Origin of the sequence: Teichococcus wenyumeiae (genome assembly GCF_003696345.1) — a bacterium.
Classification (GTDB): Bacteria; Pseudomonadota; Alphaproteobacteria; order Acetobacterales; family Acetobacteraceae; genus Pseudoroseomonas; species Pseudoroseomonas wenyumeiae.
Genome location: NZ_RFLX01000003.1, coordinates 170536 through 281167, shown reverse-complemented (window position 1 = coordinate 281167; position 110632 = coordinate 170536). Strand labels below are relative to the sequence as shown.

Annotated in this window: 110 protein-coding genes, 1 tRNA gene and 1 other RNA gene (2 of these 112 running past the window's edge); 37 read left to right on the top strand and 75 right to left on the bottom strand. The window is 69.7% G+C overall.

From position 1 onward, the window contains the following. The 4 genes in view from yidC to rpmH are tightly spaced (at most 25 nt apart) and all read right to left on the bottom strand, a layout consistent with a single transcriptional unit that may run on beyond the window. On the bottom strand, positions 1–955 hold the 5' portion of the coding sequence (yidC, locus tag EBE87_RS06730) for a membrane protein insertase YidC (protein ID WP_120637221.1). The gene continues 806 nt to the left of window position 1, outside the view; the window shows 955 of its 1761 coding nt (coding positions 1–955); it begins with the start codon at positions 953–955; the stop codon falls past the left edge of the window. A 13-nt stretch (positions 956–968) separates the two neighbouring features. Continuing rightward, a complete protein-coding gene (gene yidD / locus EBE87_RS06725; protein WP_408887699.1) occupies positions 969–1283 on the bottom strand; it encodes a membrane protein insertion efficiency factor YidD in 315 nt (104 codons plus the stop codon). After that, positions 1280–1618 carry a ribonuclease P protein component gene (rnpA, locus tag EBE87_RS06720; RefSeq protein ID WP_120637220.1) on the bottom strand — a complete coding sequence of 113 codons (339 nt, stop codon included), beginning with the start codon at positions 1616–1618 and terminating at the stop codon, positions 1280–1282. Before rnpA ends, yidD begins: the two co-directional genes overlap by 4 nt. 25 nt (positions 1619–1643) lie before the next feature. Beyond that, positions 1644–1778: a 50S ribosomal protein L34 gene (gene rpmH / locus EBE87_RS06715; RefSeq protein ID WP_040291947.1), complete on the bottom strand. Its 135-nt coding sequence runs from the start codon at positions 1776–1778 to the stop codon at positions 1644–1646. Between the two features lie 259 nt (positions 1779–2037). Here rpmH and EBE87_RS06710 point away from each other — a divergent pair, with 259 nt between their 5' ends. From EBE87_RS06710 to EBE87_RS06700, 3 genes are read left to right on the top strand one after another with little or no spacing between them, the layout of a single operon-like run. Next, entirely contained in the window at positions 2038–3390 is a 1353-nt protein-coding gene (locus EBE87_RS06710; protein ID WP_158611640.1) for an FAD-dependent oxidoreductase, read from the top strand. 16 nt (positions 3391–3406) lie between these two features. Continuing rightward, the gene (locus EBE87_RS06705) at positions 3407–4201 is read left to right on the top strand and encodes a 3-hydroxybutyrate dehydrogenase (protein WP_120637527.1); all 795 of its coding nucleotides are present in this window, start codon (positions 3407–3409) and stop codon (positions 4199–4201) included. Further along, positions 4201–4971 carry a methyltransferase domain-containing protein gene (locus EBE87_RS06700; protein ID WP_120637528.1) on the top strand — a complete coding sequence of 257 codons (771 nt, stop codon included), beginning with the start codon at positions 4201–4203 and terminating at the stop codon, positions 4969–4971. Before EBE87_RS06705 ends, EBE87_RS06700 begins: the two co-directional genes overlap by 1 nt. 30 nt (positions 4972–5001) lie before the next feature. Here the strand turns inward: EBE87_RS06700 and EBE87_RS06695 are convergent, their stop codons facing one another. The 3 genes from EBE87_RS06695 to EBE87_RS06685 form a co-directional block, all read right to left on the bottom strand. Beyond that, positions 5002–5403 (bottom strand): DUF3293 domain-containing protein, encoded by a 402-nt coding sequence (locus tag EBE87_RS06695; protein ID WP_120637529.1) that lies wholly within the window; start codon positions 5401–5403, stop codon positions 5002–5004. Next, on the bottom strand, positions 5400–6617 hold the full coding sequence (locus tag EBE87_RS06690) for a class I SAM-dependent rRNA methyltransferase (RefSeq protein WP_120637530.1): 1218 nt from the start codon (positions 6615–6617) through the stop codon (positions 5400–5402). Before EBE87_RS06690 ends, EBE87_RS06695 begins: the two co-directional genes overlap by 4 nt. Positions 6618–6698: 81 nt before the next feature. After that, positions 6699–7487, bottom strand: a complete 789-nt coding sequence (locus tag EBE87_RS06685) for an aldolase (protein WP_120637531.1) — start codon at positions 7485–7487, stop codon at positions 6699–6701. 132 nt (positions 7488–7619) lie between these two features. Between EBE87_RS06685 and EBE87_RS06680 the strand changes: the two genes are divergently transcribed. Further along, a complete protein-coding gene (locus EBE87_RS06680) occupies positions 7620–8864 on the top strand; it encodes a Zn-dependent hydrolase (protein ID WP_120637532.1) in 1245 nt (414 codons plus the stop codon). A gap of 22 nt (positions 8865–8886) precedes the next feature. On the opposite strand, the gene EBE87_RS06675 is transcribed toward EBE87_RS06680, so the two are convergent. Next, on the bottom strand, positions 8887–10902 hold the full coding sequence (locus EBE87_RS06675) for a putative bifunctional diguanylate cyclase/phosphodiesterase (protein WP_147425990.1): 2016 nt from the start codon (positions 10900–10902) through the stop codon (positions 8887–8889). Between the two features lie 269 nt (positions 10903–11171). Between EBE87_RS06675 and tkt the strand changes: the two genes are divergently transcribed. The 4 genes from tkt to EBE87_RS06655 all read left to right on the top strand — a co-directional run bounded on the left by tkt (position 11172) and on the right by EBE87_RS06655 (position 17011). Beyond that, positions 11172–13214 carry a transketolase gene (gene tkt / locus EBE87_RS06670; protein ID WP_120637534.1) on the top strand — a complete coding sequence of 681 codons (2043 nt, stop codon included), beginning with the start codon at positions 11172–11174 and terminating at the stop codon, positions 13212–13214. Positions 13215–13257: 43 nt separating this feature from the next. Further along, positions 13258–14277, top strand: a complete 1020-nt coding sequence (gene gap, locus EBE87_RS06665; RefSeq protein WP_120637535.1) for a type I glyceraldehyde-3-phosphate dehydrogenase — start codon at positions 13258–13260, stop codon at positions 14275–14277. A gap of 18 nt (positions 14278–14295) precedes the next feature. Beyond that, positions 14296–15492, top strand: coding sequence for a phosphoglycerate kinase (locus EBE87_RS06660; protein WP_120637536.1), 1197 nt, complete (start codon positions 14296–14298; stop codon positions 15490–15492). Between the two features lie 85 nt (positions 15493–15577). Next, positions 15578–17011: an NAD-dependent succinate-semialdehyde dehydrogenase gene (locus EBE87_RS06655; protein WP_120637537.1), complete on the top strand. Its 1434-nt coding sequence runs from the start codon at positions 15578–15580 to the stop codon at positions 17009–17011. Between the two features lie 51 nt (positions 17012–17062). On the opposite strand, the gene EBE87_RS06650 is transcribed toward EBE87_RS06655, so the two are convergent. Continuing rightward, positions 17063–18370: a hemolysin family protein gene (locus tag EBE87_RS06650; RefSeq protein ID WP_120637538.1), complete on the bottom strand. Its 1308-nt coding sequence runs from the start codon at positions 18368–18370 to the stop codon at positions 17063–17065. A 177-nt stretch (positions 18371–18547) separates the two neighbouring features. On the opposite strand from EBE87_RS06650, the gene EBE87_RS06645 reads away from it, so the two are divergent. Then, positions 18548–19780 carry a glycosyltransferase gene (locus tag EBE87_RS06645; RefSeq protein WP_120637539.1) on the top strand — a complete coding sequence of 411 codons (1233 nt, stop codon included), beginning with the start codon at positions 18548–18550 and terminating at the stop codon, positions 19778–19780. Positions 19781–19785: 5 nt separating this feature from the next. On the opposite strand, the gene EBE87_RS06640 is transcribed toward EBE87_RS06645, so the two are convergent. Continuing rightward, complete coding sequence (locus tag EBE87_RS06640) at positions 19786–21045, bottom strand: Hsp70 family protein (protein WP_120637540.1); 1260 nt, start codon at positions 21043–21045, stop codon at positions 19786–19788. Between the two features lie 135 nt (positions 21046–21180). Here EBE87_RS06640 and EBE87_RS06635 point away from each other — a divergent pair, with 135 nt between their 5' ends. From EBE87_RS06635 to EBE87_RS06625, 3 genes are all read left to right on the top strand, one after another. Further along, a complete protein-coding gene (locus tag EBE87_RS06635; protein WP_147425991.1) occupies positions 21181–21483 on the top strand; it encodes a hypothetical protein in 303 nt (100 codons plus the stop codon). Positions 21484–21591: 108 nt separating this feature from the next. Then, positions 21592–22224 carry a bifunctional 4-hydroxy-2-oxoglutarate aldolase/2-dehydro-3-deoxy-phosphogluconate aldolase gene (locus tag EBE87_RS06630; protein WP_199707237.1) on the top strand — a complete coding sequence of 211 codons (633 nt, stop codon included), beginning with the start codon at positions 21592–21594 and terminating at the stop codon, positions 22222–22224. Continuing rightward, positions 22221–23150 carry a sugar kinase gene (locus EBE87_RS06625; RefSeq protein WP_120637543.1) on the top strand — a complete coding sequence of 310 codons (930 nt, stop codon included), beginning with the start codon at positions 22221–22223 and terminating at the stop codon, positions 23148–23150. Before EBE87_RS06630 ends, EBE87_RS06625 begins: the two co-directional genes overlap by 4 nt. Before the next feature lie 4 nt (positions 23151–23154). Here EBE87_RS06625 and EBE87_RS06620 read toward each other — a convergent pair whose 3' ends face one another. From EBE87_RS06620 to EBE87_RS06590, 7 genes are read right to left on the bottom strand one after another with little or no spacing between them, the layout of a single operon-like run. Continuing rightward, complete coding sequence (locus tag EBE87_RS06620; RefSeq protein ID WP_120637544.1) at positions 23155–24639, bottom strand: M81 family metallopeptidase; 1485 nt, start codon at positions 24637–24639, stop codon at positions 23155–23157. 4 nt (positions 24640–24643) lie between these two features. Beyond that, positions 24644–25888 carry a Zn-dependent hydrolase gene (locus tag EBE87_RS06615; RefSeq protein WP_120637545.1) on the bottom strand — a complete coding sequence of 415 codons (1245 nt, stop codon included), beginning with the start codon at positions 25886–25888 and terminating at the stop codon, positions 24644–24646. Further along, positions 25885–27174 carry an ArgE/DapE family deacylase gene (locus EBE87_RS06610; RefSeq protein ID WP_120637546.1) on the bottom strand — a complete coding sequence of 430 codons (1290 nt, stop codon included), beginning with the start codon at positions 27172–27174 and terminating at the stop codon, positions 25885–25887. The genes EBE87_RS06615 and EBE87_RS06610 overlap by 4 nt, the downstream gene beginning before the upstream one ends. A gap of 14 nt (positions 27175–27188) precedes the next feature. After that, positions 27189–28796: an ABC transporter ATP-binding protein gene (locus EBE87_RS06605; RefSeq protein ID WP_120637547.1), complete on the bottom strand. Its 1608-nt coding sequence runs from the start codon at positions 28794–28796 to the stop codon at positions 27189–27191. Beyond that, positions 28793–29638 carry an ABC transporter permease gene (locus tag EBE87_RS06600; protein ID WP_120637548.1) on the bottom strand — a complete coding sequence of 282 codons (846 nt, stop codon included), beginning with the start codon at positions 29636–29638 and terminating at the stop codon, positions 28793–28795. Before EBE87_RS06600 ends, EBE87_RS06605 begins: the two co-directional genes overlap by 4 nt. After that, the gene (locus EBE87_RS06595) at positions 29638–30621 is read right to left on the bottom strand and encodes an ABC transporter permease (protein WP_120637549.1); all 984 of its coding nucleotides are present in this window, start codon (positions 30619–30621) and stop codon (positions 29638–29640) included. Before EBE87_RS06595 ends, EBE87_RS06600 begins: the two co-directional genes overlap by 1 nt. A gap of 7 nt (positions 30622–30628) precedes the next feature. Beyond that, positions 30629–32215 (bottom strand): ABC transporter substrate-binding protein, encoded by a 1587-nt coding sequence (locus EBE87_RS06590; RefSeq protein WP_233553122.1) that lies wholly within the window; start codon positions 32213–32215, stop codon positions 30629–30631. A gap of 94 nt (positions 32216–32309) precedes the next feature. Between EBE87_RS06590 and EBE87_RS06585 the strand changes: the two genes are divergently transcribed. Together EBE87_RS06585 and EBE87_RS06580 are read left to right on the top strand one after the other, a co-directional pair. After that, complete coding sequence (locus EBE87_RS06585) at positions 32310–33341, top strand: histone deacetylase family protein (protein WP_120637550.1); 1032 nt, start codon at positions 32310–32312, stop codon at positions 33339–33341. Between the two features lie 44 nt (positions 33342–33385). Continuing rightward, positions 33386–34885: a YifB family Mg chelatase-like AAA ATPase gene (locus EBE87_RS06580; RefSeq protein ID WP_120637551.1), complete on the top strand. Its 1500-nt coding sequence runs from the start codon at positions 33386–33388 to the stop codon at positions 34883–34885. Here EBE87_RS06580 and EBE87_RS06575 read toward each other — a convergent pair. Then, positions 34882–35166, bottom strand: a complete 285-nt coding sequence (locus EBE87_RS06575) for a hypothetical protein (RefSeq protein ID WP_233553123.1) — start codon at positions 35164–35166, stop codon at positions 34882–34884. The genes EBE87_RS06580 and EBE87_RS06575 overlap by 4 nt on opposite strands. Before the next feature lie 41 nt (positions 35167–35207). Then, the gene (locus tag EBE87_RS06570) at positions 35208–35519 is read right to left on the bottom strand and encodes a hypothetical protein (RefSeq protein ID WP_233553124.1); all 312 of its coding nucleotides are present in this window, start codon (positions 35517–35519) and stop codon (positions 35208–35210) included. A 166-nt stretch (positions 35520–35685) separates the two neighbouring features. Here EBE87_RS06570 and EBE87_RS06565 point away from each other — a divergent pair, with 166 nt between their 5' ends. Beyond that, positions 35686–36006, top strand: coding sequence for a hypothetical protein (locus EBE87_RS06565; RefSeq protein WP_233553125.1), 321 nt, complete (start codon positions 35686–35688; stop codon positions 36004–36006). 5 nt (positions 36007–36011) lie between these two features. On the opposite strand, the gene EBE87_RS06560 is transcribed toward EBE87_RS06565, so the two are convergent. The 20 genes from EBE87_RS06560 to EBE87_RS06465 form a co-directional block, all read right to left on the bottom strand. After that, positions 36012–36902 carry an SMP-30/gluconolactonase/LRE family protein gene (locus EBE87_RS06560; RefSeq protein WP_158600842.1) on the bottom strand — a complete coding sequence of 297 codons (891 nt, stop codon included), beginning with the start codon at positions 36900–36902 and terminating at the stop codon, positions 36012–36014. A gap of 336 nt (positions 36903–37238) precedes the next feature. Then, on the bottom strand, positions 37239–38156 hold the full coding sequence (locus tag EBE87_RS06555) for a DMT family transporter (RefSeq protein ID WP_120637554.1): 918 nt from the start codon (positions 38154–38156) through the stop codon (positions 37239–37241). A gap of 143 nt (positions 38157–38299) precedes the next feature. Further along, positions 38300–39478, bottom strand: coding sequence for a phosphoserine transaminase (locus EBE87_RS06550; protein WP_120637555.1), 1179 nt, complete (start codon positions 39476–39478; stop codon positions 38300–38302). Positions 39479–39508: 30 nt separating this feature from the next. After that, positions 39509–40369 carry a PhzF family phenazine biosynthesis protein gene (locus EBE87_RS06545; protein WP_120637556.1) on the bottom strand — a complete coding sequence of 287 codons (861 nt, stop codon included), beginning with the start codon at positions 40367–40369 and terminating at the stop codon, positions 39509–39511. A 75-nt stretch (positions 40370–40444) separates the two neighbouring features. After that, positions 40445–41260 (bottom strand): bifunctional hydroxymethylpyrimidine kinase/phosphomethylpyrimidine kinase, encoded by an 816-nt coding sequence (thiD, locus tag EBE87_RS06540; protein ID WP_120637557.1) that lies wholly within the window; start codon positions 41258–41260, stop codon positions 40445–40447. Continuing rightward, positions 41260–42633, bottom strand: coding sequence for a phosphoglucosamine mutase (gene glmM / locus EBE87_RS06535; RefSeq protein WP_120637558.1), 1374 nt, complete (start codon positions 42631–42633; stop codon positions 41260–41262). Before glmM ends, thiD begins: the two co-directional genes overlap by 1 nt. A gap of 96 nt (positions 42634–42729) precedes the next feature. Further along, a complete protein-coding gene (gene folP / locus EBE87_RS06530) occupies positions 42730–43788 on the bottom strand; it encodes a dihydropteroate synthase (RefSeq protein ID WP_120637559.1) in 1059 nt (352 codons plus the stop codon). Positions 43789–43870: 82 nt separating this feature from the next. Continuing rightward, a complete protein-coding gene (gene ftsH / locus EBE87_RS06525; protein ID WP_120637560.1) occupies positions 43871–45796 on the bottom strand; it encodes an ATP-dependent zinc metalloprotease FtsH in 1926 nt (641 codons plus the stop codon). Positions 45797–45909: 113 nt separating this feature from the next. Next, positions 45910–47079 carry a tRNA lysidine(34) synthetase TilS gene (tilS, locus tag EBE87_RS06520; protein WP_120637561.1) on the bottom strand — a complete coding sequence of 390 codons (1170 nt, stop codon included), beginning with the start codon at positions 47077–47079 and terminating at the stop codon, positions 45910–45912. Positions 47080–47123: 44 nt separating this feature from the next. After that, entirely contained in the window at positions 47124–47978 is an 855-nt protein-coding gene (locus EBE87_RS06515; protein ID WP_122139939.1) for a YbgF trimerization domain-containing protein, read from the bottom strand. A gap of 118 nt (positions 47979–48096) precedes the next feature. Beyond that, positions 48097–48597, bottom strand: a complete 501-nt coding sequence (gene pal / locus EBE87_RS06510) for a peptidoglycan-associated lipoprotein Pal (RefSeq protein WP_120641144.1) — start codon at positions 48595–48597, stop codon at positions 48097–48099. Positions 48598–48737: 140 nt separating this feature from the next. After that, a complete protein-coding gene (tolB, locus tag EBE87_RS06505; protein ID WP_120641143.1) occupies positions 48738–50090 on the bottom strand; it encodes a Tol-Pal system beta propeller repeat protein TolB in 1353 nt (450 codons plus the stop codon). Then, positions 50087–51295 (bottom strand): hypothetical protein, encoded by a 1209-nt coding sequence (locus EBE87_RS06500; RefSeq protein WP_122139938.1) that lies wholly within the window; start codon positions 51293–51295, stop codon positions 50087–50089. The genes tolB and EBE87_RS06500 overlap by 4 nt, the downstream gene beginning before the upstream one ends. A 19-nt stretch (positions 51296–51314) precedes the next feature. Beyond that, on the bottom strand, positions 51315–51815 hold the full coding sequence (tolR, locus tag EBE87_RS06495; protein ID WP_120640616.1) for a protein TolR: 501 nt from the start codon (positions 51813–51815) through the stop codon (positions 51315–51317). A 3-nt stretch (positions 51816–51818) separates the two neighbouring features. Continuing rightward, a complete protein-coding gene (tolQ, locus tag EBE87_RS06490; RefSeq protein WP_408887698.1) occupies positions 51819–52538 on the bottom strand; it encodes a protein TolQ in 720 nt (239 codons plus the stop codon). A 45-nt stretch (positions 52539–52583) separates the two neighbouring features. Further along, positions 52584–53024, bottom strand: a complete 441-nt coding sequence (locus EBE87_RS06485; RefSeq protein WP_120640614.1) for a YbgC/FadM family acyl-CoA thioesterase — start codon at positions 53022–53024, stop codon at positions 52584–52586. 5 nt (positions 53025–53029) lie between these two features. Next, a complete protein-coding gene (gene ruvB / locus EBE87_RS06480; RefSeq protein WP_120640613.1) occupies positions 53030–54052 on the bottom strand; it encodes a Holliday junction branch migration DNA helicase RuvB in 1023 nt (340 codons plus the stop codon). Continuing rightward, the gene (gene ruvA / locus EBE87_RS06475; protein WP_120640612.1) at positions 54049–54666 is read right to left on the bottom strand and encodes a Holliday junction branch migration protein RuvA; all 618 of its coding nucleotides are present in this window, start codon (positions 54664–54666) and stop codon (positions 54049–54051) included. The genes ruvB and ruvA overlap by 4 nt, the downstream gene beginning before the upstream one ends. Before the next feature lie 13 nt (positions 54667–54679). Then, positions 54680–55192, bottom strand: coding sequence for a crossover junction endodeoxyribonuclease RuvC (gene ruvC / locus EBE87_RS06470; protein ID WP_120640611.1), 513 nt, complete (start codon positions 55190–55192; stop codon positions 54680–54682). Then, on the bottom strand, positions 55189–55941 hold the full coding sequence (locus tag EBE87_RS06465; RefSeq protein WP_120640610.1) for a YebC/PmpR family DNA-binding transcriptional regulator: 753 nt from the start codon (positions 55939–55941) through the stop codon (positions 55189–55191). Before EBE87_RS06465 ends, ruvC begins: the two co-directional genes overlap by 4 nt. A gap of 177 nt (positions 55942–56118) precedes the next feature. Here EBE87_RS06465 and EBE87_RS06460 point away from each other — a divergent pair, with 177 nt between their 5' ends. Both EBE87_RS06460 and EBE87_RS06455 read left to right on the top strand, forming a co-directional pair. Continuing rightward, positions 56119–56712, top strand: a complete 594-nt coding sequence (locus EBE87_RS06460) for a cytochrome b (protein WP_120640609.1) — start codon at positions 56119–56121, stop codon at positions 56710–56712. Next, positions 56709–57323 carry an MSMEG_1061 family FMN-dependent PPOX-type flavoprotein gene (locus tag EBE87_RS06455; protein WP_120640608.1) on the top strand — a complete coding sequence of 205 codons (615 nt, stop codon included), beginning with the start codon at positions 56709–56711 and terminating at the stop codon, positions 57321–57323. Before EBE87_RS06460 ends, EBE87_RS06455 begins: the two co-directional genes overlap by 4 nt. 44 nt (positions 57324–57367) lie before the next feature. Here the strand turns inward: EBE87_RS06455 and EBE87_RS06450 are convergent, their stop codons facing one another. The 5 genes from EBE87_RS06450 to EBE87_RS06430 all read right to left on the bottom strand — a co-directional run bounded on the left by EBE87_RS06450 (position 57368) and on the right by EBE87_RS06430 (position 59606). Beyond that, the gene (locus EBE87_RS06450) at positions 57368–58189 is read right to left on the bottom strand and encodes a TIGR00282 family metallophosphoesterase (RefSeq protein ID WP_120640607.1); all 822 of its coding nucleotides are present in this window, start codon (positions 58187–58189) and stop codon (positions 57368–57370) included. Positions 58190–58197: 8 nt separating this feature from the next. Next, a complete protein-coding gene (locus EBE87_RS06445; RefSeq protein ID WP_122139937.1) occupies positions 58198–58791 on the bottom strand; it encodes a 5-formyltetrahydrofolate cyclo-ligase in 594 nt (197 codons plus the stop codon). After that, positions 58778–58933, bottom strand: a non-coding RNA gene (ssrS, locus tag EBE87_RS06440) — 6S RNA. Before ssrS ends, EBE87_RS06445 begins: the two co-directional genes overlap by 14 nt. A gap of 8 nt (positions 58934–58941) precedes the next feature. Beyond that, on the bottom strand, positions 58942–59268 hold the full coding sequence (locus EBE87_RS06435) for a cell division protein ZapA (protein WP_120636812.1): 327 nt from the start codon (positions 59266–59268) through the stop codon (positions 58942–58944). A 2-nt stretch (positions 59269–59270) separates the two neighbouring features. After that, the gene (locus EBE87_RS06430) at positions 59271–59606 is read right to left on the bottom strand and encodes a hypothetical protein (protein WP_233560051.1); all 336 of its coding nucleotides are present in this window, start codon (positions 59604–59606) and stop codon (positions 59271–59273) included. Positions 59607–59753: 147 nt separating this feature from the next. On the opposite strand from EBE87_RS06430, the gene EBE87_RS06425 reads away from it, so the two are divergent. Together EBE87_RS06425 and thiE are read left to right on the top strand one after the other, a co-directional pair. After that, on the top strand, positions 59754–60191 hold the full coding sequence (locus EBE87_RS06425; RefSeq protein WP_147425944.1) for a hypothetical protein: 438 nt from the start codon (positions 59754–59756) through the stop codon (positions 60189–60191). Positions 60192–60309: 118 nt separating this feature from the next. Then, positions 60310–60954, top strand: a complete 645-nt coding sequence (gene thiE, locus EBE87_RS06420; RefSeq protein WP_120636815.1) for a thiamine phosphate synthase — start codon at positions 60310–60312, stop codon at positions 60952–60954. An 86-nt stretch (positions 60955–61040) separates the two neighbouring features. On the opposite strand, the gene EBE87_RS06415 is transcribed toward thiE, so the two are convergent. From EBE87_RS06415 to EBE87_RS06390, 6 genes are all read right to left on the bottom strand, one after another. After that, on the bottom strand, positions 61041–61745 hold the full coding sequence (locus EBE87_RS06415; protein ID WP_233553060.1) for a CHAP domain-containing protein: 705 nt from the start codon (positions 61743–61745) through the stop codon (positions 61041–61043). 353 nt (positions 61746–62098) lie between these two features. Next, on the bottom strand, positions 62099–62449 hold the full coding sequence (locus EBE87_RS06410) for a RidA family protein (protein WP_120636817.1): 351 nt from the start codon (positions 62447–62449) through the stop codon (positions 62099–62101). 113 nt (positions 62450–62562) lie between these two features. Next, positions 62563–63825, bottom strand: coding sequence for an MFS transporter (locus tag EBE87_RS06405; protein ID WP_120636818.1), 1263 nt, complete (start codon positions 63823–63825; stop codon positions 62563–62565). A 13-nt stretch (positions 63826–63838) separates the two neighbouring features. Next, positions 63839–64192: a hypothetical protein gene (locus EBE87_RS06400; RefSeq protein WP_120636819.1), complete on the bottom strand. Its 354-nt coding sequence runs from the start codon at positions 64190–64192 to the stop codon at positions 63839–63841. Between the two features lie 72 nt (positions 64193–64264). Beyond that, entirely contained in the window at positions 64265–64765 is a 501-nt protein-coding gene (locus tag EBE87_RS06395; RefSeq protein ID WP_233553042.1) for a hypothetical protein, read from the bottom strand. A gap of 40 nt (positions 64766–64805) precedes the next feature. Then, positions 64806–65663, bottom strand: a complete 858-nt coding sequence (locus EBE87_RS06390) for a LysR family transcriptional regulator (RefSeq protein WP_233553048.1) — start codon at positions 65661–65663, stop codon at positions 64806–64808. A gap of 105 nt (positions 65664–65768) precedes the next feature. Between EBE87_RS06390 and EBE87_RS06385 the strand changes: the two genes are divergently transcribed. Beyond that, complete coding sequence (locus tag EBE87_RS06385) at positions 65769–66764, top strand: bile acid:sodium symporter family protein (protein WP_120636821.1); 996 nt, start codon at positions 65769–65771, stop codon at positions 66762–66764. A 41-nt stretch (positions 66765–66805) separates the two neighbouring features. Beyond that, entirely contained in the window at positions 66806–68080 is a 1275-nt protein-coding gene (locus tag EBE87_RS06380; RefSeq protein WP_120636822.1) for an amidase, read from the top strand. Between the two features lie 38 nt (positions 68081–68118). Here the strand turns inward: EBE87_RS06380 and EBE87_RS06375 are convergent, their stop codons facing one another. The 11 genes from EBE87_RS06375 to EBE87_RS06325 all read right to left on the bottom strand — a co-directional run bounded on the left by EBE87_RS06375 (position 68119) and on the right by EBE87_RS06325 (position 82303). Continuing rightward, positions 68119–68514 carry a hypothetical protein gene (locus tag EBE87_RS06375; RefSeq protein WP_120636823.1) on the bottom strand — a complete coding sequence of 132 codons (396 nt, stop codon included), beginning with the start codon at positions 68512–68514 and terminating at the stop codon, positions 68119–68121. 288 nt (positions 68515–68802) lie between these two features. Beyond that, positions 68803–70458 (bottom strand): hydantoinase B/oxoprolinase family protein, encoded by a 1656-nt coding sequence (locus EBE87_RS06370; RefSeq protein ID WP_120636824.1) that lies wholly within the window; start codon positions 70456–70458, stop codon positions 68803–68805. Beyond that, positions 70455–72539: a hydantoinase/oxoprolinase family protein gene (locus EBE87_RS06365; protein WP_120636825.1), complete on the bottom strand. Its 2085-nt coding sequence runs from the start codon at positions 72537–72539 to the stop codon at positions 70455–70457. Before EBE87_RS06365 ends, EBE87_RS06370 begins: the two co-directional genes overlap by 4 nt. 32 nt (positions 72540–72571) lie before the next feature. Next, positions 72572–73567: a phosphotransferase enzyme family protein gene (locus EBE87_RS06360; RefSeq protein WP_120636826.1), complete on the bottom strand. Its 996-nt coding sequence runs from the start codon at positions 73565–73567 to the stop codon at positions 72572–72574. 17 nt (positions 73568–73584) lie between these two features. Then, on the bottom strand, positions 73585–74718 hold the full coding sequence (locus tag EBE87_RS06355; protein WP_120636827.1) for an NAD(P)/FAD-dependent oxidoreductase: 1134 nt from the start codon (positions 74716–74718) through the stop codon (positions 73585–73587). Then, entirely contained in the window at positions 74715–76085 is a 1371-nt protein-coding gene (locus tag EBE87_RS06350; RefSeq protein WP_120636828.1) for an FAD-dependent oxidoreductase, read from the bottom strand. The genes EBE87_RS06355 and EBE87_RS06350 overlap by 4 nt, the downstream gene beginning before the upstream one ends. Then, a complete protein-coding gene (locus EBE87_RS06345; RefSeq protein ID WP_120636829.1) occupies positions 76082–76357 on the bottom strand; it encodes a (2Fe-2S)-binding protein in 276 nt (91 codons plus the stop codon). Before EBE87_RS06345 ends, EBE87_RS06350 begins: the two co-directional genes overlap by 4 nt. Then, the gene (locus tag EBE87_RS06340; RefSeq protein WP_120636830.1) at positions 76354–77043 is read right to left on the bottom strand and encodes an SDR family NAD(P)-dependent oxidoreductase; all 690 of its coding nucleotides are present in this window, start codon (positions 77041–77043) and stop codon (positions 76354–76356) included. The genes EBE87_RS06345 and EBE87_RS06340 overlap by 4 nt, the downstream gene beginning before the upstream one ends. Further along, complete coding sequence (locus EBE87_RS06335; RefSeq protein WP_233553051.1) at positions 77036–78556, bottom strand: ABC transporter substrate-binding protein; 1521 nt, start codon at positions 78554–78556, stop codon at positions 77036–77038. Before EBE87_RS06335 ends, EBE87_RS06340 begins: the two co-directional genes overlap by 8 nt. 25 nt (positions 78557–78581) lie before the next feature. Then, positions 78582–80234, bottom strand: a complete 1653-nt coding sequence (locus EBE87_RS06330) for a hydantoinase B/oxoprolinase family protein (RefSeq protein ID WP_120636831.1) — start codon at positions 80232–80234, stop codon at positions 78582–78584. Beyond that, complete coding sequence (locus EBE87_RS06325; RefSeq protein WP_120636832.1) at positions 80231–82303, bottom strand: hydantoinase/oxoprolinase family protein; 2073 nt, start codon at positions 82301–82303, stop codon at positions 80231–80233. The genes EBE87_RS06330 and EBE87_RS06325 overlap by 4 nt, the downstream gene beginning before the upstream one ends. A gap of 145 nt (positions 82304–82448) precedes the next feature. On the opposite strand from EBE87_RS06325, the gene EBE87_RS06320 reads away from it, so the two are divergent. Then, positions 82449–83270, top strand: a complete 822-nt coding sequence (locus EBE87_RS06320; protein WP_120636833.1) for an IclR family transcriptional regulator — start codon at positions 82449–82451, stop codon at positions 83268–83270. Positions 83271–83277: 7 nt separating this feature from the next. On the opposite strand, the gene EBE87_RS06315 is transcribed toward EBE87_RS06320, so the two are convergent. After that, positions 83278–84612: a dicarboxylate/amino acid:cation symporter gene (locus EBE87_RS06315; RefSeq protein ID WP_120636860.1), complete on the bottom strand. Its 1335-nt coding sequence runs from the start codon at positions 84610–84612 to the stop codon at positions 83278–83280. Between the two features lie 264 nt (positions 84613–84876). Between EBE87_RS06315 and EBE87_RS06310 the strand changes: the two genes are divergently transcribed. From EBE87_RS06310 to EBE87_RS06295, 4 genes are read left to right on the top strand one after another with little or no spacing between them, the layout of a single operon-like run. Next, a complete protein-coding gene (locus EBE87_RS06310) occupies positions 84877–86706 on the top strand; it encodes a sensor histidine kinase (RefSeq protein ID WP_120636834.1) in 1830 nt (609 codons plus the stop codon). Further along, the gene (locus EBE87_RS06305; RefSeq protein WP_120636835.1) at positions 86703–88046 is read left to right on the top strand and encodes a sigma-54-dependent transcriptional regulator; all 1344 of its coding nucleotides are present in this window, start codon (positions 86703–86705) and stop codon (positions 88044–88046) included. Before EBE87_RS06310 ends, EBE87_RS06305 begins: the two co-directional genes overlap by 4 nt. A 6-nt stretch (positions 88047–88052) precedes the next feature. Further along, on the top strand, positions 88053–89108 hold the full coding sequence (locus EBE87_RS06300) for an alanine racemase (protein WP_120636861.1): 1056 nt from the start codon (positions 88053–88055) through the stop codon (positions 89106–89108). 15 nt (positions 89109–89123) lie between these two features. After that, positions 89124–89585 carry a RidA family protein gene (locus tag EBE87_RS06295; RefSeq protein WP_120636836.1) on the top strand — a complete coding sequence of 154 codons (462 nt, stop codon included), beginning with the start codon at positions 89124–89126 and terminating at the stop codon, positions 89583–89585. A gap of 35 nt (positions 89586–89620) precedes the next feature. Here the strand turns inward: EBE87_RS06295 and EBE87_RS06290 are convergent, their stop codons facing one another. The 6 genes from EBE87_RS06290 to EBE87_RS28955 form a co-directional block, all read right to left on the bottom strand. After that, positions 89621–89989, bottom strand: a complete 369-nt coding sequence (locus tag EBE87_RS06290; RefSeq protein WP_120636862.1) for a DUF4440 domain-containing protein — start codon at positions 89987–89989, stop codon at positions 89621–89623. A gap of 53 nt (positions 89990–90042) precedes the next feature. Then, positions 90043–90915, bottom strand: coding sequence for a lysophospholipid acyltransferase family protein (locus EBE87_RS06285; RefSeq protein WP_120636837.1), 873 nt, complete (start codon positions 90913–90915; stop codon positions 90043–90045). Next, a complete protein-coding gene (locus tag EBE87_RS06280) occupies positions 90908–92311 on the bottom strand; it encodes a cytochrome P450 (protein WP_233553052.1) in 1404 nt (467 codons plus the stop codon). Before EBE87_RS06280 ends, EBE87_RS06285 begins: the two co-directional genes overlap by 8 nt. A 100-nt stretch (positions 92312–92411) precedes the next feature. Then, positions 92412–93479: a toxic anion resistance protein gene (locus EBE87_RS06275; RefSeq protein WP_120636838.1), complete on the bottom strand. Its 1068-nt coding sequence runs from the start codon at positions 93477–93479 to the stop codon at positions 92412–92414. Then, positions 93476–94240, bottom strand: coding sequence for a hypothetical protein (locus EBE87_RS06270; RefSeq protein WP_122139935.1), 765 nt, complete (start codon positions 94238–94240; stop codon positions 93476–93478). Before EBE87_RS06270 ends, EBE87_RS06275 begins: the two co-directional genes overlap by 4 nt. Then, complete coding sequence (locus EBE87_RS28955) at positions 94237–94404, bottom strand: hypothetical protein (RefSeq protein WP_158600810.1); 168 nt, start codon at positions 94402–94404, stop codon at positions 94237–94239. The genes EBE87_RS06270 and EBE87_RS28955 overlap by 4 nt, the downstream gene beginning before the upstream one ends. A 154-nt stretch (positions 94405–94558) precedes the next feature. Between EBE87_RS28955 and EBE87_RS29350 the strand changes: the two genes are divergently transcribed. Further along, positions 94559–95251, top strand: a complete 693-nt coding sequence (locus EBE87_RS29350) for an alkaline phosphatase (protein ID WP_199707113.1) — start codon at positions 94559–94561, stop codon at positions 95249–95251. 129 nt (positions 95252–95380) lie between these two features. Beyond that, a complete protein-coding gene (locus tag EBE87_RS29345) occupies positions 95381–96019 on the top strand; it encodes an alkaline phosphatase (RefSeq protein ID WP_199707115.1) in 639 nt (212 codons plus the stop codon). Between the two features lie 3 nt (positions 96020–96022). On the opposite strand, the gene EBE87_RS06260 is transcribed toward EBE87_RS29345, so the two are convergent. Continuing rightward, positions 96023–96694 (bottom strand): GntR family transcriptional regulator, encoded by a 672-nt coding sequence (locus tag EBE87_RS06260; RefSeq protein WP_233553054.1) that lies wholly within the window; start codon positions 96692–96694, stop codon positions 96023–96025. Between the two features lie 73 nt (positions 96695–96767). Between EBE87_RS06260 and EBE87_RS06255 the strand changes: the two genes are divergently transcribed. Further along, a complete protein-coding gene (locus EBE87_RS06255; protein ID WP_199707119.1) occupies positions 96768–97937 on the top strand; it encodes a benzoate/H(+) symporter BenE family transporter in 1170 nt (389 codons plus the stop codon). A 26-nt stretch (positions 97938–97963) separates the two neighbouring features. Here the strand turns inward: EBE87_RS06255 and EBE87_RS06250 are convergent. The 5 genes from EBE87_RS06250 to EBE87_RS06230 all read right to left on the bottom strand — a co-directional run bounded on the left by EBE87_RS06250 (position 97964) and on the right by EBE87_RS06230 (position 101791). Further along, positions 97964–98036, bottom strand: a tRNA-His gene (locus EBE87_RS06250). Positions 98037–98121: 85 nt separating this feature from the next. Continuing rightward, complete coding sequence (locus EBE87_RS06245) at positions 98122–98298, bottom strand: DUF1328 domain-containing protein (RefSeq protein WP_120636841.1); 177 nt, start codon at positions 98296–98298, stop codon at positions 98122–98124. 100 nt (positions 98299–98398) lie between these two features. Next, the gene (locus EBE87_RS06240) at positions 98399–100015 is read right to left on the bottom strand and encodes a cisplatin damage response ATP-dependent DNA ligase (RefSeq protein WP_120636842.1); all 1617 of its coding nucleotides are present in this window, start codon (positions 100013–100015) and stop codon (positions 98399–98401) included. Then, positions 100012–101073, bottom strand: a complete 1062-nt coding sequence (locus EBE87_RS06235; protein ID WP_456316260.1) for a ligase-associated DNA damage response exonuclease — start codon at positions 101071–101073, stop codon at positions 100012–100014. The genes EBE87_RS06240 and EBE87_RS06235 overlap by 4 nt, the downstream gene beginning before the upstream one ends. A 40-nt stretch (positions 101074–101113) precedes the next feature. After that, a complete protein-coding gene (locus tag EBE87_RS06230) occupies positions 101114–101791 on the bottom strand; it encodes a DUF1194 domain-containing protein (RefSeq protein WP_120636843.1) in 678 nt (225 codons plus the stop codon). Positions 101792–102041: 250 nt separating this feature from the next. Between EBE87_RS06230 and EBE87_RS06225 the strand changes: the two genes are divergently transcribed. From EBE87_RS06225 to EBE87_RS06210, 4 genes are all read left to right on the top strand, one after another. Further along, positions 102042–103610, top strand: a complete 1569-nt coding sequence (locus EBE87_RS06225) for a circularly permuted type 2 ATP-grasp protein (protein ID WP_456316259.1) — start codon at positions 102042–102044, stop codon at positions 103608–103610. After that, positions 103610–104557, top strand: coding sequence for an alpha-E domain-containing protein (locus tag EBE87_RS06220; RefSeq protein ID WP_120636844.1), 948 nt, complete (start codon positions 103610–103612; stop codon positions 104555–104557). Before EBE87_RS06225 ends, EBE87_RS06220 begins: the two co-directional genes overlap by 1 nt. Then, entirely contained in the window at positions 104554–105297 is a 744-nt protein-coding gene (locus tag EBE87_RS06215) for a proteasome-type protease (protein ID WP_120636845.1), read from the top strand. Before EBE87_RS06220 ends, EBE87_RS06215 begins: the two co-directional genes overlap by 4 nt. Before the next feature lie 460 nt (positions 105298–105757). Further along, positions 105758–106501 carry a transglycosylase SLT domain-containing protein gene (locus EBE87_RS06210; RefSeq protein ID WP_367604522.1) on the top strand — a complete coding sequence of 248 codons (744 nt, stop codon included), beginning with the start codon at positions 105758–105760 and terminating at the stop codon, positions 106499–106501. Positions 106502–106598: 97 nt separating this feature from the next. On the opposite strand, the gene EBE87_RS06205 is transcribed toward EBE87_RS06210, so the two are convergent. Continuing rightward, complete coding sequence (locus tag EBE87_RS06205; RefSeq protein WP_302466792.1) at positions 106599–107888, bottom strand: NCS2 family permease; 1290 nt, start codon at positions 107886–107888, stop codon at positions 106599–106601. A gap of 206 nt (positions 107889–108094) precedes the next feature. Here EBE87_RS06205 and EBE87_RS06200 point away from each other — a divergent pair, with 206 nt between their 5' ends. The 4 genes from EBE87_RS06200 to EBE87_RS06185 form a co-directional block, all read left to right on the top strand. Next, a complete protein-coding gene (locus EBE87_RS06200; RefSeq protein ID WP_120636846.1) occupies positions 108095–108934 on the top strand; it encodes a transporter substrate-binding domain-containing protein in 840 nt (279 codons plus the stop codon). 65 nt (positions 108935–108999) lie between these two features. Further along, positions 109000–109662 carry an ectoine/hydroxyectoine ABC transporter permease subunit EhuC gene (gene ehuC, locus EBE87_RS06195; RefSeq protein WP_120636847.1) on the top strand — a complete coding sequence of 221 codons (663 nt, stop codon included), beginning with the start codon at positions 109000–109002 and terminating at the stop codon, positions 109660–109662. Between the two features lie 10 nt (positions 109663–109672). Then, a complete protein-coding gene (locus tag EBE87_RS06190) occupies positions 109673–110440 on the top strand; it encodes an amino acid ABC transporter ATP-binding protein (protein ID WP_120636848.1) in 768 nt (255 codons plus the stop codon). A gap of 1 nt (position 110441) precedes the next feature. Next, positions 110442–110632, top strand: partial view of an enolase C-terminal domain-like protein gene (locus EBE87_RS06185; protein ID WP_233560049.1) — the 5' end (the start) only. 940 nt of this gene lie beyond the right edge of the window; the window shows 191 of its 1131 coding nt (coding positions 1–191); its start codon is at positions 110442–110444; its stop codon lies off the right edge, out of view.

Below are 110632 nucleotides of genomic sequence, written 5' to 3'. Positions count from 1 at the left end.
GGGTGCCCAGCGCGCCGGTGGCGCCAGCGGCGATCTGCTGCGCGGCCGGCGGCGCGAAGTCCACCTGCCAGCGGTTCTCCCAACCATCGCCGGACAGATGGCGCCAGGTGACCTTCATCGGCTGCGCCACATCCACCGGATTGATGGCGGCCAGCCAATACTTATCGGTGAAGCCGGCCCAACCACCGTTGGTCTCCTGCTCCAGCGCGATGCCGCGCTTCTCAGGCCCCGCATCCTTGGCGCTCTTGTAGGTCGTCTCGTGCAGGCGGCCGCCGAGCACACCGACGAAGCCCTCATGCAGGATGTAGAAGCCAGCGACATAGGGCGTCGTCTCGCGACGGACGCGCGCCCAGGGCAGCACGGAAACAGGCTCGGCGCTGTTGTTCACCACCCGCTGGTCGGCCTGGAACATGTAGTTCTCGTCCAGGCTCAGCACGATCTGGAAGGTCTGGCCCTGGCCGTTGTCCCAGGACAGCGTCACCGGCTTGCCCGGCGCCAGCGGCCCGCCCTGCACGGTCCAGTCCGTCTCGTTGTCCGGCACGCGGGTGCGGCCATCGGCGGCGGACCAGCCCCACTGGGCGTAGTAAGGGTTCGCCTCGTCCCGCGGCGCGAAGAGCCGCACGTTGGGCGAGAGCTTATCGGTGGTCTCGTGGTAGTCCTTCAGGACCAGGTCATCGAGCCGGGCGCCGCGCAGGTTGAGGCTGCCGGCCAGGCGCGGGCTGTCGATCTTCAGGCGCTCAGGCGCCGGGCGGTTGGTGGCGGCAGCCTGGGCGGCATCGGCCGAGCCCGGGCTGGCTGGCGTCACCGCCGGGGCATTGGCGCCCGGCGTCGTCTGCTGGCTGGCAACGGCCGGCGCAGGCTGAGGGGCCGGGGTCGTCTCGCGCTTCCACAGCTCGAAGCCCAGGACGATGAGGATCGAGAGCGCGATCGCCGCAAAAAGTCGCTTCTGGTCCATCGGAGCGGTGCCATCAGGCCTTCTGGTGGGCCGCCGTCGAAACCGGCGGGCAATTCGATTCCGCTTCCGTCTTCCCCGGTTCGGGGGGCGGGAGCGGCACGGGGTCGTATCCCCCAGGATGCCAGGGATGGCAACGGAGCAAGCGACGCGCGGCGAGCCAGGAGCCCCGCGCGGCGCCATGCGTGTCCAGCGCCTCGATCGCATAGGCACTGCAATGCGGGTAGAAGCGGCAATGGCTGCCGATCACGCCCCGCAGCGTCAGCTGGTAGGTGCGGACCGCGCCCTTCAGCAGCATCGCCGCCGGGGCCCGCCCCTTCAGGCGGTTCATGGCGTGACGCCCAGCTGCTTCAGCAGACCGCGAAGGTCGCCCAGCAACTGGCGGAAGTTCCGCTCGCCGGTGGCCTCGCGGCCGATCATCACCAGGTCCCAGCCTTCGGGCGCACCCTCGGCCAGCATCAGGCGCGCGGCCTCGCGCAGCCGCCGCTTGGCGCGGTTGCGCACCACGGCATTGCCCAGCTTCTTCGTGCAGGTAAAGCCCACGCGAAGCGGCCCCGCCGTTCCCGGCAGGGCCTGCAACACCAGACCCGGCCGGGCGGCGCGGTTCCCCTTGCCGGCGACGCGCAGAAACTCGCGCCGCCGCTTCAGACGAGGCGGTGAGGCCAATGGCTGCTCCCCGCGTCCTGAAGCCTTAGGCGGAGAGCTTCTTGCGGCCCTTGGCGCGGCGGTTGTTCAGAACCTTGCGGCCACCCACGGTCTCCATGCGGGTGCGGAAACCATGCCGGCGCTTCCGGACGAGCTTCGAGGGCTGATACGTACGCTTCACGAGCGTTACTCCGTCAAAAAAATCCAGATCCAGGACCGTGCCGACCCGGATCGTGCCGGCGCGCCACAGCAAAACCGGACCGCCCATGGAGGGGCCGCCCGGTGAAGGAGGGGACGTATAGGAAGTGGGGTGGTGGCGCGTCAACCGCCGTAACCTCCCGACACTCTTTTGCATCACCATTTTGGCCCTCGGGGGTATGGAATTAGGCCCAGGTGGCGCCATAACGCCCCTCCCTTGTCCTGGAAGGAGCGCAGACTCGATGGCCGAATCCAAAGCAGCCAGGCCCGATGCCACCTGGGACGTGGCCATCATCGGGGGCGGCGCCACCGGCTTGGCCGTGGCAGCCCGGTGCCTGGAAACCGGCCGCCGCGTGGTGCTCTTTGAACGCGAGGCGGCCGGCGGCAGCCTGAAGCAGTCCCAGGCCGCCGATGCGCTGCACCAGGCCGCGCACCGCGCCGCCCTCTCCGGCCAGCCCGCCCGGCAGCCCGTGGCGGCCCCGGCGGAGGATATCCTCGCCCCCTTCCAGGCACGTGGGCTGGTGGTGGTGCCGGCCAGCGCACACTTCATCGCACTCGATTGCCTTGAGGCCGCCGGCCGCACCTATTCCTTCCGCCATGCCGTGATCGCGGCGGGCAGCGGCCCGGTGGTGCCGGATACCTATGGCCTCGCCTCGGTTCCCTGGCTGCTGCCGGAAGCCCTGCCGGGGCTGGAGGAGGTGCCGGAGCACCTGCTGATCCTCGGCGGCGGGCGGCAGGCGGTGGAACTGGCGCAGACCCATGCGCTGCTCGGCCGCCGTGTCAGCCTGGTGCAGTCCCAACCCAATATCCTGCCGGACCACGAGATGGAGCTGGTGGTGCCGCTGCGCGAGGCGCTGCGCCACTGCGGCGTGACGCTGCACGAGAACAGCGCCGTGGCGACGGTGGAGCATGCCGGGGCCGGCGTGGCACTGGTGCTGGAAGGCGGCGCGCGGCTGGAAGGCTCGCATCTGGTGCTGGCGCTTGGCCAGGCCCCCCGGCTCTCGCCCCTCGACCTCGCCGCCGCCGGGATCGAGGCAACGCCCGCTGGCGTGCGGGTGCGGCAGGACCTGCGCAGCACCGGCAACCGCCGGGTCTGGGCCGTGGGCTCCGTGGCCGATACCGGCTCGGCGGAGCCTGCGCCCGGCCAGCACGCGGCGGTGGTGGCCGATGCCATGCTGCACGGCCTCCAGGCCAGCCTCGGCCCGGTGGCGGCGCCCCGGCTGGTGCGCACCCTGCCCGCCCTGGCGCAGCTTGGCCTCACCGAGGCGCAGGCGCGTGCCGCTGGCCACGACCCGCAGGTGCTGCGCGTGCCGCTGCCGGACGGTGTCGCCGGGCCCGGCATGGCGAAGCTGGTGGCCGACGGCCGTGGCCGGCTGCTGGGCGCCGGGCTGATGGGTGAGCAGGCGGGCGAGGTGGCGGCGCTGCTCGCCCTCGCCATGTCCCGCAACCTTGCGGGTCCGGAGATCGCCGCCCTGCCCCTGCCGTGCGGCACGGCGGCGGAGACGGTGGCGCGCGCTGCCGGAAACCTGCGGGGGGCGGAATTCACATCCACGCCGATGCGGCGCATCCTCGGCCTGCTTCACCGTTGGCAGTAAGGGTCAGACTCTGATCATGGAAAAGACGCTTATCGGTCGCACTGCGATCATCACCGGCTCCACCAGCGGGATCGGGCTCGGCATCGCGACAACGCTCGCCGCCGCCGGCGCCAAGGTGATGCTGAACGGCTTCGGCAAGCCGGAGGATATCGAGGCCGCCAAGCGCGCCGTGGCCCAGGCCGGCGACGGCATCGAGCCGCATCATTCCGCCGCCGACCTGTCCAAGCCCGTCGAGGTCCGCGCCATGGTGGCGGAGGCCGAGAGCCTGCTGGGCCAGGTGGATATCCTGGTCAACAACGCCGGCATCCAGTTCACCAGCCCGGTGCAGGACTTCCCGGACGAGAAGTGGGACGCGGTGATCGCCATCAACCTTTCCGCCGTCTTCCACGCCACCAAGGCGGTGTTGCCGGGGATGCGGCGGCGGAACTGGGGGCGGATCATCAACATCGCCTCCGCCCATGGCCTTGTGGGCTCGCCGGAGAAGGTCGCCTATGTCGCCGCCAAGCATGGCGTGGTGGGCATGACCAAGGTGACGGCCATCGAGCTGGCGCAGACCGGCGTCACCTGCAACGCCATCTGCCCCGGCTTCGTCCGCACTCCGCTGGCCGAGGTGCAGGTCGGCGCCATCGCCAAGGCCAAGGGTGTTTCCGAAGAGTCCGCCCTGAAGGACCACCTCCTGGCCAAGCAGCCCAGCAAGCGCTGGGTTGAGGTGGAGGAAGTGGCCCGCATGGCACTCTATATCTGCGGCCCGGATACCGGCAGCCTGACTGGCTCGGCGCTTTCCATTGATGGGGGTTGGGTGGCCTCCTGATGGCTGCCAACCCGGGCTGGGACCCTGAGCAGTATCTGCGCTTCTCGGGGGAGCGGCTGCAGCCGGCGGTGGATCTGGTGGCGCGCATCCGCCACCCGGGACCGCGACGGGTGGTGGACCTGGGCTGCGGCGCCGGCAATGCCCTGCCGCTGCTGGCGGCATGCTTTCCGGGCGCGGAGATAACCGGCATCGATGCCTCGGCCGAGATGCTGGCCAAAGCCGGCAGTGCAGGCTTCGCCACCGCCCAGGCGGATATTGCCACCTGGACGCCCGAGGCTCCGGTGGATGTCATCTTCTCCAATGCCGCGCTGCACTGGCTGCCGGGGCATGAGGCGCTCTTCCCCCGCCTGCTCTCCCTGCTGGCGCCCGGCGGCGTGCTGGCCGTGCAGATGCCGGCGATGCACGACGCCCCGCTGCGCCGGCTGCAATACGCCGTGGCGGAACAAGGCCCCTGGGCAGATACGCTGCGGAAGGTCGGCTCCGCGCCGCCGATCCTGGCGATGCGCGACTATTACGACTTGCTGCGCCCAAGGGCAGCCGGCCTGGACCTGTGGTTCACCGAATACGTCCATGAGCTGCATGGGCAGGACCCTGTGGTGCAGTGGGCCATGGGCAGCAGCTTGCGGCCCTTCGTTGAAGCCCTGCCCGACGCCATGAAGCCTAGCTTCCTGGCCGCTTATGCGGAGGCGCTGCGGCCTGAATACCCGCCCGCTGGCAACGGCGCGGTGCTGCTGCCGTTCCGGCGCTTTTTCATGCTGGCTTCCACTTGATCGTCAGCATCAGGCCGTAAACGACTGTTCTTAAAACTTCAGCCACACCAAGCGCGCTGTGCCATCATGCCTGACCGCAACCACCGCCAATTGCCGGAAGCGGCGGGCGAGGCGCAGCGCCACCCGCAGGTCCGCCGCCAGGAAGATCTGGTCCTCGCCCCAATGGGCATGGGCGGCTGGACGGGGCTGGCTGCGGGCGGGCACGAAGCGCCGGCGCCGCGCCGCCTGCCAGAGCCGGGCCTGCGCGCGGTGGTTCCAGGCCAGTGGCCGGGACTTGGCCATCGGGTTCCAGGCACTGAGGAAGACTCCCTGCCCCGCGCCCAGCCGCCGCAGCAGCGCCGCCATGCTGCCTGAACGCCGGCCTATCCGTGCCACCGCGCCTTCCGCCAAATAGTCCGTGTCGCGGAAAGCGCGGGAAAGGCTGCCACTCATGCCGGGAGGTGAAGCAGCAGCCCCTTGAGGTAGGCACTCTCGGGCAGCAGCGGGTGGACGGGGTGGTCCATGCCGGCGCCGGTTGTGGCCAGCAGGCGGGCATGGCGGCGGGTGCGGGCGATGCCCTGCGCCACCGCATCGGTGAAGTCGCCGGGCGAGACATGGTGGGAGCAGGAAGCCATGAACAGATATCCTCCAGGCGCCACCAGGGTTGCAGCCAGCCGCGCCAGCCGGGCGTAGCCGCGCATCGCCGCCGGGTGGTCCTTGCGCGCCTTGGCGAAGGCCGGCGGGTCGGCCACCACCACGTCGAAGCGCTGGCCGGTACCGATCATGGCCTCCATCACCTCCATGGCGTCGCCGCGCTTGGCCGAGACGCTCTCGCCGAAGCCGTGGCGGCGGGCGGTGTCCATGGCCAGGGCCAGGGCGTGCTCGCTGCGGTCCAGCAGCGTCACCTGCCGTGCGCCCGCCTGGGCGGCCAGCAGGCCGAAGCCGCCGGTGTGGCAGAAGGCGTCCAGCACCGTCGCGTCCTTGGCCAGGGCGGCCACCCGGGCGCGGTTGTCGCGCTGGTCGAAGAACCAGCCGGTCTTCTGGCCGGAGAGCAGGTCGATGGAGAAATCCAGCCCGCCTTCCCGCACCCGCGCCGTGGCGTCCTCGCCATGCAGCAGTCCGCTTTCCTCCTTCAGGCCCTCCAGGCCGCGCACGGCGGAATCGTTGCGGGCGACGATGGCCCGTGGGTCGATCAGCTCCCGCAGCGCGGCCACCAGCAGCGGCGTGGCGCGGTCCATGCCGGCGGTATTGGCCTGCAGGGCCAGGGCATCGCCGTAGCGGTCGATCACCAGCCCGGGCAGGCCATCGGCCTCGGCATGCACCAGGCGGTAGAAGGGCGCGCCCACCAGCCGGTCGCGCAGGGCGAGGCATTCGGCCAGCCGGGACCGGAAGAAGGCGCTGCCCAGCACCATGCCCGGGTCGGGCGACAGCCGCCGGGCGGCAATCAGGCTATGCGCGTTGAACAGCCAGGTACCATGCTTGACGCCATCGTCCCCCTCCAGCCGCACGGGCGTGCCGGCCGGAAGGGCGCGGGCCTCCGGGGTCATGTTGATCTCGTTGGAGAAGGCCCAGGGATGGCCGGACTTCACCCGCTTGTCGCGCCCCGGCATCAGGCGCAGGACCGGGCGGGAGGCGGCGTCGTCGAGGAAGGCGGTTTCGGTGCTCATGCGGCGGGCTATGCCGCCGCATGCGTCCTGCCGCCAGACCTGTCGCAGTACTGAAAGCGAAGAAAGCCTTTGCTTTCATGATCAGTCCAGGTAGTCGGGCTCCTGCCTGGCCAGGATACGCTTGATGCTCTCCAGGTGCAGGCGCGCGCTGTCCGCGTCACCCGAGCGCATCTGCTCATAGGCCCGCTGCGCCACTGCATGTGGCACCGGCTTCAGTGGCCGCCCGGTCGCCATCGCCAGGCGCTGCACCTCGGCGGCACGCTCAAGGTAATAAAGATCGTCCCAGGCCTCGGCGATGGTCGGGCCCACCACCATCACGCCATGGTTCTTCATGAAGACGATGTCGGCCTCGCCCATGGCGGCGGCGATGCGGTCGCCTTCCGCCTCGTCCAGCGCCAGGCCGTTGTAGTCCTCATCCACGGCGGTGCGGCCGTAGAATTTCAGCGCGGTCTGCCCCGCCCAGGTCAGCGGCGGACCCTCCAGCATGGCCAGCGCGGTGGCATTGGGCATGTGGGTGTGGAAGGCGGCCGCGGCGCGCGGGTGCTTCATGTGCAGCCGGGCATGGATATGGAAGGCCGTCGCCTCCGGCGTGCCTTCCCCGGCCACCACATTGCCGTGGAAGTCGCAGACCAGCAGGCGGGAGGCCGTGATCTCCGAAAAGGCCCAGCCATAGGGGTTCACCAGGAAGACATCGTCCCGCCCTGGCACCATGGCCGAGAGGTGGTTGCAGATGCCCTCGTGCATCCCGAGCCGGGAGGCCATGCGGAAGCAGGCGGCGAGGTCCACCCTCGCCTGCCGCACCGCGGCGCTGTCCAGATCGGAATTGCGCAGGATGGCGGGGTTGCGCGGCGTTTCCAGGGCATGGGCCATCGGGGCCTCCATTCTCGGCTCTGGCCTGAGTGCAGCAAAGCCGGCGTCCCACGGCAAGTGGCCACTGGCCGCATGCTTCCGCCTGCCGCACTATGCCAGCCGAGTTCTCGCCTGCAGGAGCAAGGAGCCCGCATGTCCGGCACCAACCAGCGCATCGATCCCAAGCGGCTGTGGGACAGCCTGATGTCCATGGCGGAGATCGGCGCCACCCCCAAGGGCGGCGTGAAGCGCCTGACGCTGACCGAGGTGGACAAGGCCGGCCGCCAGCGCTTCTCGGCATGGTGCGAGGCGCTGGGCCTGACGGTGCGCGTGGATGCCATCGGCAATATGTTCGCGCGGCGCGAGGGGCGCGACCCGTCCCGCAAGCCCGTGCTGCTGGGTAGCCACCTGGACAGCCAGCCTTCCGGCGGCAAGTTCGACGGCGCGCTGGGCGTGATCGCCGGGCTGGAGGTGATGCGGACCCTGCACGACCTCAACATCCAGACCGAGGCGCCGATCGAGCTGGTGAACTGGACCGACGAGGAAGGCAGCCGCTTCGGCCATTCGCTGATGGGCAGCGGCGCCTGGGCCGGCATCTATTCGCTGGAGAAGGTTTACGGGCTGAAGGACGTGGAAGGCGTCAGCGTCTCGGACGCGCTGGATTCCATCGGCTACAAGGGCAGCCACCCCGCCGCCCCCTTCCCGGCCGATGCCTATTTCGAGCTGCATATCGAGCAGGGCCCGATCCTGGAGCGCGAGGGCAAGCAGATCGGCGTCGTCACCGGCGCCCAGGCGCAGGTCTGGTACGACGCCACGGTCATTGGCCAGGATTCCCATGCCGGCACCACGCCGCCTTCCGCCCGCCGGGACGCGCTGGTGGCCGCAGCACGCATCATCGAGCGCGTGGATACCCTGATGCGGGAGCGCGGCGAGGATGGCCGCGGCACGGTGGGCCAGCTGCATGTGCTGCCCAACAGCCGCAACGTGGTGCCGGGCGAGGTGCGCTTCTCGGTGGAATTCCGCCATCCGGACGACGCGCAGATCGAGGGCCTCGCCGCCACCTTCCCGGCCGAGGCCAAGGCGCTGGTGGAGGCCACCGGCTGCAGCCTGCAACTGGAGGAACTCTTCCGCATCCCGGCGCAGCCCTTCGACCCCTCCTGCGTCGATCTGGTGCGGCAGGGCGCGGCCCGGCTAGGCTATTCGACGCGCGAGATCGTCTCCGGCGCCGGGCATGACGCCGTCTACGTGGCGCGGCACGTACCGACGGCGATGATCTTCACCCCCTGCAAGGACGGCCTTTCCCACAACGAGGCCGAGAGCATCCTGCCGGAGGAGGCCGCCGCCGGCTGCCAGGTGCTCTTCGAGGCCGTGGTGGCCCGCGCCAACCGCGCGCTCTGAGCCGGCCTCGCCCGGGGGCGCCTCAACCCCCGGGCGGCACCAGCAGGTCGGCCGCCAGCGGCCGGCCGTAGAGCCAGCCCTGCATGATGAAGCAGCCCTCGGCCCGCAGGGCGCTGGCCTGAACTTCCTTTTCCACGCCCTCGGCCACCAGCTCAATGCCCAGGCTGTTTGCCAGGGTGGCCACGGCGCCCAGCACCGCCGTCTCCCGTTTCCCTTCCGGCAGGCGATGGGTGATGGAGCGGTCCAGCTTCACCCGCTGCACCGGCAGCTGCACCAGATGTGCCATGGCGGACACCCCGCCGCCGAAGTCGTCGAGCGAGAGCCGCACGCCCATGCTCCGCAACGCCTCCAGGTTCTGCGCCATGGCCTGGATGTCGCGGGCCGGGATATCCTCGGGGATCTCGATATCCAGCTCCTCCGCCGCCACCCCATGCTGCTCCAGCGCCTTGCTCACCTGCGCCGGGAAGCCGGGGTCGCGCAGCGTGGCGCCGGAGATATTGATGGCCACGGTGGGGGGCGCGCCCGGCTTGCCGGCCCAGCGGCGCTTGGTCGCCAGCGCTTCCCACAGCACCCAGAAGTCGATCTCGGCCAGCATGCCCATCTCGGTGGCCAGCGGAAACAGCTCCGCCGGCATCACCTCGCGGCTCACCGCGCCGCACCGCCAGCGCAGCAGCGCCTCGGCCCCGATCATCCTGTAGCGCCGCGTATCGAAGAGCGGCTGCCAGACCAGGTGCAGCTCGCCCGCCGGAATGGCCTGGGCCAGGGCCTTGCGCAGCTTCTGGCGGCGGTCAGCGGCGGCGCCCAGGGCTTCCTCGTAGAAGACGGGCGTGCGCCCCTCCACCTCGCTGCGGTGGCGGGCGAGGTCGGCGGCGCGGCGCAGTGTCTCAGCCCCGCCGCGGATCTGCGGCGCCGTGGCCACGCCGATGGCCGGCAGCAGCGCCACCTCCAGCGCTCCCTGGCGGAAGCTGTCGAACAGCACCTGGGCCAGCCGGTCGCAGAGCCAGCGGATGGTCTGCTGCTCCATGGCTGGTGCGAGCACGGCGAATTTATTGCCGCCGATGCGGAACACCGCGTCTTCCACCCGCACGCCCTGGCTCAGCCGCAGCGCGGCGGCGCGCAGCACCGCATCCCCCACGGTATGGCCATGCCGCTCGTTCACCTGCCCGAGGCCGCCCAGCGAGATGGACAGCAGCGTCAGCCCGCCCGTGCCGTCCGCCACGCGCTCCGACAAGGTAGCAATGAAGCGGGCGCGGTTGCCCAGGCCCGTCAGCGGGTCCTGCCAGGCCAGCCGCTCCACCTCCGCCTGGGCCAAGCGGCGCTCGGTGATATCCAGCAGCGTCACCAGGCGGGTGCGGCGCAGCATATCCTCGTCGATGGCGGTCTCGGTGGCTTCCAGGAGGCCGGACGCAACCAGCAGCAGCCGGCGGGCGATGCCGCCGCCTTGATGTTCCACCTCCACCGGCATCCCTGGCGCCGGCAGGCTGCGCATCGGGTCCGCCGGCGGGCGGCCTGGCGCCGTGACGCGCCGCAGCCCCGCCTCAGCCAGCCCGGGAGGCGCGGTGCCCCCCAGCAGGTTGGCAAGCTGCCGGTTGGCGAAGACGGTCCGCCCGGCCTCGTCCAGTTCCCAGATGCCGGTCGGCACCAGCTCCAGCAGCGCCTGCTGCCGGACGTTGCGGGCCGCCAGGATCTGCTCCTGCCGCTTCAGGGGCGTGATATCCACGGCACCAAGCGTGAAGCCGCCATCCGGAAGCGGCTGGCGCGTCACCCGGTGCCAGCTGCCATCCTTCAGCCCATGGTCAAAGGCGCCCTGCTCCCCCATGCCGGAGGGCAGCAGCGCGCCCAGCGATGCGCCCAGCCCGACATGCTCGAAAAGGCGGCGGAAGCGGCTGTTGGCCAGTTGCAGCCGCCCCTGCGCGTCGCAGAGCGCGAAGGCGCCGGGCACGGATTCCAGCACCACGGCTAGGCGCTGGCGCAACAGTTCCGCCCGCGCCTCAGCCAGCACCGAATGCTGGCGCAGGCGCTGCAACAGGAATGACATGATCAGTGCGACAAGCGCGGCCAGAAGCCAGGTTGCCAGACCAGGCGGAAGCGCGGCGACTAAGGCGATGCCGGTGGTCAATCCTAGTAGAGCAGGCAATCCGAAAATACCAGAAAAGCGGTGTGGCCTTGGCAGGCGCCATGTCCTTACGGTTGTAATTGCCCATTCGAACACAAGCTGCAGCTGAGCGCAAACGCGGCCATGCCGGGTTGCCGCCCGGCGACGGGGCCTTTATAGCCCGCCTCTGCCCTACCAGAGGTTTTGGTCCAGTGGCCAGCATTGCTCCTACCGTCGATCCTAACGCCAATCCGGCCATCGCAGCGCAACAGAAGATCCTTGCGCTGCCAGCCACAGAGTCGCGCCGCATGGCGGATGCCATCCGTGTGCTGGCGATGGACGCGGTGGAAAAGGCCAAATCAGGTCATCCCGGCATGCCGATGGGCATGGCCGATGCCGCAACGGTGCTCTTTACCAAGTACCTGAAGCACGACGCCGCCGACCCGCGCTGGGCCGACCGCGACCGCTTCGTGCTCTCCGCCGGTCATGGCTCCATGCTGCTTTATGCATGGCTGTACCTGTCCGGCCACGCGGGCATGGGTATCGAGGACATCAAGAACTTCCGCCAGTTGCATTCCGTGGCCGCCGGCCACCCGGAATTCGGCGAGCACCCGGCGATCGAGACCACCACGGGTCCGCTGGGCCAGGGCATCTCCACCGCCGTGGGCATGGCGATGGCGGAGCGGCACCTCTCCGCCCGCTTCGGCAAGTCGCTGGTGGACCACCGTACCTGGGCGGTCGTCGGCGACGGCTGCCTGATGGAAGGCATCAGCCATGAGGCCGCCTCCATCGCCGGCCACTTCAAGCTGAACAAGCTGACGGTGCTGTGGGACGACAACGGCATCTCGATCGATGGCGATGTCTCCATCACCTCTTCGGACGACGTGCTGCGGCGCTTCCAGTCCTATGGCTGGGCGGTGCGGCGCGTGGACGGCCATGACCATGAGGCGGTGGCCCGGGCGCTGGATGCATCGACGCGCTCCAGCAAGCCCACCATCATCGCCTGCAAGACCATCATCGGCTTCTCCGCGCCCAGCAAGGCCGGCACCGCCAGCACCCACGGCAGCGCCCTGGGCGCGCCCGAGGTGCAGGCCGCCAAGCAGCTGCTGGGCTGGGATGCCGAGCCCTTCGTCATTCCCGAGGACATCAAGAACGCCTGGGAAGCCGCCGGCCGCCGCTCCGCCGGCACCCGCCGTTCCTGGCTGAAGCGCCTGGCGAAGCACCCGCAGAAGGCGGAGTTCGAGCGCGCCATGGCCGGCAAGCTGCCGGAAGGCTGGCACGAGGCCGCCGCCGCGCACCGCGCCAAGCTGGCCGAGGACAAGCCCAAGATCGCCACCCGCGTCGCCAGCCAGCGCGCGCTGGAGGCCCTGGTGCCGGCGGTGCCGGAGCTGATGGGCGGCTCCGCCGACCTCACCGGCTCCAACAACACCAATGTGAAGGGCATTCCGGTCTTCTCGGTGCAGAACCCGGCGGGCCGCTACGTCCATTGGGGCATCCGCGAGCACGGCATGGCCGCCGCGATGAACGGTCTGGCGCTGCATGGCGGTGTCATTCCCTATTCCGGCACCTTCCTGGTGTTCGCCGACTACATGCGCCCGGCCATCCGGCTGGCGGCGCTGATGCGCCAGCGCGTCATCCATGTGCTGACGCATGACAGCATCGGCCTGGGCGAGGACGGCCCGACCCACCAGCCGGTGGAGACGCTGGCCAGCCTTCGCGTCATTCCCAACCTCTTCGTCTATCGGCCCGCCGATGCGATGGAGACGGCGGAATGCTGGGAACTCGCCGTACAGCGGGCCGATGGCCCGGCCGTGCTGGCGCTGAGCCGCCAGAACCTGCCGGCGCTGCGCACCGAGGCGGGCGAGAACAAGTCCGCCCGCGGCGGCTATGTGCTGGCCGAGGCTTCCGGCCCACGCAAGGCAACCCTGATCGCCACGGGTTCCGAGGTCATGCTGGCCATGGCGGCGCGTGAGACGCTGGAGGCGGAGGGCATCCCCACCGCCGTGGTCTCCCTGCCCTGCTGGGAACTGTTCGCCCTTCAGGATGAGAGCTATCGTGCCCAAGTACTGGGCGATGCCCCGCGCGTGGGTATCGAGGCGGCGCTGGGCTTTGGCTGGGAACGCTGGCTGGGTGCCGATGGCACCTTCATCGGCATGACCGGCTTCGGCGCCTCAGCGCCGGCGGAGGAACTCTATCGCCACTTCGGCATTACGGCCGAGGCTGCGGTTGCGGCGGTCCGGCGCAAGCTGGCCTGAGCAACCACAACAACCACTGTTCAAGACGGGAAAGACGAAAACCATGGCTGTGAAGGTCGCGATCAACGGGTTCGGGCGCATTGGTCGCCTGGTGCTGCGCGCCGCTTGCGAAGCGGGGCGTGACGATGTGGAATTCGTCGCCATCAACGACCTCGGCTCGGTCGAGGCGAACGCCCACCTGTTCCGCTACGACAGCGTCCATGGCCGCTTTCCCGGCGAGGTGATCGTCGAGGGCGACAGCATCACCATCAAGGCCCACGGCAAGACCTGGGGCCCCATCAAGGTGACGGCCGAGCGCGACCCCACCAAGCTGAAGTGGGACGGCGTGGACATCGCCGCCGAGTGCACCGGCATCTTCACGGCGCGCGAGAAGGCGCAGGTCCTGCTCGGCACGGGCGCCAAGCGCGTGCTGATCTCCGCCCCCGGCGAGGGCGCGGACAAGACCATTGTCTACGGCGTCAACCACAAGACGCTGACGGCCGAGGATAAGATCGTCTCCAACGCCTCCTGCACCACCAACTGCCTGGCGCCCATCGCCAAGGTGCTGCACGAGAAGTTCGGCATCGAGCGCGGCTACATGGTCACCATCCACGCCTATACGGGTGACCAGAACACCGTGGACACGCTGCACAAGGACCTGCACCGCGCCCGCGCCGCCGCCGTTTCCGCTATCCCGACCTCCACGGGCGCGGCCAAGGCCGTCGGCCTGGTGCTGCCGGAGCTGAAGGGCAAGCTGGACGGCACCGCCATCCGCATCCCGACGCCGAATGTCTCGCTCGTTTCGCTCGACTTCGTGCCGAAGAAGACGGACGGCCTGACCAAGGAAGCCATCAACGCCGTGATGAAGGAAGCCGCCGAAGGCGAGCTGAAGGGCATCCTCGGCTACAACACGGCGCCGTTGGTCTCCATCGACTTCAATCATGACTCGCACTCCTCCACCTTCGATGCGACGCAGACGCAGGTGGTCGATGGCGGGCTGGTGCGCGTGATGAGCTGGTACGACAACGAGTGGGGCTTCTCCAACCGTATGTCGGACACCGCCGCCTACCTCGGCAAGCTCTGATCCGGAAGGCGTAGCAAGATGCCTGCTTTCCGGACGCTGGATCAGTTGGAGCCCGCCGGAAAGCGGGTTCTGCTGCGCGCCGACCTGAACGTGCCTGTGCGGGACGGTAAGATTTCCGACCGCACGCGGCTCGAGCGCCTCGTGCCCACCATCCGCGAACTGGCGGACAAGGGCGCGAAGGTTATCGTCTGCTCGCATTTCGAGCGGCCCAAGGGCAAGCGCGTGCCCGAGATGTCGCTGAAGCCCATCGCCGCTGCGCTGGGCGAGGTGCTGGGCAAGCCCGTCGCCTTCGCCGATGACTGCGTCGGCCCCGAGGCCGAAGCCGCCGTCGCCGCCTTGAAGGACGGCGAGGTGCTGGTGCTGGAGAATACCCGCTACCACGCCGGGGAAGAGAAGAATGACCCCGCGATGGTGGACGGCCTGGCGAAGCTGGCGGATGTTTTCGTCAACGACGCCTTCTCCGCCGCGCATCGCGCCCATGCCAGCACGGAAGGCGTGGCGCATAAGCTGCCCGCCTATGCCGGCCGCCTGATGCAGGCGGAGCTGGAAGCGTTGGATGCCGCGCTGGGCACCCCGAAGCGTCCTGTCGTTGCCATCGTCGGCGGCGCCAAGGTGTCAACCAAGCTCGACCTGCTGGGGAATCTCTCCAAGAAGGTGGATGTGCTGGTGATCGGCGGCGCCATGGCCAACACCTTCCTCGCCGCGCAGGGCAAGCCGGTCGGCAAGTCCCTGCAGGAAGCGGAGATGCACGACACCGCGCGCTCCATCCTGGAGGAAGCCAAGTCCGGTGGCTGCGAGATCGTCCTGCCGGAGGATCTGGTGGTGGCGGAAACCTTCGCCGCCAATGCACCCAGCAAGATCGTGGGGATCGACGACGTGCCCGCCGACATGATGGCGCTGGATGTCGGCCCCCGCACGGTCGCGGTGGTGGAATCGAAGCTCGAGAATGCTTCCACGCTGGTCTGGAACGGCCCCTTCGGCGCCTTCGAGATCACGCCCTTCGACAAGGCCACCGTCGAAGTGGCGCAGGCGGCGGCAAAGCTGACCGAAGCCGGCAAGCTGAAGTCGATCGGTGGCGGCGGCGATACCGTCTCCGCGCTGCGCCATGCCGGTGTCATCGACAAGCTGACCTACGTGTCTTCCGCGGGCGGTGCCTTCCTGGAATGGCTGGAAGGCAAGACGCTGCCCGGAGTCGCCGCACTCTCGGTGCACTGACTCGCGAAAAGATGGACCGGGCGGGGTAGCGTTCCGCCTCGCCCGGTTCCACATTGCGGCGGACTCTTGTGAGGAGACGCTGTTCATGGACCATAACGTCCTGTTGCATATCGACGGCCAGTGGCGCCCGGCGACCGGCAACCGCACCATCCCCGTCCTCAACCCAGCGACCGAAGAGCAGATCGGTACCGTTCCCCATGCCAGCCAGGCGGACCTCGACGAGGCGCTGGAAGCGGCCGAGCGTGGCTTCAATGTCTGGAAGAAGGTCTCGGCCTTCGACCGCTCCAAGCTGATGCGCAAGGCGGCCAATCTCCTGCGCGAGCGCGCCGGCGACATCGCCCGCATCATGACCATGGAGCAGGGCAAGCCGCTGCCCGAGGCCAAGATGGAAGTCATGGCCGCCGCCGACACCATCGACTGGTTCGCGGAAGAAGCCCGCCGCGCCTATGGCCGCGTGATCCCCGCCCGCGCCGAGGGCGTCTACCAGCTGGTGATCAAGGAGCCTGTCGGTCCCGTCGCCGCCTTCACGCCCTGGAACTTCCCGATCAACCAGGTGGTGCGCAAGCTCTCCGCCGCGCTGGCCACCGGCTGCTCCATCATCGTGAAGGCGCCGGAAGAGACCCCGGCCTCCCCGGCCGAGATGATCCGCTGCTTCATCGACGCGGGCGTGCCGAAGGGCGTGATCGGCCTCGTCTATGGCGTGCCGGCGGAGATCTCCTCCTACCTCATCCCGCACCCGACCATCCGCAAGGTGACCTTCACGGGCTCCACCCCGGTGGGCAAGCACCTGGCCGAGCTGGCCGGCAAGTACATGAAGCGCGCGACGATGGAGCTGGGCGGCCATGCGCCGGCCATCGTCTTCGACGACGCCGATGTGGAACTGGCCAGCAAGACCCTCGCCGGCAGCAAGTTCCGCAATGCCGGCCAGGTCTGCGTCTCTCCCACGCGCTTCCTGGTGCAGGAGAAGGTCTTCGACCAGTTCGTCGATACCTTCACCAGCTATGCCAAGTCGCTGAAGGTCGGCAACGGCCTTGAGGACGGCGTGCAGATGGGCCCGCTGGCCAATGACCGCCGCATCCCGGCCATGGAAGCGCTGATCGGCGATGCCGTGCAGAAGGGCGCCGAGGTCCGCACCGGCGGCAACCGCATCGGCAACAAGGGCTATTTCTTCGAGCCGACGGTGGTAACCGGCCTGACGCGCGAGATGCGCGCCATGAACGAGGAGCCCTTCGGCCCGCTGGCGCTGATGGTGCCCTTCAAGGACTTCGACGAGGTGGTGGAGGAAAGCAACCGCCTTCCCTTCGGCCTCGCCGCCTATGCCTTCACCTCTTCCGCGAAGACGGCCAATGCCATCGCCTCGCAGGTCGAGACGGGCATGATGACCATCAACCACCTCGGCCTCGCGCTGCCGGAAGTGCCCTTCGGCGGCATCAAGGACAGCGGCTACGGCTCTGAGGGCGGTTCGGAGGCCATCGAGTCCTACCTGAACACCAAGTTCGTCAGCCAGGCCGGCCTCTAAGACCGACTCAGCCGAGCCCAAAAAGAAAGGGGGCCGAAAGGCCCCCTTTTTCTATGCGCCGGTTGCTTCCTCGCGATGCGCCAGCACCTTGTCGATGCGCCGGCCATCCATGTCCACGATCTCGAAGCGCCAGCCGGCCCAGACGATCCGGTCGCCTTCCCGCGGCACCCGCTGCAGCAGCGCCAGCATCAGCCCTGCCACGGTGTGGTAGCCGCCCTTGCCCGGCAGCTCCGGCAGGTCCAGCCGGTCCCGCGCCTCGTCGCTGGCCATCATGCCATCCAGCAGCAGGCTGCCGTCCTGGCGCTGCACGGCGCCGCCGGCGGTGGTGGGCTGCGGCTCACCGCCCAACTCGCCCACGATCGCCTCCAGCGCGTCGGAAGCGGTCACCACGCCCTCGAAGCTGCCGTATTCATCCATCACCAGCGCCAAGCCAACCCGGTCGTGCCGCAGCCGCTCCAGCGCATCCAGGGCGGAAAGGCTGTCTGGCAGCACCATGGCCTGCTGCATGGCGGCGGCGACGGAAAGGGTGCCGCCCTCCTCCAGCATCTGGTCCAGCAGGTTCTTGGCGTGCACCACGCCCACGACATTGTCGATTCGCCCTTCCGCCACCACGAAGCGCGTCACTTCGCTGGCCTTCAGGCGGTTGACGATCTCGGCGGGCGTGGCGTCGCGGTCGATCCAGTCCACCTCGTTGCGCGGCGTCATCAGGGCCCGCACGGGCTTGTCGGCCAGCCGCAGCACGCGCTCGATCATGTGGCGCTCCTCGTGCTCCAGCGCGCCGGCCTGGGCGCCCTCGGCCACCACGGCCTTCACCTCCTCTTCCGTCACGGAGGATTCGACGGGTGCGGAGGCGCCAAGCAGCTTCAACACAAGCGCGGAGGAATGCGACAGCAGCCAGACCATCGGCGCCGCCACGCGAGACAGCGTGCTCATCGGCCGTGCCACCAGGCAGGCCACGCCCTCCGGGTTCCGCAGGGCGAATTGCTTCGGCACCAGCTCGCCCAGGATCAGCGACAGGTAGGTGATGAACAGCACCACGATGAAGAGCGAGACCTGCGGCGCATAGGGTGCGAAGCCCGGCAGCAGCACCATCAGCTCCGCCAGCCGGTTGGCCAGCCCCTGCCCTGCGAAGGCGCCCGCGAAGACGCCAACCAGAGTGATGCCCACCTGAACCGTGGGCAGGAAGCGGCTGGGGTCCTCGGCCAGCGCGAGCGCGGCCGCCGCTCCGGGCTTGCCGGCGCGTTGCAAAGCCAGAAGCCGCCCGCGGCGGGAGGAGACGATGGCCAGCTCGCTCATCGCGAAGGTGCCGTTCAGCAGCACCAACAGCAGAATGATGCCCAGTTCGAGCAGCAGGGACATGGCGCTCCACCAAATTCGAGGAAATCAGAGCCCTTTTAGCCGCCATAGGCGGCCGGGTCACGCTGTCGGCCAAGGTTGAAAGCCCTATTCCTGCCATCAAGCCGACTGCGTCGCGCCGCAGAGCAAGCCCAGAACAGCATCAGACGCAACCGCCCCAGCAGAAACGGAGGCCGTCCGATGAATGCCAGCGCCTACCGCCCCGTTGCCGCTTGCCTGCCCGCTTCCTCTCTCCTGCCGCGCCATGCGCCCTGGCCCAGGGTGTCCCTGCACCTCCCCCTGCGCGACGCCGCGCCGGAGCAGGTGCGGCGCACGCTGGATTCCCTGGCGGCGCTCGATTACCCGGCGCTGGAGGTGCTGGTGGTGGATACCCAGACGGCTGAGCCCGCGCTCTGGGAAGCCGCCGCCGAGCACTGCGCCCGCCTGGGGCCGCAGTTCCGTTTCTTTCACCTGGGCTGCACGCCCGGTGGCCGCGCCGGTGCGCTGAACTTCGCCTTGCAGGAAGCGGCGCCGGATACCGTCCTAGTCGGCGTGCTCCGCGCCGGGCAGGTGGTGCGCGCGAGCTGGCTGAGGCGCATGGTGCCGCTGTTCCGCCGGCCGGGCCTGGGCATGGCCCAGGGCATGCTGGCGCCGCTGGATGCCCGCGAATCCCCCGCCTGCCACCCGGACCGCCTGCTGCCGCTGGACGGCCTGCCGCTGTTCCGGGCCGAGGCGCTGCGCCGTGCCGGCGGCTGGGACCCCACCAGCCTCTGCCCCGAGGCAGCCCTGGGCCTGACCCTGATGCGCCATGGCTGGGACAGCGTCTTCGAGCCCGAGCCAATGGGCCGCGCGGTGCCGGCGGCGGCGCGGGAGGACTGGCCCTCCCTCCGCCATCGCCGTGTTGCCGGCACCATGGCGGCACTGCGCCAGCATGTCGGCGCGGTCCTGCTGCGGCGGGACCGGAGCCTGACGCCCCCGCAGCGGAACCATCTGCTGGCGCTGGCCGCGCCGGCGCTCCTGGATGCGCTGGCGCTGGCGGGCGCCTTTGCCTCCCTTGCCTGCGTGCTGCTGGCTCTGTGGGACGATGCGTCGGTGATGCCGACGCTCCCGCTGCTGCCTGTCCTGTCCGTCCTGAGCCTGGCGCCGCTGCTCTGTGGCCAGGCGAGTGGCATCTGGAGCATCGGCCGTGCCGCATGGCAGGGCCTGCTGGGCGGCCGGACCAGCGGGCACCGTATGGAGACGATGCTGACCGGCCTGCTCTGGGCCGCCGCTGTGGCGGTGGTGCTGGCCAGGCCCTGGAATGCCTGGGAAAGCCTGGTCTGGGCCGGGCTGCTGCTGGTGCAGTCCCTGCCGGGCCTGGCGGCGCTGGCCAGCCAGTCACGCCCGGCGGAAGCCCGCCACCGCCGCCCCGCCTTTCGCCGCCACGCTGCCTGAGAGGCTCAGGCGCCGATCAGCGCCAGCCCCTCGGCCACCGAGACGAATTCGCCACCCCCGGTGACGCGGCCGCCGAAGCGCTGGTCGAACAGCCGCCGCACCGCCGGCACCAGGGAGGTGCCGCCGGTCAGGAAGACGCGGTCCACCTGCTCCGGCGCCAGCTTGGCATCGGCCAGGGCACGGTCGATGGCATCCGACAGCCGGCTCAGTTCCGGCGTGATCCAGTTCTCGAAATCGGCGCGGCGGATCGGTGCCTCGATGGCGAGGTCCCGGTGCGTGAAGCGCAGTACCGCTTCCTCGGCACCCGACAGCGCGGCCTTGGCGGCGGAAACGGCCTGGTAGAGCGCATAGCCCGCCTCGTCCTCCACCAGCCGGATCAAGTGGTGCAGCCGCTCCGGATGCAGCGCCATGCGCGCCACCTCGTTGATCTCCCGCAGCGTCTTGGGCGCGCGCATCAGCGAAAGCTGGTGCCAGCGGGCGAAACTGGTGAAGAAGGCGGGCGGCACCGGCAGGTCGGTGCCCATCACGCGGTAGCTGTCGCCCTTGCCCAGCCGGGGCGAGATGACATTGTCGATGATGCGGTAGTCGAAGGCATCGCCCGCGATGCCGACACCGGCATGCCCCAGTGGCGTGACGCGCCGGCGCGCGCCGGGCTCGAAACGCAGGATCGAGAAGTCGCTGGTGCCGCCGCCGAAATCGCCCACCAGCACATTGGCATTGCCTTCCAGCGTGGCGGCGAAGCGGTGCCCGGCCGCTTCCGGCTCCAGCGCCATGGTGACATCGGAGAAGCCGGCAGCGCCGAAGGCAGCCCGCAGCCGCTGCTCGGCCAGGTCGTCATCCGCATTGTCGCCCACGAAGCGCACCGGCCGGCCGGCCACCACGCGCGTCTTGCCGCCCGGCATCCCCGCCGCCCCGGCCACCAGGGCGCGCAGGAAGGTGGAGATCAGGTCCTCCAGCGCGAAGGGCCGGTTGAAGACACGGGTTTCCACGAAGCTGCGGCTGGCCAGATAGCTCTTCATGGACATGATCAGCCGGGCGCCCAGCGGGTCATCCAGATAGGCTTCGATCGCATCGGGGCCGGCGGCGTGCTGCAACTTGCCACGGCTGGCGCCGCTTTCCTCCGCCCAGAAGCAGAGCACGGAGCGGAAGGTATCCACCACGCCGCGCCCGGCGGCGTATCGCAGGCCCACCGCCTGCCCGTCCGGCTGGCGCAAGGCAATGACGCTGTTGGTCGTGCCGAAGTCGATACCAATCACGTCCTGCATGGCCAAACCCGAAAATGGAGGGGCGGCGGCTTAGGCCAGATGGGTTGGCGCGGCAAGGGCGGAGAGAAAGATCAACAGAACCTTAAAAAGCGCTTTGTCTCTTTTTGTGGATTGGTCTAGGAATCTGCAAATGCCTTGTTAACCCCTACCGGAGCCATCGCCTTGCAGGACAGCACCGTCTTCGCCTTTCCCCATAACGACCATGACCGCCTGCGCCTGGCACTGCGCCGTCTGGAAGAGGCGGTCGCCGAGCAACGCGCCGCCATCCGCGACTTCCGCCAGAGTCTTGGGGATCTGCGGGAGGCAGCCTCCAGCCTTGAGGACAGCCTGGGCGGCTACCAGCGGAACCTGGGCGATACCGCCACGCAGCTCCGCCGTGCCCGCACCGCCGCGCTGCAGTTGCATGACACAGTCGGGAAGATGGAAGCGGCGGGTTGAACCCCCTGTGGCTTCACGCGGGGAAAGGTCGGGGCTAGCTTCGCGCCCAACCGGAACCCGCGGGATCGTGGCCCAGGCCATGACCCTGCTGCCTCGCAGGATGACATCGTGGCCCAGCACCCGTTGATCGAAACCTTCCGCGCCGCCCGCATTGTGCCGGTGGTGCGGACCAGCACCGCAGCCCGGGCCGCCACCGCCGTTGAATGGCTCAAGGGCGCCGGCATCACGATCTTTGAGATCACGCTGACCATTCCGGATGCGCTTTCCGTGATCCGCGACGTGGCCTCCGACCCCGCCCTGCTGGTGGGCGTGGGCACGGTGCCCGATGCCGCAGCCGCTGAGGCCAGCATTAAGGCCGGCGCTAAATTCGTCGTCTCCCCCTGGGTGGAGCCAGCGCTGGTGGCCCCTTCCCGCGCCGCCAATGCCTGCGTGATGATGGGCGCCTTCACCCCCACCGAGGTGCGCGCCGCCCGCGCCGCCGGCGCTGACGTGGTGAAGATCTTCCCGGCCAGCTCGGCCGGTGGCCCCGCCCATATCAAGGCGCTGAAGTCGGTCTTCCCCGACGTGACCTTCTGCCCGACCGGCGGTGTCGATGCCCGCAATGCCGGCGACTATATCGCGGCCGGCGCGGCTTTCGTCGGCATCGGCGGCAAGCTGGTGGACGAAGGCGCCATCGCCGCCAACAACCGCGCGGCGGTCGAGGCCGCGGCGCGCGAGGCGCTGGGTATTCTGCAGGCATGAGCGGCGTCGATCTGCTCTGCATCGGCGAGCCGATGCTGGAGTTCAACCAGAGCGCCAAGGACGACCAGGGCCGCCCGCTCTATCTGGAAGGCCATGGCGGCGACACCTCCAACGCCGCCATCGCGGCGGCGCGGGCTGGGGCGAAGTCCGGCTACATCACCGCAATCGGCCAGGATGCCCCGGGCCAGAGCTTCATGGACCTCTGGGCGCGGGAGGGTGTCGATACCGCGACGGTCCTGCGCAAGCCGGACGCCCCCACGGCGGTCTATTTCGTGAAGCACGGGCCCCAGGGCCACGAGTTCACCTTCTACCGCAGCAACAGCGCGGCTGCCCGCTTCACGCCGGAGGATGTGCCGGCGGAGGCGATCCGCGCGGCCAAGGTCCTGCATGTCTCCGGCATCAGCCAGGCGATCTCCACCAGCGCCTGCGACGCCTGCTTCCGCGCCATCGAGGTGGCGAAGGAAGCCGGGGTGAAGGTGTCCTATGACACCAACCTGCGCCGTGCGCTTTGGCCGCTGCCGCGCGCCAGGGCCATCATGCATGCCGCCATCGCCAGCGCGGACATCGCCCTGCCCAGCCTGGACGACGCCACCTTCCTGACCGGGCTGGAAGACCCGGATGCCATCGCCGACTTCTACCTGAAGCTGTCGCCGCTGGTGCTGCTGAAGCTCGGCAAGGACGGCTCGATGGTGGCGACGCGGGAGGGACGCACCCGCATCCCTGGCCGCAAGGTGAAGGCGGTGGATGCCACCGGCGCGGGCGATACCTTCGCCGGCAACTTCCTGGCCCGCATCCTGGCCGGGGACAGCGCCGAGGACGCGGCGCTCTACGCCAATGCCGCCGCCGCCCTGGCCACCACGGGCTACGGCGCCGTGGCGCCGATGCCGCGCCCGGATGCCGTCCGGGCGCTGCTGGCGGAAGGCTAGCGCGTCACGCCTGCGGCCGGGTGCGAAGGCCCGGCCGCAGGTGCGAGAAGGGCAGCGAGGACGGGTCGGCCAACACCGGCCCTGGCGCGGCCACCACGATGACCTCCTGCGCGATCGGCTGGAAGTCGGCGCGGAAATGCACGCTGCTCTTCAGCGCCAGGATCTTCTGCTCCGCCGGCTCGATGCCGGCATGGCGGAACAGCGCCTGGTCATGCGCCTGCATCTTGCGGCTGACCACGATCACCCTCACCAGCCCGATGCCGATCACCGCCGAAGGGCCAAGGTCGGCGGGGTTGCCCGCGCTCATCGGCCCGGTGCAGGTGAAGCGGCCATCGGTCAGGCGCAGCACCTTGGCCGTGACCTCGATGGGCGCCCCGTCGGACTTGCCGCCGAGCTTCAGGGTGACGTCCGCCCCCTCGCCCGCCGCATGGAAGGCCGCCGCGCTTTCGGCATCGTTGATCATGCCCAGCACGGCGGGGGCATCCTGACGGATCAGCTCGGCCAGCAGGCCGGTGGTGTCGCCGTGGCCGCCGCCGCCGGGATTGTCCTGGGTATCGGCCAGCACGATGGGCTTGCCGGGGTTGGTCGCGGCGGCTGCCACGGCCCGCGCCACGCCCTCCGCCGCCGGCAGGGCGCCGCCGGCAAAATCGGCCTCATGGGTGTCCAGCCAAGCCTTCAACTGGTCGGCGGCGATCTCGGCGGTCTGCTGGTCCTCGGCATAGCAGGAGATGGCCATGCCGCAGCCGGCGAAATCGGCGTAGGGGAAGCCGAAGCAGAAGCCCAGTTCCACCACGCCATTGCCGGCGGCAAGGCGCGCGCGTTCTGCCAGCACATCCGCCATGGGCGAGACCATGGTGCATTGCATGGTCAGCGGCGTCCAGTAATCCAACTGGCGGAAGGCACGCGGCCAGGGCGAGCCACGCCCGATGCGGGCGATCAGCAACTCCATGGCGCGGGCGCCGGCCGCCTTCATGTCCACATGCGGATAGGTGCGGAAGGGCACCAGCGCATCGGCCTTCTCCACCATCAGCCCGGTGACATTGGCATGCGGGTCCAGGCTGGCGGTGATGGGCACATCCGGCCCCACCACGGCCCGCACGCGGCGCAGCAACTCGCCTTCCGCGTCCGGGAAATGCTCGGCCATCATGGCGCCGTGCAGGTCCAGGTAGACGCCATCCAGCGGCCCTGCTTCCAACGCGGTGACCAGATCACCGATCAGGCAGCCTGCGACGCGTTCGAAGGCTTCCTCGGTGACAGGGCCGGCGGGATTGGCGAAGCACCAGGACAGCGGCACCAGATCCACGCCACGCGGCTCGGCCACCGACAGAGCCCCGGCGGAAGGCGCCGAGGTCGGCCGCAGGGCGTCGAACAGCCCGGCGCCGCGCACAAAGGCCGGGAAGCCGCCTGGAGACTGGAAATCGGCCCAGTTGGTCGGGCGCGGCGCGAAGGAATGGCTTTCGTGCAGAAAGCCGCCGATGGCGATACGCATGGATCTACTCCGTTTTGGCGCGGCCGGCTGTGGCCAGCACGGCATCGGCCAGCACCACCAGCCCGGCCTCGGCCCAGGCGGGGGTGATGTTTTCCGCTTCGTTGTGGCTGATGCCGTCCTCGCAGGGCACGAAGATCATCGCGGTCGGCACCCGCCGCGCGACATAGACGGCATCATGCCCGATGCCGGTCGGCATCACCTGGTAGTTCAGGCCGCGACCACGCGCCGCCTGCTCCAGCGCCTCGACCAGCGCGGGCGCGAAGGGCGTCAGCGGGAAGGTCCAGAAATCCTCGACCTCGATGCCGACGCGCCGGCGGGCGGCGAGGCTGGCCGCGCGTTCCCGCAGGGCCACGCCCATGCGCGCCAGGGCGGCCTCGTCCCCATGCCGCAGATCGACGCTGAACCAGACACGGGAAGGAACGACATTGCGGCTGTCCGGCTGCAAGGTCAGGCGGCCCACGGTGCCGCGCCCGCCCTCGGCCAGTGCGATCTCCTCCACCGCCTGCACCAGCATGGCGGCGGCCACCAGGGCATCGCGGCGCGGCGGCATGGCGGAGCCGGCATGGGCCTCCTCCCCCGTCACCGTCACGTCGAACCAGGCCTGGGCCAGCGCGCGATCCACGATGCCGACGGGAATGCCGGCGCGCTCCAGCAGCGGCCCCTGCTCGATATGCAACTCGAAATACGCGCCGAGGGATTGCAGCGCCGTGGGATCGGCCTCGCCCTGCCAGCCGATGCGGCGCAACTCCTCACCGAAGACGGCGCCGGCCGGGTCCTGCTTCGCCAGCACCTCGGCTTCCTCGAAGAGGCCCATGGCGACGCCGCTGCCCATCATGGGCGGCGAGAAGCGGGCGCCTTCCTCATTGGTCCAGTTGATCAGGACAATGGGCGCATCGGTCTCGATGCGGGATTCATGCAGCGCGCGCAGCACTTCCAGCCCCGCCAGCACGCCCAGCACGCCGTCGAACTTGCCGCCGGTCGGCTGGGTATCCAGGTGGCTGCCGATGGCCACCGCCGGGCGGGAGGGGTCCCGCCCCTCCCGCCGCAGCACCATGTTGCCGACGCGGTCCACGGTCAGGCCGCACCCGACTTCCTCGGCCCAGCGGCGCAGCAAAGCGCGGCCGGCGCCATCCAGTTCCGTCAGGGTCTGGCGGTTGCAACCGCCCTTGGGAGTGGCGCCGATGCGCGCCATCTCCATCAGGCTGTCCCAGAGCCGGGCGCCGGAGACCGGCAGGTTCGTCTTGGTCACGCCTTCTCCACCCCGCACCACTCGGCGATGGTGAGCGCGATGGTCCTGGTGGTGGCGTGGAAGCTATCCAGGCCAACGCTTTCATCGATGCCATGGATCGAATCCGCATCCGGGCCGAAGCAGGCCACTGGCGTGCCCTGGTACAGCTCGAAGAAGCGGCCATCGGTCAGGCCGGAAGCCGGGTAGTCGCGCAGCTCGCGGCCATTCGCTTCCGCGAAGTGGCGCTGCACCATCTTCACGATGGGCGCTTCCTTGTCGAAGATGCAGGGGTCGGCCATGAAGCCGGCGAATTCCAGCTCCACCTTGGTGCCGCGCAGCCGCTCATCCGCCGCGGCCTCGGCCACCAGCCGCTCGATATCGGCCTTCACCTGCTTTGCGGTATTGCCGACCATGATGCCGACGCGCAGGCCGATCTTGGTGCGGGTGGGGACGGAGCTGTTCCACTCGCCGCCCTGCACCGTGCCGAAATTGACGTTCACCGGGTGGTTCACGCCGAAGAAGGAGGAGTGGACATTCTCCGCCCGGTTCATCTCCGCCTCATAGGCCTTGAAGCGCTGGGAGATGACATAGGCGGCCTCGATGGCATTCACGCCGGCCTGCATGTCGCGCACATGCACCGGGCGGCCCGTCACCGTCACCCAGGCCCAGATCACGCCGACCTCGGCGGTATAGAGGCCCTCCACGCCCGGGCCGGGCTCAGGGATGATGACGGCATCGCATTTCGGCAGCGCCATCATGCAGGCCAGTGCGCCATTGCCGGTGCATTCTTCCTCGATGACGGAATGGAACTGCACTTCCGCCGCCGGCTGCAAACCCGCGAGCTGCAGCGCCCTGAAGGCCATGACATTGGAGATGTCGCCGGCCTTCATGTCGCCCGCGCCACGGCCATACATGCGGCCATCACGGATCGAGGGCTCGTAGGGCGGCGTCGCCCAGATGTCGGCGGCACCTTCCGGCACCACGTCCACATGCCCTTGCAGCACCAGGCTGCGGCCCTTGCGCTCGCGCGGCTTGTAGACGGCGGCGACATTGTCGCGCCCTTCATAGGAAATCAGCGGCGGCGAGAAGCCGGGGTGGTCCGCCAGCTTGGCGGGCACGGTCGGGATGCGCTGCGGCGTCAGGCCCAGGGCCTCGTAGTTCCGCGCCATCTCATCCAGTGCCGAGGCTTCGTTGCCCAACGTGGAGGGGCAGCGCACCAGCCGCTCCAGCGCGGCGACCGATTCAGCCTCCAGCGCCGTCACCGCATCCAGGATGGCGCGCCGCGCGCCGGGGTCGAGGGTCGTCATGTATCGGGTATCCTTCAGGCGGAAAGCGCCGGCGGGGTCCAGCCCTGGCCGGGAATGCTGTCGAGCAGCGCGCGGGTATAGGCGTGCTTGGGCGCGCCGAAGACCTGGGCGGTGGTGCCCAGTTCCACGATGGCGCCGCGCTGCATGACCGCGATGCGGTCGCAGATCTGCGCCGCCACGCGGAGGTCGTGGGTGATGAAGAGCATGGTGAGGCCCAGCCGCTTGCGGATATCCGCCAGCAGGTTCAGCACCTGCGCCTGCACCGAAACATCCAGCGCCGAGACAGGCTCGTCGGCGATCAGCAGTTCCGGCTGCATCGCCAGCGCCCGCGCCAGCCCGATGCGCTGCCGCTGCCCGCCGCTGAATTCATGCGGGTAGCGTTCCAGCGCCGAGGGGTCGAGCTGCACCAGCCGCAGCAGCTCCGCCGCGCGGGCCCGCGCCTCGGCGGGCGGCACGCCATGCGTGATCGGCCCTTCCGCGATGGCATCCCCCACCTTGCGGCGCGGGTTCAGCGAGGCATAGGGGTCCTGGAACACCATCTGGATGCGCTTGCGGTAAGGCAGCCAGCCGTTGCGGGAGAGCGGCCGCAGGTCCTTCCCCGCGAAGATGATCTCGCCCTTCTCCGGCTGCACCAGCCGCACCACGCAGCGCGCCAGCGTGGACTTGCCAGAACCGCTTTCACCGACCAGACCCAGCGTCTCGCCCTTGTAGAGGGTGAAGTCGGCATTGTGCACCGCCCGCACCACCGCCTTGGCGCCGAACCAGCCGCCGCGCTGGTAGGTCTTCTCCACGCCCTTCATCTCCAGCACCGGAGTGCGGGTGGGCGCGGTCTGCTTCGCGGCATCGCCATGCGGCACGGCGGCGATCAGCGCGCGGGTATAGGGATGCGTCGGCGCATTCAGCACCTGCTGCGCCGGCCCCTGCTCCACGATGCGGCCATGCTGCATCACCACGACCCGGTCGGCGATCTCCGCCACCACGCCGAAGTCATGGGTGATGAACATCACGCCCATGCCGCGCCGCTGCTGGACCTCGCGGACCAGGCGCAGGATCTGCATCTGCGTGGTCACGTCCAGCGCCGTGGTCGGCTCATCCGCGATCAGCAGCGCCGGTTCCAGCGCCAGCGCCATCGCGATCATCACGCGCTGCCGCTGACCGCCGGAAAGGCGGAACGGGTGGCTCTTTGCGATAGCCGCTGGGTCCGGCAGGTTCACCGCCGCCAGCAGTTCCGGCACGCGTCTGACAGCATCCTGGGACCGGCCATGCACCGCCAGGGCCTCGGCGATCTGGTCGCCCACCCGCATCAGCGGGTTCAGCGCCGTCATCGGCTCCTGGAACACCATGGCCATGCGGCGGCCGCGCCGGCCGCGCAGCGCTTCCTCCGACAGCGAAAGAACGTCCTCGCCCTCGAAGGTGATCTTGCCGGACTTCACCTTCAGCAGCTTGGGCAGCAGCCCCATCACCGCATTGGCGGTGATGGATTTGCCCGAGCCGCTCTCACCCACCACGCAGAGGATCTCGCCGGCATCGAGATGCAGCGAAAGGTTCTCCACCGCATGCGGCCGGTCGGCGCCGGCGGGCAGCGCCACGGTGAGGTCTTCGACCGTCAGCAGGCGGGTCATGGCTTGCCTCCACGGTTGCGGGCCAGTCGCGGGTTCAGCGCGTCGGACAGGCCCTCGCCCACCAGATTGAGGGAGAGCACGGTGAGGAAGATGGCGATGCCGGGAAACACGCTCATCCACCAGGCGATGCGGATGACACTGCGGCCGGAACCGATCAGGAAGCCCCAGGACATCAGGTTCGGGTCGCCTAGGCCGAGGAAGGACAACGCGCTTTCCAGCAGGATCGCCGAAGCCACCATCAGCGAGGACAGCACCACGATCGGCGAGAGCGCATTCGGCAGGATATCGCCCAGCACGATGGAGACGCGCGACTTGCCCAGCACTTCAGAGGCCTGCACGAATTCGCGCGAACGCAGCGACAGGAACTCCGCCCGCACCACGCGCGCCACCGGCGGCCAGGACACCACGGCAATGGCGAAGACAATGGACTGGATGCTGGGCGTGAAGATCGCCACCAGCAGGATGGCCAGCACGAAGGACGGGATGGTCTGGAAGAACTCGGTGAAGCGCATCACCACGTCATCCGCCCAGCCACCGAGATAACCCGCGATGGCGCCCAGGCCGACGCCGATCACCAGCGCCACCACCGTGGAGACGCCGCCGACCAGCAGCGACACCCGCGCGCCATGCGCGATGCCGGAGGCGACATCGCGCCCAAGGCTGTCGGAGCCCAGAAGCATGCCCATCTCGCCCGGCGGCATGAAGGGCGCGCCCGCCATGTCCCAGGGGCTGCCGGGGAAGAACCAGGGCGCGCCGATGGCGACGACAATGACGAGCAGCAGGATGAACAGCCCCACCACCGCGCCGCGGTTGCGGGCGAAGTTGCGCCAGAAGGTCTTCATCACGACACCTCCACGCGCGGATCGATGACCGCGTAGAGCAGGTCCGTGACGAGGTTGAACAGCACCACCATGACGCTGGTGCAGAAGAAGACGCCCATGAGCACCTGATAGTCGCGCGCCAGCAGCGCCTCGAAGGCCAGCCGGCCGATGCCGGGCCAGGCGAAGACGGTTTCCACCAGGATGGAGCCGCCGATCAACTGCCCCGCCTGGATGCCGGCGAAGGTAATGACCGGCAGCAGCGCGTTGCGCAGGATGTGCCGGCGCAGGATGCGCCCCTCCGGCACGCCCTTGGCGCGCGCGGTCTTCACGAAGTCCTGGTCCGCCACCTCCAGCATCGTGGCACGCGACAGGCGCGCATAGACCGCGACATAAAAGAGCCCGAGCGTCAGCGCCGGCAGCAGAAGATGCTTGCCGATATCGAGCATCTTGCCGACACCCGAGAGTTCCACCCCCACGGACATCATGCCGAAGGAGGGCAGCCATTCCAGCGTCACGCTGAACAGCAGCACCAGCATCAGCCCCACCCAGAAGAGCGGCGTGGCATAGAAGGTCAGGGCCAGCACGGTGATGACGGAATCAGACCAGGTGCCGACGCGCCGCGCCGCCAGGGCGCCCATGGTCACGCCCAGCACGACGGCGAAGATGAAGGCGGCGCCGGTCAGCAGCAGGGTGGCCGGCAACCGGTCCAGCACCAGCGAGGCGACGCTGGCCTGCTGCCGGTGGCTGAAGCCCAGGTCGAGCGTCAGGATGCCCTTCAGGTACAGCCAGAGCTGCACGTAAAGCGGCTGGTCCAGCCCGAACTGCGCCCGCAGCTGCTCCAGGAACTTCGCGTCCGCCGCGCCGGATTGCCCGGCGATGATACTCGCCGGGTCGCCGGGTGCGGCGTGGATGAGAAAGAAATTGCAGACGACGATCGCAAGCACCACGAGCGCCGCCTTGACCAGACGCCCCGCCAGATAAGCAGGGAGACGCGACAGTTCCATGCGACCGTCAGGCCAGGAACACGTCGTCGAAGCTGGCGTGCACGCCGGAGCCCGAGGTGATCACGTTGTTCAGCTTCTTGTCGTAGATGGTGGGAAAGGACATCTCCATCAGCCAGAGCAGGGGCACATCATCGACCAGGATCTTCTGCACCTCGCTGAAGACCTGCTGGCGCACCTTGGGGTCGGCGGCATCGCGGCCCTGCTTGAACAGGTCGTCCACCTTCGGGTTCTCGTAGCCGGCGACATTGGAGAAGAGGATCTTCTTGATGTTGGTGGAGACGTAGCTGCGCTCCACGCCCAGCGTCGGGTCGCCATACTGATAGAGGTAGTTGATGGTGGTATCGAAATCCCAGTTGGCGGTGCGCTGGGACCAGGTGCCGACATCCACGCTTTCCAGCTGCAGGTCCACGCCGACCTGGCGGAAGGACTGGCGCAGGAACTCACCCAGGCGGGTGAAGACCTCGCCGTAAGGCAGGCTGAGATGCTTGATGGTGAAGCGCACGCCCTGCCCGTTCGGCTTCAGCCCGGCCTCGTCCAGCAGCTTCTTGGCCGCTTCCACATTATAGGCCGGCGCCTTGGCGCTGGCGTCGTAGAAGCGCGTGGCGCTGTGGAAGGGGCCGGTCGCCGGCTTGCCGATGCCGAACCACAGGCGCTGCGCGATGAAGTCGCGGTTCGCCGCCATGGTCAGCGCCCGGCGCACCCGCACGTCGTCCAGAGGCTTCACGCGGTGGTTGAAGTCCATCCACATCAGCGGGCCCATGTATTCCCAGCCGGTGGTCTTCACCTCCAGGTTCGGGCGCGCGCGCATCTGCGGCACGTCGAAGGGCTCGATGTCGTTGGACTGCGTCAGCTGCACCTGGCCGGATTCCAGCGCCAAGCGGCGGCTCTGGCTGTCCGGCACCACGCGGTAGATGATGGCGTCCAGGTAGGGCTGGCCCGGCTTCCAGTATTCGTCGAAGCGCTCCAGCCTGATGAAGTTGCCGCGCTGCCACTCGGCGAACTTGAAGGGGCCGGTGCCGATCGGCTTCTGCACCGCCGGCGCCTGCCGGTAGTCCTGCCCGTCGAACAGGTGCTTCGGCACGATGGCCGAGACCGTGTTGTCGAACATCAGCAGGAAGGGCTCGAAGGGCTCGGAGAGGACGAACTTCACCGTGGTCGGGTTGACCGCCACGCCTTCCTTGATGCGGGCGAAGACGCCGCGGGCACGGGGCGAGACCTCCATGTGGAATTTCATGATGGAGAAGACCACGTCGTCCGCCGTCATCGGCTTGCCGTCGTGGAACTTAACATTCTCCTGCAGGCGGAAGGTATATTCGAGCCCGTCGGGGCTCACCTCCCAGCTCTTCGCCAGTTCCGGCATCGGGCCCAGCTTCGCGTCGTAGCGCAGCAGGCCCTGGAAGATCTTGCCACCGATGATGAGGGTCGGCGCCTGGTTGTTGATGCCGACGTGGAGAATCGGCGGCTCGGGATTCACGATGCTGTTCAGCGTGCCGCCGCGCTTGGGCTGCACGCCCTGCGCGATGGCGTCCTCGACACGCCAAAGAACGGGCAGCACAGCAGCGGCGGCCATCAGGCCGCGACGCGACACAGTCATCGATTCACTCCGTTGGAACTTCCCTTGGCGAGAACGCTAGCCTTCACCGGGGCGGATCGACAAGCCCGCCTCTCCGTCCTAGCGTCACGTCACCATGCAGACCTTCGCCCATCCCAGCCAGTTAAGGCACACGCCGCAGTTCTTCCTCCAGCGCGGCCAGGTTCGCGCGAATTTTGAGGTGCCGGAGCGGGCGGGCGCCCTGCTCTCCGCCCTGCACCGCCTGGGGTTGGTACCGGCGGAGCCTGACGCGGCGACGCGGGAGGCGCTGCTCTCCGTCCATGACGCCGGCTATGTGGACTTCCTGGAAAGCGCCGCGCGCGGCTGGAACGGGCTGCAGGAACGGGGGCCGGAGGCGGTGCCCAACATGCATCCCTCGCCGGAGATGCTGGCGCAGGGCGCGGTCTGCCCGGAATCCATCATCGGCCGCGTCGGCTGGTACACAGCGGACAATGCCTGCCCCATCGGCACCGGCACCTGGGAAGCGGCGGCCGGCGCCGCCGGCGTGGCACTGGCCGCGGCGGATTCGGTGGCGAAGGGTGGCACCGCCTATGCCCTCTGCCGCCCCCCCGGGCACCATGCCTATGCGGGCCGGGCCGGCGGGCACTGCTACCTCAACAACAGCGCCCTCGCCGCCCAGCGCCTGCGGGATGCCGGCGCGAATCGGGTGGCGACGCTCGACATCGACGCGCACCACGGCAACGGCACCCAGGGGATCTTCTGGGACCGCGCCGATGTGCTCACCGTGTCCGTCCACGGCGATCCTTCCGGCTATTATCCCTGGTATGTCGGCCATGCCGGCGAGACCGGCGGCGGTGCCGGCCAGGGCTTCAACCTCAACCTGCCGCTGCGCCGCGGCAGCAGCGACGAGGCCTGGCTGGCCGCGATCGATGCGGGGCTGGAGCGGATCAAGGGCTTCGCGCCCGATGCGCTGGTGGTGCCGCTGGGCTTCGATGCCTCGGAGCATGAGCCGCTGAGCTTCCTGGGCGTCAGCGCCGATGGCTTCGCCCGCGCCGCCGAGAAGATCTCGGCCCTGGGGCTGCCAACCGTGCTGGTGCAGGAAGGCGGCTACAATGTCGAGGTGCTGGGCACCCTGCTGGAACGCTTCCTGACCGCCTGGAAGGAATGATCCTATAAGTTGAAAGTCGCCGCGTGGCGCGCTAGCGGTGCTTCATGACCATCGCGCGGCTGGCGACCTTCGCCTTTTCCGGGATCGAAACCCTGTCCGTGGAGGTACAGGTGCAGATCTCGGCCGGGCTGCCGGCCTTCACCGTGGTCGGCCTGCCCGACAAGGCCGTGGCCGAGAGCCGGGAGCGGGTCAGGGCGGCACTGACCGGGCTGGGACTTTCCCTGCCGCCCAAGCGGGTACTGGTGAATCTGGCCCCCGCCAATATCCAGAAGGAAGGCAGCCACTTCGACCTGCCCATTGCCCTGGCGGTGCTGGCAGCGATGGAAGTGGTGCCGCGTGAGGAACTGGCGGGCTTCGCCGCATTGGGGGAACTGGCGCTGGATGGCACCGTGGGCCCCGTGGCGGGCATCCTGCCGGCAGCCCTGGGTGCCACGGCGCGCGGGCTGGGCCTGATCTGCCCCGGGCCGCAGGGCGATGAGGCGGCCTGGGTGGGCGAGATCGAGATCCTGGCCGCCGACGACCTGCGGCAGTTCATCGCCCATCTCACGGGCCGGCAGATCCTGGACCCGCCGAAGCCGCCCAGCCTGCAGCCGGAAGCCACGCCCGGCCCTTGCCTCTCTGACGTCAAAGGCCAGGAAAGCGCCAAGCGGGCGCTGGAGATCGCGGCGGCCGGGCAGCACAACCTCCTGCTCGTCGGCCCGCCCGGCGCCGGCAAATCGATGCTGGCGGCCCGCCTACCCGGCCTGCTGCCGGACCTGACGCCGCAGGAGGCGCTGGAAGTCAGCCTGGTGCGCAGCGTCGCCGGGCTGATCGAGCAAGGGCGCATCTCCGCCCGTCCGCCGTTCCGGGAGCCGCATCACTCCGCCAGTCAGGCGGCGCTGGTCGGCGGCGGGCCGGGGGCCAAGCCGGGCGAGATCTCGCTCGCGCATCGCGGCGTGCTGTTTCTGGACGAATGGCCGGAATTTCCCCGCCCGGCGCTGGAGGCGCTGCGGCAGCCGCTGGAATCCGGCACCTGCACCGTCAGCCGCGCCGCCGCCCATGTGACCTATCCGGCGCGCGTGCAGCTGGTGGCGGCGATGAATCCCTGCCGCTGCGGCCACCTGGGCGACACCCCCCGCGAATGCGGCCAGGCGCCGCGCTGCGGCGAGCAGTACCAGTCCCGCCTCTCCGGCCCGCTGCTGGACCGCATCGACCTGACCATCGGCATGGCCCCCATCGCACCGGGCGAGCTTGCCCGCGCCCCCCGGGGAGAAACCAGCGCTGTCGTTGCCGCCAGGGTGGCAAAGGCACGGCTGGCCCAGCGCCGCCGCGCCGGCACCACCAATGCGGAGGCGCCGCTGGATACCCTGACCGCCGGGGCCGCACCCGAGGCACTGGCCCTGGCCGAGCGCGCTTCGGCGCAGCTTGGCTTGTCCAACCGCGGCTTCATCCGCTGCTTCCGCGTGGCGCGCAGCATCGCCGACCTGGCGGGAGAAAGCCTGATCGCAAGGGAGCATATGGCAGAAGCCCTGGCTTTCCGGCAGCGTCCGCCGGGCGGGCGTTAGCGCCGGCCGAAGCTTTCTGGCCGGCGGTGCAACCGCCGGTACAGGCGCCGGCGGCGCAGCAGCATCATGGCCGGTGCCACAGCCAGCAAGGGCGCAGTTCCGATCACCACCAGCCCCATCGCCGCACCGATCAGCCGGCCACCGAGCATGAAGCCCGCCGCCGCGCTGCCCGCACTTGCCATGTTGAGAGCCACCGCGCCAGCCCACCAGCCCCAGACACGGGCGGTCGGCTTGGTCGCTTCCTCGGGGGGAGTGACATGCACTTCCCCGGCATCGCCCACCTCATAAAGGCGGGCGGGATCAATCGTGAAGCCGGGGCGGCTCAGCGCCGCATCACATGCACAAAGCCAAGGCCCTGCCGGCCGGCCCGCCGCATGCGCCACCACAAGCTGCCGAAGGCGATGGCCCCGGCCAGCACAGCCACGGGCAAGGCGATGGCAAAGAAGGCAATGGCCACGCCGGCCACCACGATGCCACCGGCCACCAGCGCCACCAACGCGGCAACCCCGCCCAGCCGGCTCAGCACCTTATCCAGAGGGCTGGCGGGACGGCGTGGTGTCGGCCCACGGAACTCGCCTTCCGGGGTCATGTCGATGACGGGGCGATTGCGGAACTGCTGATCCATGGGGCTCATGTTGACATCTCCTTATATCCCTTCAACCCCCGTATGACCGCCCGCACATCTTTGTTTCATGCGATCTGTATCGCAATGTATCGGCCTTCACGTCCCTGCTGATCCGCGCAGCCGGCGCTTCACCTGATGGGGCGCCGCATGCCATAGGGGCGGCATGATCCGGGGCATGGCGATCTGCATCGCGCTGGGGCTGGCCACGCTGCCGGCGGCAGCGGCGGACTACCGACGGCCGAATGCTGCGCAAATGGAAGAGATCCGCCGCTGGCTTTGCCCTCACGGAGGCACGCCCGTGCGTGGTGCGCCAGGTCGTTGCGACGGCAGCGGGCGCGGCCGTGGCGGTGGCTCAGTCGCCGGCTTCGGCTCTCCGGCGCCAGGCTGGGACCGCGGGCTGCCAGCCGCCAGCCATGAGCAGATGGCCTGCCCGGAAGGCACTCGCCCGGTGCTGGCACGTGGGCACGAGGACATCATGCGCTGCCTGCCGGGCTAGCACCTTCAGCCGGCGAAACGCCTTGGCAGGCGCCCCGCCACGCCGGGCTCCAGCGCCATCAGCCGCCCGGCCAGCGGCTGCGCTTGCTTTTCCTCCCCGCTCAACCCCTCCGTTGCGGAGGTGATGAAAAGGGTGCGCAGCTCCGGCCCGCCAAAGGCGCAGCAGGTGATCTTCTGCGCCGGCAGGGGCAGAAAGCCGTCCAGGCTGCCATCCGGACGGAAGCGCGCCACACCGCCGCCGCCGAAGCGGGCGCTCCAGAGGCAGCCCTCGGCATCCACCGTGCCGCCATCCGGCTGTCCCGGCACATCCTTGCCATCATGGAAGACCCGCCGCTCACCCATCCGGCCCGTGGCGGCGTCGAAGTCGCAGGCATAGATGATGCCGGCCGGCGTGTCGGAGAAATACATGGCGCCCCCGTCCGGGCTCCAGTTCACGCAGTTGATGATGCGGAGCCCCACCGGGTGTTCCAGCAGGCTGCCAACGGGCTGCAGCACGTGCAGCGCAGCGTCGGCCTCCTCCCCCTCCTCCCGCATCGCCCCGCACCAGAAGCGGCCAGAGTGGTCGCAACCTCCGTCGTTCAGGCGCTGCCCACGGCGCAGGGGCAGGCGCTCGGGATAGGGTACCACCGCGCCCGTGGCGGCATTGAAGCGGGCAAAGCCGGAAGCCAGGGCCAGAACCAGGCCACCCTCCTCCCGCAGCGCCAGGGCCGCTACGCGTTCCGGCATAGGCCAGCTATCGTGCGCCTCGTCGGCCAGGCGGAGCCGGTGCAGCTCGGCACCCACGATATCGACCCACCAGAGGCAGCCCTCCGCATCATCCCAGACCGGCCCTTCGCCAAGGATATTGCGAGCCTCCACCAACGGGCGGCACGGGGCTGAAGCAAGGAGCTGGGACATAGCGGGAAGCCTTTCCTGCTGACGAAAGGGCGGGGCTGCGGCGTCAACGCATGACACCGGCCAGGGGTCGCATCCCGCCTGACGCGGGCATCTGGCAGGCAACTGCGTGCAGTGCATCCGCCGTCAAGCTGATCACATCGGCGTGACGGTGTTAAACCAGGGGTAGATCAATACGTTACAACTTGCCGGTCTGCCGGGCCCAAGCCTAGTTTCAGTATAGGCCGCTCCCCACCCCCCAACACATGGGTTGCGACTGAGACCCTCATTCCCACCGGAGGGCGTGGCAGGCGATGAAAGGCACAGCCCTTTCTCCCTGCCACCTTCTGGGAAGACGCTTTACCCCCGGCGCGGCTGCAAGGTTCCCATCGCCACGCCGCTCAGCACCAGCGCCACGGCAACAGCATGATAAGCATGCAGGGCCTCACCCAACAGCAGGGCGCCGAGGCCGAGGGCGTAGGCCGGCACCAGATACATCGACATGCTTGCCCGGGCCGCGCCCAGCAGACTGACCGCGCGGCCATAGGCGGCATAGGCGCCAACCCCCGCCACAAGGCCCAGGAACAGCATGCCCCAGATCGCCTGGGCGCCAAGCGGCGGCACGCCGGCCTGCCACCATTCCAGCAGCGCCAGCGGCGCCAAGCACAGCGCCCCGCCCGCCGCCACCACCCAGAGCAGCACCATCGGCGGCAGCGCCACGGGCCGGTGCCGCAGCAGGGCCGTATAGCCGGACCAGCCCAGGATAGCGGCCAGCATCAGTGCGTCACCAGGGTTCACCTCCAGCCGCAGCAGGGCCGACAGATCACCCCGAAAGGTGGCCACGCCGATGCCGCAGAAGGCGCAAGCAATGCCAGCCAGCATCGCCGGCCGCAGTGTCACGCCCCAGACGATGCGTTCGATCACCGCCACCAGCAGCGGGGTCATGGCGGCCAGCAGGGCGATATTGCCGGCGGAAGTATAGCTGGCGGCGCCATATTGCGGTGCCACCGTCACCACGCCGCCCAGCAGCACCAGCAACAGCAACCGCGCCGGCGGCACGGCGCCGAGCCCATGGCGCCGCAGCCAGGGCCAGACCACCGGCAGCAGCAGCAAGGCCGCGACCAGCCAGCGCCCGGCGGCCAGGGTCATCGGCGGCACCGTGCCCGCCAGCCAGCGGGCCCCGAGCATGTTGCCCGCGAACAGCAGCGGCGCCCCGAGGAAGAGCACCACGATGCTCCAGCGGCCGCCCGTGCCATTCGCGGCTGGGGGAAGATGCATGGGCCGGCCGCTCCGCTCTGGGTTGATGCGGAAAGCCTAAGCTATGTAGGTCAGGACTTCTTACCGAACTACAATGCTGCTGGCGGCAGCACGGAAGAATTTTCCGCGCTGCCGGTTATAAACGGTAGAAGCTTCTGCTTTCTTCAGGCCGTAGCGGGGGCGAACTGCGCCGACACTTCCGACAGGGCCCAGTCCACCCAGGGCAGCAGCGCAGCGATGTCGCTGGTTTCCACCGTGGCGCCACCCCAGATGCGCAGGCCCGGCGGCGCGTCGCGATAGGAGGCAACGTCCAGGCCCACGCCTTCCTTGTCCAGCAGGCTGGCCAGCACCTTCGCCGCCGCCGCCTGCCCTTCCGGCGTCAGCGCCGTGAACCATGGCGCCACGATGCGCAGGCAGATGGAGGTGCAGGAGCGGATCTCCGGCCGCTCCGCCAGGAAGGCGACCTGATCCTGCCCCTCCACCCAGGCCGCCACGGCGGTCAGATTGGCTTCCGAGCGCGCCACCAAAGCCGGCAGGCCGCCCACTGCCTCAGCCCAGCGCAGCCCGTCCAGTGCGTCCTCCACCGCCAGCATCGAGGGGGTGTTGATGGTGTCGCCCTGGAAGATGCCCTCGATCAGCTTGCCGCCCTTGGTCAGGCGGAAGACCTTCGGCAGCGGCCATGCCGGGGTATGGCTTTCCAGCCGCGCCACCGCGCGGGGGGAAAGCGCCAGCATGCCATGCGCGGCCTCCCCGCCCAGCACCTTCTGCCAGGACCAGGTGACCACATCGAGCTTGTCCCAGGGCAGGTCCATGGCGAAGGCGGCCGAGGTGGCATCGCAGATCGCCAGCCCCTGGCGGTCATCTGGGATCCAGACGCCATCCGGCAGCCGCACGCCTGAGGTGGTGCCGTTCCAGACAAACACCACGTCGCGGTCCCACGAGACCTGCGCCAGGTCCGGCAGCGCGCCATAGGCGGACTTGATCAGCCGCACATCCGGCAGCTTCAACTGCGTCGTGATGTCATTGGCCCATTCGCCCGAGAAGCTTTCCCAGGCCAGCACGTCCACGCCACGCGGGCCCAGCAGCGACCACAGGGCCATTTCCACCGCGCCGGTATCGGAAGCGGGGACAATGCCCAGCCGCCACCCCTCCGGCATCCGCAGCACCGCCTTGGAGCGCTCGATCACTTCCGCCAGCCGCGCCTTGGGCTGCGGCGCGCGGTGGCTGCGCCCCACCATCGCGCCTTCCAGCGCCGCCAGAGACCAGCCCGGGCGCTTGGCGCAAGGGCCGGAGGAGAACATCGGATTGGCTGGGCGGAGGGTGGGCTGAGTGATCTGCGGCATGGTGGTGACTCTGGTTCTGTCGCGGCAGGGTTAGGCCGGTATCGGCGCGTCGATCAAGCGCGGCACGGGCAGGAAGACCTCGCCGCGGGCATAAAGCACCGCATGGCCGCCCATGCGGACACGGTCCCCCTCCAGGCGGCACCACAGCGTGCCGCCGCGCGCGCTGGCCTGGTGGCAGACCAGTTCCCGGCGCTGCAGCCGCGCCGACCAGAAGGGCACCAGTTGCGTGTGGGCCGAGCCCGTCACCGGGTCCTCGTCCACACCCATGCGGGCTGAGAAGTAACGGGAGACCACGTCATAGCGCGGGTCGTCCGAGGCCGCCGTGGCCATCACCCGCGCCTGTCCGCCCGGCACGGAATCCGGCATGGTGGCGATGCGGCCATGGTCCGGCGTCAGGGCCCGCACCGTCTCGGCGCTGTCGAAGAGGCAGATCCAGTCCCGCGCCTTCCAGACCTCGCGCGGCACCGCGCCCAGCGCGGCGGCCAGGCCCGGCGGCGGGCGCGTCGCGCGCACCGGCACCAGCGCCGGGAAGTCCAGCACGAAGCGGTCTTCCTCCCGGTGCACGCCCAGGATGCCGGAGGCGGTGCGGAAGCGCAGCGGCGCCACGGCCCCCAGTTCCGTCGCCAGCACGAAGGCCGTGGCCAGCGTCGCATGGCCACAGAGATTCACCTCGAAGCGCGGCGTGAACCAGCGCAAGTGCCACTGCCCCGGGCCGTCCGGCACGAAGAAGGCAGTTTCGCTGAGGTTATGCTCGGCCGCCATGGCCTGCATGACATCGTCCGGCAGCCAGGATTCCAGCGGCACGACGACGGCCGGGTTGCCGGCAAAGGGGCGCTCGGCAAAGGCATCCACGGTGTAGGTCGCCAGACGTGTCATCTTGAAGCCAGCCATCGCGAACCCTCCTCTGCCGCAGCGCGGCAAGCCGAAGCTTGCCAGAGACGAGAGGGTTGCGAAGCCGCACTTATCTCATGACAGAGCCGCGATCCTCGCCGGGTCCACCGTGACGCCGTGGTTCAGCGGCCCATGGCCCTTGCCCAGCCCAGGCGCCGCCCGCAGCGCCGCCTGCACGAAGCCCCGCCCGCGCGCCACGGCATCCCGCAGCACCATGCCCTGCGCCAGCCCGGCCGCGATGGCGGAAGCCAGGGTGCAGCCCGTGCCATGGGTATGGCGGCTGGGAATGCGGGTCCCCTCGAAAACCTCTTCGCCATCCGGCGTGGCCAGCAGGTCCAGCAGCCGCTCGCCCTCCAGGTGGCCGCCCTTCAGCAGCACGGCAGGGACGCCCATGGCCAGCATCACCCCGGCGGCCGCGCGCATCTCCTCCAGCCCGGTGATCCGCAGGCCGGACAGCACCTCGGCTTCCGGGATATTCGGCGTCAGCAGCGCGGCCATGGGCAGCAGGCGCCGCCGCAGCGTCTCCACCGCGTCCGGCGCCAGCAGGTTGCTGCCGCCCTTGGCCACCATCACCGGGTCCGCCACCAGGGGGATGCCCTGCCCGTCCTCGGCCAGTGCGTCGCAGACCGCCTCGATGGTCGGCGCATCGCCCAGCATGCCGGTCTTGACCGCATCGGCGCCGATATCGCGCAGGCTGAGGCGGATCTGCTGCCGGATGAAATCCAGCGGCACCGGATGCACGCCATGCACCCCCAGCGTGTCCTGCGCCGTCAGCGCCGTGATGGCCGTGGCGGAATAGGCATCCATCGCCGCGCAGGCCTTGATATCCGCCTGGATGCCGGCGCCGCCGCCGGAATCCGATCCGGCGACGATCAGGACGCGGCCCTGCATCAGGCCACCTTGGCCGGCAGCGCGGCGGCGCGGGCGCGGATCAGCGCGGCGAGGGATTCCACCGTCTCCTCCACCATGCCTTCCTCCTCCGCCTCAGCCATGACGCGGATCAGCGGCTCGGTGCCGCTGGGGCGGATCAGCACGCGGCCACGGCTGCCCAGCTTCGCCTCGGCCTCAGCGATGGCATCCTTCACGCTGCTGTCGTCCAGCGGGTTGCCGCCGCTGAAGCGGACATTCACCAGCCGCTGCGGCAGCGGCGTGAAGCGGCGGCAGGCCTCGCTGGCCGGCTGCTTGCGCTCCACCAGTTCCGCCAGCACCTGCAGCGCCGCCACCAGCCCGTCGCCGGTGGTGCCGAATTCGCTCATGATCATATGGCCGGACTGTTCGCCGCCGAGGTTGCAGCCGGTCTCGCGCATCCGCTCCGACACATAGCGGTCGCCCACCTTGGTCCGCAGCAGGTTCAGGCCCAGCCCGCTCAGGAAGCGCTCCAGCCCCAGGTTGGACATGACGGTGGCCACGACGCCGCCGCCGGCCAGCCGCCCCTGCGCCGCCCAGGATTCCGCGATGGTGGCCAGGATCTGGTCGCCATCGATGATCTGCCCCTGCTCATCCACCAGCACCAGCCGGTCGGCGTCGCCATCCAGGGCGATGCCGAGGTCCGCCCGGCGCTCCCGCACCAGCTCCGCCAGCCGGCCCGGCGCGGTGGAGCCGCATTCCTTGTTGATGTTGAAGCCGTCCGGCGAGACGCCGACGGAGACAACCTCCGCCCCCAGTTCCCACAGCACGGTGGGCGCCACCTTGTAGGCGGCGCCATGGGCGCAATCGACCACGATGCGCAGGCCGGAGAGGCTGAGGCGCTTGGGGAAGCTGGCCTTCACCGCCTCGATATAGCGGCCCGGGGCATCCTCCAGCCGGCTGGCGCGGCCGAGGCGGGAGGGCGAGGCCAGGCCGGTCGGCTCGCCCGCCATCAGGGCCTCGATCTCCATCTCCTGCGCGTCGGAGAGCTTCAGCCCATCCGGGCCGAAGAGCTTGATGCCGTTGTCCTCGAAGGGATTGTGGCTGGCGGAGATCATGACGCCAAGGTCCGCCCGCAGCGAACGCGTCAGCAGCGCGATGGCCGGGGTCGGCAGGGGCCCGACCAGCACCACGTCCATGCCCGCGCCGACGAAGCCCGCCGTCAGCGCCGGCTCCAGCATATAGCCGGAGAGCCGGGTGTCCTTGCCGATCACCACGCGGTGCCGGTGCGCGCCACGGCTGAAGAAGCGGCCGGCGGCCTGGCCCAGCCGCAGGGCGGTCAGCGCATCCATGGGCGCGCGATTGGCCACGCCACGGATACCATCGGTGCCGAACAGGCGGCGCACGGCCTGGGTCATGCGGGACGTTCCTTCACTCAGGGTCTCTGGTTGCGGCTCTAGCCGGGGCTGTGCCGCGCGTCCATCGCGCCGGCGCCGTCGGGTATTGGGGGGCATTCAGGCTGGCTCCACCGGCTGGGGCGGCGCGCCATCGGCACAGGCCTGCCACATCCGCAGCGCCTGCACCGTCTCGGCCACGTCATGCACGCGCAGGATACTGGCACCGGCGGCGGCGGCGGCCACGGCAATCGCGACGCTGCCGGCTACCCGCTCGGCCGGGCTGTCGACGCCAGTCACCCATCCTACCAACCGCTTTCGGGAGGCACCGACCAGTACCCGGCAGCCGATGCCCGCCAGCAGCGGCAGGCGGTTCAGCAGCAGCAGGTCCTGTTCCCGTGTCTTGCCGAAGCCGATGCCAGGGTCCACGGCGATGCGCCCGCGCGGGATGCCCAGCGCCTCGGCCGTCTCCACCCGCTGGCGCAGGAAACGCGCCACATCGAGCACCACGTCGTCATAACGCGTGGCCTCATGCATCTTGCGGAGGTCCAGCGCCGGCATGTGCATCAGCACCACCGGGGCACGGGCTTCCTGCACTACCCGCACCGACTTCGCATCCTGCCGCAGGGCGGAGATATCGTTGACGATCTCGGCCCCCGCATCCAGCACCGCCTGCATGGTGGCGGCGAAGCGGGTATCGACGCTCACCACCGCCGCCGTGGCCAGTTGGCGCACCACGGGCAGGATACGCGCGATCTCCTCCTCCGCCGTCAGCGGCGTGGAGCCTGGGCGGGTGCTTTCGCCGCCGATATCCAGGATATCCGCCCCCTGCTCCAGCATCGCGTGCCCGGCGGCGATGGCGGCGCGGCTGTCCAGGTGCTGGCCGCCGTCGGAGAAGCTGTCCGGCGTCACGTTCAGGATGCCCATTACCAGCGGACGGTCATTGGGCAGGCCGGCGAAAGGCAGCGGGCGGCGGGTCAGCGGCGGCAGCAGGTCTTCCCAGCCTTCCGAAAGGGCGGAGGCAGGATAGATGCCCTGCTCCTTTCCATCCTCGATCAGCCGCAGCAGCGAGAAGGCCGCGGGGCCGCCGGCCAGGGGCATGGCATGCCCGGCCCGCACCGCATGGAAGCCCGCCGGGCCGTGCAACAGCCCCAGGGGCTCCAGCCAGCGTTCGGCCATGGGGGATCTCCAACGAAAAAGGGACCCGCGAAGGGGTCCCTCTCTCTAGCCGAAATTCCACCGGAAGCGGAATGGCCCAGCCTTAAGTTCCCGGCTGCGGCGAGGGGTTCAGCCCACCCGGGCGCGGCGCCTGCGGCCGGCCGGAGGTCGGCACGCTGCCACGGCCGGCATTGGTCGGCTCGTCCGGACGGTTGCGCACCACCGGCTCACCCTTCAGCACCATGCGGATCTCATCGCCGGAGAGCGTCTCATGCTCCAGCAGACCCTTCGCCAGCGCGTGCAGCTCCTCGATATTGACCTGCAGCGTGTGCTTGGCCCGCGCATAGGCCTCGTCGATCATCGCCCGCACCTCGCTGTCGATCTCCCGCGCCGTGGCTTCGGACACGTTCTTCGACTGCGTCACGGAATGGCCGAGGAAAACCTCCTGGCTGTTGTCGCCATAGGCGATCATGCCGAGCTTCTCGCTCATGCCCCACTCGGTCACCATCATCCTGGCCTGGTTGGTGGCCATCTTGATGTCGCCCGAGGCACCGTTGGAGACCTTGTCCGGGCCGAAGATCAGCTCTTCCGCGACACGGCCGCCCATCGCCATGGCGAGTTCCGCCTTCAGCTTGGACTTGTGCTTGGAATATCGGTCGCCCGCCGGCAGGGACATGACCAGACCCAGGGCCCGGCCGCGCGGAATGATGGTCGCCTTGTGCACCGGGTCGCATTCCGGCTCATGCATCGCCACCAGGGCGTGGCCGGCCTCGTGATAGGCCGTCATCTGCTTCTCGTCGTCGGACATCACCAGCGAGCGCCGCTCGGCACCCATCAGGACCTTGTCCTTCGCCATCTCGAACTCATGCATGCCGACAGTGCGGCGGCCGGTGCGGGCGGCCAGCAGCGCGGCCTCGTTCACCAGGTTCGCCAGGTCGGCGCCCGAGAAGCCGGGGGTGCCGCGCGCGATGGTCTTCGGGTCCACGTCCGAGGCCAGCGGCACCTTGCGCATGTGCACGCGCAGGATCTTCTCGCGGCCCTGCACGTCCGGGTTCGGCACCACCACCTGGCGGTCGAAGCGGCCGGGGCGCAGCAGCGCGGGGTCCAGCACGTCCGGGCGGTTGGTGGCGGCGATCAGGATCACGCCCTCATTCGCCTCGAAGCCATCCATCTCGACCAGCATCTGGTTGAGAGTCTGCTCCCGCTCATCGTTGCCGCCGCCGAGGCCGGCGCCACGGTGGCGACCCACCGCGTCGATCTCGTCGATGAAGATGATGCAGGGGGCGTTCTTCTTGCCCTGCTCGAACATGTCGCGCACGCGGGAGGCACCGACACCCACGAACATCTCGACGAAGTCGGAGCCCGAGATGGTGAAGAAGGGCACATTCGCCTCACCCGCGATGGCGCGGGCCAGCAGCGTCTTACCGGTACCCGGGGGGCCGACCAGCAGCACGCCCTTGGGGATCTTGCCGCCGAGGCGCTGGAACTTCTGCGGGTCCCGCAGGAAGTCCACGATCTCCTCAAGCTCGCCCTTGGCTTCCTCGATGCCGGCCACGTCCTCGAAGGTGACGCGCCCCTGCTTCTCGGTCAGCAGCTTGGCCTTGGACTTGCCGAAGCCCATGGCCCGGCCGCCGCCGCCCTGCATCTGGCGCATGAAGAAGACCCAGACGCCGATGAGCAGCAGCATCGGGAACCAGGACAGGAGGTAGTGGAAGAGCGGGTTGACGTCGCTCTCCTCCGGCCGCGCCACGACGCGCACGCCCTTGTCGGTCAGCTTGCTGACCAGGGTGGGGTCTTCAGGCGTATAGGTGGAGAAGGAGCGGCCATCGGAGAGCTGACCCGTGAGGGTACGCCCCGTGATGGTCACGTCGCGGACGCGCCCGCCATTCACCTCGTTCAGGAAGTCGCTGTAGGCGACCTGCTGGCCGGTCTGGCGGGTAGAGGAATTGGGCTGAAACAGATTGAACAGCGCCACGAGCAGCAGCGCCACGATCACCCACAGCGCCAGATTGCGGCCGAAATTATTCACCGTGCGGTTCCCATTCGATCGCCAGGCAAAGCCGGCGCCCCGGTAAGATAGGACGTCAAGGCGCGTTCTGAAACCATGTCGCGTTCTTCATCCGGGCCTCAAGGCCAGAATCTCTAGCCCAAAGGGCCGCCGGCGGGGTCAAAGGCCAGTCGCGCGCCCTCACCCAGGCCCAGAGCCGGCACCGCCACCACTTCGCCGCCGCGCCGCAGCGCCGGCAATCCCGCCAGGACCCGCGCGGGCATTCCCCGCCGGGCCGCCCGCGCAACCCCGGCCGATTCCGGCCCGAGCGCCCCGATGCTGCTGTCCTCCGGCGCTGCCAGCACGCGCCAGCGGCCGTCCCAACGGGCTCCGATGGTGGCGGGCAGCGGCGGCGCGCAGGCGGCGGCCTCCCGGCACAGCAGTCCGTCCCGCCACTGCACCCCATGCAGCGTGCCCTGCCCGCGCCGCAACAAGGCCGCCACGCCCTCCTGCCCAGGCGTATGCTCGGCGCCCGAGAGCAGCCGCAACAGCGACGCCAGCGCGGCCATCGCCACAGTATCCTGCCCCAGCGCCGTGGCATCCAGCCGCGCCCAGCCTTCCGGCGCCAACCGCAACGCCCCGGCCAGCCGGGCTGCCACCGCATCCTCCTGGCGCTCCCGGCGCCGGGCGAAGGCACGGCCCGCCTCGGCCAGGGCGGCGACGCCGGCACCCTGCCCATCCGGGTCCGCCAGGGACAGGCGCAGGCGGGCGCGCATGAAACGTGGATTGAGGTTGGAGGGGTCGCGCAAGGGAACGACCCCGTTTGCTTTCAGAAGCGCCTCCAGCCGGGCCGGGGCCATGTCCAGCAAGGGCCGCAGCAGCAGCGCCTCGCCCGCCGCTCGTGCCACCGGAACACCGGCCAGCCCGGCGGGGCCGCTGCCCCGCAAGGCCCGGAAGAGCACGGTCTCAGCCTGATCGGCACGATGTTGCCCCAGCAGCAGCCAGGGCAGGCCCAGGGCGCCGCAGCGGTCCAGCATGGCCTCCAGCCGTGCCGCGCGGGCCCTTTCCTGCATGGCCGCGCCGCCGGGGAGTCCAAGCGAGATCACTTCTGAAGGAATGCGGTGGCACCGCAGGGTTTCGGCGGCCCAGCGGGCTTCCTCGGCACTTTCAGGGCGCAGGCCGTGGTCCACCACCAGCCCCAGCAGGCTGCCGCCACGGGCCTGGGCCCAGTCTCGCGCCAGAAGCGCCAGCGCCAGGGAATGCGGGCCGCCGGATACGCCCACCGCCAGATGCGGCGCCGAGCCGAAAGGCCCCAGAGGCGCCATCAGCGCGGCGAATTCCGCCGCGCCGTGTGCCTGCTCCGCCGCCGTCAGCGGCAGCCGGCGCGGCCGCGCGCGTCGGTGGCGCGGGTGGCGAGATTACCGCTGAGGCGGGGGAACTCGCTCCGCAGGTTGTTCAGCGTGTCGCAGGCCTCGCGCTTGGCGTTCAGGCCGATGAAGGCATTGGCCAGCCCGACCATGGCCTCCGGCGCGCGGGCCGACTGCCGGTTACGCTTATAGGCATCGTCATAGGCAATGGCGGCATTGGCATAATCGCGCCGGCCCAACAGGGCATCGGCCAGCAGCAACTGCCCGTCTTGGGCCCGGGCGCCACGGCTCGACACCACCTCGCGCGCCGCGGCCTCGGCGGCGGCATAGTCGCGGCGGGCCAGCGCCGCCTGCCCATCGGCCAGGGCACGTTCCGCCGTGCGAGGCGCAGCCGCGGCCGGCGGTGCGCCGGGGGCCGCCGCGGCGGGCGCCGGCGTCGGCGCAGGCGCCGGAGCGGTGGACGGACGGGAGCCACCGCCGCCATTCTCCAACTGCTGCAGGCGGTAATCCATGTCGCCCTGCAGCTTCTCGACCTGCTGCTGCAGCGTGCGGTTACGGTATTCGGCCTCATCGGCGCGGCCACGCAGGCGGCGCACTTCCTCGTCCAGCTGGTTCACGCGGTCGAGCAACTGGCCCGTCAGCTCCGAGGCTCCGCCAACAGGAGCACGGCCGGAGGGCACCGGCGCCGGCACATAGCCGCCACCACCGCCGCCGCGCCGCAGCTGCTCGACCTCGTTGCGGAGCTGCAGGATCTGGTTCTGCAGCGCGATGCCTTCACGGCTGTCCATCTGCGCCACGGCCGGGGCGGCCATCAGCGGCAGCAGCAGCGGCGCGGCGAGAAGAAGCGTGCGGAGCATGGTTCCATCCTTGGCAAGCGGCGGCACACGAATGCAAAGCGGCGGCCCCGTTGCCCGGAAGCCGCCGCTTCTTTCTCAGCCTATGCCGCCCCGCGTCAACACGCAGGGCGAAACAGGATCAGCGCACCACCGTGACGGCGCGGCGGTTCTGCGCCCAGGCTTCCTCGTTGGAGCCGAGGGCGGCCGGACGGTCCTTGCCGTAGGAGATGGTGCTGATGCGGCTGCCGGAGACGCCCTGGGAGACCAGGATGTCGCGGGCGGCGTTGGCGCGGCGCTGGCCCAGGGCCAGGTTGTACTCACGCGTGCCGCGCTCGTCGGCATGGCCTTCCATCGCGACCGTCACCTGCGGGTACTGCGCCAGCCAGGCGGCCTGGCGCTCCAGCACGGGGCGCTGGTCGCCGCCGACGGAGGAGCTGTCCAGGGCGAAGAAGACGCGGTCGCCGACATTGGCGACCAGGTCTTCCTGGCTGCCCGGGCGAACGCTGCCGGCCAGGCCGCCGGAACCCGCACCCAGGCCACCCGCGGCGCCGGCACCGGTGGCCGCGCCCGAGGTATCCTCGCTGGCGCAGGCGGTCAGCATGGCGGCAGCGGCCAGCGCGCTCAGAAGCTTGATGTTCATCGTTTCGATTCCTCTATGGCAGATCGAATTGGCGGCGCGGGTACCCTGAGATTGAGGCGGGTTCAAGGCACCTAATCGTCAAGGTTGCGTCGGGTTGCAGTTCTTTATCCTTTTACGCGCTGCCGGGGCTTTTCCGATGCTCAGGAGGACAGAAGCGGCGACCAGTTGGGGTCGCTGGCATCCGTGGGCGTCACCACCTGCCGCTCGTTGAAGCCCGCGATGTCGATCATGGACAGGCGCGAGGAATAGCCGCCGCCGCGCGAGTCGCGCGCCTGGCTTTCACGGTAGAAGGTCAGCACGCGGCCATTCGGCGCGAAGCTCGGCCCTTCCATGCTCCAGCCCTCGGACAGGATGCGCTCGCCCGACCCATCAGGGCGCATCACGCCGATGGCGAAGCGGCCGCCGCCCATGCGGGTGAAGGCAATGAGGTCGCCGCGCGGAGACCAAACCGGAGTCGCATAGCGGCCGTTGCCGAAGGAGATGCGCCGCGCGCCGCCGCCATTCGCGTCCATGACATAGAGCTGCTGGTCGCCGCCCCGGTCGGAGTTGAAGACGATCTGCGAGCCGTCCGGCGAATAGCAGGGCGAGACGTCCAGACCGCCGCCGGAGGTGAGCTGCCGCTCGCGCCGCGAGGCGAGGTCCACCACATAGATGTTGGCATCGCCGCCACGGGCGGAGGAGAGCACCACGCTGCGCCCATCCGGCGAGAAGCGCGGGGAGAGCGTCATGCCCTGGAAGTTGCCCAGCGCTTCCTGCCGTCCGCTGTCCAGGTTGAACAGGAAGACGCGCGGGTTGTTGTCCGCGTAGGACATGAAGGCGATCTGCCGCGCATTCGGATGGAAGCGCGGGGACAGCGCCTGCACGCGGCCGTCGGTCAGGAAGCGATGGTTCTCGCCATCCTGGTCCATGATGGCGAGGCGGCGGTTGCGGCGGTCGCGCGGGCCCGACTCGGCAACATAGACGATGCGGGTATCGAAGTAGCCCTTCTCGCCCAGCATCCGCTCATAGATCACGTCGGAAATGACATGCGCGATCTGCCGCCAGTTGGCGGCGGCGGCGGTATAGGCGGTGCCCTGGAGCTGCTGCTCCGAGTTCACTTCCCACAGCCGGAATTCGATGCGGGCGCGGTCGCCCTGCGGCTCGGCGCGGCCGGTGACCAGCGCCTGCGCGCCCACCACGCGCCAGTCCTGGAAGCGCGGCGCACCGGCGGCGGCATCGGCGGACTGGATATAAGCGGCGTTGTTCACCACGCGGAACAGGCCGGAATTCCGCAGGTTGTTGGCGATGACCTGGGTGATGTTCTGCCCCAGCTGGCCACCGGCCAGGTTGGGCAGCGCGATCGGAATCGGGTCGGTGCGGGCACGGTTGATGTCGATCACCTGCCCCGGCGGTTGGGCGGGCGCCGCACCCTGGGCACGCGCGATGGCTGGCGCAGCCAGCAGGCCGGCGCCACCCAGCAGGGCCAGGCGGCGGGAGAAGAGCGGATTGGTCATCGGACAAGCCCCTTCGGATTGAAGCGGAAGGTCGAGTTGTTGATCGCTTGGATCTTCTCTCGGGGGATAGGCAGCGGGCTGCATTTCGGATCCAGCAGGGCCCGACGCGCGCTCTCGAACACCGCGCGGGCGCGGGGGTCCGAGGGAACGCCACTGGGAGCCCGAACGTTGCGGATCGTTCCGCTCGGGTCCATGTCGACCTGCAGCAGCACCACAATCTGATCCAGGTTGGGCGCCCCGGCATCCACCGACCAGCACTCGCTGATGCGGTCGGCGACACCACGGATCTCACCCTGGCTCAGCAACGCATTGCCATTCGGCGCACCGCCACCGGCGGGTGGCCGGCCGGCGGGCGAACTGGCGCGGGCACGCGGCGCTTCCTGCTGCGCCTGGGCGGCGCGCAGGCGCTCCAGCGTGTTCTGCACGCTGTTGCTGTTCTCGGATGGCCGCTGCACCGGCGGCGTCCGGCCGGTGCCGGCCTGCTTGCTCGGCTCAGGCGCCGGGGGCGTCTGGCTCGGGCGGCTGTCCGGGCGCGGCGGCGCGGGCGGCGCGGCGGAAGCCTGCTGCTGCGGCGGCGTCGGCGGCGTGCGCTCCGCCTGCTGCGGCGGCGGCGGCGGTGCCGGGGCCGGCGGCGGCGGCATGGGCAGCGGCGGCGAAGGCGCCTCGGCCTGCTGCGCCGGCACGGGCGAAGGCGTGGGGGCCGGCGGCGGCGTGGGCACCGGGCGCGGCGGCGTGGGCGCGGGCGGCGCCGGGGTGGGCGTCGGTGGCGTCTGGGCCGGGCGCGGCGGTGGTGGCGTGGGGGTCGGCGGCGCGGGCGCGGGCGGCGGCGGGGTCGGCGTGGGGGCCGGTGCCGGCGGCGCGGGGGTCGGTGGGGTTGGCGTCGGCGGCGCCGGCGTCGGGTTCGGCGCGGGCGGCGGCGGCGGGGGTGGCGGCGGCGGGGTCGGCGTGGCCGATTGCGGCAGGTCCGGCGTCACCGGCTGGCTGGAATCGGGCGTCTGCTCGGGCGCCGGGGGTGCCGGCAAGGGCAGCGGGTTGGGCGCCTGTGCCAGCTGCGGGTTGTCAGCCGGCATCAGCTCGACCGTGATGGCCTGCTCTTGCGGTTCTTGAAGTTCGGGCTTGGGCAGGCCGATCAGCAGCAGCAGCGCGATCAGCGCATGCAGCACCGCGGATACGGTCGCCCAGAAGCGGAGGCCAGAACGGGCCATCAGGGGAATGCCGTTCCTCTTAGCGACGCTGCGGCTGGGCGGGCGCGGGGGTCGCGGGGCGCGTGCCACCAGCGGCGGGCGTGCCCGAGGGCTGCTCGGCCAGCAGGGCGACCTTGGTGAAGCCGGCGGCGGAGACGGTGCCCATCACCTCCATCACCCGGCCGTAATTGATGCCCTTGTCGCCGCGCACGAAGATGCGGCGTTCCGGCGCACCGGCGGGCTGCTCGGCCAGGATGGCGCGCAGGCGCTCCACCAGCCCTTCGGTCGGCACCTCGGATTCCTGGATGAAGATCCGGCCCTCGGCATTGACGGAAATGGTCAGCGGCTCGGTTTCCTGGTTGAGGGCCGAGGCATTGGTCTTGGGCAGGTCCACCGGCACGCCCACCGTCATCAGCGGCGCGGCCACCATGAAGATGATCAGCAGGACCAGCATGACGTCGACCAGCGGCGTCACGTTGATCTCAGCCATCGCGCGGTAGCGGCCGCGGCCCTTGCCGCCGCCCATTCCCGACATCGCCATGGTTCAGACGCGCTCCTCGGCCTGGCGGGAGAGGATGGCGGCGAATTCGGTGGCGAAGCCTTCCAGGCGGCCGGCGAAGCGCGACAGGTCGGTGGTGATTTTGTTGTAGGCCAGCACCGCCGGAATGGCGGCCACCAGGCCGATGGCGGTGGCGAACAGCGCCTCGGCGATGCCGGGGGCCACCACGGCCAGGTTGGTGTTGTTCATGCCGGCGATGGCGCTGAACGAATTCATGATGCCCCAGACCGTGCCGAAAAGGCCGACAAAGGGGCCGACGGAGCCGACGGAGGCCAGGAAGACCATCCAGCGCTCCATGCCGTCCATCTCCCGCTGGATGGCGACGGTCATGGCCCGCTCGGCGCGCTGCTGCATGCCGGCGCCATGCGGCGCGCCCTCGCCCGGGCGGGTGGAGCTGCGCTCCCATTCCCGCATGGCGGCGCCGAAGACGGCGGCCATGGGGTGGTTCGGGCGCTCGCCCTCCGACTGGAAGAGCTGCTCCAGGCTGCCGCCGGACCAGAACTTCTCCTCGAAGGCATCGGCGGCGCGGTTCACCCGGCGCAGCGTCGTCACCTTCTCGAAGACCACGGCCCAGACCCAGATGCTGGCGGCGAGCAGCCCCAGCATCACCAGCTTCACGATCCAGTCGGCCTGCAGGAACAAACCCCACAGGGAAAGGTCGTGCGCCACCTGGCCGAGATCCGACGCACTCACGCTGCCACCCACGGCCATCTCCTTCGCCTAGGGCCACCACGGCGGCCCTTCATCCCGTCAGGCGGGCGGCGTCAGGCCGCTCCGCTCAGTCATTCCGTCACGCAAGGCGCTGCGCCAGGGCTCGGGGATCGCCGCGGGGCGCATGTTCTCGCCCCGCACACAGACCAGCCCGACCTTGAGCCTCGCCCTCTCCGCCCCCGACGCCGCGTCCAGCACCTTCTGGTCGAGATCGACCGAGGCACCGCGCAACGCCAGCACGCTCGTCTCGACCACCACGGAATCGTCGAGCCGCGCGGGGGCCACATACTCCACTTCGAGCCGTCGCACCACGAGCATCGAAGCGTGACGTTGGATCATAAGTTGATGCGGCAAATCTATGGCACGCAACGATTCAGTGCGCGCCCGCTCCGCCCAGCGGAGGTAGTTGGCATGGTAAACAATGCCTCCGGCGTCGGTGTCCTCGAAGTAAACGCGCAGCGGAAAACGGTGCGGCCACATCGCGCTCAGAAGCCCCCCAGCAGATCCGCTTGGCTGCCCTGCGGCGGCGTCATGCCCAGGTGCCGCCAGCCCGGCTCGCCCAGCACACGGCCACGGGGGGTGCGAAGAACGAAGCCTTCCTGGATCAGGTAGGGCTCCACCACTTCCTCCAGCGTATCCCGCCCCTCGGAGAGCGCGGCGGCCAGCGTTTCCACGCCCACCGGGCCGCCGCCGTGATGCTCGGCGATGCGGCGGAGGTAGCGGCGGTCCTGCGCATCCAGCCCGCGCGCATCCACTTCCAGCCGCCGCAGCGAGTCGTCGGCCATGGCGCGGTCGGCTTCCTGGCCGGAGACCAGCGCGAAATCACGCACCCGCCGCAGCAGCCGCCCGGCGATCCGGGGCGTGCCGCGGGAACGGTTGGCGATTTCCCGCGCCCCATCCTCGGTCAGGGAGAAGCCCAGCTTCTGCGCGCCACGGCGGACGATCAGCAGCAGTTCCTCGGGTGTATAAAATTGTAGGCGCAGCGGAATGCCGAAACGGTCGCGCAGCGGCGTGGCCAGCAACCCGGCCCGCGTCGTGGCGCCGACCAGGGTGAAGGGCGGCAGGTCGATCCGCACGGTGCGCGCCGCAGGCCCCTCCCCGATGATCAGGTCGAGCTGGAAATCCTCCATCGCGGGATAAAGGGTTTCCTCGATCGCCGGCTGCAGGCGGTGGATTTCATCCACGAACAGCACATCGCGCGGCTGCAGGTTGGTCAGAATGGCCGCGAGGTCGCCGGCCCGCTGCAACACCGGGCCGGAGGTGGCGCGGAAGCCGACGCCCAGTTCCCGCGCCACGATCTGCGCCAGGGTCGTCTTGCCCAGGCCCGGCGGGCCGTGCAGCAGCACATGGTCCAGCGCCTCGCCACGCGTCTTGGCCGCCTGGATGAAGATGGACAGGTTCTCGCGCAGCGCCTTCTGGCCGGTGAAGTCGTCCAGCGTCTGCGGCCGCAGGGTGGCCTCGGCGGCGTCTTCCTCGGAGCGATGCGGGTCGGAGATGCGGTCGCTCATCGCGGCGCCAGCTCCTTCAGGCTTTCACGGATCAATTGCTCCAGTGCCACGCCCTCGCCCAGCCGGTCGGCCACGCGGGTGACGACGGCCTGCGCCTCCGGCCGCTTCCAGCCGAGGTTCAGCAGCACGGAGACGGTCTCGGCCACCACGGAATTGGCCGGCAGCGGCAGCGCGGCGCCGGTGCTGGGGGCGAAGGCGGGGCCGATGGGCATGCCGCCGACCTTGCTCTGCAATTCCGAGATTAGCCGAATCGCCAGCTTCGGGCCGACGCCTGCCGCACGGGTCAGCGAACCCTTGTCGCCCGCCAGGATGGCGCGGGCCATATCGGCCGGCGACAGGGCCGAGAGCAGCGAGAGCGCCACCTTGGGGCCTACGCTCTGAATGCCGGTCAGCAGCCGGAACCAGTCGCGCTCGGCGGCATCGGCGAAGCCGTAGAGGGTGATGGCATCCTCCCGCACCGCCGTCTCGATCAGCAGCGAGGCCACGGCCGGCGGCGCCGGCAGCGCCGAGAGCGCGCGGGAGGAGCAGGAAACCAGATACCCCACCCCGTTCACGTCGAAGATGCAGCCGCCTTCGAAGGCCGAGTCGAGCTTGCCGGTCAGTTTTCCAATCATGGCAGCTTGCCGATCATGCCGGCACATATCCCTTCGCCAGCGCCAGCCTGCTGCCCCGGTGATGGGCGTGGCAGATGGCCACCGCCAGCGCATCCGAGGCATCGGCCCGCTTCAGCGTGGCACCCGGCAGCAGGCGGCGCACCATGTCGGCCACCTGGATCTTGTCGGCATGGCCAGTGCCGACCACGGCGCGCTTCACTTCCATGGCCTGGTATTCCGCCACCGGCAGCCCGGCCAGCGCCGGGGCCAGCAGCACCACGCCGCGCGCCTGGCCCAGCTTCAGCGCTGCGCCGGGGTTCTTGTTGACATAGGTATGCTCCACCGCCGCCTCATCCGGCTTCCAGATCTCCATCAACGCGTTCAGCGCCCGGTGGATCTGGCAGAGGCGCTCAGCCAGCGGCAGGTCGGTGGTGGTCGAGACCACGCCATCGGCGATGTGCCGCAGGCGGTTGCCCGTGCTTTCCACCACCCCCCAGCCGGTATGCTGGAGGCCGGGGTCCAGCCCGAGCAGCCGCACGGTTATCATGCGTCGGCCAGCGCCTGCGCCACGGCGTCCGAGACCTCGAAATTGGCCGTGACGGTCTGCACATCGTCGTGCTCGTCCAGCACGTCGATCAGCTTCATGACCGAGCGCGCCTTCTCCTCGTCCAGTTCCACCGTCACGTTGGGGCGCCATTCCAGCTTGGCGCTCTCGGCCGGGCCGAACTTCTCTTCCAGCGCGTCGCGCACGGCGAAGAGGTCCTCGATGCCCGTGCGGATCTCGTGGCCTTCCTCGGTGCTTTCGACGTCATCGGCGCCGGCCTCGATGGCGGCTTCCAGCATGGCATCGGCATCGGCCACGGAGGCCGGATAGCGGATCACGCCGCTTCGCTCGAACTGGAAGGAGACGGACCCGGTCTCGCCCATCGCACCGCCGAACTTGGAGAAGGCGGAACGGATGTCGGAGGCCGTGCGGTTGCGGTTGTCCGTCAACGCCTCGACGATGATGGCGACGCCGGCGGGGCCGTAGCCCTCGTACCGCATCTCCACGTAATCCTCGCCGCCGCCCTCGCCCGTCGCCTTCTTGATGGCGCGGTCGATGGTGTCCTTGGTCATGTTGGCCACCCGCGCCGCCTGCACCGCCGAGCGCAGGCGCGGGTTGAAGGCCGGGTCGGGCAGGCCCTGGCGGGCGCTGACCGTGATCTCTCGGATCAGCTTGGCGAATGCGCGGGCGCGCTTGGCATCCTGCGCACCCTTGCGGTGCATGATGTTCTTGAACTGGGAATGGCCGGCCACGCGCTGCTTCTCCGGGATTCTCGTGTTGTTCCGGGCTGTGCCGCCCCTATACCGCCGCCCGCCGCCGGATGCGAGGGTCCGGCTTCTGTGACATGCTGCAACTGAGACGCTTTCGCCCTTGGCTTGGCCAGACTGCCGGCTACATGACAGGGCCGCAATGCACAGGAGCCCCACAGCATGAGCAGTCCCTGGCTCGACACCCCGCAACGCTACGGGCTGGTCAGCCGCGCTCTGCACTGGGGCATGGCCGCGGTCTTCGCCTGGCAGTTCACCGGCATGGCCGTGAGGATCCTGGTCGGGCGGCATCCGGTAACGGCCTTCATGGTCGGCAGCCATGCCAGCGTCGGCACCCTGCTGATGCTGCTGGTGCTGCTGCGGGGCGCCTGGGGCCTGGCCAATGCCCGCCGCCGCCCGCGCCACGCGCCGGGGCTGCTGGGCCGGCTGGCCACCGCCGGGCACCTGCTGCTTTATGCCATGATGCTGGTGGTGCCTTCCCTGGCGCTGCTGCGCGCCTCCGGCAGCGGCCGGGGCCTCGCCTTCTTCGGCATCCCGGTCTTCTCCCCCTTCGAGGGTGGCCCGGTGGGCTGGATGGTGGCGCCGGCCAATGCCGCGCATGGCCTGCTGGCCTGGACGCTGCTGGCGCTGGTCGCGGGCCATGTGCTGATGGTGGTTGTGCATCGCTGGCTGTGGCGCGACGATGTGCTGCAACGCATGGCCGGGCGACTGTCCGGCAGCGCCAGCAACGTCCAGCAGCAAAGAACAGCCGCATGACCGATGCCCACGCCATCACGACGCAGGAACAGCTCCAGGCGCTCTATGCCCCGCCGCGGGAGCTGGTGCTGAAGAAGGTGGCGGACCGCATCGACCCGCGCACCGCCAGCTTCATCGCCGCCAGCCCCTTCGCCGTGCTGGCCACCTTCGGCGCGCGCGGCCCGCATGTGACGCCGCGTGGCGACGCCCCCGGCTTCGTGAATGTGGTGAACGAGACCACCCTGGCCCTGCCCGACCGGCGCGGCAACAACCGCATCGACGCGCTGCGGGACGTGGTGGACAATCCCGCCGTCTCCCTGCTCTTCATGGTGCCGGGCGTGGGCGAGACGCTGCGCGTGGCCGGCAAGGCGCGCCTGACAACGGACCCGGCGCTCTGCGCCCGCTATGCCGTGCAGGGCCAGCTTCCGGCCACGGTGATGCTGATCTCCGTCGAGGAGGTCTTCATGCAATGCGCCCGCGCCATCGTCCGCTCCAGGCTCTGGAAGGCGCCCGAGGCTCCGGCGCCGGTGCCCAGCGCCGGCCAGTTGCTGGAAGCCCATACCAAGGGGCTGGTGGTCGCCGAGGAATACGACCGGGAGCGTGGACCTGTGGTGGCCTCCACGCTCTACTGACCAGGAGGCAGGGCGGCCGGACCAGCCGCCCGGCTACCCCGGCCTCAGAACTCCGGCATGGCAGGGGCCAGTTGCCCGCCCATCCGCACCGGCGCCACCCGCAGCGCCAGGCCGGTCGCATCGTCGGTTTCCACGAAGACACCGGAGATGCTGGCCGGGCCCTCGGCCGGGGCCAGCTTCTCGCCCGGCACCTTTTTCCAGAAGCGCAGCGCGGCGGCGCCCTTCTGCATGCCGATGACGCTGTCGTAGTCGCCGCACATGCCGGCATCGGTCATATAGGCCGTGCCGTTCTCCAGGATGCGGTGGTCGGCGCTTGGCACATGCGTATGCGTGCCCACCACCAGCGAGGCGCGGCCGTCGAAGCTATGCGCCATCGACATCTTCTCGCTGGTCGCCTCGGCATGCATGTCGATCAGCACGGCCTGCACCGAGCCGCCGGCGCCCAGGCTGTGCTGCGCCAGCACGGCCTGCACGCCGCGGAAGGGGTCGTCCAGCGGCTCCATGAACAGGCGGCCCATGGCGTTGATCACCAGCGCCTTGCGGCCGCCGGGCACCTCCACCACCGTGGCGCCGCGGCCCGGCGTGCCGGGCGGATAGTTCAGCGGCCGCACCAGGCGCGGCTCGCCGTCGATATAGCCGATGATTTCCTTGCGGTCCCAGGAGTGGTTGCCCAGCGTCAGCGCATCCGCGCCCGCCGCCAGGAAGGCGCGCACCATGTCGGGCGCGACGCCGAAGCCGTGGCTGGCATTCTCCACATTCACCACGACCAGGTCGGCACGCAGGCGGGCCCGCAGGCCAGGCAGCTCAGTGGTGACCGCGTCGCGGCCGGCGCGCCCGACGACGTCGCCCAGAAACAGGATGCGCAAGGAACAGATTACCCTTCGGTACGGAAGAAACCGGCTTCGGTGGCGATGCCGTGCAACGGCACGTCATGGGCGCCGGCGGGCACCTTTGCCACCTGCTGCCCGGCAAAGGCAACGCCCAGCGCCCAGGCACCGGGCAGAGAAGCCAGCGTGCGGTCGTAAAAACCGCCGCCATAGCCCAGCCGAAGCCCGGCGGCGTCGAAGGCCAGCAGGGGCACCAGTAGGGCCTGGGGCGTCACGGCCTCCGCCCCCTCCGGCGGCACCGAGGTGCCGAAGCCACCAGGCACCAGCGGGTCCCCGAAGCGCCAGCGGCGGAAGAGCAGCGGCTGGCCGCGCGGCGGCGTCACCGGCAGCGCCAGGGCATGGCCGGCGGCTTCCAGGTGGCGCATCAGGGGTCGGATGTCGATCTCATCGCCCATTGGCCAGAAGCCGGCGACCAGCGCGCCGGGCGGCGGCGGGCATTCGCGCAGCACGACCTCGGCCAGGGCCTCGGCGGCCCCGGGAGCGCGCAAGGCGGCACGGGCAGCCAGGGCCGCCCGCCGCAAGGCGGCCTTCTCGGCCGCCAGCGCGGGGGAATCGGATTGGAAAGAAAGTGGAGCCGCCATGGCCGTTGGCGTCTTTATCCTCCCGAGACCTGCGTAAACAGGTGGGCACCAGGTAACCGGACCAAGATCCGGTCAGAGCCAGCTCCCGGAGGTTGCTTATTGGCCCCAGGGATAATGTACCTGACGCACCGGGCAGCTCCGGGCATTTATTTAGGAGCGCTCCAGCCCGTCCGCAATGCCTTCGATCTTTTCGGCGATGCGCGCCAGCCTTTCGGCCAGCTTGGGGTCGGTGGCGGCGCCGCCGGGCTGGCCGGCGCGGGCGTGTGAGAGTTCCACGCGCAGGTCATGCAGTTCATCCGCCAGCAGCAGCGCGGCCAGCAGCAGCAGCCGGCTTTCGCCGAACTGCCCACCCATGGCGCGGATGGAACCGACGCGGCGGTCCACCTCCGCCGCCAGGGCGATCAGGTGCCCCTCCTGCCCGTCCTCGCAGGAAACAGGATGCGTGTAGCCGCCGATTCGAACCGTGACCTGACCCAAGCTCAGCGCTCCTCCTCAGGGTGGGCAGCAGGCGGCTGGGCATGGGACGGCAGGCCGTCCTCCTCCACCGCAACGGGTTCCGCGGGCAGATCGGCGCCCTCGGGCCGCGAAGCCTCCGGCTCCGGGGCCTCAGCCTCCGGCGCATCCAATTCGGCCAGCACGCCGCGCAGCTTGGCCAGGCTGACATCCAGCCGCTGCGCCAGGGCCGCGACCTGCTCCGGCGGAACGCCCGCCGGCGCCGCCGGCTCAGCCACCGGGCGAGGCTTCGCCACGGCTTCCGCCAAGCGGCCGACGGCCCGCTCCAGACGCGCCGCTGCCTCGCTCACCGCCTCGTTCATGCAGCCCTCGCTGAACATCCGACCGGCGCCGTCTCAATGCGACGCGGTCCTGCCATGCTATCCATCAATGCAAGGCTTTACCGGCGCCCCACGGGCAGGGTCAACGGCCTGGGAACCCATTGGCAGGGCACGAAAGGCGGATCAGCGATGGAATCATCAAGCCCCCTCTCCCGCGCCGTGCTGGTGCATGACGCGGCGGGCATGGCGCTGGCCCTGGCGGCGGCACGGGAAGTGCTGCCGGCGGGGCTGACACTGCCGCTGCTTTCCGCGCCCGGGGCGGCCCACTGGCTCTCCCCGCGCCTGTTCCTGGCCATGGTGGCGCAGGCTTCCGGCGGCACCACCGTGCCCTTTCTGCCGGTGCTGGATTGCGGCATGGCCGCCGGCCATGCCCTGGCCGCGCTGCGGGCCGGCTGCCCGGCGCTGGTGCTCTCCGCCGCCTGCCCCGCCTTCCCCACCCTGGCCAGCGCGGCGGCGGAATGCGGCGCGCAGCTCTGGCCCGAGGCACCGGAGGCGCTGGATACCGCCGGCCTGCGCCCCGGCGACCCCTGGGCCGGGGCGCGGCTGCGGGAATGGCTGCGCGGGTGACACGCCCCCCGAGCCTCGGCTAAAGCGCCCGGACTTTCCGGACGCCGCAACAGAGGGCTCGCCACATGATGCATCGCGTGAAGCTAGGCCTGTCGCGCCGCCACCGGGGCGCCTGACGATGCCGGACGCGCCTGAGAGCTGCCGCCTCTACCTCATCACGCCGCCGGCGCTGGAGCCGCGCGCCTTTGCCGAGACCCTGGCGCGCGCACTGGATGCGGGCGATGTCGCCGCCCTGCAGCTGCGGCTGAAGGACGTGGATGACGACGCCCTGCGCCGCGCCATCGATGTGCTGCGCCCGGTGGCGCAGTCCCGCGACGTGGCCTTCCTGCTGAACGACCGCGCCGATCTGGCGGTGCAGACCGGCTGCGACGGCGCGCATCTGGGCCAGGAGGATGGCGACCACGCCGCCGCCCGGCGCCTGCTGGGCGAGAATGGGATGCTGGGCATCTCCTGCCACGGCAGCCGCCACCTGGCGATGCAGGCCGGCGAGGTCGGTGCCGACTATGTCGCCTTCGGCGCCTTCTTCCCCACCAGCACCAAGCAGACCGAGCACAAGGCGGATACCGAGGTGCTGTCCTGGTGGTCGGAGATGTTCGAGCTGCCCAGCGTGGCCATCGGCGGCATCACGCCGGCCAATTGCGCGCCGCTGGTGCAGGCGGGCGCGGATTTCCTGGCGGTGGTCAGCGCGGTCTGGAACCACCCGGAGGGCGCCGCCGCCGGGGTCAGGGACATGAACGCCGCCATCGCCGCCGCCCGGGGCTGAGACGCAAGAAAGGCGGGCCGGTCTCCCGGCCCGCCTTTCCGCGGGGTCGATCTCGGGTGCGGGCTGACCGGCCCGCCGTCGGTGCCTCAGCGGCGGGCACTGCCCAGGTTGAGGTCGCCCACCACGTTGGCCAGATGCGCCTGGTGCGGTGATGCCGGCGCCTCGGCCACTTCCTCGAAGCCACCGCCGTTGCTGGCGGTCATCATCCGGCCATTGTCCGGACGATTGTAGATGAAGCCGTTGATCGGATAGACGCGGCCATAGGCATCGTCATCGCGCCCGACCTGAACGCGCACCGCGCTCCAGTCGTTGCGGTCGGAGACGTCGACCACGGAGACGCCGCGCATCACGGTGCCCTTGCGGATGCCGGGGCCTTCCCAGTTGGCGTGGTCGATCAGCACCTCACGCGCGCTGACGACCTTGGACACCACGGCCACATGGCCGAGGCGCATGCCGCCGGAGGAGCGGAAGGACATCACCGCGCCGCGCTCGGGGCGCTGGCCGCGGGCATAGGCGCCGGCGGCATTGGCCCACCAGAGATGGGCGTTACCGGTGATCTCCATGCCGGTCACCGAGCGGACATAGGGGACGCAGGAGATGGAGCCGCCGAAATCGGCGATACGCGGGGCGGCGTTGCGCACCACCTGCTTGGTCACCTGGGGCTTGGCGCTTCGGGAGGGGCTGGCCACGACCGTCACGCGCTGCTGCTTCACGCTGTCCCGCGTGCCGCGGGCGGTGGTGGCCTCCGCCATCGTCGGCGCCACGCAGACCGCGCCCATCAGAACAGCCACGGCCAAGGCAGTGCTCGTCACCCGCATGAAACCCCCTAAATGCCCCAAACTTCGACCCCCAGCCGCGCCGGTTTTCCAACTGCGGCAGGAAGGCGGTAGCAAAAGCTTTCGTATGGGGACAATCGGGTTGCGTGTTTCAGAGCGAAATCTGTCGTGATTCGTCAGTTAACCCGTCACTAGCCGGTGATGAATAAGACCTTAATCCTATAACACGGGCTTAGAGGACGAAATGCCACAGTGTTGCGATGTATTTGCAACAGGCGTGGAATCGAAAGCTACAAACAGCAACGGTGTGGCCAGGTTCCCGGCCACACCGTTTTGTTAGCTTAGTAAGAAAGCGTAGGTTGAAAAGGTCAGCGGCAAGCCGTGACCATGATCTCCACCAGGTGGCGCGGGTCGGCCATGTTGGCCTCGACGCAGGCGCGCACCGGGGCGCCGCCCTCGGGCAGCCACTTGGTCCAGACGCCGTTCAGCGCGTCGCGGTCACGGATGTCCTTCAGCCAGACCTGGGCCTGCAGCAGGCGGGTCTTGTCGGTGCCGTGGTTCTCCAGCAGCTCGTCGATCTTGGCGAGGACCTGCTGCGTCTGGCCAACCACATCGGCGGACAGGTCCTGGGCCGTGACGCCGGCCAGGAAGACGAAGCCGTGATACTCGACCGCGTTGGAGAGGACCGGGTTGGTCTCGTGGCGGGTGATCTTGCTCATCGGCGCTTTGCGCTCCCTGGTTGCTCAGTCAAAGGGGCCATGGCGCCCTTGGCGCCGGACCCGGGGCGCGCTGCTTCTAGGACGTGGGTGAAGCAGCCGCAAGGTGGGGCCCTTCAGCCCCGCGCCGGATCGGGCAGGAGTTCCGGCGGCGGCGCCTCCAGCGAATGCTCGATGCGCGCCAGCCGCCCGAGCCCCCAGGCAAAGACGATCAGCGAAAGTCCCACCCCCACCAGCGCCGGCAGCCGCAGGCCGAAGGCCTCCCCGGCGCCGCCCAGCATCAGGGCGCCCAGCGCCGGGCAGGCGCGGGTGATCAGCCCCCAGAGCGCCAGCACCCGCCCCCGCATCTCCGGCCGCGCCGCCGTCTGCGCCAGTTGCTGGGTGGTGATGCCTTGCATGGACGTGCTGGCGCCGATGCAGGCTGCGCAGGCCAGGCCGAAGCCGAACCAGCCGGTGCCGACGAAGCCGGCGATCGACAGCGCCTGCGCCAGCCCCGAGAAGATGGAGATGCGCGCCGCGCCCTGGATACGCCCGCGCGTCGAGAGCCATAGCCCCGCCACCAGCGCGCCAATGCCGAAGCTGGCGGTCAGCATGGCCAGCGAATCGGCGCCACGGGCGAAGTTGCGTTCCACGAAGGGGGGCAGCAGCTCCTGCACGCAGCGCAGCAGCACGCCCATGGCCGCCGCGTAGGCGAGCAAGGGGCCCAGGCCGGGGTGGCGGCCGACATAGCTCAGCCCGTCCCTCACCTCGCCCCAGAGGCTGCTGGTGGCGGGGTGGCCGCGCCGGTGCGCCGGCGCCACCCGCAGCATCGCCATGCTGGCCAGCGCACACACATAGGCCACGGCATTGCAGGCAATGGCCGGCGCCACGCCGAAGCCGGCGATCACCGGCCCCGCCAGGGCGGGCCCGATGAAGCGGGCGATGTTGAAGACCAGGGAGTTGCAGGCCACCGCCGCCGGCAGCTCGGATTTCGGGACGATGCCCGAGATCAGCGTCTGCCGCGCCGGCTGCAGGAAGCTGGCGGCGGTGCCGGCGCAGAGTTCCAGCAGGATCAGCCATTCCACCCGCATCAGCCCGGTGGCCACCAGCGTGGCGACGGTGGCGGCCTCCAGCGCGATGGCGGCCTGGGCGATGGTGGTCAGCCGCACCCGGTCCACCCGGTCCGCCACCGCCCCGGCGATGGGGCTGATGAAGGCCGCCGGCGCCAGGTCGCTGAAAGCCACCAGCCCGACCCAGAGGGCGCTGCCCGTCATCTCCCAGGCCAGCCAGGCCACGGCGATGCGGTGCATCCAGAGGCCCGTCCAGGCCGTCAGGCTGGCGCCAAAGAAAATCCGGGCATTTCGTGTGGAGAGTGCCCGCCCTAACGCGCCGAAGACCACGACGCGGGGCCGGTCAGGGGCTGCGCCCTGCCCCCGCCCCGGCGGCGCCCGGAGAGCGCGCGGCCGGCGACGCGCTGGTCGCGCCACGCACACAGGAATCGATCATTTGGTCGCGCTCGAACTGCGAGGAAAGCCGATCGGTGCTCATCGAGCCCGTAAGGGTGCCGGTGAAGCTGCCGGCGCCGAGGCGCGAATCGGCCTCGTCGGTGCGCATGGTCTGGCCACGGTCGCGGTAGCGCATGGTGCGCTCGACCTCCTGGCGGCAGATGGCGGTGGCTTGGTCCTGCTGGCGCTGCTCGGCGCTGCGGGGCGCTGCGGCGGCACAGGCGCCCATGAGCAGCAACAGCGGAAGGGAAAGGGATTTCATGCGGCGCTCCGGCTAGGCGTGAGGCCGGAACGATGCGGGCAGCGGAACGTTGCGGCCCCCGGTTCCACCGGCTCAGCCTGCCTCCGCCCCCCTGTCCGCCGGCGCGCCGGCGATGCGGCCTGACAATAGCCGCTTCATCTCGCTTTCGTCGAACCGCCCCGCCACGTCCAGCCCCTGCGTGGCGGCGGCCGCCAGCAGCGCCGGGTGGATCTCGATTCCGTCGCGCCCGATGGCGAAGAGCCCGCCCATCCAGCGGGCCCGCCCCAGCAGGTCCACCAGCGCCAGCAACCGCAGGCAGAGCGCCAGACCAGGCAGCGTATCCAGCCCGGCAAGGCGGTCCACCGCCTCCGCCCAGCAGGCGGCATCGGCATCGGCCAGGGCCAGCGCGGGGCCGTCCTGGAACAGCAGGGTGCGGTGGGGGCCCCAGTGCTCGGCGGCGGCGGCGGCGCGTGCCGCCTCCCAGGCCGTGCTGAGGGCGCGGGGGGAGACGCCGGGGAGGTCTTCCGGGCGGCAGGGAATGGCGTAGTGAAGGGCGCCGTCAGGGGCGACCGCCACGCGAACGGCGGGAAGCATCCGCCCAAGATGGTGCGCGGCGGGCCCAGCCGCCAGGGGTTCAGGCTTCCGGTTGCAGGCGCCCGGCATTGTCCAGGATGGCGCGCATCAGCGCCTGGGCGATGGGCCGGTGCGTGCCGGGGCCGATCACCACGAATTCGATCATCCCCAGCTCCGGCAGGTGGCGGGAGGGCGGCAGCGGCGCCAGCCCCGGCGGCACCAGCCGGCCGGAATGCGCCGTGACCCCCAACCCCGCCATGGCCGCCGCCCGCAGGCCGGACAGGCTGCCGCCGGTGCAGGCCACGCGCCAGGAGCGGCCGGCCTTCTCCAAGGCCTCGATACACAGGGCGCGGGTGATGGAGGGTGGTGGGAAGAGCACCAGCGGCAGCGGCTGCGCCGGGTCCGGCCGCAGCCCGGGGCGACCGACCCAGGCCAGCGGCTCCCGCCAGGCCAGGGTGCCGCGCGGGTCGTTGCCGCGCCGCTTCACCAGGATCACGTCCAGCTCCCCGGCATCGAAGGGCTCGTAGAGCAGGCCGCTGAGGCCCACCGTCAGCTCCAGGTCCACGCCGCTGTTGGCGCGGGCGAAATCCGCGAGCACCTCCGGCAGCCGGGAAAAGGCGAAATCCTCGGAGGCGCCGAGCCGGATGCGGCCATGCAGCGGCGAGCCAGCGAGGAAGCGCTCCATCCGCTCATGCGCCTCCACCACCCCGCGGGCGAAGCCGGAAAGCGCGTCGCCATCCGGCGTCAGCGCCACGGAATGGGTGTCACGGGCAAAGAGGCTGCGGCGCGTCGCGTCCTCCAGCCGGCGGATGTGCTGGCTGATGGTGGATTGCCGCAGCCCCAGCCGCCGCGCCGCCTGGGTGAAGCTGCGGGTTTCCGCCACGGCCAGGAAGGAGCGCAGGAGGTCGGGGTGCAGCATGGCGCCTGTTATCATGAATCGCACATACTCTTATCAGAAACATGCCCTTCAAGAATAAGCGGTACTCGGCCTATCTGCGGGACGACACAGTGGGACCCCGTCGTCATGAACCTGCTCCGCCGGCTGCCCATCGACCGCTTCCTGTTGCTGCTGATCGCCACCGTGCTGCTGGCCGCGCTGCTGCCGGCCAGCGGCAGGGCCGCTGGTGCGGTGGATGTCCTCGCCTCCTGTGCCGTGGCGCTGCTCTTCTTCCTCTACGGCGCCAAGCTGGCGCCCAGGGCTGTGATGGACGGGCTGCTGCACTGGCGCCTGCAGGCGCTGGTCATCGCCAGCACCTTCATTGTCTTTCCGCTACTGGGGCTGGCGGCCACCGCGCTGCTGGGCCGCTGGCTGGGCCCCGGGCTCTCGATGGGCCTGTTGTTCCTCTGCCTGCTGCCTTCCACCGTGCAGTCTTCCATCGCCTTCACCTCGGTGGCGCGGGGCAATGTGCCGGCGGCGCTGTGCAGCGCCTCCGTCTCCAACCTGCTGGGCATGGTGCTGACGCCGGCGCTGGTCGCGCTGTTCCTGCGGGTGGGCGGCGGCGGCTTCAGCACCGATGCGCTGAAGGATATCGGCCTGCACCTGCTGCTGCCCTTCCTGCTGGGCCAGGCGGCGCGGCCGCTGATCGGCGGCTTCATCGGCCGGCACAAGCTGCTGACCTCGGTGGTGGACCGCGGCTCCATCCTGCTGGTGGTCTATGCCGCCTTCAGCGAGGGCATGGTCACCGGCATCTGGCACCAGGTGGACCTGCGCAGCCTCGCCATCTTGGCGCTGGCGGATGTGGTGATCCTGGGCATCGTGCTGGCGCTGACCGCCTTCGCCGCCCGCCGCGCCGGCTTCTCCAAGGAAGACGAGATCGTGGTGGTCTTCTGCGGCTCCAAGAAGAGCCTGGCCAGCGGCGTGCCCATGGCGAATATCCTGCTCGCCGGGCATCCGGTGGGGCTGCTGGTGCTGCCGCTGATGCTTTTCCACCAGATCCAGCTTTTCGCCTGCGCCGCCCTGGCGCAACGCTATGCGCGGCGGGACGAAAGTCCCCTGCCCGCCGCCGTCCCGGCCGAATAACCCGGCTGGACCATCGCGCCCGCTTTGTTCAGCATCGGCGGATGAGCACCGACCCCGCCGATCTCTCCGCCACCGAGGCCGCCCGGCGCATCGACGCCGGCAGCCTTCATCCCCGCGACCTGCTGGAAGCCTGCCTGGACCGCATCGCCGCCCGCGAGGACACGGTGCGGGCCTTCGCGCATCTGGACCCCGCGCTGGCCCGCGCCGCCCTGGCCAGGCCACGCGACGGCCTGCTGGCCGGGCTGCCGGTGGGCGTGAAGGACGTGCTGGATACCGCCGACCAGCCGAGCGAATACGGCTCCCCCATCTGGCGAGGGCACCAGCCGCGCGCCGATTCCTTCGCCGTGGCCGCCACGCGCGGCGCCGGCGGCATCATCCTGGGCAAGACCGTCACCACCGAATTCGCCACCCGCCACCCCGGCCCCACCACCAACCCGCACAACCCGGCGCATACGCCGGGCGGTTCCTCCTCCGGCTCGGCGGCAGGTGTGGCGGCGGGTTTCTTTCCGCTGGCCTTCGGCACCCAGACCGGCGGCTCCGTGCTGCGGCCGGCGGCCTTCTGCGGCATTGCCGGCTTCAAGCCTTCCTTTGGCCTGATCCACCGCGCCGGCCTGAAGGTGATGAGCGAGAGCCTCGACACCATCGGTGTCTTCGGGCGCGGCGTAGCGGATTGCGCCCTGCTGGCCCAGGCGGTGACCGGGCTGGACCTGGGGGACCCGCAACGCGCCACCGGCGCGGCGCCGCGCCTGGCGGTCTGCATCGGCCCCGGCGGTGACAAGCTGGCGCCGGAGACACTGGCCCTGCTGGAAGATGTCGCCACCGCCTGCGCCCGCGCCGGCGCGCGCATCGAGCGCATCACGCTTCCTTCTGCCGTGGTGGCGGCGCAGGAGGCGCATCCGGCGGTGATGAATGGTGAGATCCTCCAGGCCCTGGCCTGGGAGCGCATGACGCATCCCGCGGACATTTCCGCTGAACTGACGGAGAATATGAACTGGGCCGCCGCCCTGCCCGCCCCCGCCCTGGCGGAAGGCCGTGCCGCCTTCGCCGCCGGGCGCGCCGCCATGCGGGAGCTGATGGCCCGCTACGACGCGATCCTCACTCCCTCGGCCCCTGGGGAAGCGCCGCAGGGCCTGGGCTGGACCGGCGATTCCATCTGCAACGCGCTTTGGACGGCGATGCACGGCCCCTGCATCAGCATCCCGGCCGGGCACGGGCCCGCCGGGCTGCCGATGGGCGTGCAGCTTGTTGGCCTCCCGGGCCAGGACCGTGCCCTGCTGGGCTGGGCCGGCTGGCTGGAGGGAACCCTGGGCCGCTAAGGCCAAGGGCGGGGCATCGCTGCCCCGCCCCTGCCGCTTCAGCGCGCCGGGGCCGGCGCCGGTGCTGGCATGCTGCTGACCTTGTCGATCAGCGCCGAGGCGGCGTTGACGCAGTTCTGCATCGGCTCATCCTCGGCGCAGCGAATGTGGATGCGCATGTCGCCATTCCGGAAGTTGAAGGACGCGGCCTTGGAAGGCGGCGGCGGCGGCGGGCCGAAGCGGTGCGGGCCGGGGCCATGCATCATGCCGAACCCACCCATCGGGCCAGGGCCGCGCATGCCCGGGCGATGCATGCCGGGGCCGCCCGGAGGCGGCGGGGGCGCGGCTTCCGTGGCCGGTGGCGCGCCAGCGGGTGGCTGCGGCGCCTGGGCCAGGGCAACGCCCGTGGCGCCCATCATGACCAGACCGGCGCCGAGCATTAGGAGCTTCTTCATCTCTCATCCTTCCCGTTGTGCTGCCAGCAGATGCCGAAGCATCGCGCTGACGACCACTTAGTCCTAGCGGGAGATAAATGCGCAGTCCCGACAGAAGTTGTTATCAATTGTTTCCCGAAACGGCCTACGATGTTTCAGGTTAAAACCCACGCTGCTTGAGCTGTTCTTTTTTCGGTGATGTTTCTGCCATGAATCCGCCTCAGGCTACATGAGCAGGACAGCGAAAGCGACAACGGCCGACGTGGTGCGCCGGCCGCTGGAGAGTACGAGAGAGAGTGGCCCGGCCCGTTATTCCGCCGCCACTCCGTGGTGCCGCGCTGCCGTCTCGGCCGAGATCAGGCCATTGCCGAGGTCGGCTGCCACCTTGGCGGGGTCACGGGCCGCCGGGTCGCCGAGCCCACCGCCGCCGGGCGTCAGCACCACCAGACGCTCCCCGGGCGGGATGACCTGCAGGCCCTTGCCACGCAGCACCTGCCCCGAACCCAGCCCGACATAGCCGGCCGCGCCATCCGCGCCTCCATCCCGCCCGCGCGGCGGGTATTGGATGCGGTCGAAAGCGGCCAGCAACTCGAAGGGCGCGTCGTCGCGGTTCTCGATTTCCATGATCTGGCCGAGGCCGCCGCGCTGCCGCCCGGCGCCGCCGGAATCCGGGCGGAACTCCTTGCGCCAGAACATCAGCGGGGACTGGATTTCCGCGATCTCCACCGGCGTTCCATGCACGCCGGAAGGATAGGCGGTGGCCGAGAGCCCATCCTGCCGTGGCCGACCGCCGGTGCCGCCATTGGTGGTGATGGCCAGGGCATAGCCGTGGTTCGGCCCTTCCATCTTCGGCCGCACGCCGCGCACGATGATGTTCCAGATGCAGGAGGTGCCTTCCGCCGGCACCCGGTCCGGAATGGCCTGCCGCAGGCAGCCGAAGACCATGTCAGGCAGCATCTGCCCGATGATATGGCGGATGGAGACCGGCGCCGGCTTCTGCGCATTCAGGATGCAGCCGGGCGGTGCCGATACCGTCAGCGGTGCCAGCGAGCCCGCGTTGTTCGGGATATGCGCCGCCACCACGCAGCCCAGGCCGAAGCAGGTATAGGCGGTGGTATACGAGATGGGCACGTTGATGCCGCGCTTCACCGCGTTCGAGGTGCCGGTGAAATCGACATGGATGCCGGTATCGGAAATCGTCAGCGCCGCTTCCAGCGTCAGCGGATGGTCGTAGCCATCGACCATCATGGAGTGCCGCCAGGTGCCCTTTGGCAGCTTGGCGATCTCCGCCAGCACCGCCTCGCGGGAGCGGGCGATGATGTGGTCGGCCAGAGGCTCCAGCGTGTCGATGCCGAATTCGTCCATCATGGCCGAGAGGGCGCGCACGCCGACATCGTTGCAGGCGGCCAGGGAATAGGTATCGCCCTCGGTATCCACCGGCAGCCGCGTATTGGCGCGGATGATCGCCATCAGCGTCTCATTGACCTGTCCCTGGTCAATGAGCTTCAGCATGGGGATATAGAGCCCCTCCATGAAGACATCGCTGGCTTCAGGGCCATTGCCGAGGCCGCCAATATCCATCAGGTGGCTGGTGCAGGAGAACAGCCCCACCAGCTTGCCCTTGTGGAAGGCCGGCGTGGTGATGACGAAGTCGTTCAGGTGCCCCGTGCCCATCCAGGGGTCGTTGGTGATATAGGCGTCGCCTTCGCGCATGCTCTCGATGGGGAAGTGGCGGATGAAATGCTTCACCGCCTCGGCCATGGAATTGATGTGGCCGGGCGTGCCGGTCACCGCCTGAGCCAGCATCCGCCCCTTCAGGTCGAAGACGCCGGCCGAGATATCCTCGCATTCGCGCACGATGGGGCTGAAGGCGGTGCGGATCAGCACCTGCGCCTGCTCGCCCACCACGGCGATCAGGCGGTTCCACATGATCTGGAGGTCGATGAGGCCGGGTTGCGTGCTCATGCCGCCTTCCTTTCCATCACGATGCAGCCGGCGCCGTCGATATGCGCGTCGAAGCTGGCGGAAACATAGGTGGTGGTCTCGTCCTCCGCGATCACCACGGGGCCGGGCACCACCGCGCCGGGCGGCATGGCTTCCCGCCGGTAGACCGGCACTTCCACATGCTTCTCGCTGCGTCCGTCGAAGATCAGGCGCAGGCCGGAGGGTTCGGGCGCCGCGGCCGCTTGCACCGCCGCCATGGCTTCCGGCTGCTTGGCCTCGGTGGAGACCAGCACGGACCAGTTCAGCACCTCGATGGCCGCGGCGGGGATGATGCGGGCGAATTGCGCGGCGTATTCGGCCTCAAAAATCCGGCGCAGTTCCGGCACATCCGCCGCCATCAGTCCGCGGTTGGGCAGCAGCACCGTGATCTCGTGCCCCTGGCCGACATAGCGCATGAAGGCCATCCGCCGCTCGAACAAGGGCGCGCCGCGCGCGCCGGGCTCCACCAGCGCGCGGGCGGCGGCAGCCATCTCCACGAACAGCGCCGAGACGCTGGCGCCATCGAAGCTCTCATCCAACCGCGCGTGGCGGGAACGGACAATTTCATAAGCCACCGGCGCCGCCAGGAAGCCCACCGCCGAGCCGACGCCGGCATTGGGCGGCACCAGCACGCGGCTGACGCCCACCTTTTCCGCCACCCGCGCCGCATGCAGCGGCGCCGCGCCACCGAAGGCGATCATGGTGTGCTGGCCGATCACTGCGCCGCGCTCCGCCGCATGCACGCGGGCGGCGCTGGCCATGTTCTCGCAGACCATCTCATAGACCGCATAGGCCGACATCTCGGCAGAAAGCCCCAGCTTGGCGCCGATGTCGCGGGCCAGTGCCTCGCGCGAAAGGTCGTCGCGCAGCGTCATGCTGCCACCCGCGAAGCCCCGGGGCTCAATCAGCCCCATGGCCACGTCGGCATCCGTCACCGCCGGCCGCTGCCCGCCCTGGCCGTAGCAGGCCGGGCCGGGTACGGAGGATGCGCTTTCCGGCCCCACCGTCACGCGCTGCATGGCATCCACCTGCGCGATGGAGCCGCCGCCCGCGCCGATCTCCACCATCTCGATGACGGGAATGCGCAGCGGCAGGCCGGAGCCCTTCAGGAAGCGCGCCGTGCGGTCCACCTCGAAGAAGCGGGAGGTCGCGGGTTGGCCTTTCTCGATCAGGCAGATCTTCGCGGTGGTGCCGCCCATGTCGAAGGAGAGTACCTTCTGTTCATTGGCCCGCAGCGCCACCTGCGCCGCGAAGATGGCGCCGCCCGCCGGGCCGGATTCCACCAGGCGCACCGGGAACTTCTGCGCCGTCTCCAGCGAGGTCAGGCCACCACCGGAAGTCACCAGATAGGTGGCGCCGCGATACTGCCGCGCCTGCAGCGCATCCCGCATGCGGCCGAGATAGCCTTCCATCAGCGGCTGCACATAGGCATTGGCGACGGCGGTGGAGGTGCGTTCGTATTCGCGGATTTCCGGGCAGACCTCATGCGCCATGGTGACGGAAAGGCCCGGCAGCAGCGCCTTCAGCACCGCTGCCGCGCGCTGCTCATGCAGCGGGTTGGCATAGGCGTGCAGGAAGGCGAAGGCCACGGCCTGCACACCGGCCTTTTCCAGCTCTGGGGCCAAGGCGGCGACAGCAGCCTCGTCCAGCGGCAGGCGGACCTGGCCTTCGGCATCCACGCGTTCCGGCACCGTGAAGCGCAGGGCGCGCGGCACCAGCGGCACCGGCTTCTCCAGCGTCAGGTCATACTGGTCGTAACGGCTCTCGGTGCCGATCTCCAGCACGTCGCGGAAGCCCTGCGTCGCCACCAGCGCCGTGCGGGCGCCGCGCCGCTCGATGATGGCGTTCGTGGCCAGCGTGGTGCCATGCACGAAAATATCGATATCGGAGAAATGCAGCCCCGCATCCTCCAGCACCAGGGAGACGCCTTCCAGCACGCCTTCCTCCGGTGCCGCCGGGGTGGTCAGCACCTTGCGCGTTCGCCGCCGCCCTCCGGCTTCCAGCACAACATCGGTGAAGGTGCCGCCGATATCGGCGGCAAGGCGGACAGGCGGAGGGTTCAAGGCGAAAGCTCCATGGTACCGGCGGAAGGAGCTTAGCCGGAAGCGGCGCCTATACCAGCCTGCCGTGCCAGGAAGTTTCGCCCCAATGCCACGGTGCCGGCGGTATAGCCGGCGCCCAGGGCCTGCGCCGTGGGGGTCTCGGCATGCGAGGCCAGCCAGGCCGTCAGCAACATCCGCCGCAGCATGACGAAGACCGGCAGCAGCGCCACATCGGTCTCAGCCAAGGGCGCCACCTGCCGATAGCCGGCGACCCAGGCCTCCATCAGCGCCGGCACCGCCGGTTCATGCTCCATGAAGCTGACGGCGGCGGCGAAGTCGTAGAGATGCCAGCAGAAGCCACAGTCATCGAAGTCGATGACACCGAGGCGGGGGCCATCGGCCAGTAGGTTGGTCAGCCGCAGGTCGGCATGCACCAGGCCAAAGCGGTCTGGTGTATCGCCGTATCGTGCCAGGGCTTCACGCAGCGCGGTCTCCACCCGTTCCAGCAGCGCAGTACCTCCGGCATCCAGCCTGATGCCGGCGCGCCAGTCGCCCCAATGCCCGGCCGGGCCCAGCATGGTATCGGCATCCCAACGCTTGCGGGTGAAGCCGGGCGGCGGGGCCCAGCCCCGCGCATGGGCATGCAGCCGCGCGCTGATGCCACCCAATTGCCGGAAGCGGCGCGGCAGGTCCCGCGCCGGCTCCTCCCCCGCCATATGCACGAAGGCGACGGCGTGGCGCGTCCCGGCGCCATCCGGCAGGGCCTGCAGCAGCGTGCCATCGGCGGCCGGCACCGGCGCCGGCGTTTCCACCACCCCCGCCTGCCGCAGCGCCGCGATCCAGGCCAACTCGGATTGCATCTCGGCTGGCTGGTGGTAGCCCTGGCGATAGACGCGCAGCACCAGCCGCATGGTATCACCCTCCGCCAGGAAGGTGGCATTCTCCGAGACATTCAGCAGCGACAGGCGCGTGCCCGCCGGCAGGCCCCAACGCGGCAGGGCGGCGAGCAGCAGGCGGTGCAGGTGGTCCAGGAAGGGCGCGTCATACATGGCGCCCGGCGGATAGCCTATGCCGCGGCCTCCGCGAAGCGGGTGATGCGGAAGGCTTCCAGCGGGATATCCGTATGCCCGTCCAGCACCAGTTCCGTCATGATGGCACCGATGGCCGGCCCAAGCTGGAAGCCGTGGCCGGAGAAGCCGAAGGCATGGAACAGACCCGGCGTGGTGCTGCTGGGGCCGATGACCGGGATCTTGTCCGGCATATTGCCGTCGATGCCGGTCCAGGAGCGGATGATCTGCACCCCCTCCAGCGCCGGCACCAGGGCGATGGCCAGCCGCGCGCCTTCCATGGTCACTTCCGGCACCGGGCGGGACCAGGGCACCTGCCCCGGCTGGCCGGGGTCGTTCTCCCCGTGCCCGGCGCCGATGATGACATTGCCGCGCGGGATCTGGCGCAGATACACATTGCCGCCCACCACGCCGAGGTTGGGCTCGATGAAGTAATCCAGCGGCTCCGTCACCATCATGTTGGGGCTGAGCGGCTTCACCGGCACCGGCTCCCCGAAGGCCTCGGCGATGCGGCCGCCCCAAAAGCCGGCCATGTTCAGCAGCACGGGCGCGGTGAATTCACGCCCATCCACCGTGCGCAGGCGGAACAGCGTGCCGTCATGGGCGTAGTGCTCCACCTCGGTGCGTTCCAGCACCGTGGCGCCGGCATCCTGCGCGGCACGGGCCAGGGCCGGCGCCAGCAGGCGCGGATTGGCCGAGCCATCTTCCGGCGCGAAGGACCCCGCCACCACCTGCGGCCCCAGCCAGGGGTATTCGACATGAATGGCGTTGCGCCCCACCATCCGCAGCGGCAGGCCGTGCTGCTTCGCCACGTCCAGATAGGCGACGAGGTTGGCTTCCTCGGCATCGTTGCGGGCCAGCTTCAGGTGGCCGGTGACGGTGAATTCCGCTTCCGTCCCCGCCAGTTCCTTCATCCGGCCCCACAGTTCGCGGGAGCGGCGGGCGATGGGCAGCTCCGCCGGGTTGCGCCCCTGCTGCCGCACGCCGCCGTAATTGACGCCGGAAGCCTGCCCGCCCACCAGCCCACGCTCCAGCAGCGCCACGCGGGTGCCGCGCTGGGCCAGGTGCAGCGCGGCCGAGCAGCCGGCGCCGCCACCGCCCACCACCAGAACATCGAAGCGCGTGTCATTCATGGCGTGGTCACCAGCGGCGGGGCCGTCAGCGGGATGGGCTTCACCGGGGCCTGCCCGCGCAGCCGCCCGACCTCGGCCACGCCGCAGCCCAGGCGGGCGGCCAGGATCTCGGCCGCCGCGGCACCGCAGACGCGGCCCTGGCAGCGGCCCATGCCGGCGCGGCTGATGGCCTTGGCGCGGTTCACCTCCGGCGCCGGGATCTGGGGCCCGGCGGTGGTGGCGCGCAACTCGCCCACGGTCAGGTTCTCGCAGCGGCAGAAGATGGCATCATCCGGCAGGCCGGCGGCCAGATGCGCCGGAAAGGGAAAGGCTTTCTCAAGCGCCGAGCGGAAGCGGGCCAGCTTCTCCAGCCTGCGGTCCAGGGCGGCAGTCTCGACTTTCCGGCCGGCATCCTCCAGCAGCGCCAGGGCGGCGCGGGCGCCGGCGAGTTCCGCCACCTCGGCACCGCCGATGCCGCTGCCATCGCCCGCCAGGTAGATGCCGCCCACCGGCGTGCGCCCGGCGGCATCACGGCGCGGCACCCAGTTGTGCTGCAAGGCATCGAAATTGAAGGGCACGCCAGCCAGATCGGCAAGCTGCGCTTCCGGCTTCAGCCCCCAGCCAATGCCCACAGCATCGCAATCTGCATGGTGTTCCGCACCCTTGGCATCGCGCCAGCGGATGCCGGAAACGCTGCCTTCTCCCTCGATCGCCAGCGGCGTCACGCCTTCCGCGATGCGCACGCCATGCGCCCGCAGCCAGCCAATGTAATAGAGGCCTTTGGCGAAGGTCGCTGGCCCACGCAGCATCCCCGGCGCGGCGGCGGCCTTGGCAGCGAAGGGCGTGGTATCCAGCACCGCCGCAACCTGCGCCCCGGCCTTGGCGTATTGGTAGGCCACCAGCCAGAGCAGCGGCCCGCTGCCCAGAAAGGCCACGCGCTGCCCGATGCCGCAGCCCTGCGACTTCAGTGCGATCTGCGCGCCGCCCATGGTGGTCACGCCCGGCAGGGTCCAGCCCTTCACCGGCACCACGCGGTCCATGGCCCCGGTGCAGAGAATGGCGGCATCGTATTCCACCACGCCATGCGTCCCGGCACTGAGCGTGTGAAGCTGCTGCCTGCCGGGCCGGATGTTCCAGGCCAGCGTTTCCGGCCGCCAGTCCGCACGCGGCTTGGCGGCATCCAGCGCCGCATGCAGCGCCGTGGCACGGGCGGCCTCGAAGCCATACAGCGTGCGGGCATCACGCCGCATCCCAGTGGGCGGGCGCTGGTAGATGCGGCCGCCGCCATCCATCGCCTCGTCGATCCAGACCGGGCGGATGCCGGCGGCGAGCAACGCCTCCACCGCCCGCACGCCGGCAGGGCCGGCACCGACCACCGCGACCTTCATCCCCGCCGCACCTTCATCCCGTCCTTCGCCAGGGTGGCGCAGGCGCGCACCCGGCCCAGCCCTTCCACCGAGACCCAGCAATCCTGGCAGGCACCCATCAGGCAGAAGCCGGCACGGGCGCCATCGCCGAACTCACTCTCCCGCAGATGCCCGGCGCCGCCGGCCAGAAGCGCTGTCAGCAGCGTGTCGCCCTCCATCGCGGCGATGGCGCGCCCTTCCAGCTCCAGATGCAGCGGCGGGCGGTCGGTATCCCGCAGGCGCGCCAGCTTCACAGCGTGTCCTCATGCCGGCAGTTCACCAGCAGCTCGGCCACCGAGGCGGTATTGGGCAGCCGCAGCAGCGTTTCAGCCAGCAGCGCCAGATCCTCGGGGCGCGACATCTGCTCGCGCGGCCATTTGGTGACATGCGCCGTCATGTCCGTATCCACGAAGCCGGGGCAGAGCGCGGTGGCGCGGATGCCATGCTCCCAGCCCAGTCGGCGCACTTCCTGTGTCAGCGCCATCACGGCGAACTTGCTCATGGCATAACCGAGGTTGTCGTTCCGCACCCGCTTGCCGGAAAGCGAGGCGATGTTGATCACCCGCCCCTCCCCGCCCGCCACCAGATGCGGCCAGGCGGCGCGGATCACCTGGATCGGTCCCATGGCATTCACGGTCCAGAGGTCCTGGAAGGCATCGTCCGGCCCGTCCAGCAGCGTGGCACGCGGGTTGATGCCGGCGGCATTCACCAGCGCATCCACGCGGCCGAAGCGGGCCACGGTGGCTTCCACCCAGCCCGCGGCGCTGCCCTGGCGGTTGGCGTCATAGGCGAAGCCCACCGTCCCCTCCGGGGCGCGCGCGGTGTCGCGCACCCCGGCGCTGACCTGGCAGCCCGCCGCCAGCAGCCGTTCCGCCACCGCCCGCCCGATGCCGCGCGCGGCACCGGACACCATCACCACCTTGCCGCTGAGGTCACGCAAGGGAGGTGGTCTCGAAAGTCAGGCCGGAATAGAAGGTCAGCGCGCCGGGCAGGTTCTTGAAGCCGGTGACGCCCTTCTTCATCGCATAGCCCTGGCTGCGCCAGGTGAGGCCGACGATCGGCGCTTCCTCGATGGCGATGCTTTCCATCTCCTTGTAGATCGCCTTTCGCTTCGCCTCGTCGAATTCGGCGCGGCCGGCGGCCAGCAGTTCCGTGATGCGCGGCGTCTTCAGGCCAAAGGAGCGCACATAGGCGGGCGAAAGGCTGCCGTCGATCAGGTTGGAAAGACCATCAGGGTCGTTGCTGTCCGCTGCCGTGCCCATCATCGCGAAGTCGTATTGCCCGCGGTTGCCGATGGCCACGCGCGTCGCCCAGTCCGGCAGGTTGAGCTGCACCTGCATGCCGATGGCGGTGAGCTGGCTCTGCACCACTTCCGCCGTGTCCTTGTGCATGCCGTATTGCGCGGTGGAGAGCATGGTCACCGGAGTATTCATCGCCCCGGATTCCGTCAGCAGCTTCTTCGCCAGCTCCGGGTCGTACTTCCAGGCGTTCTTGTATTCCGGGTTGTAGTAGGCGCTCGATTCCGCGATCGGCAACTGATACAGGCCGGAGCCACGGCCAAAGAAGGCCGCCTTCACCACATCCTCCCGTTGGATGGCATGGGCCACGCCCTTGCGCGCGCGCGGGTCGTTGAAGGGCGCCTTGGCGCCGTTGAAGACCAGGAACATGAAGGCGCCATCCACCGCGTCCAGGCTCAGCGCCGGGTTGGCGGTAATGGCGTCCATGGCCTGCCAGGGGACGTATTCGATCAGGTCAAGGTCGCCGGACTGCAGAGCGGAAACCCGCAGGTTCTCATCCTGGTAGGCGACAACGCGGATGCCTTTCAGCTTCGGCAGGCCGGGCTTGTAGAAATTCGGATTGGCCTCGAAGTCGAGCGAGGTGCCACGCTCCTGCCCCTTCAGGATGAAGGGTCCCGCCCCCACCGGCTCCCGCTTGTCGGAGGAGCGGTAGATGATCGGCAGGTGGTAGCTGGCCATCATGTTCGGTAGCGTCACCACCGGCACCTTGGTCACGATGCGCACCGTGCGGTCGTCCGGCGTCTCGACCGCTTCCACCTTCTGCATCTCGCTGCGGAAGAAGGCGGTGGACTTGGCGTCGGCCACCTGCTCGATGGTCCATTTCACATCGGCGGAGGTGACCTTCTCGCCGTTCTGGAACTTGGCCTCCCGCAGCTTGAAGACCCAGGCATTGTCGCCATCCCGCGCCCAGCTTTCCGCCAGCTCCCCGCGCAGGGAGCCGTCATCGGCATAGGAGGTGAGGCCGCGATACATCAGCAGCTTCATGGTCGCCGCCGCCGTGCCGCTGTTCGCCCAGGGCTGGATGGATGGCGGGAAGGAGGAAAGGCCGAAGGTCAGCACGCCGGGCGTCGCCGCGCGCGCGCCGGGCACGCGCAGGAAGGGCAGCGCCGCGGCGCCGGCAAGCATGGAGCGGCGGGACAGAGTCACGGGAGGCATGGTCTTGGTCTCCTTGGCTCAGGGTTCAGGCGTTGAAGCCGTAAGCGTCCTTCGCATGGGCGGCGCTGATCACGCCCTCGGCCACGTCGCGCGCCACCGCCTCGGCCGGGCGCTGCTGCGGCGGGCCATAGGCGCCGGCGCCGGGGCTGACGATGGCGAACCACTGCCCGGCCTTCAGCGCGGCGGTGCTGCCGTTGAAGGTGACTCCCGGGCCGCATTCCACGGCGCCGTTGCTGCCGGCCCCGCCGCCTTGCAGTCCCCAGGAGCGCGAGCGCAGCCGGCCGATATCGACGCGCACCAGGCAATCCTCATCCGCACGATACACCCGGCGCAGGCCCATGCCGCCACGGAACCGGCCGGTGCCGCCGGAATCCTGCACCAGCTCGTAGCGTAGCAGCGTCAGCGGGTATTCGATCTCCAGCGCCTCGACCGGCAGGTTGGAAGTATTGGTGGTGTGCACATGCACGCCGTCCAGACCATCCTTGTTGTGGCGGGCGCCGTTGCCGCCGCCCATGGTCTCCAGATAGACCCAGAGCGCGCCATCCTCCTTCCGCTGGCCGATGAAGCTGGCCACGGTGCAGATGGAGTTGGAACAGGCCGTCACCCGCTCCGGCGCCGCCTGGGAGATGGCGCCGAGGATGAGGTCCGAAACCCGCTGGCAGGCCGCGAGGCGCCCGTTCACCGCCGCAGGATGCTCGCAGTTCAGGATGCTGCCCTTGCGCGCCGTGACGGTCAGCGGCCGCGCCAGCCCGGCATTGGGCAGGATGGTCGGGTCCACCACGGATTTCACGATGTAATAGACCGTCGCCAGCAGCGCCGTGTAGGTCATGTTGATGCCGGCGCGGCGCTGGTCGGGCGCGTCGAAATCCAGCGACATGCTGTCGCCCCGGATCGTCACCTTGACGGCGAAGGGCATGGAATCCGGGATGTCGATGGGGTCGAAGACATCCTTGAAGATCCAGGACCCATCGGGCAGCGCGGCGATGCCGGCGCGCATCTTGCGCTCGGCATAGTTCAGCAGCTCGGCCGCAGCCCCCAGCACCGTCTCGACGCCATACTTGGCGCAAAGCGCCTGGAAGCGCTGCACGCCCACGCGGTTGGCGGCCATCTGCGCCCGCAGGTCCGACAGGCGCTCATGCGGCACCTGGCAGTTCAGCAGGATCAGGTTCTGCACATCCTCCTGCAGCACGCCCTCGCGGTAGAGCCGCACGGGCGGGATGCGCAGCCCTTCCTGGTAGATATGCGCGTGGCCACGGTCCGCGAAGTCCGAATGGTGCGCCAGGTTCACCGTCCAGGCGACGATGCGGTTCTCGAAGAAGATCGGCTCCGCCAGCACGATATCCGGCAGGTGGGTGCCACCGCCCTCATAGGCATCGTTGCCGACGAAGACATCGCCCGGGCGCATGTCCTCCACCCGGTGCTTCCGCATGATCTGCGGGATGATGCCGATGAAGGAGCCGAGGTGGATGGGGATATGCTCGGCCTGGCAGAGCGTCTCCCCCGCCGCGTTGAACAGCGCGGTGGAACAGTCCCGCCGCTCCTTGATGTTGGTGGAATAGGAAGCGCGGATCAGCGCCTCCCCCGTCTCCTCGACGATGGAGGAGAGCGCGGCGCCGATCACCTCGACGGTGATGGGGTCCAGCGCGGCGGGCTTGGCCTCGGCGATGGCGTGGCTCATGCCGCGGCCTCCAGGATCAGGTTGAGATAGGGATCGACGCGCGCGGTCATGCCCGGCGGCACCACGGTGGTGGTGTCCATCTGCTCCACGATGGCGGGGCCGGCGAAGCGGTTGCCGGGCTTCAGCTCATCGCGGCTGTAGATCGGGGTCGCGACGAAGTCCTGCGCTTCCGGGAACCAGACCGGGCGTTCCCCGGTGCGGGCGCCGCTGGCGTCGGGGCCGGCATCCGGGTGGCGCGTGAGCGTCGCCTTCTGCACCAGGCCGGTGGCCTCCAACCGCAGCGTGACGATCTGCACCGGCTCGCCCTCGGCGATGAAGCCGTAGCGCTGCCGGTGCAGATCGGCGAAGCCGGCGGCCAGGGCATCCAGCGTCCCCTGCGTCACCGGGCCTTCCGGCAGCGTCACGGCCAGCTCGTAGTTCTGGCCCTTGTAGCGCATGTCGGCAGTGCGGGTGAGCACGCGGTTGGCGGGGGCGATCCCCTCATGCTCGAACCACTCCTCGGCGCGGGCCGTCAGGGTCGCGAAGCCTTCGGCCACGTCGCCGACCGAGCCGGATTCCAGCGGCAGCAGCCTGGTGGCGGCGAAATCGGCGCGCAGGTCGGTCAGCAGCAGGCCCATGGCGCAGAGGATGCCGGGATTGCGCGGCACCAGCACGCGCTTCATGTCCAGTTCCTTCGCCAGCCGCGCCGCATGCAGCGGGCCGCCACCGCCGAAGGCCATCAGCGTGAAGTCGCGCGGGTCATGGCCGCGCTGCACGGAAATGACGCGGATGGCGCGGGCCATGTTGGCCGTGACGACGGAGAGAATACCCTGCGCCGTTTCCATCAGCCCCAGGCCCAGCTGGTCCGCCAGCCGCTGGATGGCGGCCTTGGACAGGTCCTGGCGGATGGCCATGCGCCCGCCCAGCAGATGCGTCGGGTTCAGCGTTTGCAGCACCACATTGGCATCGGTGGTGGCGGGCTCGGCATTGCCCTGGTCGTAGCAGACCGGGCCAGGGAAGGCGCCGCAGGAGCGCGGGCCTGCCTTCAGCAGCCCGCCGGCATCGACATAGGCGATGGAGCCACCGCCGGCGCCCACCGTGTGGATGTCCAGCATCGGCGCCTTGATCGGGTAGCCATGCACCACGGCCTCGCTGGTCAGCCGGCACTGGCCACCCTGCAGCAGCGCCACGTCGGTGGAGGTGCCACCCATGTCGAAGGTGATGAGGTCCTCGTAGCCCGCCAGCTTGCCGATGGCCTGCGCGCCCACCACGCCGGTGGAAGGGCCGGAGAGCACCGTCCGCACCGGCAGCCCAGCCGCCGCCGCGAAGCTGATGACGCCGCCGTTGCTTTGCGTCAGGTGCGGTGCCGCCGTCATGCCGAGCCCTTCGAGGCGCGGCGTCAGCTTCTCGATGTAGCTCCGCATCACCGGGCCGAGATAGGCGTTCAGCACCACGGTGGAGAGCCGCTCGAACTCCCGGAATTCGGGCGCGATCTCGTGCCCGGCGCTGATGAAGGCATCCGGCATTTCCTCGCGCAGGATCTCCACCGCGCGGGCCTCATGCTCCGGCCGGATGAAGCCGTAGAGGAAGGAGACGGCCACCGCCTTCACCCCCGCCTCGCGCAGCGCCACGGCGGCGGCGCGCATCCGCGTCTCGTCCAGCGGCAGGTCGATGCTGCCATCGTGCCGCACCCGCTCCGGCACTTCCTGCCGCAGGTCGCGGGACACCAGCACGGGCGGCTTGTCCGCCTGCATGTCGTAAAGGTCCGGGCGCTTCTGGCGGCCGATCTCCAACAGGTCGCGGAAGCCGTCCGTGGTCACCAGCCCGGTCTTCACCCCCCGGTGCTGGATCAGCGCATTGGTGGCGACGGTGGTGCCATGGCCGAAATAGGTGACGGGCGCGGCGGGCTTATCGCCGGCCTCGGGCGCCACGCGGCGCATGCCTTCCTCGACACCCTGGGCGATGCCGCGGGAAGGATCATCCGGGGTGGAGGAGACCTTCCAGACTTCGACGCGGCCATTCTCCTCATCGAAGAGGCAGACGTCGGTGAAGGTCCCGCCGGAATCCACGCCCACACGCCAACGCGCCATGCAAAGCCTCCCCACGGCAATTCGCCCTGCGCTGGATGCAACCCTGTCATCCGGGATGCCGCAAGCAAAAATTCCGCTCCTCGACATTCTGGAGCCATCTATCCCATTATTCGGAATTAACCGGTTTCGCTAAGCGAGAGCCACGATGACCGAAACCGCCTCCGACCAAGCCGGCAGCCTGCCCCGCGCCCTGCGCCTCCTCCGCCTGCTGGGGACAGGTAGCTCGCAAGGGCAGCGCCTGGCGGACCTCGCGGATGCCGCCGCCCTGCCCCGCCCCACGGTGCATCGCATCCTGCGCCTGCTGGTGGCCGAAGGCTTCGTGGAGCATGACGCCGCCCGCCGCCGCTACCGCCTGGGCTTGCCGCTGTTCCTGCTGGCGGCCCGGGCGGGGCAGGCCGAGGGGCTGCGCGACATCGCTCGTCCTTCCCTGCTGCGGCTGACAGCGGCGCTGGGGGAGACGGTGTTCCTGCTGGTGCGGAATGGCTTCGATGCCGTCTGCATCGACCGCAGCGCCGGGCCGCTGCCGATCCTGACCTTCACCGGCGATATCGGCGGCAGGGTGCCGCTGGGGGTGGGCCAGGGCTCCAGCGCCATCCTGGCCTTCCTGCCGCCCGAGGAGCAGGACGAGGTGATCCGCCATAACCTGCCGCGCATCGAGGAATTCGGCGGCATGGACGAGGCTGGCCTGCGGGCGGAACTGGCCAGCGTGCGGCGGCAGGGCTACTCCGCCGCCTTCGGCATCCTGCCCGGCATGGCCGGCCTGGGCGTGCCGGTGCTGGATGCCCATGGCCGCGCTGCGGCGGCGCTCTCCATCGGCACCACCACGGACCGGATGGGCGGGGAACGCCGCGCCATCGTGGCGGCGGCCCTAAAAAAAGAGGCGGACACCATCGGCGCCCGCCTCAATCCCTTCGATCCCACCCTGAGGCGGGCCGGCGCGGCCATGGAAGCCGCGCCGGGTCGCTGAGTCCGGCTTACTCGGCCGCGACCACGGCGGCGCCGGTCGGGTCGGGCAGCGGGTGCCCGGCCATGGCGGCGTCCAGGCGGGTGCGGTCCAGCTCGCCTTCCCAGCGCGCCACCACCACGGTCGCCACCGCGTTGCCGACCAGATTGGTCAGGGCCCGGCACTCGGACATGAAGCGGTCGATGCCCAGGATCAGCGCCATGCCCGCGACAGGCACAGAAGGCACCACGGAGAGCGTGGCGGCCAGGGTGATGAAGCCCGCGCCGGTGATGCCGGCGGCGCCCTTGGAGGAGAGCATCGCCACCAGCAGCAGCAGGATCTGCTCGCCCAGGCCCAGGTGGGTATCGGTGGCCTGCGCGATGAACAGCGCCGCCAGCGTCATGTAGATGTTGGTGCCGTCCAGGTTGAAGCTGTAGCCGGTCGGGATGACCAGGCCGACCACGGACTTCTTGCAGCCCGCGCGCTCCATCTTCTCCATCAGCGTCGGCAGCGCGGCTTCGGAGGAGGAGGTGCCGAGCACCAGCAGCAGCTCTTCCTTGATGTACTTGATCAGCGCCAGGATCGAGAAGCCGTTGTAACGGGCCACCGCGCCCAGCACGACCAGCACGAAGAGCAGCGAGGTGATGTAGAAGGTGCCGACCAGGAAGGCCAGGTTGGCGACGGAGGAGATGCCGTAGCGGCCGATGGTGAAGGCCATGGCGCCGAAGGCGCCGATGGGCGCCGCCTTCATCAGGATGCCGACCAGCGTGAAGATCGGCGCCGTCACGGCCTGCAGGAAGTCCAGCACCGGCTTGCCGCGGTCGCCCACCAGGGCCAGCGAGATGCCGAAGAGCACCGCGAAGAACAGCACCTGCAGGATGTCGCCCGTCACAAAGGGGCTGACGATCGTGGTGGGGATGATGTTCATGAGGAAACCGGTGATGGTCTGCTCATGCGCCTGCGTCGCGTAGCCCTGCACCGCCTTGGCATCCAGCGTCGCCGGGTTGATGTGCAGCCCATAGCCCGGCTGCAGCAGGTTGCCGACGATCAGGCCGATGATCAGTGCCAGGGTGGAGAAGCACAGGAAGTAGATCATCGCCTTGCCGGCGACGCGGCCCACCTTCTGCAGGTCGCTCATGCCGGCGATGCCGGTGGCCACCGTCAGGAAGATGACGGGGGCGATGATCATCTTCACCAGCTTGATGAAGGCATCGCCCAGCGGCTTCATCGCCGCGCCCTGTTCGGGCCAGAAATGGCCCATCGCGATGCCGATGATAATGGCGACAACCACCTGGAAATACAGGTGCTGCCACAGCTTCTTCTTCACGGGCGGCTTACCCGGGGCAGTAGGGGCGAAACTCGCCATCGGCATGTCCTTCAGTCCGGCCCGGCGCGGCGGGTCCATGTACAAAAGCGGCGCCGGTGGGCTGGATTGCCCATCCTGGCGGCCATGGCTGCCCTTTTGGCAAGCCGCGTGCCAAAGGATTAGGCGACTGAAAACACGCAACATATAACTGATACATGTTTGCCGGGCCGCCTTTTTGTGCGGAAATCCGCTCTTCCTTTTGCCTCGCTGTGTGATATTCCGCACTCCATGCCGGCTGACTTTTCGCCCCAGTCCCCACGAAGGATGCGCGCCGACCGGCGGGCGGCGGCCTGGCTGGTGCTGGCCCTGGTGGCTGGGCTGGCGGCCACCATGCTGGCCTGGGCTGCCGGCCAGGGGGCGAGGCAGGAGGCCTGGGACAGCCTGCAGGCCCAGGCCACCACCACCGCCACCCTCAGCGCCGCCCTGCTGCGCAGCGAGCTGGAGAAGCAGCGCTCCCTGCCCTTCGTGCTGGCCGAGGACCCGGACCTTCGCGCCACCCTGGCCGACCCCACCGCCACGCGGCTTGAGGTGGTGAACCGCAAGCTGGAGCGGCTGCGGGACGGCACCGGGGCGGATGTCATCTACCTGATCGATACGACGGGCATGACGCTCGCCGCCAGCAACTGGCGGGAGGAAACCAGCTTCGTCGGCAATGACTACCGCTTCCGCCAATATTTCCAGGACGGGCTGCGGCTCGGCGCGGCGGAGCAATTCGCCCTCGGCACCGTCAGCCAGCGGCCGGGTCTCTATATCTCTCGCCGCCTGGGCAGCGCGCAGGCGCCGCTGGGCGTGGTGGTGGTCAAGGTCGAGTTCGAGGCGGTGGAGGATACCTGGCGGGATTCGGACCGCCCCATCTATGTCACGGACCGGCGCGGCATCGTGCTGCTGACCAACCGCTCCCGCTGGCGCTTCCAGACAGACCATCCCCTGCCGCCGCAGGACCTCGTCGCCATCCGGGACAGCCTGCAATTCGGCACCGCCCCGCTGGCGCCGCTGCCGCTGCGGCCCAACCCGCTTGGCTTCGATGCCAGTGCCGTGCTGCTGGATGAGGAGCCCGCCGCCACCGCCGCCGGCAACCCCCTCGCCCCCCATGCCGTCGCGATGCTGCGGGCCACGGTGCCGGTGCCCAGCTCCGACTGGCAGTTGCACCTGCTGGTACCCAGCGAGCCTTTGCTGTCCGCCGAGGAAGCGCAGCGGCGCGATGCCGTGCTCAGCGTCACCCTGGTGCTGATGGGCCTTGCCGCCTTCCTGCTGCAACGCGCCGGCCGCGCCCGCCGCCGCAGCGCCCAGGCGCAGGCCGAGCGGCAGGAGCTGGAGGAGCGCGTCGCTGCCCGCACCGCCGAGCTGACCAGCGAGATCGCGGAGCGCGAGCGCGCCGAGGTCCGGCTGCAGGAAGCGCGGGAGACGCTGCGGCAGGCCAACCGCCTGGCCACGCTGGGCCAGGTGGCCGCCGGCGTGGCGCATGAGATCAACCAGCCGCTCGCCGCCATCCGCTCCTATGCCGGCAATGCCGCCGCCTTTCTCCAGCGTGGCAAGGCGGAGCGGGTGAGCGGCAACCTGGACTCCATCGCCCGGCTCTGCGAACGCATCGGCGGCATCACGGACGAGCTGCGCGCCTTTGCCCGCAAGGCCACGCCACCGATCGGCCCCGTGCGGGTCAAGGCGGCGGTGGAGGGTGCGGCCATGCTGCTGCGCGCCCGGCTGGAGCACCAGGGCGTGCCCCTGCTGCGCGAGCTGCCGGCGGAAGAAGTCTGGATCAAGGGCCGGCAGGTGCGGCTGGAACAGGTGCTGGTCAACCTGATCCAGAACGCGCTGGATGCGCTGGAAGGCCGCCAGGGCGGCGAGATCCGCCTGGGCGTCACCACCAGCGGCGGCAGCCTGCGCATCACCGTGGCCGACAACGGACCCGGCATCGCGCCCGAGATCATGGGTGCGCTCTTCATGCCCTTCTCCACCTCCAAGCCGCAGGGACTGGGGCTGGGGCTGGTGATCTGCAACGACATCGTCACCGAGGCCGGCGGGCGCATCGAGGTCGCCAGCAGCCCCGGGGCCGGCACCACCTTCACCATCACCCTGCCCGAGGTGCAGCCATGAGCCTGACCCGTGTCGCCTTCGTGGATGACGACGCCGCGTTGCGTGATGCCAATGCCCAGACGCTGGAACTGGCGGGGCTGGACCCCCTGCCGCTGGCTTCCGCCGCCGAGGCCCTGGCACGGGTGGATGCGGACTTCGAGGGCGTGGTGGTCAGCGATGTCCGCATGGCCGGCATGGACGGGCTGGCGCTGTTCCGCCGGCTGCGGGAGTTGGACGCAGACCTGCCGGTGATCCTGATCACCGGCCACGGCGACATTCCCATGGCCGTCTCGGCGATGCGGGAGGGCGTCTATGACTTCATCCCCAAGCCCTATGCGCCGGAGGCCCTGGTGGCCAGCGTCCACCGCGCGCTGGAAAAGCGTCGGCTGGTGCTGGAGAACCGCCGCCTGCGCGCGGCTGCGACCGCCGGCGCCGAGGATGACGGGCTGCTGCTGGGCGAAACCCCCGCCATGCAGCGCCTGCGCCGCACCCTGCGCCACATCGCCGATGCCGATGTGGATGTGCTGGTGGTGGGCGAGACCGGCTCCGGCAAGGAGGTCGTTTCCTCCGCCCTGCACCGCTGGAGCCGCCGCGCCAGCCACCCGCTGGTGGCGCTGAACTGCGGCGCGCTGCCGGAGACGGTGATCGAGAGCGAATTGTTCGGCCATGAGGCCGGCGCCTTCACCGGCGCGCAGAAGAAGCGCGTCGGCCGCATCGAGCATGCCAGCGGCGGCACGCTCTTCCTCGACGAGATCGAGAGCATGCCGCCATCCCTGCAGGTGAAGCTGCTGCGGGTGCTGGAAACGCGCGAAGTGGCGCCGCTGGGCACCAACGAGGTGCGGCCGCTGGACCTGCGCGTGGTGGCCGCCAGCAAGATCGACCTGGGCGAGGCCGCCGCGCGCGGCGCATTCCGCGAGGACCTGTTCTACCGCCTGAATGTCGTCACCGTGCGCATCCCGCCGCTGCGGGAGCGGCGCGGCGATATCCCGCTGCTCTTCGCGCATTTCCTGCAACGCGCCGCCACCCGCTTCCGCCGCCCGGCGCCGCAGATGACGGCGGCGGTGGAACGCCACCTGCTGAGCCACGACTGGCCCGGCAATGTGCGCGAACTCTCCCATTTCGCGGAACGCTTCGCCCTGGGCCTGGAGGCGGTGGAGGATGCCGCCCCGCCCGAGAACGGCGCCGGCACGCTGCCCGAGCGCATGGAACGCTTCGAGGCCATGCTGATCCGCGAGGCGCTGGAGAATAATGGCGGCGACGTGCGGGCGACGCTCGCTGCCCTCGGCATTCCGCGCAAGACCTTCTATGACAAGCTGGCGCGGCACGGCATCGACCGTGCCCAATTCGTGCGGCAGGAGTGAATGGCCTTGGATATTGCTTCCCTGGAAACGCCGGTGCCCGTGGTCGATCTCGGCATCGCCGAGGCGAACATGGCGCGGATGCAGGCCTATGCCGATGCGCATGGCCTGGCGCTGCGGCCGCATATCAAGACGCACAAGCTGCCCGGCCTCGCCCGCCGGCAGGTCGAGCTGGGCGCCAGGGGCATCACCTGCCAGAAGCTGGGCGAGGCCGAAGTGATGGCCGATGGCGGGCTGGACGACATTTTCATCAGTTACCCGCTGATCGGGGAAGCCAAGGCGGAGCGGCTGGCGGCCCTGGCCGCACGGGTGAAGATGCGCGTGGCGGTGGACAGCCCCGCCGCGCTCGCCACCGCCATCCGCGCCGCGCGGCATGGCCATGTCATCGGCGTGGTGGTGGAATTCGACAGCGGCGCCAAGCGCACCGGCGTCACCTCCGTCGATGCCGCGCTGGACCTGGCGCGCGCCATCAAGGCCCAGCCTGGCCTGCGCTTCGACGGGTTGATGACCTACCCCACCACCGCCGCCACCGCCGCCTTCCTGGCTGAGGCCCTGCCCCGGCTGCGCGCCGAGGGGCTGGAACCCGCGGTGCTCTCCGGCGGCGGCAGCCCGCAGGCGGCGAAGACGCATGAACTGGCTCCGGTCAATGAATTGCGCGTTGGCACCTATATCTACAACGACCGCATGATGGTGGCCGCCGGCGCCGCCACCTGGGAAGACTGCGCGCTGACGCTGCATGTCACCGTCATCAGCCGGCCGGAACCCGACCGCGCCATCATCGACGCCGGCACCAAGAGCTTCGCCGCCGATATCATGCCCGCCGGCCTCCAGGAGGGCTACGGCCACATCCTGGGCTACCCCGAGGCGCGCATCGACCGCCTGAGCGAGGAGCACGGCATGGTGGACCTTTCCGCCTGCGCCCGCCGGCCGGAAGTAGGCGAGCGGCTGCGCGTGGTGCCCAACCATGTCTGCCCTGTCTCCAACCTGCATGACCGCGTCGCGGTCATTCGTGACGGCGCCTTCCAGGGCTTCGTCGAGGTCGCCGCGCGCGGCCGCACCCTTTGAAGGAAAACCGCCACCATGGATAACGCTGAATCCCGCCTCGCCGCGCTGGGCCACACCCTGCCGGTGCTGGGCAAGCCGCTCTTCGCCTATGTGCCCTTCAAGCGCGCGGGCGATGTCGCCTATATCTCCGGCCAGGTGCCGCGCCATGCCGATGGCTCGCTGACCACCGGCAAGGTGGGCGACGCGCTGACGGTGGAAGAGGCGCAGAAGGCCGCCGAGCTTTGCGCCCTGCATATCCTCTCCGTCGCCAAGGCCGCCGCCGGCAGCCTGGAGAAGGTGGAGTTCCTGAAGATCTTCGGCATGGTCAATGCCGCGCCCGATTTCGGCCAGCAGCCGCAGGTGATCGATGCCTGCTCCAAGCTGCTCTTCGAGGTGCTGGGCGAGCGTGGCCGCCACGCGCGTTCCGCCGTCGGCATGGGCTCGCTGCCCTCCAACGTGCCGGTGGAGATCGAGGCGGTGATCCGCATCCTCGACTGACGGCGGCGGAGGCGCCCGGTGGGCGCCCCTTCGTGTCAGGCTTTCGGGTGGGCCATCAGCCTTGGCGTCTGCTGGTGCTGCACCACCCGCCATTCCTCATGCGCCAGGCGGCGGTAGACCGAGGTGCAATGCGCCTCATAGGGCTGCACCCCTTCCCGCTCCGCCCGCGCATGATAGGCGATGACGATCAGCCCTTCCTGCGGCCGCTTCACCTGCCGTTCGGAAAGCTCGACGCTGGACCAGCGCGGGGTGCTGGAGACCGCCTCCACCGCCTGCTGCCCGCTCATCACGAAGGGCGGCTGGGGCAGCACCATGAGGCATTCGTCGTCGATCGAGGCCCTGTAGTGTTCCGCGTCGGCGGTCCACAGGCTTTCCTCGAAGCTCCAGATCCGTGCGTCTTCCATGACCGCGCCCTGCTGCTGCAACAGGCGGTACAACGCGCGGCGGGCCGGATTGTTCAGCGGTCAGGCCGGAAGGCGTAGAGCATCAGCCATTGCTCCAGGTGCCGGCGCACCACGGGCTCGATCACCGCCTCGATGGCGGCCTGGTCCGCCACGGCATCGCCGCTGGGGGTAATGGGCGGCAGGAAATTGGCGGTGAAGCGCGCCGTCTCCCCCACCCGCAACATATAGGCAGGCACCAGCGGCACCCCGGCCCGCGCCGCCAGCCGCGCCGCCATGGCGATATTGCCGCCCCGCGCCGGCGGGCGCCCGAAGGCCGGCGCATTGACCCGCCCGCCTTTGAACTCATCCACGAAAAGGCCGATCATGGTGTCGCCCCGCGCCAGCACGCGCAGCGCCTCCCGCATTGCCATGGCATTGCCGGGGATGGCATCGTTGTCGAGCGAGCGCCGCACCCGCATGGCGATGGCCAGCTGCGTCTTGTTGGCCGGCGGCTGGTAGATGCTGCGCACCCGCAGCCCGATGCCGCGGATAGCCCCCATCCCGGCTTCCCAATTGCCCAGATGCAGCAGGGCCAGCACGGCATTGGGGGCAGTGATATTCTCCCGCCCCACTACCGTGATGCGCCCTTCGTCCCACACCCGGTGCAGGCAGGAGAATTCGGCGAAGGTGCGGCCAATGTTGCGCAGGTTCAGCAGCGCCAGGTCTCGCCGCGCCGCCTCATCCAGATCCGGGCGCAGGTGGGAAAGCGCGCGCATCGAGCGCTCCACCTTGCTGCGCAGGCGGAAGTGACTGCCCAGCATCGCCAGCCGCGCGCCCAGCGCCGAGACCGCCGGCGTCGGCAGCAGCCGCATGCCCTCATGCAGCCCGATGTCCTTCACATGGTCCACCCGCTGCAGCAGGCGGTCCAGCGCCCGTTCCTCAGCCATCCGCGCGGCGCTCCAGCAGCATGGGCAGGCTGTCGCCGGGGCGCAGCGTCAGGCGGCAGACGGGATAGACCTCGGTCCCTGGCACCAGCTTCGGCGCGAAGCGGGCGGCCAGCGTGGCCAGGCAGAGCACCGCCTCCGTCAGCCCGAAGGCGGCGCCGGTGCAGACGCGGGGCCCGATGGCGAAGGGAATCCAGACATAGCGCGGCTTGGTGGCGGCCTCGCCGCCCGGCAGGAAGCGCTCGGGCCGGAAGGCGTCCGGCTCCCGCCACAGCTTGGCATGGCGGTGCAGCAGCCAGGGCACGGCGATGACCAGCGAGCCCTTGGGCACCCGCCGCCCGGCCAGCTCGCCCTCCGTCACCGCTTCCCGCGCCAGCAGCGGCACCGGCGGGTAGAGGCGCAGCGTTTCCTCCACCACCGCGCGGGTGAAGGGCAGGCGCGGCAGGTCGGCGAAGGTGGCGGGGCCGCCCAGCGCCGCGGCCTCCTGCCCCACCCGCGCGGCGGCGTGGGGGCACTGGCTCAGCAGGTACCAGGCCCAGGCCAGGGTATTGGCCGTGGTCTCGTGCCCCGCCATGAAGAGCACGGCGGCCTCGTTGCGGAAGGCCTCGCGGTCCATGCGCTGGCCGGTGGCGGGGTTCACGCCCTCGGCCATGGAGCGGATGAGGCTGGCCTCGCCGCTGGGGGCGGAGAGCACGCCGTCGATCAGCTTGTCCAGCACCGCCGCGATGCGCCTGCTGGCGCGGCGGGCGCGCGGCGGCTGCCAGCGCGGCATCCAGTCCGGCAGGCCCAGCAGCGAGATCAGGTCCGTCTGCCCCACCGCGCCCTGGTATTCCGCGAAGGCGCTGACCACGCTGGCCGCCGCCTGCCCCCCCAACTGCCGGCCGAAGATGGTGCGGCAGATGATCTCGGCCGTCAGGTGCCCCATCTCGGCCAGCATGTCGATCGGCGCTGACGGGTTCCGCGCTGCCCAGGCTTCCGCCCGCTCGGCGGCGGCCTCGGTGATGGGCGGGCAGAGCTCCGCCAGGCGCGAGACATGCGTCACCGGCGCCACCACCCGCCGCCGCTCCTTCCAGAGCGGCCCGTCGCTGATGAAGAGCCCGTCGCCCAACAGCGGCTTCAGCGCGTGCCGCATCTGCGGCGACTTCCGCTCATAGGTCGCGGCATGTTCCAGGAAGGCTTCCTGCACCGTGGCCGGGCTGTTGCAGATGAAGACATCGCGCAGCAGCACCCGGCGGTGCAGGAAATCGCGCTCAAAGGCCGCGCGGGGCCAGATATCGAGGAAGGAGCGCCGCAACAGCCGCAGCAACTCCGGCACCGGCGGCATCCGGCTGTGGCGAGGCGGGTGGGGCGGAACAAAGGGCGGCGCGTCGCGGCGAAGTTCTGCGGCGGCAGCGGACATGAGCGGGCGGCCCTCCCTCCGGGCCGGCACCAGTCATTCCGCCCTTTACGGGCAAGTTACGCTAAACGTAATAGTTTGACGAGCCCGCCTCGCTCCCGCTTCAGCCGCCGTGCAGCCGCGCATCCCGTGTATCGGTCAGCGCCTTGCGGATCTGCTGCTCCGCCAGTGCCAGTTCCTTGGTGGCGTTCTGGCGCGTGGCGCGGCCTTCGGCGGCGATGCGCAGGGTGTCCTCCAGCGTCGCCACCAGGGCCGCATTGGCCTGCTTCACGGCATCCAGGTCAAACACCCCGCGCTCCAGCTCCGTGCGCGCCTCGGCATTGGCGGCGCGCAGGGTCTCGGCATTGGCGGTCAGCAGCTTGTTGGTCAGGTCGGTGGCGCTGCGCACGGCGGCGCCGGCATCCCGCATCCGCTGGATGGCCAGGGCCTGCGCCAATTGCGTGCGCCAGAGCGGCACGGTATTGGCCAGCACCGAATGGATCTTGGCGGCCAGCGCCTTGTCGTTCTCCTGGATCAGACGCAGCGCGGGCAGCGACTGCATCGCCACCTGCCGCGTCAGGCGCAGGTCGTGCACGCGGCGGTCCAGCTCGTCCCGCGCGCCGCGCAGGTCAGCCAGCCGCTGCGCCGCCAGGGTGCCGGGGGCGGATTCGGCCTCCCGCAGCGCGGCGGGGATCACCTCGTTGTCGGTGCGGGCCAGCACCGTCTCGCCGGCGGCGATATGCTCGGCCAGGGCATGAAACCAATCCAGCGTGGCAAGGTAGAGCCGCTCCAGCCGCTCAACATCCTCCAGCAGATGGGTGCGGTGGCCGTCCAGCTTGTCGCCGATGGCCTCGATCTGCCCGCGCACCGTCTCGTAGCGGTGCATGATGGTGGTCACCTGCTTCTGCCCACGGCCCAGCAGGCGGCCCACCAGCCCGGGCTTCTCCGACAGCTTGGTCACGTCGAAGCCGCGCAGCGTGTCCAGCAGGCCGGACAGCGCCTCGCCGGCCTCGCCAGTCGCCGGGTTGCGGGCGGCGCCCAGCATGGCGTCGGCGGCGGCGGCGGCGCGGTTCTGCGCCTCGGCGCCGAAGCGCAGGATGGTGCCGGGATCAGCCAGATCGATGCTGCCAGCCAGCTCCTGCACGCGGGCCGGCGTCGGGGCGGTGGTGGCCTTGGTCAGTTCATCACTCATGCGAAACCCTCCTGCCGCAGCCGTTCGGACAGCACCTTGATCTGGATATCCAGCGCCTCGCTCTCGGCCGCCCGCAGGCGTCCGCGCAGCGTGGCGCTCCCCTCGGCCATGTCGGCCACCAGCGCATCCAGCGCCGCCGGCGGCTCGGCCCCCGCTCGCAGGCGGGTCACGATGCGGTCCAGCCCATCGAGCTGGATGTTCAGGAAGCGCCGGGCCTCCGGCAGCGCGCCAGGCTGGCGCTCCATCTCCGCCAGCAGTTCCTGCAATCCTGCCACCGCCGGGCGCAGCCGCTCGGGGCCAGCCGCCAGGGCGATCAGCCGGGTGCGCGGCACCTCGAAAGGATCGGGCGCGGGGGGCGGCGGCGGTGGCGGGGCGGGCTCGGCATCCGGCACGCCCTCATACAGCAGGGTGGTGCCGAACCAGGCCATGAGGCCGAAGATTACTGCGCCCAGCGCCGGCACCTGCGCCGCCATCAGCGCCAGCAACCCGGTGCCCACACCCATCAGGATGGCCGCGCGATGCCGCCCATGGCCGCCGCGCAGCGCCCGCAGCGCCAGCGCGATGCCGCCGATGCCCAGCAGCGTGCCCACCATCTGCCGGCCGGAACCGCCGATCAGGTTGATCAGCAGCGCCGGCGCCAGCGGCAGGGCCAGCATCACCAGCAGCGCGCCGCGCAACTGCCGCAGCCCGCGCCGCGGCGCGCCGCTCCAGGGCCCGGCGGGGCCCCAGGCACTGCCGGGCGGGACATCATGGACGCTCAATGGAAGAGCCCCATCACGGCCCGGATGAGGGCCAGCATCGACACCAGCCAGACCGAGCAGCCCAGCAGCGTGAAGCCGGCCACGCGGCGCAGGGCCACCGGCCGGCCGGGCTGCAGGCCGGGCACGGAGGCCAGGAAGTCAGGGGTGGAAAAGGATCGGCGCATGTCGTGAGAGATTGCCCCGCGCCACCCGCCGTTCAAGCCATTCCGATGGATGCCATGCCGGCGATGCAGCCCGCTATGTCATGAAACGATGACAATCAGGTGGTGCCGGACTGTGTAGTGGATGCGTGCAGCAGCAGTTCCGAGGGATTGCCCCATGTTCGGCTCATTCCGGCAGGCATTGACGATATCCGCCGCCGCCACCGTGCTGCTGGCCACCGGCGCCGGCATGGCGCTGGCACAGCAGGCCACTGCCGAGCAGTTGCTGGACCGTGCCGCGAAGCGGGGCCTTTCCCAGCACGGCGACGCGCGCCGGCTTTCCGCCGACCTGACCGCCGCCTTCCGTGCCGCCATTTCCGATGGGCCGGTGAGGAATGTCATCCTGCTGATCGGCGATGGCATGGGGGATTCGGAAATCACCATCGCCCGTAACTATGCCGAGGGCGCGGGCGGCTTCTTCAAGGGCCTCGATGCCCTGCCGGTGACGGGCCAGTACACCCACTATGCGCTGGATCGGGACAGCGGGAAGCCGGACTACGTGACGGACAGCGCCGCCTCCGGCACCGCCTGGGCCACCGGCACCAAGAGCTACAACGGCGCCATCAGCGTCGATATCCACGGCAAGCCGCAGCAGACGCTGCTGGAATTGGCCAAGGCGGCCGGCTACGCCACCGGCAATGTCTCCACCGCCGAGTTGCAGGATGCGACGCCGGCGGTGCTGATGGCGCATGTCACCGGCCGCCGCTGCTACGTCCCCTCCTCCACCACCAAGGCCTGCCCCGCCAATGCGCTGGAGAATGGCGGCGCCGGCTCCATCACCGAGCAGATGCTGAACACCCGCCGGACGTGACGCTGGGCGGCGGCGGCGCCTCCTTCGCGGAACAGGCGACGGCCGGCGAATGGAAGGGGCAGACCCTGCGCGCCCAGGCCGAGGCACGCGGCTTCCGCATCGTCGAGACGCTGGAAGCCCTGCGGGGGGGTGAACGGCGCCAACCAGCAGCAGCCACTGCTGGGCCTCTTCGCGCCGGGCAACATGCCGGTGCGCTGGAACGGCCCCAAGGCCAGCCATGGCGGCGCCCAGACCGAGCCCGTCACCTGCCAGCCCAACCCCGCCCGCGCCGCCACCCTGCCCAACCTGGCGCAGATGACCACCAAGGCGATCTCGCTGCTGCAGGGCCATGAGAAGGGCTTCTTCCTGCAGGTCGAGGGTGCCTCGATCGACAAGCAGGACCATGCCGCCAATCCCTGCGGACAGATCGGCGAGACGGTGGACCTGGACGAAGCGGTGCAGGTGGCGTTGGACTTCGCCAGGGGCCGCGGCGACACCCTGGTGATCGTCACCGCCGACCACGCGCATACCAGCCAGATCATCCCGCCCGAGGCGAAGTCCCCCGGCCTGACCCAGGCGCTGCGCACCAAGGACGGCGCCACGATGATCGTGAACTACGCCAGCACCGATGGCGATTCACAAGAACATACCGGGGCGCAACTCCGCGTCGCCGCCTATGGCCCCCATGCCGCCAATGTCACCGGCCTGACGGACCAGACGGACCTGTTCTTCACCATCCGGGATGCGCTGAAGCTGGCGCCGGACAGCCAGCGCGCCGCCGCGCAGTAAGACTCAGGCCCCCGCCGCGCGGCTGGCGAAGAACCCGGCCATGCCGCGCGCGGCGATCTCGATATGTCGGGCCAGCACCGCCACCGCCGCCTCGGCATCGCGGGCGCGGGCGGCTTGCAGCAGGGCGCGGTGGTCGTCCTGCGCCATGCCGCCCCGCCCCCGCGCCGCCAGGAAGAAGCGCAGGTAACGGTCGAAAACCGCCAGTTCCCGGTCCACCAGCAGCAGCAGGCGCGGGCGCCCGGCGCGGGCATAGAGCGCCATGTGGAAGCGGCGGTTCAACTGGCCGAGCTGGCCGGCATCCGGCTCCACTTCCATGACCCCGATCAGTGCCTCGGCCTGGGCGAGATCCTCGGCCGAGAGATGCGGGATGGAGAGGCGCAGCGCCACCTCCTCCAGCCCCTGGCGAATGGCAAAGCTGTCGGCGGCCTTGGCGGCGGAGATATCCGTCACCACCGCGCCCTTGTGCGGCACCGCATCCACCAGCGCCTGAGCTTCCAGTCGCCGCAGCGCCTCCCGCACCGGCATGCGGCTGACATCGAGGTCACGCGCGATGTCGTCCTGCCGCAGCGGCGTGCCGGCGGGGATGCGCCCTTCCAGGATGGCCGCCTTCAGCGTCGCCTCGACATATTCGGTTGCCGTGCGCCAGCGCGGCGGGGCTTCGACCAGCCGGGTCATTTCCGATATCCGCCCGTTGATTGGATCCAATCCTACGATATGCTCCGCTGCCCTGCCAAGCGGATGCCTTGCCATGAACCCTGCTCCCCCTTCTCCCGGCCTGTTGCAGCCGATCGTGGCGGGGGTGCTCTCCTCGGTCGTGGGCTTCGCCAGCACCTTCGCGGTGGTGTTGCACGGCTATGCCTCAGTGGGGGCCACGCCGGCCCAGGCGGCGGGCGGGCTGCTGATGCTCTGCCTGGCGCAGGGACTGCTCTCCATCTGGCTCAGCACCCGCTGGCGGATGCCGGTAACACTAGCCTGGTCCACCCCCGGCTCCGCCCTGCTGGCGGCCAGCGGCCTGCCGGAAGGCGGCTTCGCGGTGGCCACCGGCGCCTTCCTGGTGGCGGCGGCGCTGATCGTGGCGGCGGGGCTCTGGAAGCCTTTCGGCCGCGCCGTGGCCGCCATCCCCACCGCCCTGGCCAGCGCCATGCTGGCGGGCATCCTCTTCGAGATCTGCCTCGCCCCCGTGCGGGCCGCCGGCGCCATGCCGTCCCTGGCCCTGCCAGTGATCCTGGCCTGGGCGCTGGCCTGGCGCTTCGCCCGCCTATACGCGGTGCCGGTGGCGGTGCTGGCGGCGGCGGTGGTCATGCTGCTGGTCACCACCCTGCCCCCGGGCCTGACAGCCTCGGTGGCCTGGCCGGAATTCATCATGCCGCGCTTCACACTCACGGCCGCCATCGGGCTGGGGGTGCCGCTGTTTCTGGTCACCATGGCCTCGCAGAACGTGCCGGGGCTGGCGGTGATGCACGCGCATGGCTACCGGCCGGCACCGGGGCCGATCTTCACCATCACCGGGCTGGCCAGCGCCGTCATCGCCTTCTTCGGCGCGCATGCGGTCAACCTCGCCGCCATCACCGCCGCGCTCTGCGCCGGGCGGGACGCGCATCCGGACCCGGCGCGGCGCTGGGTGGCCTCGGTCTCCGGCGGCGTGGGCTATTGGGTGCTGGGGCTGGGCGCGGGCATCGCCGCCACCTTCGTGGCCGCAGCACCGCCGCTGCTGATCCAGACCGTGGCCGGGCTGGCGCTGCTGGCCACCCTGGGCGGCGCCCTGACCACCGCCGCCACCGAGGAGCGCACGCGGCTGCCCGCCATGGCGACCTTCGTCACCACCGCGTCCGGGCTTTCGGTCATGGGAATCGGCGCGGCCTTCTGGGGGCTGCTGGCCGGCGGCGCACTGATGCTGCTGGACCGGCTGAGGCGCTGATTTTCAGGCAGGGGAGAAAGCGGATGGGCGACCTACGGGGCTCGAACCCGTGACATCCACGACCACAACGTGGCGCTCTACCGACTGAGCTAAGGCCGCCATACGCGAGACCTCGGAGGCAACTCGCCGCCGAGGCCCGCGAAATAGTCTGGTTACGGCCCGCCGTCAACTGGCCGTTTTCATCTTACCAGGCGATGGCGCCACCAGCGGTGAAGGCCATGATCAGGAAGATGATGAACAGGATGAGGAAGATACCGAACAGCACCTTCGCCGCCGTGCCCGCGGCCGAGGACACGCCCCGGAAACCCAGCGCGCCGGCGATGATCGAGATCACGAGACAGATCAGGGCCCATTTCAGCATGGCGATGCTCCTCTTGCCCGCGACTGCCGCGGTTCTGCCGAGGGCAACGCGGCGCTAACAGCCAAGGTTCCATGCGCGGGGCATGAACTGCCTGTAAGTTTCAGCTTTCCGCTTCGGCGGGGCGGTTTTCCACCATGGCCATCAGCGTTTCCAGCCGGTCGGCCTCGGCGGCGGGCTTGTCGGAACGCAGCCGGGAAATGCGGGGAAAGCGCATGGCCACGCCCGATTTATGGCGCCCCGAAAGCTGCGCGGCGTCGAAGACGATCTCCATCACCAGTTCCTTCTCCACCTCCCGCACCGGGCCGAAGCGGCCGGTGGTGTGGTTGCGGATCCAGCGGTCCAGCCAGACCAGCTCCTGGTCCGTGTAGCCGGAATAGGCCTTGCCCACGGGCACCAGCTCCTGCCCCCCTGCCCCATCCTCCCGCCAGAGGCCGAAGGTGTAGTCGGAATAGGTGGAGGATCGCCTGCCATGGCCGCGCTGGGCATACATCAGCACGGCATCCACGCTCAGCGGCGCGCGCTTCCATTTCCACCACAACCCCTTGGGCCGTCCGGCGACATAAGGCGCATCGCCGCGCTTCAGCATCAGCCCCTCGATCCCCGCCGCGCGGGCGCCGTCGCGCAGCGCCGAAAGCTGGTCCAGCGAAACGAAGGCCACCTGTGGGGAAAGGTCCATCCGCGCCGGATGCGTGCGGGCGAACCAGGCCTCCAGCCGGTCCCGCCGCGTGTCGAAGGGCAGCGGGCGCAGGTCCTCCCCATCCTCGAACAGGATGTCATAGAGCCGCAGGCCGGCCGGGTATTCCTTCAGCATCTTCGGGCCGACCACCTTGCGGTTCAGCCGCTGCTGCAGGTCGGCGAAGGGCGCGACCTCGCCATCCCGCATCACCAGCAGCTCGCCATCCAGCACGGCGTGGAAGTCCAGCGCCTCCATGATCTCAGGAAAGGCGGCGGAATAATCCTCCCCCGTGCGGGACCAGAGCTTTGCCCCGCCCGGCCCGGCCGAGACCTGCACCCGCACCCCGTCCCATTTCCATTCGGCGCGATAGGCGGTGTGGTCCAGCGCCGCGATATCCGGCGCCTCCAGCGGCTGCGCCAGCATGGGTGGGCGGAAGACCGGCACGTCCTTCGGGTCCGGGCGCGGGGCGCGGTCCTCCAGCCAGGCGAACAGCGGCAGGTAGGGCACGGGAATGCCGTGCCAGACTTCCTCGATCTCCTCGACCGGCTTGCCGGACCAGTCCGCCAGCGCCTGCCGCGCCAGGCGGGCCGAGGCACCGACGCGCAGCCCGCCCGTCACCAGCTTGATCAGCGCCAGCCGTCCGCCGGAATCCAGCACATCCAGCCAGTCCGCAACGATGCCGGGAATATCGGCCTTGTTGGCCAGTTCCAGGGTTTCCACCACCTCGGACAGGTCCGGCGGTGGGCGATTGGGCTTCGGCTTGGGCTCCGGCCAGATCAGCGCCACCGTCTCAGCCAAGTCGCCGACATAGTCATGGCTCAGCGCCAGCAGCACCGGGTCCGTGCGCCCGGCCGCCAGGTCGCGGATCAACGACGGCTTCGCCAGCGTGAAGGACAATTCCCCCGCGATGGCCGCCAGCCCGACGCCCCGGTCCGGGTCCGGTTGCGTGGCGAACCAGCGGCGCAGCAGGGCCAGCTTGGCGTTGCGGCCAGGGGTGAAGATCAGCCGCTCCAGCAGGTCGGCGAAGGCGGGGACGCTCATGCGCTTTCCTCCTCCGCCACAGGTGCCTCGGCCTCGCCCTCGTCTTCCTCGCGGCCCAGCAGGTGCAGGGCGCGGCCGCGGATGCCACGGCCTTCCAGCGCATGGATCAGCGCGTCCTCCCGCCCATGCGTCACCCAGACCTCGGGCGCGCCGACCTCGGCGATGGTCTCCAGCAGGTCCGGCCAGTCGGCATGGTCGCTGACCACCAGGGGCAGTTCGACGCCGCGCGCCTTGGCCCGCTGCCGCACCCGCATCCAGCCGGAGGCCAGCGCCGTCACCGGCTCCGCCAGCCGCCGGGACCAGGGGTTCGATTCGGCGGAAGGCGGCGCCAGCACGATCTCCCCGGGCAGCACGGTGGCGCCGCGCTTCGCCGGCCGTGGCACCGGCTGCAACTCGCCCAGCGCGATGCCGAAGCGCTCGTACAGCGCGCACATCGAGGCCTGGGCGCCGTGCAGGTAGATCGGCTTCTGGTATCCGGCCGCGCGCAGTTCCGAGATCAGCCGCTGGCACTTCCCCAGCGCGTAGCAGCCGACCAGATGCGCGCGTTCCGGGAACAGCGCCACGCTTTCCAGCAGCCGCCGCATCTCCGCCCGCGCCGGTGGGTGCTGGAAGACCGGCAGGGCGAAGGTGGCCTCGGTGACGAAGACATCGCAGGGCACCGGCTCGAAGGGCGCACAGGTCGGGTCCGCCTGCCGCTTGTAGTCGCCCGAGACGACGATGCGGCTGCCGCGCCATTCCAGCACCACCTGGGCCGAGCCCAGCACATGCCCCGCCGGCACCAGGGTGATGCGCACGCCGTTCTGCTCGATGCTCTCGCCATAGCGCAGCGGCTGCTGCACCCGCCCGGCCCGGCCCTCGCCCAGCCGCGCGGTCATGATGGCCAGGGTTTCCGGCGTTCCCAGCACGGCGTCGTGGTCGGGCCGCGCATGGTCGGAATGGCCATGGCTGATCACCGCCCGGTGCACGCCGGCCTGGGGGTCGATGAAGAAATCCCCAGGCTCGCAATACAGCCCCTTGGGCAGCACGCGGATCCAGGTGTCGGGATGGGGGGCGGTGATCTGCACGCTGGCGCTAACGTGGCAGCCGGCGCCGTGGTTGTCAGGCGATCTCCCGCACCAGCTTGGCGCGGATGGCACGGGTGAAATCCGTCCGCCCTTCCGCGGTCATGACAAAGGCGCCGGGGCCGCCGGTCACCTCGGCGGCGAAACGCTCCGCCAGCCCTGGCGTGCCGCCCAGGATCGCCAGGGCATTCACCGTGATGCCCGCCGCCACCGCATCGTCCCGCGCCACCGCCGCGGGGCGGATGCCACGCATGTCCGGCGCATCGCCGGAGAGGTCGATGACGCGGCGCTCCGCGCGGAAGGGCGCGCCGGCGATCAGCCGGGCCGCGTGGTCGATGGCATCGCCGATGGCGTTCCAGCTTTGCCGGGACCTTGGCGCGGCGCGGAAGGCCTCGGCCGCCGCCCCGGCACTGGCGGCATCAGCGACGCGGTGCCAGTCCACCACCGTCGCCGCCCCGCCCGGCGCGCCCCATTCCACCATGGCGATGCCAATGGCGCCCAGCGGCCCGCTGCCGATGGCGGCCAGGATCGCCGGCTGCGTCATGGCCTCGGCGCAGCCATCCCGTTGCAGGCGGAATTCGTCCTCGCTGATGCTGCCAGAGGCGTCGATCGCCAGCACCAGCAGCAGGTCCACCTCGCGCCTGGGCGGCCCGGCCGCCTGTGCCGGGGCGGTGGCCAGCAATCCGGGCAGGGCGAGCATCCGGCGGCGCAGCATGCGATGGCTCCGGCAGGTTACGGCGAGCCTCCCTGCCTTCACCCGCCCCTGTCAACCGCTCTGGCGCCGCAGTCGCGGGCAGGATGACGCAGGCTTGGGCAGAAAAACGCCATCCGGGCTTTGGTGCGGAAGATGAAACAAACGGCGCCGCTTGCGCATTGCCACGAAGCCTTGCTGAACTCTGCACAGAAGCACCGCGCCGCCTTCCAGTGGCGCTCCACGACCAGCGACGAGGAAGACGGAACCAACCGTGGCAGATCGAACTTCCTCCGCCTTCGACGAGATGCACGCCGATGGCGCCATCCGCACCCCCTATGTCGAGATGGCGCGCTATCTCGACGCCACCGGCCAGGAAGCCCTGGAACAGAAGCGGCGGGAGGCCGAGGTGCTGTTCCGCCGCATCGGCGTCACCTTCGCTGTCTATACCGAGGGCGGCGACCCGGAGCGGCTGATCCCCTTCGATGTCATCCCGCGCATCCTCTCGCACGAGGAATGGGTGCATCTCTGCCAGGGGCTGGAGCAGCGGGTGCGGGCGCTGAACGCCTTCCTCACCGATGTCTATGGCCCGCAGGAGATCATCAAGGCCGGCCGCATCCCGCCCGAACTGGTGCTGGAGAACGAGGGCTACCTGCCGCAGATGCAGGGCTTCACGCCGCCGGGCGGGGTCTGGACCGTGATCTCCGGCATCGACCTGGTGCGCACCGGGCCGGATGCCTTCTATGTGCTGGAGGACAATTGCCGCACCCCCTCCGGCGTCTCCTACATGCTGGAGAACCGCGAGGCGATGTTTCGCCTCTTCCCCGAGATCTGTGCCCGCCACCGCATCGCGCCGGTGTCGCACTACCCCGAGGAACTGCTGGAAACGCTGAAGAGCCTTGCCCCGGCCTCCTGTGCCGGAGAGCCCTGCGTCGTGGTGCTGACGCCCGGCCCCTATAACAGCGCCTATTACGAGCATTCCTTCCTGGCCGACGAGATGGGCGTGGAACTGGTGGAGGGTGCCGACCTCTTCGTGAAAGACGAAGTGGTCTTCATGCGCACCACCGCCGGGCCGAAGCGGGTGGACGTGATCTACCGCCGCATTGACGACGACTTCATCGACCCCGAGGCCTTCCGCCCGGACAGCGTGGTCGGCGTACCCGGGCTGATGGCGGCCTACCGCGCCGGCAATGTGGCGCTGGCCAATGCCCCCGGCACCGGTATCGCGGACGACAAGGCGGTCTACCCTTACGTGCCGGAGATGATCCGCTTCTATCTGAAGGAAGAGCCGATCCTCTCCAACGTGCCCACCTTCATGTGCGAGCGGCCCGCCGACCAGGATTACGTCCTGGCCAACCTGGACAAGCTGGTGGTGAAGCTGGCGCGCGGGTCCGGTGGCTACGGCATGCTGGTCGGCCCGCATGCGACGGAGGAACAGCGCGTGGATTTCGCCGCCCGCATCAAGGCGCGGCCGGGCGACTACATCGCGCAGCCCACCCTCGCCCTTTCCACCGTGCCGACGCTGGGCGAGGACGGCATCGGCCCGCGCCATGTGGACCTGCGGCCCTTCATCCTCTTCGGCAAGACGGTGCGCATGGTGCCGGGCGGGCTGACGCGGGTGGCGCTGCGGCCGGGCTCCCTGGTGGTGAATTCCAGCCAGGGCGGCGGCACCAAGGATACCTGGGTGCTGCTGGAAGAACCGCCCGAGGCGCCCCCCCTTGCCCTGCCCGCGCCGGAGGAAGAGGTTCCGCCCCAGGCGCAGGATGGACAGTCCCAGTCCCAGACGCTCGGCGACATGGCGCAGTCCCAGAACGGCCGGTCGCAGTCCCAGGGGAACGCCTGATGCTCTCCCGCACCGCCGACTGCCTCTTCTGGCTCGGCCGCTATTCCGAACGCGCGGGCAATGTCGCCCGCGGCCTCGCCGCCACCTTCCGCATGGCCATGCTGGCCCGCCCGCTTTCCGCCGACGACGAGTGGCGCTCGCTGCTGATCGCGACGGGTTCCGAGCCCGGCTTCCTGGCCAAGCACAGCCATGTCACGCCGGAGGCGGTGATCCATTGGCTGGCGCTGGACATGGACAACCCCTCCGGCATCGCCGCCTGCGTCGAGGCCGCGCGGCGCAATGCCCGCACCGTCCGCACCGCGCTGACGGTGGATATGTGGGAAGCCATCAACGACACCTGGATCGAGTTCCGCCGTCTGGATTCCGCTGTCACCAGGGGGGACAGGCTGCCCGGCTTCCTGGACTGGGTGCGCTCCCGCGCCCTGCTGTTCAACGGCGCCGCCACCGACACCATGCTGCGGGACGATGCCTGGCGCTTCGTTCACCTCGGCACGATGCTGGAGCGCGCGGACAACACCGCCCGCCTGCTGGATGTGCGCCATGCCGCCTTCCACCCCGATGCGGCGGGCGATGCGGCATCCTACGCCCAGTGGCAGGCGGTGCTGCGGGCGGTTTCGGCGCTGCGGGCCTATCAGCATGTCTATCACGCCCGGCTGCAGCCGCAGCTGGTGGCGGAGCTGCTGCTGCTGCGCCAGGAGCTGCCGCGCTCCCTGCTGGCCTGCTACCGCAATGTGGAAACGGTGCTGGAGGCCATCGCGGATGCCAATGGCGGCACGCGCGGCGAATGCCACCAGCTGGCCGGGGGCCTGCATGCCCGCATGCGCTCCGGCGAGATCGGCGGCATCCTCAATGACGGCCTGCATGGCTTCCTGACCCAGACCATCGACCAGAATTTCGAGCTGGGGCAGCAGATCGGCCGGCAATACCTCGACGGCCAGCAGGCGTGACCTATTGCGTCGGCCTGTGGCTGGAGAAGGGGCTGGTGATGCTGGCCGATACCCGCACCAATGCGGGCGTCGACAACATCTCCACCTTCTCCAAGATGTATACCGCCACAGTACCCGGCGAACGGATGCTCTGCCTGCTCTCGGCCGGCAATCTGGCCATCACCCAGGGAGTCTGGAACCGGCTGGGCGAAGGGCTGGCGCTGGAGGGAGAGAAGCTGACGCTGCTGACCGCCCCCTCCATGTTCCGCGCGGCCCAGTTGGTCGGGGCCGCTGTCCGCGCCGTCTATGAGGCCGATGGGCCGACGCTGCGGGCCCAGGGGGTCGGCTTCGACGTCTCCATCATGCTGGGCGGGCAGATCGCGGGCGGGCCGATGCGGCTCTACATGATCTATGCGGCCGGCAATTTCATCGAGGCCACGCCCGACACACCCTTCCTGCAAATCGGCGAGCATAAATACGGCAAGCCGATCCTGGACCGCACCCTGCGCTACGACAGCAGCCTGGAAGACGGGGTGAAGCTGACGCTGGTCAGCATGGACAGCACGCTGCGCTCCAATCTCACGGTGGGGCTGCCGCTGGATCTGCTGGTCTACGAGGCCGGCAGCCACCGGATTGGCCTTCAGCAGCGGATCACGGAGGAAGACGACTACTTCCGGCGCCTGCGGGAAGCATGGTCCGTGGCCTTGCGGGACGCCTATCGCAGCATGCCGGCACCGGACTGGCTGTCTAGCCGCTCCTAGCAACAGGGCATCGATTCCGTATCGGTTCGCTGCTGAACTCTCGACTGGATTCGGTGCCCGCAACAAATTTTGTGCAGTGCCTCTTTTTTGGGCGGCTGTTGCGCCAACGCCGGGGCAGAGAACAGAGCCCGGGCCTTCTTCTTCGGGCTATCATAAACCATCCTTTGCGCCCTCCTCCGGTGGGTCGGCTGGATGCCTCTCGCCGTTGCTCCTGTTGGAAGATCCAAGCGCGCGCCTGGGCAGGTCTGGAACCAGTCGAGGACGCGCCGAGGCCCAGGCCCTCTGCCACTTCGTACCTCGAATACCTAGGAAAAGCTTCGGCTGGACAAGGCTATTGCCTTTTCAGCGCAAAACAACATAAAGACATGATTATATATGAATATAAGCATGAATCGTTCAAAGCCGGCCTCACAACGAATTTTGCTTTGCAATCAGTGGACTGCATGTTAGCGACACTCGCATGACGTCCGCGAAAAGCCGGCTGATGCCCCCGCATCGGCGCAGACCCGCGGCGTTCCCGTGCAAAACCGCACGGAGCGCCTGTTCGCTCCGGAACGCGGGTCATGCGCATCGGGCGCGTCCTTACCAGCCTTCCCGGCTGGCGGTCGTGGCCTTTGCGGCGGCCCTCGTCCTCGGAGCGCCCACCCTGATGTCCAGGCCCGCAGAGGCAGCTGGACCACGCTCCGCCTGCCTTGATGCCGCCCGCGCGGCTGAGGCAGCCTACGATTTGCCGGACGGCCTCCTGGTCGCCGTTGCTCTGGCCGAGTCCGGTCTGCACGCCCACGCGTTGAATATCGGCGGGCGCTCTTACTACCCGGAAACAGCCGGGGAGGCCGCGAGGTTGCTTGACGGCGCCGGTGCGCGCCAGTCCGTGATGGCTGGCTGTGTCCAGGTCAATGCCCGTGTGCATGACCGGCGCGGCAGCAACTGGCCGCTGGACCCCAGGAAGGCGACCGTCTGGGCCGCCAAGCACCTGCGGATGCAGTATGACCGCCTGGGCAACTGGGCGGATGCCATCCGTGCCTGGAACGGCGCGGCCCCCGGCAGCTCCAACAAGCTGGTCTGCCGTGTGGAGGCGAAGCTGGAGGTCGTGGTGCCGGGCGAGAATGTGCTGGGCCGCACCGGCTGCGGCCGTGGCGAGATCGCGTGGGTGCGCCGTAGCGGCGTGCAGCTGCTCGAACTGGCGGAAGCGCCGAACAACTGAAAAGACGCCGGGGTGAAAGCCCCGGCGCCTGGACCTGCCGGCCTTTCGCGGGCCACAAAGGGCGTGCTCCCCAACCGGGGGCGCGCCCTTCGCGTATTCAGGCCCCCAGGTAGAACTTGATGGCCGAAAGCGCCGCGATCAGCCAGACCGCGCCATGGACCTCGCCAGCCCGGCCGGCCACCACCTTCACCAGAGCATAGGTGATGAAGCCGAGGCCGATGCCCGTGGCGATGGAGAAGCTGAAGGGCATGGAAATGGCGGTGACCACGGCCGGCAGGTATTCGGTGGTGTCGTCCCAGGCCAGGTCCCGCAGGCCCTGCATCATCAGGCAGGCTACCAGCACCAGGGCCGGCGCCGTGGCGAAGCCGGGGATGGAGGTCGCCAGCGGCGCCAGGAACAGCGTCAGCAGGAACAGCACCGCGACCGTCAGCGCCGTCAGGCCGGTGCGGCCGCCGGCCTGCACGCCCGCCGCGCTTTCAATGTAGCTGACGGTGGTGGAGGTGCCGAGCACGGCACCGATCATGGCGCCGCCGGAATCCGCCATGAGCGCCCGGCCCAGCCGGGGCACGGAACCGTCCTTCTCCATCAGCCCGGCGCGGTGGGTGGTGGCGATCAGCGTGCCGGCATTGTCCAGCAGGTCCACCATGAAGAAGGTGAAGACGATGCCCAGCAGGCCCAGGCTGACGGCGCCGGCGATATCCATCTGCATGAAGGTCGCCGCCAGGGAGGGCGGCAGGGAGACGATGCCGTGATAGGTGGTCAGGCCGAAGGGCACGCCCAGCAGCGCCGTGACGATGATGCCGATGACAATGCCGCCCGTGACGCCCCGCGCCACCAGGCCCGCGATCAGCACGAAGCCGATGCAGGACAGCAGGGTCGATGTTTCATGCAGCGAGCCGAGCTGCACCAGCGTGGCGGGGTTGTCCGCCACCAGCCCCATGCCGCGCAGGCCGATGAAGCCCAGGAACAGCCCGATGCCGGCGGCGATGCCTAGCTTCAGTGAAAAGGGAATGGAATTGATCAGCCATTCCCGGAAGCCCGCCAGCGAGACCACGAAGAAGATGAGGCCGGACAGGAAGACCGCGCCCAGCGCCACCTGCCAGGGCACGCCCATGCCGCCCACCACCGCGAAGGCGAAATAGGCGTTCAGCCCCATGCCGGGCGCCAGGGCGATGGGGTAGTTGGCCAGGAAAGCCATCAGCGCCGAGCCGATGGCGGCCGCGAGGCAGGTGGCCACGAAGGCCGCACCATGGTCGAGGCCGGCGGCGGCCATCATGCCCGGGTTGACCACGACGATATAGGCCATGGTCAGGAAGGTGGCGAGGCCGGCCATGATCTCGGTCCGCGGCGTGGTGCCGCGTGCCGAGAGGCTGAAGAAGCGATCCAAAACGGAAATCCCCCGGAATGTCCTGATGTCGCAATGCAGGATAGGAGCCACCCTGCCCTTGCGACAACCGCGATGGCGGGGGCGCTACCAGCCGGCGGGAAGCGCGTCTAGAAGCCTAGCCATGCACGGCACGCGGCGTGCATTGTCGCGCCAGTCGGAATGCACGCGGGCCAGAGGTCCGGGCACAGGAACAGGAGCAAGTTAACATGGTCTCACGCCGCATGGTGGGCAGCGCGGCCGGTCTGGCCCTGGCGATGGCGGCCGGCGCCGCCACGCCAGCCTCCGCCCAGGCCGCCAACGAATCGACCTTCGACCGCATCCGCCGCACCAAGAAGCTGCGCACGGCCGCCGTGCCGGGCGGCGCACCCTATTATCACAAGGATCTCGCCAGCGGTCAGTGGCGCGGCTTCTACGTCGATATGGCGAAGATGCTGGCGGAGGAACTGGAGGTCGAACTCGAACTGAACGAGACGACCTGGGGCAACGCGGTGCTCGATCTGCAGTCCAACAAGATCGACATCTTCTTCGGCCTGAACCCGACGCCGAAGCGTGCGCTGGTGGTGGATTTCTCCGTCCCCTGCTTCTCCAATGCCTTCAGCTTCATCACCAAGCGCGGCTTCCAGGCAAAGACCTGGGAGGAGATGAACAGGCCGGAGGTGAAGATCTCGGTCGATCTCGGTTCCTCGCAGGACCAGATCGTGACGCGGCTCTGCCCCAAGGCGCAGATCTCGCGCTTCAAGACGGCCGATGAGGCGACCATGGCGGTGCAGAGCGGCCGGGTGGACGCGCAGTGCATCGTGCTGATCCTGGCGCTGACAGCCAAGAAGAAGAACCCGGCGCTGGGCGAGGTTATGGTGCCGACACCGATCTTCGGCACCACCTCCAACGCCGGCTTCCGGCGGGAGCAGGACAAGACCTGGCGCGACTTCGTCAATGTCTGGATCGAGTTCAACAAGGGCCTGGGCGCGGTGCGCCATGCCATCGTCTCCAACATGGAGCTGGTCGGCATCTCCGAGAACGACTTCCCGCCGGGCGTCACGCTCTAAGTCTCCCGCGGCGCGGCCCTCTGGCCGCGCCGCCCACCGCAGGCAGCACACTGGACCAGCCAGCAATGTATCAATGGGATTTTTCGTTCATCTGGAGCTACCGCTGGCTGTTCGTGAACGGCACGGTCGTCACCCTGCTCTTCACGGTCGGTATCGTGGTGCTGGGGCTGGCGGTGGGCCTTCTCGCGGGGTTGCTGCGCCTGTCGCGCCTCGCGCCGCTGCGCTGGCTGGCCCAGGCCTATGTGGAAGTCTTCCGCTGCACGCCGGTGCTGGTGCAGCTGGTGTGGTTCTATTACGCCCTGCCGATCCTGACAGGCATCGAGATGTCGGCCATCACGGCCGCCACCCTGGCCCTCTCGCTCTACGGCGGCGCCTTCTATGCCGAGATCATCCGTGGCGGCATCAATTCCATCGAGACCGGGCAGACGGAAGCCGCGCTGGCACTGGGTATGACGCCCGCGCAGTCCATGCGCCGCATCGTGCTGCCGCAGGCGCTGAAGCGCATGGTGCCGCCGCTGATGAACCAGTCCATCATCCAGCTCAAGAACACCTCGCTGGTTTCGGTGCTGGCGGTGCCGGACCTGCTCTACCAGGGTCAGGCCGTGGCGCATGACACCTACCGCCCGCTGGAAATCTATTCGCTGGTGGCGGTGATCTACTTCGTCATCCTCTTCCCGCTCACCCTGCTGGTCGGCCGCCTGGAGCGCCGCCTGTCCCGCGCAGACTGAGGCACCCGCGATGAATGCCAAGATCGAAGTCGCTGCGCTGAGCAAGAGCTTCGGCGACCATCAGGTGCTGCGCAGCGTGGACCTGCTGGTGGCGCCGGGCGAGGTCGTGGCGCTGATCGGCCCCTCCGGCTCCGGCAAATCGACCCTGTTGCGCTGCCTGAACCTGCTGGTGACGCCGGATGGCGGCCGCGTGCGCGTCGGCGCGCAGAGCCTGGACTTCGGCACCAGCCGCGCCCTGCCCGGCACGGCAGCGCTGGCAAAGTTCCGCGCCACCACTGGCATGGTCTTCCAGCAGTTCAACCTCTTTCCGCACAAGACGGTGCTGGGCAATGTGATGGAGGGCCCGCTGACCGTCCGCCGCATGGCGCGCGCCGAGGCCGAGCCGCTGGCGCGCGGGCTGCTGGCCAAGGTGGGCCTGGCGGATAAGGCGGACCAGTATCCCTCCCGCCTTTCCGGCGGCCAGAAGCAGCGCGTGGCCATCGCCCGCGCCCTGGCGATGCAGCCGGAGATCATGCTCTTCGACGAAGCCACCAGCGCGCTCGACCCCGAACTGGTGGGCGAGGTGCTGAATGTCATGCGCGAGCTGGCCGCCGAGGGCATGACCATGGTGATCGTGACGCATGAGATCGCCTTCGCGCGGGAGGTGGCGGACCGCGTCGTCTTCCTGCGGGATGGGGTGATCATGGAGGACGGCCCGGCGCGGCAGGTGATCGACTCCCCGCGGGAGGAAGCGACGCGCGCCTTCCTCTCCCACTTCCACCGCCAGAGGGATGCCTGACGTGACGGCCGGACCCATCCTCGACCACCTGAAGCTCTATCTGGTCGAAAGCCCGATCAAGATGGCCCGCGCCCAGGGCGTGGGCAGCGTGCGCGGCAGCGTCAAGCGCGTGCTGATCCAACTCACCACCCGCTGCGGCATCACCGGCTGGGGCGAGGCCGCGCCCTGGGAAGTTTTCACCAACACGCCGGA

What these genes read in the sequence shown, in the direction of transcription:
- yidD (WP_408887699.1), bottom strand. Translation starts at nt 1,283, where the DNA reads ATGAACCGCCTGAAGGGGCGGGCCCCGGCGGCGATGCTGCTGAAGGGC.
- EBE87_RS06710 (WP_158611640.1), top strand. Translation starts at nt 2,038, where the DNA reads ATGGCCGAATCCAAAGCAGCCAGGCCCGATGCCACCTGGGACGTGGCC.
- EBE87_RS06705 (WP_120637527.1), top strand. Translation starts at nt 3,407, where the DNA reads ATGGAAAAGACGCTTATCGGTCGCACTGCGATCATCACCGGCTCCACC.
- EBE87_RS06700 (WP_120637528.1), top strand. Translation starts at nt 4,201, where the DNA reads ATGGCTGCCAACCCGGGCTGGGACCCTGAGCAGTATCTGCGCTTCTCG.
- EBE87_RS06695 (WP_120637529.1), bottom strand. Translation starts at nt 5,403, where the DNA reads ATGAGTGGCAGCCTTTCCCGCGCTTTCCGCGACACGGACTATTTGGCG.
- EBE87_RS06690 (WP_120637530.1), bottom strand. Translation starts at nt 6,617, where the DNA reads ATGAGCACCGAAACCGCCTTCCTCGACGACGCCGCCTCCCGCCCGGTC.
- EBE87_RS06685 (WP_120637531.1), bottom strand. Translation starts at nt 7,487, where the DNA reads ATGGCCCATGCCCTGGAAACGCCGCGCAACCCCGCCATCCTGCGCAAT.
- EBE87_RS06680 (WP_120637532.1), top strand. Translation starts at nt 7,620, where the DNA reads ATGTCCGGCACCAACCAGCGCATCGATCCCAAGCGGCTGTGGGACAGC.
- EBE87_RS06675 (WP_147425990.1), bottom strand. Translation starts at nt 10,902, where the DNA reads ATGTCATTCCTGTTGCAGCGCCTGCGCCAGCATTCGGTGCTGGCTGAG.
- gap (WP_120637535.1), top strand. Translation starts at nt 13,258, where the DNA reads ATGGCTGTGAAGGTCGCGATCAACGGGTTCGGGCGCATTGGTCGCCTG.
- EBE87_RS06660 (WP_120637536.1), top strand. Translation starts at nt 14,296, where the DNA reads ATGCCTGCTTTCCGGACGCTGGATCAGTTGGAGCCCGCCGGAAAGCGG.
- EBE87_RS06655 (WP_120637537.1), top strand. Translation starts at nt 15,578, where the DNA reads ATGGACCATAACGTCCTGTTGCATATCGACGGCCAGTGGCGCCCGGCG.
- EBE87_RS06650 (WP_120637538.1), bottom strand. Translation starts at nt 18,370, where the DNA reads ATGTCCCTGCTGCTCGAACTGGGCATCATTCTGCTGTTGGTGCTGCTG.
- EBE87_RS06645 (WP_120637539.1), top strand. Translation starts at nt 18,548, where the DNA reads ATGAATGCCAGCGCCTACCGCCCCGTTGCCGCTTGCCTGCCCGCTTCC.
- EBE87_RS06640 (WP_120637540.1), bottom strand. Translation starts at nt 21,045, where the DNA reads ATGCAGGACGTGATTGGTATCGACTTCGGCACGACCAACAGCGTCATT.
- EBE87_RS06625 (WP_120637543.1), top strand. Translation starts at nt 22,221, where the DNA reads ATGAGCGGCGTCGATCTGCTCTGCATCGGCGAGCCGATGCTGGAGTTC.
- EBE87_RS06620 (WP_120637544.1), bottom strand. Translation starts at nt 24,639, where the DNA reads ATGCGTATCGCCATCGGCGGCTTTCTGCACGAAAGCCATTCCTTCGCG.
- EBE87_RS06610 (WP_120637546.1), bottom strand. Translation starts at nt 27,174, where the DNA reads ATGACGACCCTCGACCCCGGCGCGCGGCGCGCCATCCTGGATGCGGTG.
- EBE87_RS06605 (WP_120637547.1), bottom strand. Translation starts at nt 28,796, where the DNA reads ATGACCCGCCTGCTGACGGTCGAAGACCTCACCGTGGCGCTGCCCGCC.
- EBE87_RS06600 (WP_120637548.1), bottom strand. Translation starts at nt 29,638, where the DNA reads ATGAAGACCTTCTGGCGCAACTTCGCCCGCAACCGCGGCGCGGTGGTG.
- EBE87_RS06595 (WP_120637549.1), bottom strand. Translation starts at nt 30,621, where the DNA reads ATGGAACTGTCGCGTCTCCCTGCTTATCTGGCGGGGCGTCTGGTCAAG.
- EBE87_RS06590 (WP_233553122.1), bottom strand. Translation starts at nt 32,215, where the DNA reads ATGACTGTGTCGCGTCGCGGCCTGATGGCCGCCGCTGCTGTGCTGCCC.
- EBE87_RS06585 (WP_120637550.1), top strand. Translation starts at nt 32,310, where the DNA reads ATGCAGACCTTCGCCCATCCCAGCCAGTTAAGGCACACGCCGCAGTTC.
- EBE87_RS06580 (WP_120637551.1), top strand. Translation starts at nt 33,386, where the DNA reads ATGACCATCGCGCGGCTGGCGACCTTCGCCTTTTCCGGGATCGAAACC.
- EBE87_RS06570 (WP_233553124.1), bottom strand. Translation starts at nt 35,519, where the DNA reads ATGAGCCCCATGGATCAGCAGTTCCGCAATCGCCCCGTCATCGACATG.
- EBE87_RS06565 (WP_233553125.1), top strand. Translation starts at nt 35,686, where the DNA reads ATGGCGATCTGCATCGCGCTGGGGCTGGCCACGCTGCCGGCGGCAGCG.
- EBE87_RS06560 (WP_158600842.1), bottom strand. Translation starts at nt 36,902, where the DNA reads ATGTCCCAGCTCCTTGCTTCAGCCCCGTGCCGCCCGTTGGTGGAGGCT.
- EBE87_RS06555 (WP_120637554.1), bottom strand. Translation starts at nt 38,156, where the DNA reads ATGCATCTTCCCCCAGCCGCGAATGGCACGGGCGGCCGCTGGAGCATC.
- EBE87_RS06550 (WP_120637555.1), bottom strand. Translation starts at nt 39,478, where the DNA reads ATGCCGCAGATCACTCAGCCCACCCTCCGCCCAGCCAATCCGATGTTC.
- EBE87_RS06545 (WP_120637556.1), bottom strand. Translation starts at nt 40,369, where the DNA reads ATGGCTGGCTTCAAGATGACACGTCTGGCGACCTACACCGTGGATGCC.
- thiD (WP_120637557.1), bottom strand. Translation starts at nt 41,260, where the DNA reads ATGCAGGGCCGCGTCCTGATCGTCGCCGGATCGGATTCCGGCGGCGGC.
- glmM (WP_120637558.1), bottom strand. Translation starts at nt 42,633, where the DNA reads ATGACCCAGGCCGTGCGCCGCCTGTTCGGCACCGATGGTATCCGTGGC.
- folP (WP_120637559.1), bottom strand. Translation starts at nt 43,788, where the DNA reads ATGGCCGAACGCTGGCTGGAGCCCCTGGGGCTGTTGCACGGCCCGGCG.
- tilS (WP_120637561.1), bottom strand. Translation starts at nt 47,079, where the DNA reads ATGGCGCCTCTGGGGCCTTTCGGCTCGGCGCCGCATCTGGCGGTGGGC.
- EBE87_RS06515 (WP_122139939.1), bottom strand. Translation starts at nt 47,978, where the DNA reads ATGCTCCGCACGCTTCTTCTCGCCGCGCCGCTGCTGCTGCCGCTGATG.
- pal (WP_120641144.1), bottom strand. Translation starts at nt 48,597, where the DNA reads ATGAACATCAAGCTTCTGAGCGCGCTGGCCGCTGCCGCCATGCTGACC.
- tolB (WP_120641143.1), bottom strand. Translation starts at nt 50,090, where the DNA reads ATGACCAATCCGCTCTTCTCCCGCCGCCTGGCCCTGCTGGGTGGCGCC.
- EBE87_RS06500 (WP_122139938.1), bottom strand. Translation starts at nt 51,295, where the DNA reads ATGGCCCGTTCTGGCCTCCGCTTCTGGGCGACCGTATCCGCGGTGCTG.
- tolR (WP_120640616.1), bottom strand. Translation starts at nt 51,815, where the DNA reads ATGGCGATGTCGGGAATGGGCGGCGGCAAGGGCCGCGGCCGCTACCGC.
- EBE87_RS06485 (WP_120640614.1), bottom strand. Translation starts at nt 53,024, where the DNA reads ATGTGGCCGCACCGTTTTCCGCTGCGCGTTTACTTCGAGGACACCGAC.
- ruvB (WP_120640613.1), bottom strand. Translation starts at nt 54,052, where the DNA reads ATGAGCGACCGCATCTCCGACCCGCATCGCTCCGAGGAAGACGCCGCC.
- ruvA (WP_120640612.1), bottom strand. Translation starts at nt 54,666, where the DNA reads ATGATTGGAAAACTGACCGGCAAGCTCGACTCGGCCTTCGAAGGCGGC.
- ruvC (WP_120640611.1), bottom strand. Translation starts at nt 55,192, where the DNA reads ATGATAACCGTGCGGCTGCTCGGGCTGGACCCCGGCCTCCAGCATACC.
- EBE87_RS06460 (WP_120640609.1), top strand. Translation starts at nt 56,119, where the DNA reads ATGAGCAGTCCCTGGCTCGACACCCCGCAACGCTACGGGCTGGTCAGC.
- EBE87_RS06455 (WP_120640608.1), top strand. Translation starts at nt 56,709, where the DNA reads ATGACCGATGCCCACGCCATCACGACGCAGGAACAGCTCCAGGCGCTC.
- EBE87_RS06445 (WP_122139937.1), bottom strand. Translation starts at nt 58,791, where the DNA reads ATGGCGGCTCCACTTTCTTTCCAATCCGATTCCCCCGCGCTGGCGGCC.
- EBE87_RS06430 (WP_233560051.1), bottom strand. Translation starts at nt 59,606, where the DNA reads ATGAACGAGGCGGTGAGCGAGGCAGCGGCGCGTCTGGAGCGGGCCGTC.
- EBE87_RS06425 (WP_147425944.1), top strand. Translation starts at nt 59,754, where the DNA reads ATGGAATCATCAAGCCCCCTCTCCCGCGCCGTGCTGGTGCATGACGCG.
- thiE (WP_120636815.1), top strand. Translation starts at nt 60,310, where the DNA reads ATGCCGGACGCGCCTGAGAGCTGCCGCCTCTACCTCATCACGCCGCCG.
- EBE87_RS06410 (WP_120636817.1), bottom strand. Translation starts at nt 62,449, where the DNA reads ATGAGCAAGATCACCCGCCACGAGACCAACCCGGTCCTCTCCAACGCG.
- EBE87_RS06400 (WP_120636819.1), bottom strand. Translation starts at nt 64,192, where the DNA reads ATGAAATCCCTTTCCCTTCCGCTGTTGCTGCTCATGGGCGCCTGTGCC.
- EBE87_RS06395 (WP_233553042.1), bottom strand. Translation starts at nt 64,765, where the DNA reads ATGCTTCCCGCCGTTCGCGTGGCGGTCGCCCCTGACGGCGCCCTTCAC.
- EBE87_RS06390 (WP_233553048.1), bottom strand. Translation starts at nt 65,663, where the DNA reads ATGCTGCACCCCGACCTCCTGCGCTCCTTCCTGGCCGTGGCGGAAACC.
- EBE87_RS06385 (WP_120636821.1), top strand. Translation starts at nt 65,769, where the DNA reads ATGAACCTGCTCCGCCGGCTGCCCATCGACCGCTTCCTGTTGCTGCTG.
- EBE87_RS06380 (WP_120636822.1), top strand. Translation starts at nt 66,806, where the DNA reads ATGAGCACCGACCCCGCCGATCTCTCCGCCACCGAGGCCGCCCGGCGC.
- EBE87_RS06375 (WP_120636823.1), bottom strand. Translation starts at nt 68,514, where the DNA reads ATGAAGAAGCTCCTAATGCTCGGCGCCGGTCTGGTCATGATGGGCGCC.
- EBE87_RS06370 (WP_120636824.1), bottom strand. Translation starts at nt 70,458, where the DNA reads ATGAGCACGCAACCCGGCCTCATCGACCTCCAGATCATGTGGAACCGC.
- EBE87_RS06360 (WP_120636826.1), bottom strand. Translation starts at nt 73,567, where the DNA reads ATGTATGACGCGCCCTTCCTGGACCACCTGCACCGCCTGCTGCTCGCC.
- EBE87_RS06355 (WP_120636827.1), bottom strand. Translation starts at nt 74,718, where the DNA reads ATGAATGACACGCGCTTCGATGTTCTGGTGGTGGGCGGTGGCGGCGCC.
- EBE87_RS06350 (WP_120636828.1), bottom strand. Translation starts at nt 76,085, where the DNA reads ATGAAGGTCGCGGTGGTCGGTGCCGGCCCTGCCGGCGTGCGGGCGGTG.
- EBE87_RS06335 (WP_233553051.1), bottom strand. Translation starts at nt 78,556, where the DNA reads ATGCCTCCCGTGACTCTGTCCCGCCGCTCCATGCTTGCCGGCGCCGCG.
- EBE87_RS06330 (WP_120636831.1), bottom strand. Translation starts at nt 80,234, where the DNA reads ATGAGCCACGCCATCGCCGAGGCCAAGCCCGCCGCGCTGGACCCCATC.
- EBE87_RS06325 (WP_120636832.1), bottom strand. Translation starts at nt 82,303, where the DNA reads ATGGCGCGTTGGCGTGTGGGCGTGGATTCCGGCGGGACCTTCACCGAC.
- EBE87_RS06320 (WP_120636833.1), top strand. Translation starts at nt 82,449, where the DNA reads ATGACCGAAACCGCCTCCGACCAAGCCGGCAGCCTGCCCCGCGCCCTG.
- EBE87_RS06315 (WP_120636860.1), bottom strand. Translation starts at nt 84,612, where the DNA reads ATGGCGAGTTTCGCCCCTACTGCCCCGGGTAAGCCGCCCGTGAAGAAG.
- EBE87_RS06310 (WP_120636834.1), top strand. Translation starts at nt 84,877, where the DNA reads ATGCGCGCCGACCGGCGGGCGGCGGCCTGGCTGGTGCTGGCCCTGGTG.
- EBE87_RS06305 (WP_120636835.1), top strand. Translation starts at nt 86,703, where the DNA reads ATGAGCCTGACCCGTGTCGCCTTCGTGGATGACGACGCCGCGTTGCGT.
- EBE87_RS06295 (WP_120636836.1), top strand. Translation starts at nt 89,124, where the DNA reads ATGGATAACGCTGAATCCCGCCTCGCCGCGCTGGGCCACACCCTGCCG.
- EBE87_RS06290 (WP_120636862.1), bottom strand. Translation starts at nt 89,989, where the DNA reads ATGGAAGACGCACGGATCTGGAGCTTCGAGGAAAGCCTGTGGACCGCC.
- EBE87_RS06285 (WP_120636837.1), bottom strand. Translation starts at nt 90,915, where the DNA reads ATGGCTGAGGAACGGGCGCTGGACCGCCTGCTGCAGCGGGTGGACCAT.
- EBE87_RS06280 (WP_233553052.1), bottom strand. Translation starts at nt 92,311, where the DNA reads ATGTCCGCTGCCGCCGCAGAACTTCGCCGCGACGCGCCGCCCTTTGTT.
- EBE87_RS06275 (WP_120636838.1), bottom strand. Translation starts at nt 93,479, where the DNA reads ATGAGTGATGAACTGACCAAGGCCACCACCGCCCCGACGCCGGCCCGC.
- EBE87_RS28955 (WP_158600810.1), bottom strand. Translation starts at nt 94,404, where the DNA reads ATGCGCCGATCCTTTTCCACCCCTGACTTCCTGGCCTCCGTGCCCGGC.
- EBE87_RS29350 (WP_199707113.1), top strand. Translation starts at nt 94,559, where the DNA reads ATGTTCGGCTCATTCCGGCAGGCATTGACGATATCCGCCGCCGCCACC.
- EBE87_RS06260 (WP_233553054.1), bottom strand. Translation starts at nt 96,694, where the DNA reads ATGACCCGGCTGGTCGAAGCCCCGCCGCGCTGGCGCACGGCAACCGAA.
- EBE87_RS06255 (WP_199707119.1), top strand. Translation starts at nt 96,768, where the DNA reads ATGAACCCTGCTCCCCCTTCTCCCGGCCTGTTGCAGCCGATCGTGGCG.
- EBE87_RS06245 (WP_120636841.1), bottom strand. Translation starts at nt 98,298, where the DNA reads ATGCTGAAATGGGCCCTGATCTGTCTCGTGATCTCGATCATCGCCGGC.
- EBE87_RS06240 (WP_120636842.1), bottom strand. Translation starts at nt 100,015, where the DNA reads ATGAGCGTCCCCGCCTTCGCCGACCTGCTGGAGCGGCTGATCTTCACC.
- EBE87_RS06230 (WP_120636843.1), bottom strand. Translation starts at nt 101,791, where the DNA reads ATGCTGCGCCGCCGGATGCTCGCCCTGCCCGGATTGCTGGCCACCGCC.
- EBE87_RS06220 (WP_120636844.1), top strand. Translation starts at nt 103,610, where the DNA reads ATGCTCTCCCGCACCGCCGACTGCCTCTTCTGGCTCGGCCGCTATTCC.
- EBE87_RS06210 (WP_367604522.1), top strand. Translation starts at nt 105,758, where the DNA reads ATGACGTCCGCGAAAAGCCGGCTGATGCCCCCGCATCGGCGCAGACCC.
- EBE87_RS06200 (WP_120636846.1), top strand. Translation starts at nt 108,095, where the DNA reads ATGGTCTCACGCCGCATGGTGGGCAGCGCGGCCGGTCTGGCCCTGGCG.
- ehuC (WP_120636847.1), top strand. Translation starts at nt 109,000, where the DNA reads ATGTATCAATGGGATTTTTCGTTCATCTGGAGCTACCGCTGGCTGTTC.
- EBE87_RS06190 (WP_120636848.1), top strand. Translation starts at nt 109,673, where the DNA reads ATGAATGCCAAGATCGAAGTCGCTGCGCTGAGCAAGAGCTTCGGCGAC.